This window comes from Arthrobacter sp. B0316-5-4, from assembly GCF_059090325.1.
In genome coordinates this window covers 114,015-224,100 of the sequence record NZ_JBNHFN010000006.1, presented here as the reverse complement: position 1 = coordinate 224,100, position 110,086 = coordinate 114,015, and the positions used below count along the sequence as shown (strand labels likewise).

Genomic DNA, 110,086 nt, shown 5'->3' with positions numbered 1-110,086 from the left:
GTTCAATGACGTCCACGTCATAGGCAGCGGCGTCCTGGCACGCTCGCTCCTCGAAGCCGACCTTGTGGACCGGCTCAACCTGTACCTGTATCCACTGACGTTCGGAACGGGTAAGCGATTGTTCCCGGACGGCGCAGGCGTGCCGGCAGCCTTCCGGTTGGCCCAGCCACCCCAGGCATTCCCCAATGGCGCCATCCTGCTCGCCTACGACCGCGCCGGCGACCCCGTTACGGGCATTGATATCAGCCAGTCGTAGCTGCTCATCTTCCAACAGAAGCGTTCGACGGCGGGTGCCGTCGAACGCTTCTGTTTTCTGCTTCTTACCGCGGGCGCCCGCGAGAGTCAGTTCGTTGCCAGGGGCAGCGTAATCCGCATGCAGGTGCCTTCCGGGCCGGTGTATGCGACGTCCGCGGAGCCGCCCGCGGCGACGGCTATATCGCGGACCAGCGATAATCCGATGCCGAAGCTACGCTGCTGTTGGCCGGCACGGGGGTCGGTTGTCCGGGCGAAACGGTCGAAGATCCGGTCCTGGTCAATACCTGTAATACCGTGGCCGGTATCGGTGACGGTGATGACTGCCTGGTTAGCGGCCACGGTGCTGGCAACCGTGATGTGGCCGCCCGTGGGTGTGTGGACGAGTGCGTTCTCGGCCAAACCGAGGATGGCGCGGTGAAGCCGCTGCGGGGTGATCATGGCCCGGGGGTGCCCAGTGCTCGAACAATGCAGGGTGATGCCCCGGTCCGCGGCCAATTGCTGGAGGCTGTCCACCACCTCCTGGGTGACGTCGGGGATATTCGTTGCGGTGGCGGCAGGTTCCTGGTGGGTGCCGGTAGCGGATTCGAGGAGTTCGTTGACGATTCCGGTGAGGGCGGCTGTGTCATCCCGGATCCGTGACAGTTGCCGGCCGGCAGGCGATTCCGGAGCGGTGCTGCGTTGTGCCACTTGGATCCGGGCATCAAGGATGGCCAAGGGCGTGCGCATTTCATGGCTGGCGTCCTGGATGAAGCGTCGTTGCAGGATCAGGGCTTCGCCGAGGGGGCGGATGGCACTGCGGGCGCTGAGCCAGCCAACACCGCCCGCCAGCAGGATGCCTGCTGCCCCGGCGATGACCATGGCTTTGATCAGGTCTTTGGTGTCGAGATAGGCATATACGGCCCCAGGTTCGGCTGGTTCCGGGTTGCCGGCCTGGCTCAGCAGGTACATGGTGGCCGCGGTCAGGAGGCATAGGACCAGCAGGGCGCAGACTGCGCTGATTCGTACCGCGATCTTCAGGGAGGCCTTGCGAAGGATTGCCTGATCCTGGGCCGGGGCCATGGACTGATCAGTCATGGGCTTCGCCTATCTGGTAACCCACCCCGTGGACAGTCCGGATGACCGATCTGGCGACTTTTCGGCGAAGGTGGTGAACATGGGTGTCAATGACTCCGGGCAAGTCACCTTGGCTATCGGTGGCGACAATCAGCTCCTCCCTGGTGAACACCCGGTCCGGTTCGGCGGCCAGGACTGACAGCAACTCCGATTCGGTCGCCGTCAACGAGGCAAGGAACCCGTGAATGGAGCGCATGGATCTGGTGGTGGAGTCCAGTTCCCAGTCGCCGATGACGGTGATCCGGGGTGCCTGGTGGTAGCTGCGGGTCAAGGCCCTCAGCCGCGCTCCCAATTCCATGGCGTCGAAGGGCTTGGTCATGTAGTCGTTCGCGCCGGCGTCGAGCCCCCGAACCTTCTCGTCCACAGAACCAATGGCGGTGAGGATAATGATGGGGGTGGCGATCCCCTTGGAACGTAGCGCGGCAATCAACGAGATGCCATCCAGGCCCGGAAGCCCCCGGTCAATCACCATCGCATCCCAGCTTCCCACCAGTGCCTGGCTCAAGCCTTCATGGCCGTCGACGGCGATGTGCACCTGATAGTCGGGCTCGAGGAGCTCCGCGATCAGGGGCCCCAGGGCAGGATCGTCTTCCACCAGCAGGACGGACAGCTTGGAGTCAGTGGTCACGGATCTATTCTTGCGCGGAGGAGGACTCCGCTGCGCGGGCACGCCTGCGTTTGAGGTATTCGATGCCCCACGGCAGCACAGACACCAACACCATCACCACGGCTATGACGTCGATGTTCTTTGCGATGATCTCGAAATGGCCCAACCAGGAGCCAAGGAGCGTAACGGAGCTCGCCCAAAGGATCGCACCAGTGATGTTCCAGAGGGCAAAGGACTTGTAGTGATACCGGGCGATGCCTGCACTGAGGGGAGCGAAGGTGCGAACCACCGGCACGAAACGGGCAAGGATCAGCGCGGGCCCGCCCCGGCGTTGGAAGAAGTCTTCAGCCTTTGCCAGATGGGACGTTTTCAGGACCCGGGCGTCGTCGGAGAACCATCGGCGTCCGAAGCGGCGCCCCAGCAGATAGCCCACCTGATCACCCGCGATGGCTGCCACAGTCACCACTGTTATCAGCATAGGAAGTGTCAGGTTCAGTTGCTGGTGAAGGAGCCCGGCAGTGAAGAGCAAGGAGTCACCGGGCAGGAAGGGGAACAGAACACCTGATTCAATGAAGATCATCAGGGCCACCACCCCAAGGGTCGCGGGTCCCAAGCCCTGCAGAAGGCTGGCCGGGTCCAGGATGGGGAGGAGCTCGGTCGGGTTCAGTGCAGGCACCAAGGCAAAGGCTTCCATAAAGACTCTTTCATTTGGGAGAGCGTAGGGACGTAGCCCGGGAATGAATCGTGGCCATGACAGCTGGTGCATAGCGGTTCCAGGTTCCGGCCATGATCAGGACCGCCGCGATCGTTGCCGGGAACGAGGCAACAACGTCCAACGGGTAGTGGGCGCCGATGTACACCCGGGACCAAGCGACCACCACGGCCATGACCGTCCCTGCCCAGAGGACGGGTTTGGCCCACCGTGTTTCACGAACCAGAAGGAACGCCGCCAGCGTGAGTGCGACGGCCAAGGACGTGTGGCCGCTGGGGAAGCTGTTGGACACGGGCTCCGGCACCAGGGGGTCGAACAGCAAGGCAGGATCGGGCCTGATCCGGCCGGTAACCACCTTGAACAATTGGCACGTCAGCCATCCAGACGCCACCGTTACGGAAAAGAGCGCTGCATTCTGCGGAGAGCGTCGGATCAGTGCCAGATACAAACTGACAGCGATCACGATCAGCGCGCCGGCGACTGGACCGAAAAGGACGTTCAACACCAGGGCCAGCCCGGTCAGCTCGGGTGTGTGATGGCGGCTGAAGTCATCGTCCACCGCCAGTTCAGCCAAGGTCAGGCCAGGCACCACCTGAACAGCCCACCCTGCCACGACTACGGCGGCCGCAAGTACTAGCCCGATGATCAGCCAGTGCTTGGGTACGGGCAGGGGCTTGAAGCGCAACGGATGCGGCGTGGAATGCGGAAACATGGAACCCCTCGACAGGACGACTCGTTTCTTGGATTCTCCGCTGCCGGTTTTAAGAACTCGTTAAGAACTGAGCTGGTCCGCCCCGCGCCACCACGCCATGGTCGCGGCAGCAGCCTTTGGCAGGGGAGTCGGCTGGAGGCCCAGGGCTCGTTGACTCTCGGAGGAATCCATCACGAACGGGCGCTCAAACTGGTACAGCAACTCAGCCAATTCGCGCATATCGGTCGAGACCAGTCCGGCGGCCCGCAGCACCCAGCCGGGAACAGCGCTCACCTTTGGTGCCGTCAGACCAGCGGCGTGGGCATGCGCTACCGCGATTTCCCGCTGGGTCACGGCCGCGCCGGTGGGTGCATGCAGCACGCTGTTCCAGAGTTCGGGCTTCCCTGAGGCGGCGATCATGGCCGCAGCAAGATCCGGTACATAGGTGAAGGAATGCGGCTGGCTGGCGCTGCCAATGAACTGCAGCCGTTTGCCCGCCAGGATTGGCGTGACCATGCGCTCGCCGGCATGGGCCATCTTCACGCGCGGTCCAAAGAAGTCGCCGGCCACTACGCTCACGGTGTTGGCCGCATGCGCGCGCCGCGCCTTCAACAGCGCCGTCCGGATGCCACGCTTTCCGCCCGCAGCTTCGCGGGGGCTCGATTCGGTCATGATCTTGCCGGGCTCGCTGTACGAGTACAGGCTTTCGGGAAATACGACGACGGCGCCCGCGGCTGCGGCTGCGTCCATCACCACTTGCTCGGCCCGGGGGAGTTCCGCGGCCCAGGCCGCAGCCCTGTACGCGGATCCGTGGATGCAGTGGAAGATCGCCGCTGATCCCGCGACGGCTTCCTTGAGCTGTTCAGGATCGGATGCATCGACGCGCATCTTCTCCACCAGTGGGTGGTCCGGGCCGCTGCCGGAGCGCGTCAGTACGCGTACCGGGTGCCCCAGTCCTGCGAGTTGTTCGGCGATGGTGTAGCCCACGGGTCCTGCTCCTGTGACGACGTACATGATGGTCCTCTTTCTTTGTGTAGGTGGTGAAATGAAAAGCAAGAGCAGTGCTCTCTGAATCCAGAATGACTGTCCTTGCAAACAATGTCAAGAGCACTGCACTTGTTTGTTGACACCGCTCTCAGTTGTGGCAAGCTATGGGCATGACTCCAGCTGCAACCAAGGCCAAACCCCCCACTCCCAGGGAGCGGGCCCGCGCCCAAACCATCGCGGACATCATCCGGCTCGGCCGTGAGCACCTGGCTCTCCATGGCGCGGCAGCCCTGTCCCTTCGCGCGGTGGCCAGGGATCTCGGCGTCGTGTCCTCAGCCGTGTATCGCTACGTTGAGAACCGTGACGAGCTCCTCACGCTCCTGCTCATCGACGCGTACAACGAGCTGGGCGACCACGTGGACGCAGCCGTGGCGGCCGTGCCCGGCAGCGATTTCGCCGGACAGTTCCGGGCCCTCGGCAACGCCGTCCGGTCGTGGGCGCTCCGCGAACCGGCAAGCTACGCACTGCTGTTCGGTAGTCCCGTCCCCGGCTACCAGGCACCGGGCGAGCGCACCACCGTCCCCGGAACACGCGTCATCGTCCGTCTCGTGGGCATCTTTGACGCCGCATTCCGCGCCGGAGCCATGCGCGCAGACGTGAGTCCCGCCGTCGTGGTTCCTCCGGCCCTGGCCAAAGACCTGGCGGCCATCCGCGAAGAGATGAACCTCGCAGCGCCCGACCCGTCCTTGGCGCGGGGTGTGCTGGCCTGGACGTCGGTGTTCGGTGCCGTTAGTTTCGAGGTTTTCGGGCAGTATGGCGCCGATACCTTTGCTGCCCGCGATGAGCTTTTCGAGCACCAACTGAGCGTTCTCCAGGGCGTCGTGGGGCTCTGAGCCGCGAACGGTAAAGTATTCAGATGGTTCGTGGACTGGCTGACATTGGTGCGGAGGGCGTCCTCCTCGCCGGGGCGGGCCGCGCAATCCTCCTGCAGATCGCCGACCCCAAGGTGGGCCACGGCGTGGCAGAGCACAGCAATTTCGCCGAGCGCCCCATGGACCGGCTCCGCGCCACCATGACCTACGTGTACGCGGTGGTGTACGGCTCGGAAGACCAGCTGAAGGCCGTCCGCCGCGCCGTCAATCGTGCCCACGCCCCGGTCCGACGCGGACCCGACGCCACCTCCGGCGGGTACAGCGCTTTCGACGCAGAGTCCCAACTCTGGGTGGTCGCCACCCTTTACGACACCGCAGTCACCGTTTATGAGCAGGTTCATGGACCGCTCGACGGCGGCGATGCCGACCGTATCTACCGCGAGTACGCTCGGATCGGGACAGCCCTGCAGCTCCCGGCGGATAAGTGGCCGGCCGATCGGGAGGCCTTCGCCAAATACTGGGACTCCCACGTGCGGGGACTTCAACCGGACGACAAGGCAATCAAAGTCGCCCAGGACCTCCTCTATCCCGCTGGAGGTCCACAGCTCCTGCGCCTGGCGATGCCCCTGGCCCGGTTCCTCACAGCCGGCCTGCTGCCCGATCATTTACGGGCCGGCTTCGGATTCGACTGGGGGCCGGCCCGGGCGCGGCGTTTCGAACGGACCATGCGGATGGTTGGCCGTTTCTACCCGCGGCTGCCCCAGCGGATCCGGCATTGGCCGCGCGACTACTACCTTGGCCAACTCGCCGCCGATCCGAAGGGCGGCAATGCGTAACTCCACCCCGGTTGAACAGTCCATCGACAACCTCGCCCACCGGTATCTGGACGGCAGGCGGGGCAGTCGCCTGCAGTCCGGGCTCACCGAGTTTGTAGTGTTCGGGCTGAAGCAGGCCTGGGCGTGCGTCTTCGGTGCAGCGCTACTCGGGGTGATCATCGCCGTCCGCCTTTGGTACCCCGACAACGCGGCGCTCGCCCGGAACGACTTCCTCACCCTTGCCGCCGTCCTCATCCAGGTCCTGATGATCTCATTCAGGCTGGAGACGTTGCGTGAGTTGCGGGTAATCCTGCTGTTCCATGTGGTGGGGACGATCATGGAATTGTTCAAAACCGACGTTGGCTCCTGGGCTTACGAGGCAGAGGGCTTCCTCCGGATCGGTGCAGTCCCGTTGTTCAGCGGCTTCATGTACGCGGCCGTGGGTTCCTACATGGTGCGCGTTTTCCGGCTATTCGATCTCCGCTTTGACAGGTATCCCCGCCGGTGGATCACGGCTCTTGTGGCAGGGGCGATCTACGTGAACTTCTTCTCGCACCACTTCATAGTTGACTTGCGCTGGGTGCTGCTGGCCGCCGTCGTTCTCGTCTACGGACGGTGCGTGATGCACTACCGGGTGTTCCGGCGTCGCTTCCGCATGCCGATCCTGGTGTCCTTCCTGCTGGTGGCGCTGTTCATCTGGTTCGCGGAGAACATCGGCACGTGGTCGCGGGCGTGGCTGTATCCGAACCAACTGAATGGGTGGCAGGCGGTCTCGATCGACAAGCTCCTGGCGTGGTTCCTGCTGATGATCATCTCGGTGGTGCTGGTGGCGTGGGTGTACAAGCCCGAGCCGCCTGCCACTGGCGAAGGCGCAGTTGTTCCTAATTTTCGCCGCGTAGCGCCTTGATTGCCGCGCGCCGGGCTTGAAGCAAGGGCTCGACGTCGGGCACCCGCGTCAGGCTGACGGCTTCCGGTTCCGGCGGTCTGCGTTGGGCGTCGATGACGATGCCATAGCCTGCCACTGTCCCGGCAGCGAGCCAGGAGGCGTATCCGCGCCAGACTGAGAAGTTTGTCGGAATCCCGTCCACGGCGATTTCCAGGGCCTCGGGATCAAGGGCTGCGGGGCCTTCCCAGCCGATGATCCGGAACAGTGGGAGGGCCGCGGCGCCGGTCCGCACCTCTTGATCCAGCGGTCGTTCATGGCCCAGAACTCGTCCGGCGGCACGTATCCCGAGAACTCCATCGCGCCAGTTTGCCAGTTCACCGAGGGCGAAACCAGCCCTTCTGGCGCGGGATTCCGGGGAATTTCCTCTGCCTGAAAGTAAAGTTGAGTGTACTCGACTCAACTTTGGATTGACATCTAACTGAGGCTGAGTACAGTTGAGTGCAGAACGCTCAACTAGCCGATTGTTGAGCAGGCTCCCGGCTCGTCAACCGCCCAGCGGACCGATGCCGGACGCAATCTCCAACATCGGCCATTGAAAGGAAACAAGATATGTCACGTGCAGTAGGTATCGACCTCGGAACAACCAACTCCGTGGTTTCTGTTCTCGAAGGTGGCGAGCCCACCGTTATCGCCAACGCAGAAGGCGGCCGCACCACGCCGTCGGTCGTTGCATTCTCCAAGTCCGGTGAAGTCCTGGTCGGCGAAATCGCCAAGCGCCAGGCCGTCAACAACATCGACCGCACCATCGCTTCCGTCAAGCGCCACATGGGCACCGACTGGAACGTCGCCATCGATGACAAGAAGTACACGCCACAGGAAATCTCCGCGCGTATCCTCATGAAGCTCAAGAACGACGCCGAGAGCTACTTGGGCGAAAAGGTCACCGACGCTGTCATCACCGTTCCGGCCTACTTCAACGACGCCGAGCGCCAGTCCACCAAGGAAGCCGGCGAAATCGCAGGCCTCAACGTCCTCCGCATTGTCAACGAGCCCACCGCGGCCGCACTGGCGTACGGCTTGGACAAGGGCAAGGAAGACGAACTCATCCTGGTCTTCGACCTCGGTGGCGGAACCTTCGACGTCTCCCTCCTCGAGGTTGGCAAGGACGAAGACAACTTCTCCACCATCCAGGTTCGCGCAACCGCCGGTGACAACCGCCTCGGTGGCGACGACTGGGACAACCGCGTCGTCGAGTGGCTCCTGAGCCAGCTCAAGGTCAAGGGCATCGACCTTTCCAAGGACAAGATCGCCCTCCAGCGCCTCCGTGAAGCTGCAGAGCAGGCCAAGAAGGAACTGTCCTCCTCCACCAGCACCAACATCTCCCTCCAGTACCTGTCCGTCACCCCCGACGGCCCGGTCCACCTGGACGAGCAGCTGACCCGTGCGAAGTTCCAGGACCTCACCAAGGACCTGCTGGACCGCACCAAGAAGCCGTTCAACGACGTCATCGCTGAAGCCGGCATCAAGGTTTCCGACATCGACCACATCGTCCTCGTCGGTGGCTCCACCCGTATGCCTGCTGTCTCCGAGCTCGTGAAGGAACTTGCTGGCGGCAAGGAGCCCAACAAGGGCGTCAACCCGGACGAAGTTGTGGCTGTAGGCGCCGCACTGCAGGCCGGTGTCCTGAAGGGCGAGCGCAAGGACGTCCTCCTCATCGACGTCACCCCGCTGTCCCTCGGTATCGAAACCAAGGGTGGTGTCATGACGCACCTCATCGAGCGCAACACCGCTATCCCCACCAAGCGTTCCGAGACCTTCACCACCGCTGACGACAACCAGCCGTCCGTGGCCATCCAGGTCTTCCAGGGCGAGCGTGAATTCACCCGCGACAACAAGCCGCTGGGCACGTTTGAACTGACCGGCATCGCTCCGGCACCGCGTGGCGTACCGCAGGTCGAGGTCACCTTCGACATCGACGCCAACGGCATCGTCCACGTGTCCGCCAAGGACAAGGGCACCGGCAAGGAACAGTCCATGACCATCACCGGTGGTACGGCACTCTCCAAGGACGACATCGACCGCATGGTCCGTGAAGCCGAAGAGCACGCCGCAGAGGACAAGGCCCGCCGCGAAGCTACGGACACCCGTAACTCCGCAGAGCAGCTGGCTTACTCCGTTGACAAGCTGATCGCCGACAACGACGACAAGCTGCCTGAAGAGGTCAAGACCGAGGTCAAGGCCGACGTCGACGCCCTCAAGTCTGCGCTGGAAGGCACCGACGACGCCGCGGTCAAGACTGCGTTTGAGAAGCTGCAGGCTTCCCAGACCAAGCTGGGCGAAGCCATCTACTCGCAGGCCTCCGCAGCTGATGCTCCGGGCGCCGGTGCAGAAGGTGCACCTGCCGGCGAGCAGGCTGCGGCTGACGAGGACATCGTCGACGCCGAGATCATCGATGAAGACGAAGCGAAGAAGTAGCCATGCCTCACCACGGCAACGAAGCAGAGCACTCTGACGGCAACGAGCCGCGTAAGCCCGTGATCCGTGACAACCGCAAGGTTGACCCGGAGACCGGCGCGGCCCGCCACCCTGAAGGCGAAGCTGCGGCTCCCGCAGGAGGCAACGCCGCTCCCACGGACGGCGACGCCCTCTCCCAGGCTGAGGAAATCCTCAACGGGGTAGAGGTGCCGGCTGAAGAGTCGGTAGCCTCCGGTGCCGCGGCTGAAGCCCAGGCTGCCGAACTGCGCAACGACCTCCTCCGCCTCCAGGCTGAGTACGTCAACTACCGCAAGCGCGTCGAACGCGACCGCGCCGTAGCAGGAGAGATGGCCGTCATTGGCGTCCTGAATTCCCTGCTTCCGGTGCTGGACGACGTCGACGCCGCACGCCAGCACGGTGACCTTGAAGGCGGCCCCTTCGCCGCCATCGCCACCAAGCTGGAGAACGCGCTGAAGACCTACGGACTGGAACGCATCGCGGACACTGGAGTCGAATTCGACCCCACCATCCACGAAGCACTCATCCAGCAGCCCGGCGAGGACATCCAGGTGGATACGGTCAGCCAGGTCCTGCGCTCCGGATACCGCTCAGGAGAGCGTGTCCTGCGTGCAGCCCAGGTTATTGTGGCCGTCCCGGCCTAGTAACCCTTGAGATGGCAGTTCGTGACAGTGTTTGAACCAAACATTGGCATGAACTGCCATCTCGTTCCCACGACGAAAGGAAACGCTCTTGGCCAGCCAGGACTGGGTTGAAAAGGATTTTTACGCGATCCTTGGTATTGCCAAGGACGCGTCCGACGCGGATATCAAGAAGGCTTACCGCAAGCTAGCCCGGCAGTACCACCCGGATACCAACGCCGGGGATGCTGCCGCGGAGAAGAAGTTCAAAGACATTTCCGAGGCTTACTCGGTGTTGTCGAGTCCTGAGGACCGGCAGCAGTATGACGCTATCCGTGCCATGGGCGGCGGTGCCAGGTTCGCCCCTGGTGCCGGACGCGGTGGTGCGGGAACCAACGGCGGGTTCGAGGACCTGTTCGGTGGCTTGTTTGGCGGCGGCCCGGGTGCACGCCAGCCCCAGGGCGGCGGCATCCCTCCGGAGTTCGCCGACCTGTTTGGTGGCGGATTCGGCGGTGCCGGGCAGACCGGCTTCCAGCGGGCGCCGCAAAAGGGCTCGGATCGCACGGCCACCACGTCCATCTCGTTCGCCGGCTCCATCAAGGGCACCACTGTGAGCCTGCGTGAGAGTAATGGCAACGTCATCGACGTGAAAATTCCTGCCGGAATCAAGGATGGCCAGAAGGTCCGCCAGCGGGGCAAGGGCAACGTTGGTCCCGCCGGTAACGGCGACCTCATCATCACTGTGAACGTTAAGCCGCACGACTTCTTCCATCGAGACGGCGACAACATCCGCATCCATGTGCCCGTCACGTTCGCGGAAGCCGCGCTGGGGGCCACTATCGAGGTTCCCACTCTCGACGGCGACACGGTCAAGTTGCGAGTGCCGCCGGGAACACCCGCAGGCCGTACGCTCCGGGTCAAAGGCCGTGGCGTGAAGACGTCCAAGGGCGCCGGCGACCTGTTGGTGACTATCGACGTCGCGGTCCCGCAGAACCTGAACAAGGAAGCGGAAGAGGCCGTGAAGGCGTTCGCCGCTGCCACCACTGACGCGAACCCGCGCCACGACCTGGCTTCTAAAGCCCGGTTGTAAGGAGGCGGTGATGGGCATCGACGTCAACCAGCCGATCTTCGTCATCTCCGTTGCTGCGGAGCTTGCCGACATGCATCCGCAGACGTTGCGCCAGTACGACCGGCTGGGCATCGTCTCGCCTAGTCGTGCGCCGGGCAAGTCCCGCCGTTATTCGCAGAACGACGTCAACAAACTGCGGGAGGTCCAGCGCCTCTCGCAGTCCGGCGTCTCACTTGAGGGCATCAAGCGAATCCTCGACCTCGAAAACCAGGTTGCCGCCCTTCAATACCGGGTGGCCGAATTGACCGAGGAGCTGACCCGCCGTCGCACACCAGTGGACACCCGCATCTTCGCGGCGGGCACTGCCGGCGACGTGGTTTCGCTGGCGCGTGGCCAGCGTCCCAGGGCGCGGTCCCAGGCCGTTGTGGTGTGGAGGCCGCGGCAGGGCGAAAGCCTCTAGTCCGTCACCGTGTCGGCATGCCGGTGGGCCACTTTCCATTCCCCGCCCTCGCGGCGGTAGACCTGGGTGGCGCGGAGCACATACTGACGTGGTTCCCCGTTGATGGACGCCGAGGTGTGCTCCAATCCGGCCGTGTAGGCCATGTCGCCTATGACGTCGTACGCCTGAAGCTCAAAACTGTAGGAGAGGCAGTCCGAGAAACTCTCCGCCAGCGCCGCAAACAGTTCATCCAATTCCTGCTGGCCGTGCGCGTTCCGGAACGCCCCCAGCACGCTGACGGGCTCGTTTCGCGACCAGATTGCCCGACGTAGTGAGGCATCGCCGTTGTGGAGGGCGAATTCCGCCTGATACAGGGTGGACCTGACCCATCCGAGAAATTCTTCGGTCCCATTCATGCCTTCAGTATGCGCCTCGCTAGCGCTGCCGGTCCCAGCTGACCACAACGCGTACCGCCCCGTTCTCGGTGCGTTCCACATTGGTGACGATCTGCGACTCAGCCGCGCCCATGGCCCTGATCTGCTGCCGGTAGTCCTCGATATGCGCCTGCAGTGACTCTTCTGTCCATTCGCCCGGGCGCATCCGGGTCGAGATCTCGACGGGTTCCTCCCGGACCATGATCTCTTCGGGCTCGCTGGGCTGCGCAGGTTCCGGCGTCGGGGCTTGCGGCACCAACATGCGGAAGGCGAAAACTCCGCCCGCAACGCCTGCAACCAGGCCTGCGGCGATGAGCCAGAGCGTACGCCGGGGTCCGCGGCCAGCCGGGGTGGACTTCGGAAGCACCATATTCTTTGCAGTTTTGTGTGCCATGGGAATTCAACCTTCCGGTCGGCGATCTGTGTCCGTGCTCGTGGCGCAATGGGCCCGCAGCCCCAGCCTATGCATTTCCGGGACCTGTAGGAACCCGCGGCAGATGGAACCAAACCAAGAACCTGCCCCATGGAACCTGTGGCACGTGCACCGAAACGGGCAGATAATGAAGGCATAGCACGGCAAGCAGCGCACGTGCTGATGGCCTGAGCATCGATGCAAGCTTCGCGGACCTGCTCGTGTGGTGAGGAACTCCGGTGTCGTTGTCGGAAGAAGAACGCAGGAGCTTGGAGGAGTTGGAGCGGGATCTCGCTGCGACGGATCCCGAGCTCGCCTCCCAGCTGATGTCGGGCCGCCCTCGCGGAGAAGTGGCCAGCAAAATCCTTGGCAGCCTGGCTGTCCTGGCCGGGTTCGTGATGGTGATCGCGGGAATCATGACCCAGCTGGTCTTCCTGGGCGTCGTGGGCTTCCTGCTCGCCAGCGCAGGAGCTTACTGGCTTTTCGCCAGGGCCCCGTTTCGGCGGCGAATCCAACGGCACGACGGCGAACCCGCACCTTAGCTGGCGGGCCCGCCCTGCTGCTTTTGGCAGCTTTGGGCTGCTTAGGGAACCGGGGGCACTGGAGGCAGGACCGGCTCTTCCGGTCGCTTAGCTGGCCCGGGTTCGCCCGGAGGCACCATGGCACGCCACGCCAATACTGCTCCAGCGCCCACTACGGCTGCGGCCAGGGCCACCAACAATCCACCGCGCCGGGAACGCCGCTGCGGGGCCCTGCGGCTCAACGCCTGGGTGGCCCGCTTAACGGCCCGGGCGGCAGTGCGTTGGGCTTCCTTGGCGGTCTTCTTGTTGCCGGTCAGGGTGAGCATCACGCCGTGGACAACTGACGGGACATCAGCATGGTTGATCCGGGACAACGCCCATCTAACCACTGCGTCGGATTGCGAGGACGTGCCTTCGGCAGCATGGCCCACCCATTCGCGGGCCAGGTCCTGTGCGGCGGGAATGATGTTCTGTGGCTTGTTCATGGTGCGCCCCTAACGGAGTAGATGGCCTCGTGTGCCAGCCTACGCTGGAGTCCCCGGAGCCAACAGATGCCGGGCCCACGTTCCTTGCCGGTTACCGGAAGACGGAACGTCGATGCCTAGTCGCGGACCACGGCCGCGAGTTCCACTGGGTTCTCCAAACCGGCCCAGCTGCCGCTCAGCGTCAGCTCACCGTGCAGCTCCGGGGCAGCAGCCGAGTTTGCGGAAACATCGGCGGCAACATCCAGGACCCTGGCTACTTTCAGCCTCAACCCACCCGCATCAATGATCGTCACGCCACTGCCCGATACCGGCGCCGAGGCACTCAGGGCGGGTACGCCGCCGTCGAGCGTTCCACTGCCCTTCACCGTTACGGTGCTGGGGCGCGGTTCAGGCTCGCCGTCCACAAACTGTTCGGCTTCTTTCTGGCCTGTAAGGATGGCGGTCGCGAGGGCCTTGACGTAGATGGGGTCAGCGCAGGCGTCGTAAACCCAGCGCTTCCCCAGGACGGAGTGGTCCATGGTTCCGATCAGCCAGTCCTCAGCGCCCGCCAGCTCGTAACCGCGGTAGCTGAGGGGGACCTGGTAGATGCGCTCGCCCGCGGTGACCACATGGGTTTCCAGGCCCACTTCGCCGGCGGGGTCGTCAAAGCGGTAGGCGCCGATGAGTTCCGGCGTGCCGTCCTGGATGAACCAGGGCTGGTTCGGCAGGTAATCAGCGATGAGTTCGAGCTTGGACGGGGACAGGGTTGCCTTGTGAATGATCGCCATGACCACCAGCCTAGGGCAGCGTGCGCCCTGCCATGAATGAAGTCCGATGCGCGGCCTCGCCCCAGCTCTGATTACAATCAAAGGGACGTCGACCACTGAGGGAATCATGAAGAAACTCACCACTGTCCTGATCGCTGCCGGGATTATCGCCTCGGCATCCGCCTGCTCCGCCCAGCAGCAGCTGACCACAGCAGAAACCTGCGACCGGGTTGGCGTCGCCGCAGCCGGCATCCCGAGCAACCAGAGCAAGACCGCCACCACCCGCGTTGCCAACGCAATACGGCCCCTGGAGCCGGTGGCTTCCACGGAGATGAAGCCTGTGGTGACCGCGATCCTGGAGTTCATGGATGAGCAGTCCAAGGAAAGCCCTGACGAGGCCAAGCTGGCCGAACTTGGTCAGGCCTACCAGGAAGCCGGCACCAAATACGGCGAGCTCTGCCGCGGCTAATGACGCCCGCGGCCTAGCGGCTTGGCAAGGCCTTCGAAAGGGACCGGTTGATCAACCGGTCCCTTTTGCGCACCCGACGCTCTCTCACGTCCCGCCCCTTTCGCCCCGACGCTCTCTCACGTCCCGCCCCTTTCGCCCTGACGCTCTCTCACGTTCCGCCTCCTTTTTCCCGACGCTCTCTCCCTCTCTTAAAGAAAGTGAGAGAGGGTTTGGGTTTCGGGGGTGGGATGTGAGAGAGGGTTTGGGGGTGCAGTAGGCTCGCGGGATGACGGATTCTGAGACCAAAGCCCGGCTTCTCGCTGCCTACGACCAGCAGTTGCGCACCGATGCCGAGACCCCGAGCGCTGTGGCGGTCAAGGAACTCGGCCCACTGCGGTTGGTGACTTTTCTGGGTGGCCGGGGCTTCATCACATACCAGGACCTGGCGGGCGCGGACGAGGAGGGTATCCGCGGCTTGGTGGAGGCAGCGGTTTCCTACTTCGAAGGCCAGCCGGAGATCACCCGGATTGAGTGGAAAACCCGCGGACATGATCACGCTCCCGGGCTCCACGAAGCCCTGACAGCCCAGGGCTTCACCGCAGATGAGCCAGAGTCGATCATGATTGGTGAGGCCCGGGCCCTCAGCTTAGATGTTCCCTTGCCCGACGGCGTGACTTTGCGCCGGGTCGTAGAGGAACCGGATGTGCGGGCCATGAGTGCCATGCAGGACGAAGTGTTCGGCGACCCTGTTTCGGGTGAGATGGCGGATGCCCTGCTTCATCGGCTTTCGCTGGACGACGGCATGGAACTCTGGGTTGCAGAAGCCGACGGCATCATTGTGAGTGCCGGACGCTTGGAACCAGTAGAGGGTACCGACTTTGCCGGAATCTGGGGCGGTGCCACCCGACCGGAGTGGAGGGGCCGCGGGATCTACCGGGCCCTGACAGCCAGCCGCGCCCAGGCTGCATTGGCGAACGGCAAGACACTCATCAACAGCGATTCCACCGAGTACTCCCGCCCCATCCTGGAACGCTCGGGCCTGGTCAAAGTCTCGACCACGACGCCCTACCGCTGGACCCGGGCAAGCGAGGAGTAGAAGCCCGGGGAGGGGACCAAAGGCGCTCGATCGGGGTTGCTCCAAATCAGGCGCGTTGCTTTCGCCCGGGGAGGGTGTGTATAGATGTATACAAGTACACCTTCTCCTTTGGCGGCATGAATGTCTGATCCACAACCCCGCAACACCGGGGCGCACTTTGTCTACACCGAGCTCAAGCGGCAAATCCTTGATCTTGAACTCAAGCCGGGAACTCGTCTCTATGAACCCGCGATGGCAACGGCGCTGGGGGTGTCCCGGACCCCACTGCGTGAAGCCATCCGCCGCCTGATCTCCGAGAGCCTCCTCGAACAGCAAGCTACAGGTGGTGTCCTGGTTCCGGCGCTCGATGCGAAAGTCATCTCCGAGTTGTACGACGTCCGTGCCGCGCTGGAATCCTTAATGGCACGCGAAGCCTGCGCCCGGGCCACGGAGCAGGACATCCAGGACCTGCAGGGAATCCTGGAGCGCAATGCGGCCATGGTCGGGTTTGCGGACGAAGCCATGAAGTACGGCGTAACCCTCCACGCCACCATCGCCTCCATCGCCGGAAACTCGTGGGCCCAGCGGTTCCACGAGCAGATCGGAAGCCAGGTTGAGCGCTACCGGTACTTCACCAACAACTCGGCGGAGCGACGCGAGGAAGCCTTGTCCAACCACCGCTTGCTCGTCGCCGCGCTCGCCGCCAAAGATGCGGACCGCGCAGCGAAGATCGCCTTCGACCACGTCATTGGTGCCCGCGATGAGACACTTCGGATGATCTCCCACAAAGGACTGGACGCCGAATGATCGGTGAACTGGGACGACGCTCGTCCACGGCCCTCCTGGTCCACTCGGCCCTCATTCAGGCAGTGACGTTCCTGGTCCGGCCGGCCGCTACGTACCTGGCTCTTGAGCTCGACGTTCCTGCGTTTGCCCTGGGTGTCCTCGCGGCCAGCTACGCTGTGTTTCCCTTGCTGCTCGCCCTGCCCATCGGCGGACTGGTGGACCGCCTCGGTGAGCGTCGGCTCATGGCGATCGGGTCCGCCGTCGTGCTTTCCTGTTCGGCATTCCTGCTCTTCTGGGGCTCCTCCGTCGCTGCTCTTGTGGCCGGTACGGCGCTTCTCGGTGCGGGTCAGTTGGCATGCGTGGTGGGGCAGCAGGCGGTGGTGGCCAACAATGCTGCGGCTTCCCGGCTCGACTCGGCGTTTGGTTACCTGACTTTCGCCGCGTCCTTGGGCCAAGCACTCGGACCGTTGGCGATCTCCGTGGTGGGCGGCGCCTCAGTCCGGCCCAATACGCAGGCGATCTTCACATTATCGGTGGCCATGAGCCTGGTCATGTTCCTGACCACATTCGTTATTTCCGGCCAGGTGAGCAGGCGCAGGGGCAAAGCCAGATCCCAGGACGCCCCCAAGGGCGGTGCGGTTGCGTTGCTGAAAACACCGGGAGTCATCCGTGCGCTGGCCACCAGCGCCACCGTTCTCGCCGTCGTCGACCTGACCGTTGTCTACCTTCCCGCGCTGGGTGCCGAACGCGGCCTGACCGCCGCTACAGTTGGCCTGATGCTGACGGTCCGCGCGGTTTTCTCGATGGTCTCCCGCATTGGGCTGGGCGGCATGTCCCGCAAACTGGGCCGGATGAAGCTGTTGGTCCTCAGCCTGGCCATTTCAACCGTGGCCCTTGCAGTGGCCGCGATTCCCATGCCCGTGTGGCTGCTGTTCGTCGTCATGGCGTTCCTGGGTCTGGGCCTTGGCATCGGGCAGCCACTCACCATGTCCTGGCTCTCAGCCCAGGCGCCCGAAGGCCAACGTGGGCGCGCGCTTGCTTTGAGGCTCGCGGGAAACAGGGTGGGCCAGGTGGTCCTGCCCAGTGCCATCGGGGTGGTGGCGGTAGGTCTTGGCGCGGCGGGGGTGTTCCTGGCGTCCGCGGTTGCCGTGGGCGGGACCATGCTGCTGCTGCGGGGAGTGCGGTTGGACGACTAACCCACCGTTCGAGCTATTCCGCGAACAGCGCCGCCAGGTCCTCCGCCGTCAACGAGCCACCGGCAAGGGCGTCGCCTTCCATCACATCCGCGAACAGTTGAGATTTCTTGGCCTTCAAAGCCATGACCTTTTCCTCGATGGTGTCCTTGGCAACCAGCCGGTAGACCATGACGTTCCGGGCCTGCCCGATGCGGTGCGTGCGGTCCACGGCCTGCGCCTCGGATGCCGGGTTCCACCACGGATCCAGCAGGAACACGTAGTCCGCCTCAGTCAGGTTGAGCCCGAACCCGCCGGCCTTCAACGAAATCAGGAACACCGGGGCGGACCCGTTCTTGAACTCGCTGACAACATCGCCGCGGTTCCTGGTGGAGCCGTCGAGGTAGCAGTACTCAATGCCCTCAGCGTCCATGCGGTCGCGGACCTTGCCGAGGAAGCCGGTGAACTGGCTGAAAATCAAGGTCCGGTGACCTTCGGAAATGATGTCTTCCAGCTGTTCGAACAACACATCCAGTTTGGACGACCGAACGCCGGACAGTGAAGAGTCCACCAACGACGCATCCAGGCTCAGCTGCCGCAGCAACGTCAGCGACTGGAAGATCGTGAAGCGGTTCTTGTTCACATCGTCGATCAGGCCAAGGATTTTTTGCCGTTCGCGCTGCAGGTGCGTCTGGTAGACCTTCTGGTGCCGCGGGTTCAGCACCACTTCAAGGATCTGCTCCTGCTTGGGCGGCAGGTCCTTGATGACCTGCTCTTTGGTGCGGCGCATCATGAGCGGACGCACACGACGGCGGAGCTTGCCCAGTTGCGCGGAGTCGCCGTTCTTCTCAACCGGCTTTTGGTAGTTCTCGGCGAACCGCTTGGGGCTGGGGAACAACCCCGGCGCCACAATCGAGGTCAGCGCCCAGAACTCCATGAGGTTGTTCTCCAGGGGCGTGCCCGTGATGGCCAGCTTGAAACGGGCCGGCAGCTTGCGTGCGCACTGGTACGCCTTGGACTGGTGGTTCTTCACGAACTGCGCCTCGTCGAGCATCAGCCCGGCCCATTGGAACGAGGCGTAGGCATCGTAATCAATGCGGAACAGGGCATAGGAGGTAATCACGACGTCGGCCCCCGCCAACGCGTCCACGGGTGACAGGCCGCTCTTGGCAAAGGTTTCACCGACGGTGCGCACCACCAGCCCCGGCGCGAACCGCTGCGCCTCCAACGCCCAGTTGCTCACCACACTGGTGGGCGCCACCACCAGGAAGGGTGCACGGGGAGTGACGTCCGCTGAGGGCCCTTGGGCAGCAGCAACGGTCTCCGCGGCCAGGTCCTTGGCCGCGCACATCAGCGCGATCGCCTGCACGGTTTTACCCAGGCCCATGTCGTCAGCGAGCACGCCACCGAGGCTGTGCTTGTACAGGAAGCTCAGCCAGTTGAATCCCTCGAGCTGATACGGACGCAGCTCAGCGTTAAGGCTGGCCGGCAGCGGCAGCCCGGTCACGCCGTCGTCGAGCAGTCCGCCCACAGCTTCGCGCCACGCGGCGGCTTGCTCGTCCACAATCCCGAGCTGCGCCAGCTCGTCCCAGAGCCCGGCCTGGAAGCGGCTGATCTGCAGGGTGCCGTCCTTGTTGTCCGGGTTGTCCTGCAGGGAGCGCGCTTCGTCGATCAAGGCGCGCAACTGGTGGAGCTCGGGCAGGTCAAGCGAGAAGTAGGCGCCGCTGGGCAGCAGCATACGGCTCATGCCGGCGGCCAGGGCCGAGAACACGGCAGCAAAGGACACGGGTTCGCCTTCGAGCGTGATCACGATGCCGAGATCGAACCAATCGCCGCTGGCGGTTTCCTTGGTGGAAATCGACACGACAGGAGCTTCGGCGGCTTCACGGTAATCGGCGATGTCACCGGACGTTTCCACCACGACGTCGGGCAGCTCCCGCAGCGCCGGAAGCACCTCTTCGGTGAACGCCAGAGTGTCCAAACCACCCAGTTCGGCAGAGGCCGCGAGCCGGGGAGCGCCCCAGCCACCCGTTGCCGACTCGGCCAGCGCAGCTACAACGTCCCACGGCCGGCCCAGTGACTCCAGGATGCGGGCTTCCTCGGGATCGTCGCGGTATCCGCGGTCGTCCGGGTGCCGCCACAGGGGCTGCGCTGTCACCAGCGTGCCGGATTTGTAGTGCCACTCCCAGTGCAGCCGGACCTTGTGGTCGTTGCCGTAGTTTGCCAGCAGGGACAAGGTGGGGACAGCCAACGTGGGCAGTTCCACAGATTTGTCCGCGGCCTGGACCGGTGTGGACTGGCGCAGCTTCGGGTAGAACGAGGTCAGGAAGCGGCTCTCATCCTCGGCAGGAATCTGAAGCGTTTGGCCATCGGTGACGAACTCCAGGAGCTCATCGCTGACATCGCCCTCGATCGGTGCCAGGGTGATCAGGTTATTCTGCTGCGGCACGCCCGGCAGGGTGGCGCCCGAATGCGTGAAGAAAATCCCGTTGGCCGGCTTGCCCAGGAAGCCCACGGACGCGGCGTCAACAGGCTCCCCACCGACGGTGACGGACGGCGCAAGCTGCAGGCCGCCGTCGTGCGTTGTTTCGGTTCCGTCCGCGTCCAAGCGCGCCAAACTGAGTCCGACGACGGCGGGTTGCGTCTCGACGCGGACGGGCTCAGTCCCAGCCGAATGAATGAGCGGGATGCCGGCTTTGGTGGCGTCGGAAAGGAGGGTCCAGAGGTTCTTGGCAGCGAAGTCGTTGAGGCTCAGCCACATCGCGCCCGACGGCTGCTGACGGCCATTGCTGGAGCCATGCGCAGCCAGGAAAGTCTGAAGCCATTCCACCTGTATTTCGTTGAATTCGCGTCGGAAACTGACGTAGCTGAGGTTGTTCCACGTGACGTCACCGCGGATCCACTTGCCTTTGGCGCCCATCATGACGGGCCGGGCCTTCAACTGGCGGACGCTGCGCATGGGGTCTCGCCGGCCTGTGTAGGAGAAGTGGGCCGCCGGCTCTTCGACCTCGAACTGCAAAGCGAGCGGGATGCCCGCCGCGCTGGGTACGCTGCCGGGCTTGGCGATCAACCGGTTGAGCGCCTGCTCCCACGCGGGCCGCGCAGTCCCGCCTTGCTGGCCCGGGCCGAGCCGGGACGTCTGGATCCCCGGTGCCTGCGACAAAAGCTGGGCGCGGATAGTGGGATGGTCCTCAGCGGTGAAAAGCAGCGCGGCGACGTGTTTGCAGTCCTTCCGGACCGGGCAACTGCAGATACCCACAGTGCAGCTCCAGCCGCTGGGCTTACGGACCAGTTTTGCCGACGTCGAATACGGCTGGGGGCCGTTACCTCGAACCTTGCCGAGGAGAAGCCCCGTAGCCGAATCGAACGAAATCCCGGTAACCCGGCTCCCCATGGCATACGCCAATCCGGCCGCCAAGGAGCGGTCGTTGATGGCAGGAGTCTGAATGGCCAGTTCCCAGGTTTCGTCTGTGTGGGACGGCATGCGTCGGGCTACTTTCGGCAGGAGGTTATCTGCTCAATCTTAGTCAGCAGAAAACAGCTCCCAAACTTCGCCCTCCGTTAACCTCAACCTCGATTGCGGCGGAGCTCCCACGCGTACGTTGAAAGAGTCCGGAGCACCATCAGCTTTCAGCAGTGAGGATTCCCCATGACTACCAACGAGTACCCCGTCGTCCTGAACAAGACCAGCTTCGAAGCAGGCAATGCGGATGTTGTGGATTCCAACGTCAACGTCGTGAACGAGATGTACCAGGAACTCCTGAACAGCGACGAAATCGCCACCGCTGCACTCAACAGCTACTTCGTGGATTTCTACCTGACCCAGGCGCTGTCCGGCGGCTTCGCCCAGTACGTCTTCACCGCACCGGAGCGCGAAGAAGTGGACGGGTACGTCCGCGCAGGGCTCGAAGGCATGGGCGCGTCCCGTCACCTGGACCTGTTCAACCGCACCGCATCGGCGTTTGATGCCCTGAGCGAGGAAGAAGCCGAAGCCTACCTCGACGGCGAACTGGACGAGACCGAAGCCCCGCTTCCCGCTGTCGCGCTCCTTGACGAGCTGGACGGCGAGTTCGAAGCCCTCCTCGAAGAGGAAGACATCATCGACCTCAACGCCGCATACCTCCGTGACCAGTCCGAACTCCTGGTCCTCTCGGACGAAGACATCGAGGCACACATCGCCGAACGCGTCGCGCAGATCCCTGACCTCGCCGAGCGCCAGGCCGAAGCCGAGGAAGAAGCCCTCGCCAACGCCCCCGAGTTCGAAGTCATCATCCGCGAACTGTGCGACGTGGCTGGCTATGCCCTGGAAAAGATCACCATGGGCGACCCCAACTACCAGCATGACGGCCTCACCACCCTCGCCTGGCACTTCACCACCGACCACGGCGACTACATCATGGTGGAAGACGACGACGAAGCCTTCATGATCCACCCGGAGACGAAGGAAATCATCGCCGCCGTGGAGTTCGAGGAGTCCGACGAGTTCGCTGACGCGTAAGCCTTGGTTGGCTGGGCGGCCCGCATCCTCCGCGTGCTGCTCCTTCGTCGCTTTGACGCACGCTTCCGGATGCCGGCCGCCCAGCCGCGCACGCTTCCGGATGCCGGCCGCCCAGCCGCGCACGCTTCCGGATGCCGCCCAGCCGCGCACGCTGTCTAGCCACCATCTTCCTTACGGGGTGGATCCGCCGGCCGGAGTTTGGGTTGTTTTGGTGCGGCGCAGCTGGATGAAGCCCCAGATGATTGTTGCTTGCCAGAAGGCGAGTACGCCGATCCAGATCCAGTCGATGCCACCTTTCGTGGCGTTGATGACCATGGCGACGAATCCCAGGGCCCAGGCGACTTGCTGCATGATAAGGATCGCCGGGCTGGGCGGATTCTTGGTGCCGTTGCGTGCCATATTCCCCTCCCCAATGAGTAGCCTGCAGTCTAGCGGACCCCGAATTCGCTGGAATCGTGCGAGATCGAGGGGTAAGCTCCCGCGGTCTCGCACGATTCCCGCGATCTCGGTGCGCCACTTTCCACATAGCTCGTATGGCTCCTTCTGCCCCCTAGCCCGCAGTCACCATGCTGGCTTGATGGACCCTCATGGAGGAGGGCTGGCAGTTCATCCGGGTGGAGTGGAGGGACCTCTTCCAAGAGCGGACCTTCAAGGAGCGCATCCTTCGGGCCCTCAGGTGAACGGGCCCGGAGCGCGAGTTCGCGGGAAACCTGCGTTTTCGCATGCAACCTTCCAGCGGTATGACACGTTTCCCGCGAACTCGACGCACCAGGCACGTTCCCGCGAACTCGACGCACCAAAGAACTCAGTAACCGGAAGCCGCAGCGCCCTTGACCATTTCACCCGTAGGGCTGACCAGGTACCAGACACTGCCTACGCCTTGACCGGTCACGTCGCCAGGAGCCTTGTCTTTGGCGTAGTAGTAGAGCGGCATGCCGTTGAGAGTCACGTGCTTCTTGCCGTCCGGCGACATAATGGTTCCCACAGTTCCCGTGACGCCTTCAACGGCAGGAGCATCCGACGTCGTAGTGAAAATGGGCCACGCAGCCAGGCAAGCATCGACGCAGGCGCTCTTGCCTGAGTCCTTGACGTCCTTGGTGAAGAAGTAGAGGCTCATGCCTTTGCTGTCCACCACGATCTGGCCGGCGCTGGAGGAGGCGACCTTCATCTCCGCGGCGGCCATGGCGGAGGCGGATGCTGAGCCCGGTGCAGCGGACGTGGGCGCCGCGGACGAAGGCGCCGCGGACGTAGCAGGCGGGGGAGCGGACGACGTGGTGGTTCCCGGGCTTCCACCACATCCCGCCAGCGCAGCACTCAATACCAGCGCTCCGATTCCAAGGCTGAGTCGTGTAGTCATCTCTAGCTCCTTTGCTTGGCCGGCCGGGATGAGTCGGCGCTAACCCCTACGACGCCGATGGGGGAAGAATGGTTCACAGGACTGAACCTTTTCTGCACAGCAGGCGTCGTATGAGCGAAGGGGCAACGGGAAAGGGGTGGAGATGCCGCTGGATGAGGACGTGGTGGCGGCGATCTACCGTGACCACGGCACGGCCTTGAAGCGCTTTGTGCTCAGCTGCACCCCGGACGCCCATCAAGCGGACGATGTAGTTCAGGAGACCATCCTGAAGGTGTGGCAGCACGCGCCACAAATCACGGGCAGCCTCCGCAGCTACCTTTTCCGCACGGCCCGCAATGTCATCATCGACAATTATCGGAAGGCGCAGCGGCGACCTGCCGAGACCGGCGAGCACGACCTTCCCGACCATGCGGCGACCGAACGTGTGGATGAGTTGCTGAACCGGGTCCTGATGGAGGAGGCCCTGCTCCGCCTCAGCCACGAACACCGCGAGGTCCTGGTGGCCCTGCACTACCAGCGGTTCACCGTCAGCGAGGCAGCACTGCAGCTGAACATCCCGGCGGGAACCGTGAAATCCCGGGCTTTCTACGCTGTGAAAGCCCTCCGAACAATCCTTGACGAAATGGGGGTGGAACGATGAACGGCAACTCCGTCCACCAATTGCTGGGCGCCTACCTTTTGGGCGGGCTGGACCCCGAGGAGGAGGCGGCCTTCCGGGACCACCTTGCCAATTGCGCGGACTGCCGTCACGAGCTGGAGGAACTGGAAAGCCTCCCCGCATTGCTCGACGCCGTCGCCGCGGCTGACGCTGTCGCCCTCACCGCTTCGGGGGGTGCCAGTGCCCTAGCGCCGCTGGAACCCCTGCCCGAAGTGCTTCCGGAGAAGGTCCTGGTTGATTTGTCGGTCCGCAGGCGGAAATCACGACGCCGGTGGGCGGCTTTGGTGGGTGCAGTCGCCGCTGCTTGCCTGGCAGTTGGGTTCCTCGCCGGGCCGCTGCTGAACCAGGCACCGAAGCCCGATGCGAGCTACTCGGTCCAGTCGGACAGCGGATTGCAACTGACGGTGGGCATGGTGAAGAAGACCTGGGGCACCGAGCTCGAGGTGGAGGGCCGGAGCATGCCGCTTGAAGGCACCCTATACTTGTGGGTGAAGGGCAGGGACGGTGCCGAGGAACGGACCTGCGGTTGGACAGCAACACCAAGCGGCCGGATCAAGATCACCGGCGCGACGCCCGTTCAGTTGGCGGGCATCGCCGGTGTTGAGTTGCGCGACGACACCGAGAAGACCGTGGCGTCGATTTCGGTGCCTTAGCACCTCAGCGCTCCGGGGCGCCCTGTGATCGGAGTTCTGCCACGAGGACAGGATCCTCGCAGGCCTTGGCGAACGCTTCGATACGTCGCTCGATTTCGCGGCCCAGCAGCCAGCCGCCGATCCGCTCTGCCACTGGCTTCAGCAACGCCGGGCGGCATGAAAAGGTGTACTTCCAGACTGCCCGGGTGCCGCCGTCGTCCGCTGTGAACCGCCAACCGCCACCAAAGTTCTCAAAGAACCAAGGCCCGGAAACCATTGTCATGCCCACGTTTCGCGGTGGCGCGTACGAGACGTATTCGCTGACCATTTTCAGGCCCATGCGTGACACAGTCCTGGTGCGCACGCCCTTGCCGGCCGTCGTGGCGCCGTCCATGAGGCTTTGCGCCGAGATGAACGGGTCCCACTTGAGTCGGAAGGCCCCCGTGGTTTGGGAGAGGGCAAAAGCTGTTTCGGGATCGAGGCGGATAAGGCGCTCGGCGCGGACCTGCGGCATATCAGTTCCCCTGCCCTGCTCCGGCCACAAGGAACACCATGAAGACCACGCCAAAGATGTTGACCGCCATGATCGCCAGTCCGATGATGCCAGTGATGCGGCCGGCATTCATGCGCCCAGCCCGGAACACCGCAATCAGCCCACAAACCACAGCAACGACGGCGAGCAGGACAGCAACACCCGCCAGCACCAGAGCACCAACCCACCAGGCATCGTTGCCCTGGTTATAGCGGCTCATTGCTGAAGCGACCGCCGCTATGCCCAAGGGAAGGCTGACAACTGCCGCGATGGGTGAAAGGACCGCGGAGATGATGCTGGTGATCCCGGCACCCAGGCCACGATTACCGGACCGTTGGGGTTGCTGGTAGTAATCGACCGGTGGCTGGTAGCTCATGATTCCCCCAAAAAGTCCTGGCTAGAGCTTGCGGTATGTGAGGTCGAAAATCATTCGGCCGGCCTCGTGGGCTTTGTTCTCGAAGCTCGTCCGGATGCGGCCCTCGAAGCGCGGAGCCCAGCCGCCCTCCTGGTCCACGCCTTCGTTCGGGCCCGTGTGTTCCGTGCTGACCGGGGCGCGGCCCTCCCTGACCGGCGCGCCGCCCACAACGGACTCGACGCCGGATTGCCACACTTGCGTCAGCGGGCTCTCCTCGCCACTGCGCTCGCCGTCATGCATGTTCTCAAACTCCGTGGAGTCGGCCAGGACTTCCCGGACGTGCACGGCATAGTTGGACCAGTCCGTGGCGATGCGCCAGTAGCCACCCTTTTCCAGGGCCTTGGCGGCGACGGCTGCGAAGGCCGGCTGGATCAGGCGTCGCTTGTGGTGCCGTGCCTTGTGCCAGGGATCCGGGAAGAACACCCAGAGTTCGCTGACCGACCCGGGCGGAAGCATGGATTCGAGAACCTCGGGAGCGTTGGCTTCCACCACGCGTACGTTGGTCAGCCCGCGGCTGTTGATCTTGATGATGGTGTTGGCCAGCCCCGGCGTGTAGACCTCGACGGCAAGGAAGTCCTTGTCCGGGTTCTGCTCGGCTGCGTGGACAACGGCATCGCCCAGTCCCGAACCGATCTCGACGATCAGCGGAGCCTTGCGACCAAACACGGCCTCGGCGTCGAACGTGTAGTCCGGGTGCACTGAGGTATTGGCGACGTGTCGGGGAACCTGGATGGCCCAGCGTTCGGCGTGCTCTTCCCATGCGGCCTGCCTACGGCCCTGCAAGCGGGTGCCTCGGCGCACAAAGCTGACCGGGCGGCCGCCGTAGGTGCCGAACGAAGCTTGGGTGCCGGGCGTGACGGGGCGCGGGGAATCTGGGGTTTCACTCATCGCTTCCAGAATACTTTGGTTCGGATGCGAGGATTCCCTGCGTTCCGGATCAGACGATCAGCGCCGTGGCTGCAGAGTAACGGGCAAGCGAGGTGTAGGCAGTCTTCGAGCCGGTTACCCGTACTTTGATCGCGCTGCCTTTATCAGCAGCAACCAGCGTGTACGTCGCGGCAGTGGCGCCCGTGATGGCCGTGCTTCCGCGATACCACTGGTACGTCAGGGTCACAGGGGCCGGACCCCAGGTACCCGGAGCGGCGGTCAGCACTGAGCCCACCTTGGCTGTTCCGCTGACCGTTGGCGTGGCGCCGGTGAGGGTGCCCACAACCACTGCCACTGTGGCCGCGGAGGTCTTCGCGGCGGTAGTGAATCCGGATTTTGTCCCGGTTACCTTGACGGTCATGGTCTTGCCCAGGTCGGCGGAGGTCAGGGTGTAGGTGGCGGCTGTGGCGCCGGTGATCGCAAGGCCACTGCGGTACCACTGGTAGGCCAACGTCACGGGAGCAGGGCCCCAGGTGCCAGGAACTGCGGTCAGGACGGCACCTACCTTGGCAGTTCCCGTGACGGTGGGAACCGGTGCGGTCAACGTGCCCACCGCTACTGCTGCGGTGGCAGCGGACGTCTTTGCCGCCGTCGTAAATCCTGCTTTCGTCCCGGTGACCTGCACCGTCATGGTTTTACCCAGGTCGGCGGCGGCCAGGGTGTAGGTGGCCGCTGTGGCGCCGGTGATTGCGACGCCGGTGCGGAACCACTGATAGGTCAGCGCCACGGGAGCGGGACCCCACGTGCCGGGGGTCGCGGTCAAGACACTGCCAACCTTGGCAGTTCCGGACACAGTGGGAACCGGTGCCGTCAGCGTGCCAGCAGCAACCGCTACGGTGGCGGCCGACGTTTTGCTGGTGGTGGCGTATCCGGTCTTGGTCCCCGTGACTTTGACGGTCATGGCCTTGCCCATGTCGGCGGCGGCCAGGGTGTAAGTGGCGGCCGTGGCGCCGGTAATCGCAACGCCACCACGCAGCCATTGATAGGTCAGGGCCACGGGAGCGGGACCCCAGGTGCCTGGAGCCGCGGTCAACACTGAACCCACCTTGGCCGTCCCCGAAATCGTGGGAACCGGAGCTGTCAGGGCCCCGGCGGCAATGGTGACAGAGGCCTGGCCGTAGTAAGGCTGAAGGGGCCAGTCATGAACACTGAGCCGTGCGGTGACCTTCTTGCCGGCGTCGGAAGCCTGGACAAGGAAGGACGGACCGTTCGTCCGGTAGTCCGGAACGCCGTCAACGAACCAGTCGTAGTAGGGGCCGAAGTCGGGGGCGGGAGTCAACGTCCCGTGGTCCACCGTGAGCGTGTTTCCGGCGCTCGGGGTTCCCGTGATGGTGAACGGTTTGGAAGCCGTCACGGCCTGGGCCCCTGATTTTCCTGCGTGAACGGTGGTCTCGTGAGAAGCGTACCCGGTCTTGGAACCCGTGACTCTCGCCCAAATGTCGTACCCGGCGTCGCCCGCAGTCGGTACGTACTCGGTGCCGGTGGCACCCGCAATATCCTGGAGAGCAACTCCGTCCTTGGATCGCTGCCACTGGTAGGCCAGGGTCACAGGAGCAGGTCCCCAGACACCGGGATCAACCGTCAGCTTCTGACCAGCCTATGCGGAGCCATACACGAACGGATTGCCAGGGGTGAGCGACAGCCCAGCCACTTCCAACTGCATGGTCAGCTTGACCCGCTGGCCCGCGGCGGTTGCCGTGAGGACGGTGGCTGTGTCCTTGGTGGGCACATTGTCGTAGCACTCGGCTTTGTACCGCTTGTCGCGGGGTGTGCCTTCGTAGACAGTGTCAGAGACACACAGTTTGTACTTCTTGCCGACGGTCATGCGCCAGTAGATCTTGCCTTGGGCGTCGGAAGTCAGCGGGCCCATCTGGGGTCCATCCCAGGCGCCGGTAGCGTCGTTGTAGACCCACGGAACATACCCGACGTCGGCAATCGGTGCGCCCGCCGGATCGACCACTGTGGCTTCCATGATGGTCTCGTCCTTCAGGACGAAGTTCACGTTGGTCCAGGCGACTCCCGAGGGGACAGTGGCTGGGGTGTAGCTGTCCACGGTGCCCGTGCCGGTCCAGTACTGCTCAACGTAGAGCCGCTTGCCGGACTCGTCACGGACGCTGATGTACGCCTGGTTGGGCGGAATCCTGGTGAGCGTGAAGTTGCCGTTGGCATCCGGCTTTGTGGTGCTTACTTGGCCGCCGTTGCTCGGCGAAGCCGAGACGGAGACCTCTGTCAGAGGCTGCCCGGCCGTGTTGGTGACCCGGCCTGTCATGCTGCCAAAGGCTTCAAGCTGAGGGTTGAACGTGGTGGTGGGGGCAGCATCGGTGACGGCGACCGGCGTCGAACCGTAGGAACTGGAGGTGTTTCCGTTCCATTCGTCAGCGTACGTGGCCGAGCAGGGGCTGGTGCTGCACGTGGTCCACAGTTTGTAACTGCCGGCTGCCGGCACGGTGAAACTGTAGCTGCCATCGGAAGCAGACCATGCGCCGGCTACGTAGGAGGCGCGGTCATCGTTGGTGTACGCGCCCACCCACACATTGCCCAGTACCGTGGCTGCTGCGGTCGCCGTCGGTTTCCCCTTGACCGTTCCCTTGAACGTGTACGTGGCGGCCGAGGCAGGAACAGCGCCCGCAATGAGGCCCGCGGACACCAAGATGGCAGCCACCAGAAGGGCCCATAACTTTTGCCGTGCATTTTTAAGCGGATGGTCGGTTGCGGTTCGCGGCAACGGCATGGTTATGGTCCTTTTCCCCAGAAAGTGACTGAATGGACTGAGCAGTCCACCGCAATAGTATGTGCCACTCCGTCGCCTTGCCATGGGGAGTTGTGCCCTGTGGAGGGCGCTACGCGCTTGCTGTTTTAGACGTTTGTTGTTTAAGAGCGGGGAAGGTTCGCTCAGATCCATCCACTGCGGTGTGCTGTCACGGCCGCTTCTGTACGTGTCGCTGCGTGCAGTTTTGCCATTGCGGAGGACAGGTGGTTCCGGACCGTGCCGTGGGCAAGTCCTAGGCCTTTCGCGATCTGTTTGGTTGCTAGGCCTTGATGGGTCAGGCGAAGCACATCGGTTTCGCGGGCCGTCAGGGGACTTTCCGGTTCGGTGAGCGCCGCCGCAGCCAGATGTACATCTATGTATCGTTCGCCGTCGGCCACCGATCGAATGATGGTTGCCAGCTTGGATGCCGGCGTGGATTTGGGGACAAAGCCACTCACGTTCGCGGCCAGAGCCCGTTTCAGGGTGCCCGGACGCGCATGCCGGGTCACAATGATGGCCCGGCCCGACCCGGCGGAATGGATTTCCCTTGCTGCTTCAATCCCGTCCAGTTCCGGCATCTCCAGATCAAGGAGCACGACGTCGGGGCCGTGCACCTGGGCGGTGGAAACGGCCGCCACCCCATTGTTGACATCAGCCACCACTTCGATGTCCGGTTCGAGTGACAGAAGTGCAGCCAGGGCGCCCCGGATCAGTTCTTCGTCGTCGGCGATTATTATCCTGATCACTGCATCACTCCGGCCCGGTGCTGGGCGGCCGGCACGGGAATCCGGACAATCAAGGTGAAGGTGTCATTGTTGCGCCGGGTCTCCACGGTCCCGTCCCACGTTGCCACCCGTTCGGCAATTCCTGAGAGGCCGGTTCCTCCCGTCCTGAGCACGCCCGAACCATTGTTCTCTACTATCAGGCGGAACTCGTACGCCCCGGACTGGATCAGGTCCAAGGTCGCAGTGGTGGCTTTGCTGTGACGGAGAATGTTGGTGGCTGCTTCGCGTATGGCCACGGCGAAGACCGCCCCAACCGAGGCGGGAAGGTCAGGCGCGTCGATGCGTGCCTCGCACGTGATGCCCGCAGAGCGGAGTACCGCGGCAGCGTTTCGGGCTTCGACGGCCACAGTGACAGTGCGGTAGTCGTTGACCACTGCGCGTGTGTCTTCCAAAGCGGTCTGCGCGATTTGGCGAATCCCCGCGAGTTCCTGTGCAGCGAGGGCAGAGTCATCGGCCAGCAGCCTGCGTTCGGCCAACTCACTTTTTAATGCGATGACCTGCAGGTGGTGGCCCTGGATATCATGCAAGTCCGTGGCGAACCGGAGCCGTTCGGTGGCCACGGCGAGTTCAGAGGCCGTGCGGCCGGCTTCTTCCAAACGTAGGACCACGCGCAACACCCAGATGGTGCTGAGCGGCGTAAACGTGATGAAAAGGAGCGTGGAGACGATCACCAGATCGGTTCCGGCGGCCGACGTCTTGGTAGCGCCCGCGGTGAGCCCGCTTGCGGTGAGGGGCCATACCTCTGCCAGTCCTCCGGCAGCTGTTCCTCCGAAGGCCAGGAAGCAGAGGGTTCCGAGGATTACGGCCGCGTTCCACCAACGCCTCGCCAGGCAGCTTAAGATTCCTCCGGCGATCGCCAGCATGAAGCCCCACGCCCACCCGGCGAACGGAGCAACCAGTGCCACGAGCCAGGTCAGGCCGGAGACTGCCAAAAGCGCAATCACCAGAGGATGGCGCGCTGCGGTCCCCACTGAAGGCCTCAAGAGCAAGGGGACCACCGCAGCGGCCAGGATAACGGAGATGACCGTTCCTGCAGTCAGGACGTGCAACCGCAAGTCACCCGAGCCGTCGCTTCCGGGAAGGAGGCCGTCGCTTCCAAGGAAGACCTGGAGGAAGCCGCCGATCAGAACGAAAGTCCACAATGTCACCGCGCTCGAGCCGCGCATCCACCGAAGGTCCGTCGCGGTTTGAGAGGTGCGCGACCGGCCATTCGACATGATGTCAGTGTACTAAGAGCGGTGCCAGGAACGCCTCGGTATCACGGGCGATCTCCCGTGATTGGGTGTGGTGCAGATAGTGCTCGCCTGCCAGAGGGATCACCTTGCCGTGTTCCACACCCGCCGCCTGCCGCTGGTGGAGTTCCAACCAGCCCGGTAGCTCGGGATCGTCCTTCACTGTGAAGAGTAGAACGGGCAGCGACGCCGGGAAGCTGGCCCCGCTGACGGAGGCAAAGTTGCCGGATGCCCGTTCCATCTCGTCCAGCATTGTTGGTGCCGAGGAGTTCTTGGTGGTCAGCAGGCTGATCTGCTTTTTTGTCTGGTCATCGTAGGGCTTCCCGTCGTACGGGTCGCCACTTATTGCGGCCAGGGCGCGCAGGATACCGAGGTCCCGGAGCTGAGCCAGCCCCTCCGTGGGGATCGAGGAATCCCAACCGGGCTGGTCCGGGACGCTGCTGTCGATTCCTACGAACGCGACGAGTTCGCCTGCGTAGGCGGCACTGTATTCAAGCGCGTAGATCCCGGCAATGGAGTGGCCCATCAGCACGTACCGGGTGATACCAAGGTATTGCAGCGCATCATGCACCTCCCGTGCGATGTTCGCTGCGGTGCGCGGGGTGTCTATCTGATCGCTGAGGCCGGTCCCGAACGGTTCCACGGCGACCACGCGGTAGGTGTCATCAAGTTCCGAGATGAGCGGTTGGAAGTCGAGGGCAGGGGCTGCGGTTCCCAACCCCGGCAGCAGGACGATTGTCTCGCCCGGGGTGCCGGTATCCACCACATTCATCTGGTGACCATCCACGGGAACCAGCTTGCCGTAAGCCGTAATGCCGGCGAGGTCGGATTTTGTGGCCACTACATTCACCAAGGAGGTGGTGGTGAGCAGTAAAACGGGCAGGGCGATGATGGCGCCCACAGTGAGCAGGGTGATCTTCAGGGATTTTCGCAAGGAAATTCTCGTCTCGGGTAAGGCGGTGCGCAGGCCCGCGATGTACATACCTCCATCCCACCGGACGCTGCTGCACGGGAGAAGTGCCCTGATGTCATGTTCTTGCATGACAGTTGTCATGGTGTGGTGGTGCCACGCAGGAACTCGGTCGCCTCCGGGAGAATAGGGCAATGAGTGCAAGCGGGGAGACGTTGGAGCGGGTCCTGGGATCATTGGTGGCGGCCACGGAAGGGCGCACCCCTTTTACGCTCGGTTTCCTGGGCACAACCGGGACAGACGGAGGACCACGGGTCCGTGCGGTCATCATCCGGGAGGTGGACCGCGCTGCTGGCCGGGTCATGGTGGCCACCAATTCCTTGTCCCGTAAGGTCGAGGAGATTGACCACCAGCCACGGGTGGCACTGACCTTGTACGACGACGATAGCGGGGTTCAGCTTCGCATCAGAGGCCACGCTGCGGTGGTCGAAGATGAAAAGGAACGATGCCGGGCATGGGAGCGGTTTAGCCCGAACAGCCACCAACTGTATGCATCCCGGCTGGTTCCGGGGACTCCCCGCCCGGATCAGCCTGTTGACGGCCCGGGTGATGATGAGACGGCCATGGAGCGTTTTGCCTGGATCAGAATCGACATGATGGACCTGGACTGGTTGGACCTTTCGGGCGACCCCCACATCCGCTGGCACTTCAGTCGCGACGGCGGCGGCTGGCACGGACAGGAAATCGTCCCCTGAGATCCGGTCACATCCCGGGCAATGGCTGCCAGCTGAGGCCCAGTAATCGCGGGCTGACAGAATAGGACGTGTGACCTCCTCGAAGACGCCCGGCTACCCAGGGAAATCTGTCCTGCCCGACCTCGCAGTTGACGCCGAAACCAACGAGGAACCACCGGCGGATCCCACGCAGCTTCGTGGCAAGAGGGGCCTCGTGTACCTCGGCATCTGCCTGGTGCTCATCGGCTTGAATCTCCGGACAGTCTTCTCAAGCTTCTCCGCGGTGCTTCCGGAGATCACGTCCGACGTCGGCCTGCCGGGCTGGGCGCTGGTGGTCCTCACCACCGTGCCGGTCACCTTGTTGGGCGTCTTCGCTCCCTTGGCCCCGATCCTCGCCCGCAGGTTCGGCGCCGAGCGGGTGCTCCTCGGGGCAATGGCTGTGCTGACGGCAGGGCTGCTCCTGCGTCCGGCCGACATAGGAAGCGCGGGCCACCTTCCCACGCTCTTGGCCGGAACGGCGGCCTGCGGCGCCGCAATTGCGCTCTGCAACGTGCTTCTTCCGGGAGTAGTGAAGCGCGACTTCCCGCACCGGCTGGGTCTCATGGGTGGCCTCTATACGACGGCGATCTGTGCATCAGCAGCTCTGGGCGCTGGATTCACGTATCCGGTGTTTGCGGCTACCGGGCAGTGGACTTCGGCGCTGTGGTTCTGGGCGGTTCCGGCCGCCGTCGTGCTTTTGCTTTTCCTGCCGCTGGCAATCCGCCAGCCGTCGGTAAAACACCAGGCCGTTCGCAGTGGCGCGAATGTTTGGCGTTCAGCCGTGGCATGGCAGGTGACCCTGTTCATGGTGTTGCAGGCCATGATGTCGTTCAGCGTGTTCGCCTGGATGGCGCCCATCCTGCGTGAGCGGGGAGTCGACGGCGGAACGGCCGGGCTGATCGTGTCGGTGTCGATCGTGCTGCAGATGCTTGGCTCGTTGTTTGCCCCGGCCCTGGCGACGCGCTTCAAGGACCAGCGGATCATCAACATGGTGGTGGCCCTCATGACGGGTGGCGGTTTCGCGCTCACCATCTTTGGCCCCACCGAGCTGATTTGGGTCTGGACCGGGCTGAACGGCTTGGGGCAGGGATCGCTCACCGCCGTGGCCCTGACAATGATCATGGTCCGAACCCGGGACTCCCACACGGCAGCGAACCTGTCCGGAATGATGCAGGGCGTGGGTTACGGGGTGGGTTCTGTTGGCACCTTGATGGTGGGGCAACTTCATCAGGCAACGGGCGGGTTCGAAGCCGCTGGAATCCTGTTCCTGGTGATCGGCGTACTCGCTGCGTTCTTCGGATACCGGGCCGGCCGCGACCGCTTCGTTTAACGTTGTGAGGCCCGCTCTGCGTCCCAAAAACCCAGGGAAGGATGCAGAGCGGGCCTCGCAACGAAAGCCGGAGTAGCTAGACGGTGAGGTCCTTGCCCTTCGTTTCCGGAATCGAGAAGGCGAACACGATGCCCACCAGCAAGAGGACCACCGCGTAGACATTGAACAGGTAGCCCTGCCCGATGCTGCCGAGCCACGTCTGCAGGTACGGAGCCGTGCCACCGAAGGCAGCGACGCAGATGGAGTACGGGACGCCCACGCCGATGGTGCGGATGTGCGTCGGGAACAGTTCTGCGTACACGGCCGGGACGATCGCGGCGCTGCCTGCGATGAAGAACAGCATCACGGACATGGACACGGCGAGCTGCCACGGGGAGTCCTTGAGCAGCCACGTCATGGGGAAGTGCAGCAGCGCAGCGCCAGCGGACGAAGCGATGATGACGGGCTTGCGGCCGATCCTGTCAGACAGTTTGCCCCAGAACGGGAGAGCTGCGATGAACACAACATTGGCGATCACACCCGCCCAAAGGGCTGCGCCGCGGTCCATCTTCAAGGAAGTCGCAGCATAGCTCGGAGCCACAACGCCCCAGATGTAGTACACAACGGTCAGGCCAACGGTGAGGCCGATAACCTGCAGCGCCTGCTTGCGGTACTTGACGATCTGCGGCCAGACCGGCAGTCGCTTCTCTTTGGGGGCCTCGGCTTCGAACGCTTCGGTTTCCTTCATCTTGGCCCGCATGACCAGGGCGTAGACACCCAGTGCGCCACCTACGAGGAACGGGATCCGCCAGCCCCACGCACTCATCTCTTCCTTGCTCAGGACAGCGGTGAGGATAGCTCCCAGCAGGGTGCCTGCGAGAATTCCGGCAGTGCCCGAAGTGTAGATAAGGGTGGCCCAGAAGCCGCGATTTTCCTTCGGCGCCATTTCGGACAAATACGTTTGCGACGACGGCAACTCACCACCGTGGGCGAGGCCCTGGATGAGCCGTGCCACCAGCAGCATCACCGAAGCGAAAGCGCCCACAGCTGCGAACGTCGGCGCGATACCGATCATGAGGCTGCCCACGGCGCCCAACGCCACTGCGAAAGTCATGGATGTTTTGCGGCCGATCCGGTCGCCGATCCAGCCGAAGACGAAACCGCCGAACGGACGCGCAACGAACCCGACGGCGAAGATCGCCAACGTGGACAGGACAGCGGAGGTGGGGTCGGCCTGGCTGAAAAGGGCGCTCGCAATGAACGGCGAGAACGTGGCGTAAATGGCCCAGTCGTACCATTCGACGGCGTTGCCAATGCCGGTTCCGACCAGTGTTCGCACATGGGACTTGTGGACTTTGACCTCGGGGGTCGTTCCTACGGTAGCGGTCATGTCATTCTCCAGGGTGGGGGAGGGGCTGGGAGTCAGTTGCCGGCGAGGGCAGCGATGCGGGACACGGCAAGTTCGGCATACAGCGCAGCACCGTCGGTGAGGATGCCGTCGTCGAACATTGCGTAAGGTGAGTGGTTGAACGGCGACGTCGTGTGGTCGGCTCCGGGGGCAACGGCGCTCAGTCCTACGAAGGTTCCGGGAACTTCGGCGAGGACCCGGGAGAAGTCCTCGGATCCGCTGAGCGGTGTGGCCATCCGGGTGTGGCGGGAGTCGCCGAACATTCCGGCGATGACCTTCTCCGCAGTGGTGGTCTCGTGCTCGTTGTTGATGGTGAGGGGGTATTCCTCCTGGTAGTGCACGTCCACCTCCAAGCCGTGGGCTGCGGCGATTCCCTGGAGCAGCCGGGGTACTGCTTCCATCATCTTCTGCCGTGACGCCTCGGAGAAGGTCCTGATGGTGGCTTCGATGCGGGCAGTTTCGGGGATGACGTTCCGCTTGGTACCAGCGTGCAGGACACCGACGGTCAGGACGACGGGATCGAACATGTTGAACTGGCGCGTGACCATGACCTGCAGGGCGGTAACCATCTCGGCCGCGGCTGTGACGGGGTCCTTCGCGGCGTGCGGGGCCGAACCGTGACCACCCGCGCCCAGCACCGTGACCACCAGGCCGTCGGAGGAGCTCAGCATGACGCCGGGCTTGGTGACGAACTGCCCGTGCGGTTCCAGGGAGGAGAAGACATGCATTCCGTAGGCGGTGTCCGCGCGTCGGCCGGCTGCGTCCAGGACGCCTTCCTTGATCATGTAGCTGGCTCCGTCGAATCCCTCTTCGCCGGGCTGGAACATGAGGATGACGTCGCCGGCCAACTGGTCACGGCGTTCTGCCAACAGGGTGGCTGCGCCGGCCAGCATGGAGGTGTGGAGGTCATGGCCGCAGGCGTGCATTGCGCCCTCAATACGGGAGGTGTAGTCCACGCCCGTACGTTCCTGCACGGGAAGTCCGTCCATGTCGGCCCGCAGCAGGACCACGGGCTTCTCGGCTGAAGCGTGCGTGGCGCCGCCCCGCAGAACCGCGGTGACCGACGTCGTTTCCTTGCCGAGCGTAATCTCGTACGGCAGCCCGTCCAGCGCCTTGAGCACCTTCTCCTGCGTACGGGGAAGCTGCAGGCCGATTTCGGGCTCGCGGTGGAGGTCGTGACGGAGTCGAACGATGTCGTCCTGCAGTTCCTTGGCGTCGGCCACGATGGTCATTTGTGCTCCTGGGTGCTTGGGGGCGGGTTCCTTATGCCATTGTGAGGTGACGTGATTCACATGCTCTGAAACATCTGAGAATATGCACTGAGTCGCACCGTAGTGCAGGAATCATGCACGGGTTCTGGATAATGGACTCATGGAACTCAGCGAGGAAGACCTGCGCCTGGTCAACGCACTCCAGATATCGCCCCGGATCAGCTGGTCCGACGCCGGTCAGGTACTCGGCGTCCACGGGACCACGCTGGCCGCCCGATGGGAGCGCCTACGGGCGGCGGGTGCAGCCTGGACCACGGCGCACCTCATGGGTGATCCGAAGGACATGTGCCTGGCCATGGTGGACATCGACTGCGAGATGCACCTCAGGCCCAACGTCACGGCCGCTGTTGCCCAGCTCCCCGAAGTGATCACCGTGGAAGAGGCGGCCAGCAACCGCGACCTCACTCTCACCGTCATCACCCAGGACCTGGAACAGTTCAGCACCCTGCTGCTGCCCAAGCTCAAGGAAATCCAGGGGCTCACCAAATACCAAACGGCCCTCTGCACCCGGATCCACACCAGCGGCTACGCCTGGCGGCTCAACGTCTTGACCAAGGCGGAGCAACAGGCACTGCGGAGTCTCGCGGGGCCCGAGTCTGGCAACCCCTCTGCGCAGGACGCGATCGTGGTCCCACTCCCGGAAAGCCACTTGGCACTCATCCCGTTCCTCGCCCGCGACGGCCGCGCTACCGCTGCGGAGATCGCCCGGGCTTTGGGCCGGAATCCAGCAACCGTCCAGCGACAACTCGGTCGTGTGCTGGCCAGCCGGATGCTGTCCTTCCGCTGCGAGATCGCCCAGCAGTTCTCCGGCTTCCCCGTCACGGTGCAATGGTTCGCGAACGTTCCAGCGGGAGAACACGAAGCCGCCGCCACGGAACTCCGAGCCATCAGGAACACCCGGTTTTCTGCGTCGACCACGGGCCGCACCAACTTCACCATGATCATGTGGCTGCGTTCATTGGCCGATGTCATGGAGTTGGAGCTCATCATCCAGCAGCGGATTCCGGGCATTGAGTTGGTGGAAAGCGTGGTCATGTTGAACACCGCAAAGCGCGTCGGTTGGATGCTCAACCCCGACTCCACTGCGACCGGGCAAGTGGTTCCGGCGTATGGAGAGCTGCTTCCGGATGGTGTTTAGCTGTGACTTTCGGCGATAAATGGCGGTCTTTTGCAGCGCTATTTGGCGTGTCCCTGGCAGTCGGCTTCGCGTCGGTCTTCAGATGGTGCGCCTTTGGAGCTCGCGATACAGAGCCGTCCGTGAAACCCGGAACAGCTCAGCCAGTTCGGTCTGCGTATGCTCGCCGGCGGCATGCAATGTCAGAAGGTGATTTCGATCAGATCAGCTTCAAACTCGGCCACCATTCCCAAGACGTTGAACAGCAGCCGGCCGACCGGATCAGTCGGATCGTGGGTGCTGCCGCCGAGACTGAGCACAATGCCCTTAGCCGTCAGCTCATCGGCAGTGTCTCTGGCATCTGAAAGAGAGCGCGCCAGTCGGCCGAGCTTGGTCACCACGAGCGTATCGCCGGCCCGGCAGGCCGCCATCGCTTCACGGAGCCCAGGGCGCACCCGATTCGCTCCCGCCAGTCCGTGATCGACGAAGATCAGTTTTCGTCTACGCCTCGACCAGGACACCACCGCCCTATATGAAGCGGCCCTCACCACCACCGGCAACGGCGACCTTATCCTGCCAGGCACGCGACCTCAACCGTCTCTGCCCTTAGAGTTGCAGGCCGTTGAACAACTCAGGGAAAGTGAAACCCATGCCCCATGAACCAAAAAACCGGCACAAGGCCGGCCGTATCCTCGCCGCGTTGGTCTTCGCGGCCATCGCGCTGAGCGCCTGCACACCCACTACCACGGAGAACCCCATGACCGGCTCAAACCCCAGCGACCCCGCGACAGTCAAAGCCCAGGTCGAAGAACTCAAACAAGCCCTCGCGGACCTCCACGCCTTCAAGACCGAAACCCAACAAGTCATCGGACCTCACAAATGGGCCGATGAAGGCCTCCGAAACATGGCCTGCCGCACACCCGACGGGCAAGAAGGCGTGAACTACAGCATCCTGAGCCTCACGGCCGACCCCGTCGATCTGGAGGCTTCAACAGACGTCGTAAAGTCGTTTTGGGAATCCAAGGGCTTCACCACCCGAGTCGAAACCAACCCCAAGGACCCCGGCCTCATCCGTCTATACGCCAACCAGGACGGCGGACAGCTCATCTCCTACACTGCCAACATCAAAGGCTCCGGCCTCGAGATGAACAGCGCCTGCGTCGCAGGAGACCAACACGCCATCTACAAAGAGCTCGATAGGCAGGAAGCAAGCGCTGCTCCCACTGAGACTGGAAAGTAGAACCTCCGACAGCGCGCGTTCCCTCTGTGCTGAATCGGTGCAGGCTGACGGCGATTGCTCTCTCGGCCAGCGCCCTCCTGCTGCTGACAGCCGGATGCGCCACCATATCCACTTCTCGTGAGTCCACAGATCAGAGAGTGATGCGACGTCTACCCTCATGGGCGGCCGTTGGCAAGCCATTGCCAACGGCCCTTCTCTCGGGCGTATATGCGTTTAGCCCGCTGGCTTCGTCGTCAGCCGCGCCCCTGGCTCAGTTTGGTGGCCTTGAGGACGGCGTCCAAGGTGGTTCCGGCTTCGCCGTTGGGCCCGGACACTGCGCGCTTCCTTTCGTCCAACACCTCTACCTGCCAGTTGTCGCCGTTGTCCATGCCGAGCTCAGCGGCCAGTTGCTCCGGGGTGAAGAACATGCCGGAATCGTGGTGATGGCTCCACTCCGGCAGCCCCTGTGGGTGGTGCCCCACGATCAACAGCGTTCCGCCGGGCGCCACAGCAGTTGCGGCCTTTACAGCGGAGTCCTGCCACGGCAACAAGGGGGAGTGCAGGAAATGGGCTGACACCAGATCGAATTCAGGCTGCGGCGCCCATTCCGTGAGGTCCTGCTGCTGCCAGGTGATCCGGTCCGCGTACCCAGTTTCCGCAGCGTGGGCTGCTGCCCGTTCAAGCGCGACGGCGGACACGTCCAGTGCCGTAACGGTCCAGCCTTGCGCTGCCAACCAGATCGCGTCCCCGCCCTCTCCGGAGCCCAGATCCAAGGCCTTGCCCGGCCGCAAACCCGTGACCTCGGCAACCAACTGCGGGTTGGGGTTCCCGCTCCAGATTTTCGCCCGCTCCCGGTACATGCCGTCCCACATGTCCACGGCATTGTCAGCGTCTTCGTGGAGGTTGAGCCCGGTCTGTTGGGCACCATCATGGGTGTGGTCGCCGTGCTGGTGGGTGCCGGCGTCGTGCGTTTGTTCAGTCATGACCCAAGCGTGCCGTGCGCGACGCGCTCAAGGCAACGGCTTTTGCCGTTTCGGCAAAAGCGCCTAAAGCCCGCCCGCCGGGTGGTCGGGCCCGTGGTCACGGCCGGCCGCTGCCTTGAGCCACGCCAGAGCGGCAACGACGACGGCGGCTGTGCCCGTCTTGAGGGTCGGGTCGATGACGGGGGCGAACCGGGGCGAATGGTTCGCTGGGATGTCCTGTGAGACGGTGCCGGCGGCCGCAGCCTCCGCGTACTGGTGCGGGTCGGTTCCACCGATGCCCCAGTAGGTGTACGGGATCCCCAAGGCGTTTGGGATGTCGCTGAAATCCTCGCTTGCCGATTGCCGGTCCAGGGTAATGGCCTGGTCTCCGAAATGGTCTTTGAAAGCGGCAGCAACTTTCGCCGTCACGTGAGCATCGTTTTTAGTCAACGGGTAGTGGTCGTAGAGCTCGAATTCCGGTTCCCGGGGCGACCCGGCCGCAGCGCATTCACCGGCCACGATCCGTTTCACCGCCTCGAGAATCAGGTGACGGATGCCGTCGTCGAAGGTGCGGATGTTCAGCTCAAGTACCGCCCGGTCCGAGATGATATTGCTTTTTGACCCGACGGCCATTCGCCCAATGGTGAGGACGGCGAACTCCCCGGGAGGCACTTCACGGGAAACTACGGTTTGGAGGCGCAGCGCGATGGAAGACGCCAGGATCACCGGATCAACCGCAAGCTGAGGCATGGATCCGTGGCTTCCCCGCCCAAACACGGTAATCCTCATGCTGTCGGCGCTGGATAGGACAGCACCCGGGCGCGTGCCCAAGGTCCCGGAGGGGAACGCCAAGACGTGCTGGGCAAGAGCGACGTCGGGCTGCGGGATTAACCCGGCCAGGCCGTCGTCGATCATTTTGCGGGCGCCGTCGGCCAGTTCCTCCGCAGGCTGGAACAGTGCCAGGAAGGTCCCTTGCCAGGCGGGCCTTTTCGCGGCCAGCAACTTCGCTGCCCCCAGAAGGCAAGCGACATGCACATCATGGCCGCAGGCATGGGACACAGGGACTTCTGTTCCCGTGTCGTCCGGGGCGGTGTCCTTGCTCGCATAATCCAACCCGGTTTCCTCTGCGACTGGCAGTGCGTCCATGTCCGCGCGCACAAGCACTGTGGGCCCTTCACCGTTCTTCAGGATCCCGACAACTCCGGTTGTGCCGATGTTCTCGAGGACTTCGAATGCGCAGCTCCGCAGCTCGTTGGCCACGATTGAAGCTGTCCTGACTTCCTGGTTGCCAAGTTCCGGGTGCCGGTGGAAATCCATGTACAGGTCTTCCTGCCAGGCCAGGATGTCTGGATGGCCGGCTAAAACGAGGGATACCGCGGGCGAACCGGGCCTGCCGCTGCTGGCACCCGGCAATGGTTCGAATACTGACGCGCTCATTGCTGTTCCTCCCTGATGGCACGCCCGGAGCCTCTCCGGCAAGTGTCCGCTCGAACACTGGTGCCCGCAAGGCCCCTGGAGAGGACCATCGCCCACTGGGGAGACCGGTCAGGCCGGTGCGGTCCAGCGCTGCGCGCCGGCTCCGGATGCGCCTAGTTCGTCCGACGGGTTCTGCAGCGTGCACGACTTCAGGCTGAGGCAGCCACAGCCGATGCAGCCGTCCAGGTCGTCGCGCAGGTGTTGGAGGGCGGCGATCCGTTCGTCGAGCTCCTTCCGCCATCGCAGCGACAGCCTGGCCCAGTCGTGCCTGGTGGGGGTGCGGCCGTCCGGCAGGGAGTCCAACGCCTCGCGGATGTCCTTTAGCGGCAGTCCGACCCGCTGGGACGTTTTGATGAACGCGACCCGTCGAAGCGTGTCGCGGCGGTAGCGTCGTTGGTTTCCAGCGGTCCGCTCGGCCTGGATGAGCCCGTTGCGTTCGTAGAAGTGCAGGGCCGACGGCGACACTCCGCTTCGTTCGGAAAGCTCGCCGATGCTGATGGGCCGGTGCGCGTCAACGGGTGTCATACCTTGCTCCGAGAAGGGTGTGGTGGATTGACCTCAACATTAGTTGAGGTTCTAGGGTAGCGTCCATGACCACTGACACCCCAACGGCCGGGATACTCGGCCGTCCATACCTGCTTGCCACTGTGGGGGCTTGCGCGCTCGTTTTCCTTAGCGCGTTCGAGTCCCTCGCGGTGACCACCATCATGCCGCTCGTGAGCCGCGACCTGGATGGAGCCAGCCTCTATGCGTTGGCGTTCGCCGGCCCGTTGGCTACCGGCGTGATGGGCATGGTGGGCGCGGGAAACTGGTCCGACCGTCGCGGTCCTACGGCGCCGCTTTACTCCTCCGTGGCGCTTTTTGTCCTCGGCCTACTGATTGCCGGCACCGCAGGGTCCATGGAGATCCTGGTGCTCGGCCGGCTGGTGCAGGGCCTCGGTGGCGGCGCGATGACGGTCGCGCTGTACGTGTTGGTGGCGCGCGTTTACCCGCCCGCGCTGCACCCCAAGATCTTCGCGGCCTTCGCGGCGTCCTGGGTGGTCCCTTCGCTGGTGGGCCCCTTTGCCGCTGGCGTGGTCGCCCAGCTGAGCAGCTGGCACTGGGTTTTCCTGGGCGTCGTGGGCCTGGTTGTTCCGGCGTTGCTGATGGTGGTTCCCGCAGTGCGCGGAATGAACTCCGAACCCCCAGCCGACCCCGTCCCGTGGGCCTTCGGCCGGATGGGGTGGGCAGCCCTTGCCGCCGCCGCCGTCCTGGGACTGAACTTGTCCGCAGAGGTGCCGGGCGTGGGCGGGGTGATAGCCGTCGTCGCGCTTGTCCTTGCCCTGGTGGCCTTGCGACCTTTGGTGCCACGGGGGACGCTCACCGCCCAACGGGGTTTGCCCAGCGTGATCCTGGTCCGTGGGCTGGCGTCGGCCGCGTTCTTCGGCGCAGAGGTCTACCTGCCGTACGTGTTGACTGAGCGGTATGCGTTCACGCCCACGTTCGCTGGTCTGACGCTGACGGGGGCTGCGCTCGCCTGGGCGGGGGCGTCGGCGATCCAAGGCCGGTTGGGTTCACGGCTGGCTGACGACCTCGCCATCAAAATCGGCGCCTCGCTGGTCCTGGTTGCCATTCTTTCGACCTTGGTGACGGCGGCGTTCGCCCTGCCCGCAGCGGTAGCTATCGGCGGGTGGATCCTTGCCGGCGGTGGGATGGGGCTCATGTACCCGCGACTCAGCGTGATGACCTTGGCCCTCTCCACGCCCGGGAACCAAGGCTTCAACAGCGCGGCCATGTCCATCTCCGATTCCCTCGGAGGCGCGCTGTCCCTCGCCGCGACGGGACTCGTCTTCGCGGCCTTCACGACGACGAACTCCTTTGCGGGGGTCTTCGCACTGACGGCGGTGATCGCCGTCGTCGGGGTCGTCATAGCGCCGCGGGTCGCCGCTCGCTCAGGCTCCTCCGATCCCCGGGGCGCCGCCGACCCCCAACCCGAACTCACGCGCCCCTGACATGTTGTGAGGCCTGGTGAGCAGGGTATTCCGCCCGCGTACCGTGTTGAGCGGGCCTCGCAACGCACCCCTGACACGTTGTGAGGCCTGGTGAGCAGGGTATTCCGCCCGCGTACCGTGTTGAGCGGGCCTCGCAACGCACCCCTGACCCGTTGTGAGGCCTGGTGAGCAGGGTATTCCGCCCGCGTACCGTGTTGAGCGGGCCTCGCAACGCACCCCTGACCTGCCCCGATGCGAGGGTGCCGGCGAATCACTGCTAAGATGGGGTTTACTTGATGTGCGGTGACGCCCTGAAGCAGGTGGCCTGAACGGCTACGCGGCGGGGCATTTTTCATGTGAGAGGCACATCCTGCGTCGATGAACGCGTTCCATTTGGTCCCGGCCACCGCTGTTGAAGCGAATCGGTAGACCACCTGACTTTTCCTCGGCGAACCCCTGGCCCAACCGGCGTCGGGGGCCGATGTCCGCAACTGGACACCGCCCGAAAGACATGAAGTTTATGACTACTTTTGCTGCCCTTGGCACGCCCAAGCCCATTGCTGAATCCCTGGCCGCAGACGGCATCGAAGAGGCATTCCCCATCCAGGTGAAGACCCTCCCGGACACCCTCGCAGGTCGCGACGTGCTGGGCCGTGGCCGCACCGGTTCCGGTAAGACCATCGCTTTCGCCATCCCGCTCGTGGCCCGCTTGGCCGAGCGCGAAGCAAAGCATTTCCGCAAGCCGGGCCGCCCCATGGGCCTGGTCCTTGCACCCACCCGTGAACTGGCAACCCAGATCAACGCCACCATCGAGCCGTTGGCTAAGGCCATGGGCCTGAACACCACGGTCATCTACGGCGGCATCTCCCAGGCACGCCAGGAAAAGGCGCTGCGCGCCGGCGTCGACATCGTCATCGCCTGCCCGGGCCGCCTCGAAGACCTGATCCGCCAGCGCATCCTGACCCTCGAAGCCGTCGAGGTCACCGTGCTGGACGAGGCAGACCACATGGCCGACCTCGGCTTCCTCCCCGTAGTCAAGAAGCTCATGGACATGACCCCCACCCAGGGTCAGCGCCTGCTCTTCTCCGCGACGCTGGACAACGGTGTTGACAAGCTGGTCAACCGTTACCTGTCCAACCCGCTGACGCACTCCGTGGACGATCCCCAGGCCGCTGTCACCACCATGGAACACCACGTCCTGGTGGTCAACGACCAGACCGTCAAGAAGCAGCTCATCGTTGAACTGGCCTCCGGCGCCGGCCGCCGCGTCCTCTTCATGCGGACCAAGCACCACGCCCGCAAGCTTGCCAAGACCCTCACCGACGCCGGTATCCCCGCCGTCGACCTTCACGGCAACCTGTCGCAGAACGCCCGCGACCGCAACCTTGCCGAGTTCTCCAACGGTGACGTCCGCGTCCTGGTGGCCACCGACGTCGCAGCCCGCGGTGTGCACGTTGACGACGTCGAACTCGTCATCCACGTGGACCCGCCCACAGAGCACAAGGCATACCTGCACCGCTCGGGCCGTACGGCCCGCGCCGGTTCCGATGGCACCGTGGTCACGCTGACGCTTCCCGAGCAGCAGAGCGACGTCAAGAAGCTCATGAAGGCTGCCGGCGTTGATGTTTCGTTTGAACGCGTTACCGCCAACTCGCCGCTGGTAGCCGAGCTTGTGGGCGACATCGCCGACAAGGTCGATCCCCGCACCCGTGCAGCTCTCCTCGCGGCGAAAGCCCCGCAGGGTGGCGGCACCTCCACTGGCGCCAACGCACAGCGCAAGCGCGCACGCCGTTCCACCCAGGGTGCACCCACCGCGGGTGGCCGTGGTGGTCGCAACGGACGTGGCAAGGTTGCCGCTGAGCCGGTTCGTACGGACACCAACCGCGCGGATCGCCGTGCAGCAGCGAACGACGACGTCGCCCGCAGCTCACGCGGTCGCGGCAAGGCTGCCTCCACTCACCGCAACGACGTTCCCGGCTCACAGGGCCAGAGCGGCCGCAGCGGTCGTCCGGCTACAGGTCAGCGCTCAGCTTCGGCTCCGCGCACGGCGTCCACTACCTCGACGCGTACCGGCGGAAACAAGGCCGTATGGTCCTCCGCTACGGGTGCCACGTCAGGTGGATCCTACGGTTCGGGTTCCGGCAACTCCGGTCGCGGTGGCTCCGGTGCGGGTCGTCCGGCACGCAGTGGTCCTCGCCGCGCGTCGGCTCCGGCTTCGAACGAACGTCGCGGCCGCTAATCTCTGGCGTTGCGAGGCCCGCTCTGCAGGGTTTTCCTGAGGATTACCCTGCAGAGCGGGCCCCACAAGTGCGCTACCACCCCCGGGCGCGCCACTCCTCAAGGTGTGGCCGCTCGGCGCCAAGTGTCGTAGGCAACCCATGGCCGGGGTGCACCAGGGTTTCGTCCGGATAGGCGTCGAACAGTCGTTCCGACACGTCGTTCAACAGTGAAGTGAAGCGTGCAGGATCGTTCTGTGTGTTGCCGACGCCACCCGGAAACAACGAGTCCCCACTGAAAATGTGGGCTGGCCCGTCCAAATCCTGGTAAACGAAAGCGATCGAGCCCGGGGTGTGTCCACGCAGGTGGACCGCCGTGAGCTCGAAGCCCTCGAACCGCTCCACGTCCCCGTGGCCAAGACGGACATCCACCGGAACCGGCAACGCATCGGCGTCGTCCGCTCCTGCGGAAGTGCTTGCGCCGGTAGCGGCCACCAACTCCTCCAGCGCACGGACGTGGTCCCAGTGCTGGTGGGTGGTAGCGATCCTCGCCAGTTTGGTGGCAGTCGACGAATCAGCGGCGCCGTCCTCCAGAAGCTGCTGAATGGCCGGAAGGTCGTCGGCGGCATCGATCAACACTTGGGCACCTGTGGACTTCGAGGTCAACAGGTACACATTGTTGTTCATCTCGCTGACCGAAATGCTGCGGATGGTGACATCACGGGATGAGTGAATAAGCGAATCCATCGGTTCAGCCTACGTCGTTGCCTCACGGCCCTGCGACACCCAGTTGGGGTCGGCAGAGCGTGAACCCACGACGGCGGCCGCAGCTTGGTCGAGTACCTCAAGTTGTGCGGTTCCCAGTTGCAGGGACAGTGCCCCCAGGTTCTCGTCGATCCGGTGCGTCTTGCGCGTACCGGGGATGGGAACCACGGAAATCCCAAGGCGCTGACCTTGGGCGAACAGCCAAGCCAGGGCTACCTGGGCCGGAGTTGCATCCAGCCCACTGGCTACCTCGCGAACCGCGGCCACTACGGCCTGGTTCGCGTCCAGTGCCTCGTTGCCAAAACGGGGGATCTTGTGGCGGAAGTCGTTCTCGCCCAGGTCGCTTGAGTTGATGGTCCCGGTGAGGAATCCCCGGCCCAGCGGCGAATACGGCACGAACCCAACGCCAAGCTCCTTGGCTGCGGGAACAACGTTGAGTTCAACATCCCTGCTCCAGATTGACCATTCACTCTGGACCGCGGCAATGGGATGGACAGCGTTGGCCTGCCTGAGCTCCTCGGCTGTCACTTCGGACAGTCCCAGGTGCCGGACCTTGCCCTCACGAACAAGCTCTGCCATAGCCTCCACGGTTTCCACTATCGGAACGCGGAGGTCCCGGCGGTGCATGTAGTAGAGGTCAATCACGTCAGTGTCCAGGCGGCGGAGGCTCGCTTCCGCCGCCTGCCTGATGTAGGGCGCATCCCCGCGGACCCCCGTGTAACCGTCCGCGGGGTTGCCCTCAATTCCAAACTTGGTGGCAACCTGGATCTCTTCGCGGCGCTCTTTCAGGAGCCTGCCCACGAGTTCTTCGTTGCTGCCCGCGCCATACACGTCTGCGGTGTCGATGAACGTAATACCGGCGTCCACTGCATGCCTGAGTGTTTGCAGGCCCTGGTCCGGGTCGATTCCGCCGTACACCGGGGTCAGGGCCATTCCGCCGAAACCGAGGGGGCTGACCGTGAGGCCGTCGCCGAGCTGAACTGCAGTCATGAACTTCTCCAATGCGCGTTGGGTTGCTCTTGAAGGCGTGAACCCACTGGTCCGCTTGGGTATTCCTGCGGGCGGAGTGAGAGGCTGCGCGCCTACTCTGCGTCCGCCACAGGCTTCTCGGTGGGGAGGGCCTTCAAACCAGCTGCGCAGCCAACAATCCCCGCGATGAACAGCAGTTTCAGCGGGCTCGCGGATTCCACGCCCGTGATCATGGCCCAGCCCACGGTCAGTGCCGCGCCGATGCCCACCCACACGGCGTAGGCGGTGCCGAGGGGAATGCGCTTCACCGCGATGCCCAGCCCGAGCATGCTCAGAACTGCTGTAACCGCGAAGACCACGGTGGGTGCGGGTTGCGTGAAGCCGTTGGAGAGGCCCAAAGCTGTGGCCCACACGGCTTCGAGGATGGCCGATGCCAAGAGGATGGCCCAGAAGATGCCGTTGCCGGAAGTGCCGGAAGTGCCGGAGTTCCTGATGTTTTCAGTGTTCGCGGTCATGGCTATGCCACCACCTTCAGGCCGACAACGCACGCGCCTATGCCGGCGAGCAGGAGCAGCCGGGCCGTCGTCGCGCGTTCGACCTTGGTGACCATGGCGTACGTCGCCGTCAGCACGACGCCGACACCAACCCACACCGCGTAGGCAGTGCCTGTGGGAATGGATTGCATGGCGATCGCGAGTCCGGCCATGCTGGCAATCACGGACACGAGGAACACCACTGTGGGAACGGGTTTACGGAAGCCCTTGGAGCGGTGGAGTGCTGCGGCCCAGACGGCCTCAAGCGCACCGGAGAAAATGAGAATTAACCACGACATGACATTTCCTTTGGCCAGTCTTGTCGCGTGCCGGGTACTGAACCGTCGTCCGGAGGTTCCAGAGCGGAACCTTCATTTCAGGCTAGCAACTCCCGCGCAGGGTGGCCACTTCTGGTGGTTAAGGTCACCAGTTACGGTTCGACGTGGTCGATCGAGATCACTGCCACGAAACCCCTGCCCGAGATCTCCGGGCTGCGTGAGTCGGAGCCCACGACGGTGTCGTAGCGGGACAACTCGACAGGTTCGCCGTCGCTGGTTGCCGGGGCGTCGCCGTCGGACTCTTCCTCCACAGCGGCACCGGGAGCAACAGTCGCCTTGCCCTCCAACAGGACAGCCAACTGGCCCTCGAAGACTGGATGTGCACGCTTCTTGGAAATTTCGACAATGGACGTGTAGCCCTTGAAAGCGTCGGTGCGGGCTATGACGTTGAGGTCCCGGACGTCGCCCGTGGGAAGCGTGGCCGCGGACGCGGCTTCGCCCGAGAACCGGAACGGCCTGTACTTCTCCAGCGGGTGCTCGGAGCCGTCGACTGTGAGGAGCAGCAGTTCGCCGTCGATGATGGTGATGACCCGCTCCATGCCCGGAAAGGTGGAGAACTCGCCGGCTTTGGCGACGTCGGCGATGCTGACGCGCCAATCCCACGCGCCGTCCTGTGCCGAAGCGGCCTTGGGATGGCTGGCGAGTTCGCGCGTCACCCCGCCTCCGTTGCGCCACGGTTCAGGACGGATGTCGGCAAAGCGGATGATCTCCATTCGACCAGCCTAGTGGTGGACAGCGCTTCTTCGTTGACGATTCGGCTTGCTAACGTCATATGTGGAAAACGTTGCGAGTATGGCTGGAGGCGCGGGAATGTTCGTCAAAGTGTGCGGTCTGAGCACGCCCGAGTCTGTCCGTGAAGCCGTGGACGCCGGTGCGGACGCAATTGGTTTTGTCCTGACCGCCAGCCCCCGCGAAGTCAGCCCAGACCAGGTGCGGGTTCTGTTGCCGTTGGTCCCTCCTTCGGTCAAGGCCGTTGGGGTGTTCCGTCACGAGTCCGCCGCTGATGCTGTGGAAATTGCCCGCTCCGCCGGGCTCGACTGGGTCCAGTTGCACGGGCACCGGACCGCCGACGACGTCACTACAGTGCACGACGCCGGGATGCGGCTCATCCGGGCCGTCACCATGGGTGCGGGCCAGGACGAGTTCGCTGATCTGGGCGAGGAAGTGTTCCTGGTCGACGCCGCAGTACCGGGGTCAGGCGAGGCTTGGGATTACGCGTCCGTGCAGGAGAAGGGGCTTGATGGCAGGAAGTGGCTGTTGGCTGGCGGCCTCGAGCCCGGAAACGTGGCCTTCGCTGCTACCGCGGCCGGCGCATGGGGCGTGGACGTTTCCTCGGGTGTGGAGGCATCGCGGGGCGTGAAGGATCTGGCGAAGATCCGCGCGTTCGTTGAAGCCGCCAAAGCCTGACGCCCGCATGCGGGGCATCCAAGATGTCACTGCCACCCCCTAGACTCGCTCCAACAGCAGGTCCACCGCCGAAACACGGAAACCAGGAGCCACGCAATGAGCACGGAACACTTCACCTTGACCATGATCCGCGAGTTCGACGCTCCCCGCGAGAAAGTCTTTGAGGCCTGGATGAACCCGGATCTGCTCACGCAGTGGTTCGGGCCGGTGGACGTGGACGCTCCGCGCGAGAAGATCGTCATTGAACCCAGGGTCGGCGGTGCCTGGCAGGTAGTGATGGGGTGGACGGACGAGGATGGCCGCCAGGAAGCCCCCATCGAGGCCGTTATCAAGGAATTGGATGCACCCGCATTGCTCGTCTCCACGGCGAAGGCGGCTCCCGACGCCGATCACGAATTCGAGGAAATGCGTCTCGAGTTCGAGGACCTCAATGGCCGGACAAGGATGCACCTGACGCAAAGCCCGTTCGCTTCCGAGGATTGGGTTGAGATGACCCGCGAAGGCTGGGGCACGTCCTTCGACAAACTGGATGAACTGCTGGCCTGAGCTCCGGGCCGGGAGGCGCGGCGCTATAAGTCAGGGAAGATTCAGGGCAGACCCCTAGGCGTTTTGTCTGACCCACAGGGGAGAATGAGGACTATGAAAACGATCCTTAACGTCATTTGGCTTGTCTTCGGTGGGTTCTGGCTGGCCTTGGGCTATTTCGCAGCCGGCATTATTTGTTGCGTGCTCATCGTGACCATACCCTGGGGCATCGCCTCGTTCCGGATCGGCGCCTACTGCCTTTGGCCTTTCGGGCAGATGGTGGTTGAGAAGCCCGGTGGTGCAGGGGTCTTCGCGCTTCTCGGAAACGTCATCTGGTTGCTGGTTGCGGGCATTTGGATTGCCATCGGCCACGTGCTTACAGCCTTCGCCATGGCGATCACCATCATCGGAATCCCGCTGGCGATCGCCAACCTGAAGTTGATCCCGGTCTCGCTGATGCCGCTTGGCAAGCAGATTGTGCCCACCAACCAGCCGTTCGTCAGCACCTACCGCTAGGACACCTCTACGGCGCCGGTGCGCAGATCGAAACTGAACGTCCGATCCAAGCGCACCGTGCCCGCAGAAGGTCCGGACCCGTCGTCGGCCTCTACGGCGAAGACGAGGTCCAGCGTTTCCCGGCGCAGGTCCGAATCGGTGATGGTGTATGTCGGTGTGAAGTACAGTGCGTGGCCGCCGGGCGGCATGGTCGTGGCGGGGAAATCGTCCGCGTTGCCGTGCGGGCCAAGAAGCTCGACGCCGGTAGCCGCCTGTGTGCCGACGTTGGCCACCCGTCCGGTGAAGGCGAGGATGTCCCCGGCCTTATAGCCGGGGATGATGGCGCCGTAGTTCAGGTCCTGGGCTTCCCGTGTGCCCAAAACCTGGTCCTGGTCCGTGTAGCCCTGGCCAATTTCTTTCCACGTTTGGACGTCCCATTGGCCGTCACTGTCGGAAGGAACCACATGAAAGTCGCCGGCATTCTGCCAGATTGCGGGACGGCCGGGAGTGATGGAGCGCAGTTCCATGTGGAAGACCAGGCCGCCAGCTTCCGTCGCGGCCGGAGCCTGGGCCGCGGCCGGAACCGGGGCGGCTCCCGGACCCGGCCAGTCACCCAGCTGCTGCGTCAGTTGCCCGGCGGGGATCGAAGCAAAGACAATCTCCCGATACCCTTGCCGTTCGTAGAGCACCCCAACATTTCCGTCGGGTAGCCGGGTAACGGTCGAGTACGCCGAGCTTCCGGGGCACACCATCAGCCTCGCGGGCCACGTGGCGCCGTTGTCCGGGGAGAGGCTCAGCACGGTATTCCGGCGAAGATGCGGCTCCTGGTTGTTGCTCGCGATCAGCCACCGGAAGGTGTCCGGCTGGGAAGTGCCGGGCACGGCGAAGGAAGCTACGGATGGAAGTCCGTCAAAGCGGGCAAGGGAGCCGTTGTCGCTCGGGTCCGGCAGGTCGGCGACGGGCCGGAGCGGACTCCAGGAAAGTCCGCCGTCCTTCGACACGGCATACAAGCGGTGGGGCGTAGCCCGCGAGTGGAGGAGCAGCCGGCCGTCGTCCAGGCACACAACCTTGTTTTCGTTGGGTCCTATGCCTGAAAGACCAGGGCCGATCAGCTCTCCCAGCGTCCAGTTTTCACCGTGATCGTCGCTGAACGCGGAGGCTGCCATGATGGCGCCGTCCACCAGCAATACGAACTGCTGAACCAGGCGGCCCTTGTAGGGGCCGGTATGCATCTGGATTCCCTGTCCTGCGGCCGCGAACAGCCCGGTGATCCGGCCTGTTTTGAGCTGGGCGGTGAGCCGGCGGTGCTGCCAGGTGTCGCCGTCGTCGTCTGAGTAGCTGAGATCGGCGTGCTGGATGTCGTCGTCGGGTTCCATGCCAGGGACCGCTTCGAAGAATCCAGCATGCGTTCCCGCCGCGTGGAACATGAAAATACGGCCCGTCTCGGCGTCGACCAACAAGCTTGGATCACCGAAGCCCTGGAGCCCCGATCCCGTGCGGACCACCTGCTGCGGGTCCCATGTGTTCCCGTTGTCGTAGCTGCGGCGCAGGAGGAGGTCGATGGGGTTGGGCAGGTCGTCCAGGTTTGGCCGGCCGTCGTAGGCGGCCAACACCGTACCTCGGGTGCTTACGGCGAGTGCCGGGATGCGGTATTGGCGGTATCCACCCACCCCACGGACAGCCAGGACGTGCTCAACCGAAGGCTCCGCGAGTGGAGGATGGCCCTGTGATGGCTGGAGGTAGGAGGTCATACCTCATAGCTTAGACGCCTTGAAAAGCCCCGTCCCTCAGGAGAGCCACAGTAGAGCTGGCGTCCAGCCCGGCGGCGATCTCGACGTCGTCCGCGTATCCGGCATCCATGAGTTCCCTCCCGCTGGAACACCCGCGCAAAACGGCGGCGAGCTGCGGTTCTGCGGCGTCAAAAGCCGCCGCCGCTGCCGCCGCCTCCGGGGAGAAATTGTGCCGCCCGGCCGCTGCGAGTCCGGCAATGAACGCGCCAGCCCCGAGCTGGTCTTCCAAAGCCGGCCGCAGGGCTCCGTGGGCCCACTTCTCACCCGCTGCGATCACGGCGATGACCGCGCCCTCGGGCAGGGTGGAGTGGACCCAGTCGGCTGTCGCGGCGGCGTTGCGAAGCGACACCGCCACCACCTGCCGGGCCGAGGTCGCGAGCTCATGGCTGATCGCGGAACCATTGGGGGAGGGCAGCACCACCCGGTCCAACACGTGGGCGGTTCGAAGGCTTGCGGGGGACAAGCTGAGGCCCTCCGACCCCCTCGCCCCCGCTAACGCAGCCCTGTTATGGGCGGCGAACTCGCTGGCGCCCGCATCCCGCTGAGGGTACGGAAAAACCAGTGCCCCGCGATCCACGGCGACACTCACGCACGTGGTGAATGACAGGACGTCAACCACTACCGCAAGGTCAGCTCCCGGAACAACCGACCGGGCGCCGTCGAGGCCCCATTCGAACCGTACCGAGTACGGCAGTTGACGTTGCGGCGCCCCGGGGTCGCTCAGCATGCTGTTCACGCAAGTTCGCTGGCGAGGTTCCGGCGGGCAGCTTCGAGCCACAGCGCCTTGGCGCGTTCGCCGTGGAACAACGGCTCCAGGCCCAGCAGGTGGCGTACGACGGCGGCACGCCCCTTCGCGAAGTCGTCGTCGCTGACGTGGGCGTAGTCCTCGCGGACGGCGGCCAGGTAGCGTGCGTAGGATCCTTCGTCACCTCCGAGTACGGAGAGGTCGGCATCGCAGAGGAGGGCGCCGGCGTGGTCGTCAGGTTCGGGAGCGTGCGTGGAGGTGAGCCGGACGAGCCGCGCAACTTCGGCTACATCGTTAGGAGCCAAGCCTGCCTCGGACAGTCGGGCCTCAGCAAGGAGGGCGGACTCTTCCTCGTCCTGACCGGCCACGCCCTCATAGACGGCGTCGTGAAACCAGGCCGCCAGGGACACTGTCCGGGCAGGGAGGGCCGGCTCCGTGAGGGTGTCCAAGGCTTCGAGGACCGCTAGCAGGTGGGTGCGGCTATGGTACTTCCGGCCGTCCTCTCCCCAACGCTCCAGCAGCTCAAGTCCCAGGGTTTCGTGGCCGGGGTAAATGCTGTTCCAACGCTCCATCAGCGGCACGGTCAATGCCTTGCTCCGCTCACGGGCCGGGATGCGGAGCCCGCTGGCGATGAGTTTGCGGACCAGGATCCGTGCTTCCACGGGGATGGCGCCGGCTGCGACGAGGTCGTCGTAGCGGCGTTCGGGGACGTCGTAGTGATCGCCGTCGAAGGCCCGCTCCGGAACTCCGGCAGCGGCCGCGAACGCGTGGAGCTCCGTCAGTGACGTGTCGGATACGAGGTGTGAGAAAACGGTCCCGTGGGCCGGCCAGAGTGGTGGATCGACGTAGATGGCCATGGCCAAAGTGTACCGAAACGATCCTTCCCAGCTGCCGGTCATCAGGACGTCTACCGCCGTGCTTGCCGTCCCGGAAAAACGGGCGTCAGTGCCCGTGTTGTTCACGGCAACTGGGAAGGAGCGCAGGGAACTGTTAGCGGGCTGAGGCTTCCCAACAACAGGGTACGGCTGAGGACCGCCGGCGGGCTAGGGTTCGACGGCAGCCGGCCGCCTTCGAGGGTGGGCGCGGCGATGTGTCATATTTCGTTTGCGGAACAATCAAGGCATGGAAACCGTACATGCGGAACTAGACTCATTTCATGCCGCAAATACGAATCTCGGAAGCTGCCCGTTTCCTCGGCGTCAGTGACGACACCGTGAGGCGTTGGACCGAGAACGGGACGCTGACGCCGCAGAAAGACGGGGCAGGCCGTCTGGCAGTGGATGGGCTTGAGCTCGCCACGCTTGCCAGGGACCAGTCCCATCTCCCTGACGATCCCTCACGTTCCGGAAGTTCGGCGCGGAACCGCTTCGTCGGCCTGGTTACGGGGATTACCACCGACAAGGTCATGGCCCAGGTCGAGCTGCAATGCGGTCCTTTCCGGGTGGTGTCGCTCATGAGCAGCGAGGCCGTCCGGGAACTTGGGCTGGAACTCGGATCCGTGGCTACCGCCGTCGTTAAGGCCACCACCGTCATTATCGAAACTCCGCAGGGAAAGAGCATCATATGAGGACACACATGAAGAAGGGCATCGTGGCCGCGACGGTCGCTGTGGGATTGGCCAGCGCCCTGACAGCCTGCGGAACTACCGCCCCCGCAGCCGGACCATCGAGCAACAGCAGCACGTCCAAGCTGAGCGGAACAGTAACCGTCTTCGCTGCGGCTTCCCTCAAGGCCACCTTCACCCAACTGGCCAAGGACTTCGAAGCCAAGAACCCCGGCACCAAGGTGACGCTGAGCTTCGCGGGCTCCTCGGACCTGGTCACCCAGATCACCCAAGGGGCGCCAGCGGACGTGTTCGCCTCGGCTGATACCAAGAACATGACCAAGCTTTCCGATGCCAAACTGCTGGACGGCGCTGCGACGAACTTCGCAACCAATGTCCTGGAGATCGCCGTCCCGCCGAGCAACCCGGCGTCGATCTCTTCCTTTGCCGACCTCGCCAAGCCAGGCGTCAGGGTTGTGACGTGTGCCAGCCAGGTTCCCTGCGGTGCGGCGACGGACGCCGTGGAGAAGGCCGCGGGAGTCTCGCTGAGCCCGGTCAGCGAAGAGTCATCGGTGACCGATGTCCTGGGCAAAGTCACCTCGGGCGAGGCCGATGCAGGCCTGGTCTACGTCACGGACGTCAAGGGCGCCGGAGATAAGGTCAAAGGCATCGCCTTCCCGGAGTCGGACAAGGCGGTCAATACCTATCCCATAGCCACGGTAAGCTCCAGCCAGAACAAGGAACTGGCCGCGGCATTTATCGGTTCGGTGACCAGCGAGGCTGGCAAGAAAGTACTGGGCAACGCAGGATTCGGCGCGCCCTAAGCGCCGGGCCGCACCACTTTGAGGAGACCATGAATACCGCCACCGGCTACCAAGGCATCCCACGCTGGATCTATGCCGTTGCAGCCGTGGGCGGACTGCTGGTGGTCCTTCCGCTGGTTGCCATGGTGGCTAAGGTGAACTGGCTGCAGTTCATCCCACTCATCACGTCCGATTCGTCGCTGGCCGCATTGGGGTTGAGTTTGCGAACCTCGGCGGCCAGCACCGTCCTTTGCGTCGTGCTGGGTGTCCCGTTGGCGTTGGTGCTGGCCCGCGGCGAGTTCCCCGGACAGAGGCTGCTCCGCTCTTTCGTGCTGTTGCCGCTGGTGCTGCCACCCGTCGTCGGGGGCATAGCGCTGCTGTATACGTTCGGGCGCCAGGGCCTCCTGGGTAAGTCGTTGGAGGTAGCCGGTATCCAGATTGCCTTTTCCACTACCGCAGTGGTTCTGGCTCAGACGTTCGTAGCGTTGCCGTTCCTGGTGGTCAGTTTGGAGGGTGCCCTGCGATCGGCCGGAAACAGGTATGAAGCCGTTGCCGCGACTCTTGGGGCGAGGCCCACCACCGTGCTTCGTCGCGTCACTCTTCCGCTGGTCCTGCCAGGGCTGGCATCCGGGGCTGTGTTGTCGTTCGCGCGGAGCCTGGGTGAGTTTGGGGCCACGCTGACCTTCGCCGGGAGCCTTGAAGGGGTCACCCGGACGCTTCCGCTGGAAATCTACCTGCAACGGGAAACCGACGCCGATGCCGCCGTCGCGCTGTCCTTGGTCCTGGTGGCGGTGGCAGTTGCGGTGGTGGGGCTCAGCTATGGCGCCCGGCGGAGCAGCGCACCCGTGGCGGTCCAGGCATGAGCTTCGAGCTGCAGGCCAGTCTCCGCGCCAGGAATTTCGACATGTCCCTCAGCCTCCGCGATGGCGAAACCGTGGCGATCCTCGGTCCCAACGGCGCGGGCAAATCAACGCTGTTGGGTGTGATTGCGGGGCTGCTGCGGCCCGATTCCGGCTCGGCCAACGTCGGCGGGCGGCAGTTGTTCAACCTCGACGGCGGCTCCCAGCATTGGAGCCCACCGCACCAGCGCGGGACTGCTTTGCTGGCCCAGGAGGCGCTGCTTTTCCCGCACCTGAACGCGCTGGACAACGTGGCTTTCGGTCCCCGCAGTGCCGGAGCATCCAAAGCGGCTGCTCGCGAAGCGGCCCAACATTGGCTGACGGAGGTGGACGCCCTGCCACTTGCCCATCGAAAACCCGCCCAACTGTCCGGCGGGCAGGCGCAGCGGATCGCCGTGGCCCGTGCGTTGGCTGCCGAGCCCGAACTCCTCCTCCTCGACGAACCCATGGCGGCGCTGGACATCCACGCAGCACCGTTGCTCCGCCGCGTGCTCAAGCGGGTGCTGAAGGATCGGAAAGCCATCATCGTCACGCACGACGTCCTGGACGCCTACATGCTGGCCCACCGCGTAATCGTCGTGGAAAAGGGCCGCATCGCCGAACAGGGACCCACGCGACAGGTCCTGGAACGGCCGCGAAGCCAGTTCGCGGCCGGTCTCGCGGGCCTGAACCTGGTTTCCGGGACCATCGCCAAGGACGGAATTACGACGCCGGATGGCCGGGTTTTCGCTGGCCAGCACGATCCCGACTGGTCACCGATGCCCGGCCGGGCAGGCGTGGCGGCCTTCCCGCCGTCGAGCGTTTCCGTCTTCCTGGGCGACGTCCACGGGAGTCCGCGCAACTCGTTCCCTGTCACCGTCACGGACCTGGAGCCGCACGGGGACCAGATCCGGGTACGTGCCAGCGCCGCCGGTTCAACCCAAGGGTTGTCCGCGGACATCACGCCCGCGGCGTCGGCAGACCTGGGCCTGGTGCCCGGAATGGACGTGCGGTTCGTGGTGAAGTCCGCGCTGGTGTCGGTTTACCCGGCGTGACGGGTCAGTCCCGGTACATTCCCTCTGCATAGGAGGGTCCGTAGTAGGACTCCAGTTCCTCCAGCGGGGCTTCGGGTTGGGTGTAGGTCTTCGCGAGCACGGCAATGCTCGGCAAATCTCCCGTCTCCCAGGTTTCAGGCTGCCAGAGTCCGCTGCGCATGAATGCCTTGCCGCAGTGCGTGAAGACTTCCTCCACGGTCACCACGACGGCGGCCCGTGGGCGGTGCCCCTTGACCACCATGTGTTCAAAGAAGTCTGCGTCCCTGACGATGCGCGCTGTCCCGTTGATCCGCAAGGTGTCGGTGCGCCCCGGGACGACAGAAAGGATGCCGACGTTGGGGTTCTCCAGGATGTTGTGGAAGCCGAAGGCGAGCTTGTTGCCCGGTCGTTCGGGGATGGCGATGGTGGTGTCGTCCAGGACGTGGATGAAGCCGGCGGGGTCGCCCTTGGGTGAGGCATCCACGCGGCCCTGGGCATCGGTAGTGGAGATCACGCAGAAGGGGCTCGCGGCGAGCCATTGCCGGTCGAAAGCGCTGAGCTGTCGTCGCACCTTCTTCCGCACGCGATCCAAGGGGCGTCCAATGAGTTCTTCGAGTTCCTCCGCGCTGGAGATAGTGTCCATGCCCCCAGCCTAAGCGCCTCCGAACCCGACGGCTCTGGACACTGGTTTCGCCGTGGGCAAACATGGAACACAAGGCCCCATATTTCAAAGTTGAGCGTAGTAGACTCAACTTGAAAGAATCGGTCTCACCAGAAAGGGTGCACTCTTTGGACGTCAAATTCACTACCAAAAGCCAGGAGGCCCTTTCTGCGGCCGCCATGAACGCCTCAACCGCGGGCAATCCGCAGCTCGAGCCCGCACACTTGCTCAAAGCACTCATGGACCAGCGCGAAGGCGTCGCAGTGGCGCTCCTGCGTGCCACGGGCGCGGACCCGGATGCCGTCAGCGTCCAGGCAAGCTCTGCCATCAAGGCGCTGCCGTCGTCCTCTGGCAGTTCTGTCCAGCAGGCGCAACTGTCCCGCCAGTCCATGCAGGCCATCCAGGCCGCCCAAGGCGAGGCCGACAAACTCGGTGACTCCTTTGTCTCAACCGAGCACTTGCTGCTGGGGCTCTCGGCCGGAAGCGACGCCGTCGGGAAATTACTGCGCGACGCCGGTGCCTCCCATGAGGCGCTGCTCGCCGCCCTGCCGGGTGTCCGTGGCGATAGAAACGTCAATTCACCGGACCCGGAAAACACGTTCCAGGCCTTGGAGAAGTTCGGCACCGACCTCACGGCAGTGGCACGATCCGGCAAGCTGGATCCGGTCATTGGGCGCGACAGCGAGATTCGACGCGTCATCCAGGTCCTGAGCCGCCGCACCAAGAACAACCCGGTGCTGATCGGCGAGCCCGGTGTCGGCAAGACGGCGGTGGTGGAGGGCCTGGCCCAACGCATGGTGGCCGGTGACGTCCCGGAAAGCCTGCGCGGCAAGACCCTGATCGCACTGGACCTCGCTTCCATGGTGGCCGGGGCCAAGTACCGTGGCGAGTTCGAGGAGCGGCTGAAGGCTGTCCTGGAGGAAATCAAGAACTCCAACGGCCAGATTGTCACGTTCATCGACGAAATCCACACAGTCGTAGGTGCCGGGGCTACTGGCGAGAGTGCCATGGACGCCGGCAACATGCTTAAGCCCATGCTTGCCCGTGGGGAACTGCGCCTGATTGGTGCCACCACCCTGGACGAATACCGCGAGAACATCGAGAAGGACCCGGCCTTGGAACGCCGCTTCCAGCAGGTCTACGTTGGTGAGCCCAGCGTCGAGGACACCATCGGCATTCTTCGTGGTTTGAAGGAACGCTACGAGGCGCACCACAAGGTAGCCATTGCCGACTCCGCACTTGTGGCTGCGGCCACCCTGTCCAACCGCTACATCTCAGGCAGGCAGCTGCCGGACAAGGCAATCGACCTCGTGGACGAGGCCGCGTCCCGGCTGCGCATGGAGATCGATTCCGCGCCGGAAGAGATCGACCAGCTCCGCCGCGCCGTCGACCGTTTGACCATGGAGGAGTTGGCGCTCCAGAACGAGACCGATCCCGCGTCGGTTGAACGCCTTGCGGCCTTGCGTGCCGACATGGCTGACAAGAAGGAAGAGCTCAGCGCCCTCAATGCCCGCTGGGAGGCCGAGAAAGCGGGCCTGAACCGCGTTGGTGACCTGAAAGCGAAGATCGATGAGCTTCGTTCCGCCGCGGACAAGTCGCAGCGTGAAGGCGACCTGGAGTCGGCATCGCGCATCCTCTACGGCGAGCTCCCGGCACTGGAACGCGAGCTGAGCGCTGCCGCTGCGGAGGAGTCCGCCCGAAGCGATTCCGCACCCGAACTCATGGTGGCCGAGGACGTGACCGCGGACGACATCGCCGAGGTTATCTCCGCTTGGACAGGTATCCCGGCCGGGCGCATGCTCCAAGGCGAATCGCAGAAGCTCCTCCACATGGAAGAGGAACTGGGGAAGCGCCTGATCGGCCAAAGCAAGGCTGTGCAGGCGGTGTCTGACGCCGTCCGCCGGGCCCGCGCCGGTATCAGCGATCCCAACCGCCCCACGGGTTCATTCCTGTTCCTTGGCCCCACGGGCGTCGGCAAAACGGAGTTGGCGAAAGCACTCGCGGACTTCCTCTTCGACGACGAGCGAGCCATGATCCGGATCGACATGTCCGAGTACAGCGAGAAGCATGCCGTAGCACGGCTGGTGGGTGCCCCTCCGGGATACGTGGGCTACGAGGAAGGCGGCCAGCTGACCGAGGCCGTCCGTCGCCGCCCGTACTCGGTGGTGCTGCTGGACGAAGTGGAGAAGGCCCACCCCGAGGTCTTCGACATCCTCCTGCAGGTGCTCGACGACGGTCGCCTCACCGACGGCCAAGGCCGTACCGTGGACTTCCGCAACACCATCCTGGTGCTGACGTCCAACTCCGGAAGCCAATTCCTGGTGGACCAGTCACTGGACGCAAGGGCTAAGCGGGAAGCGGTCATGGCCGTGGTGCAGGCATCCTTCAAGCCTGAGTTCCTGAACCGCCTGGATGAGATCGTCCTGTTCGATCCGCTGTCCGTTGAGGAACTGGCCCGGATTGTTGAGCTGCATGTGGCAGAGCTGGGCAAGCGCCTTCGCGATCGCCGCCTCAGCCTGGAGGTCACCGACGGCGCACGTGCGTGGTTGGCTATGTCCGGCTACGACCCCGCGTACGGCGCACGCCCGCTCCGCAGGCTTGTCCAGCGCGAGATCGGCGACCGGCTCGCCAAGGAGATCCTTGCAGGGGAGATCAGCGATGGTGACACCGTGCTGGTGGACACTGCCGCGGACCTGGACGAGCTCACCGTTGAGGGGCTGGAAGCCATGGCAGGGGCCGACGGCGGCATGCCGGTGGGTGCCGGCCTGACGGTCCGCAGGAAGTAGGGGAGCCGGCAGCTACTTTTCGAGGAGGTCTTCCTTGATGGTGTTGCCGGAATCCACAACGATGAAGCAATCAACACGGCGGTCGCCACGATCCCAGCTGGTGGTGCTTGGGTAGACGTTCTGCTGAAGCAGCACGTAGTTGTCGGCCGCCTTGTTGAGCTTCACTGTCCGGCACACTTCGCGGCCCTTGTCACGCAACGCATTGGTTCCGGGGAACGACTCGTCGCCGGCGTAGGTGAAAACAGCGCCAAGTTGGGCCGAGTGCTCGGTATCACACGCCACGGCCCGTGCTTTGGAAGCATTGGGGTCGAAGTCGGCAAAGCAGTCTCCCACTTGGAAGTCCTTGGCCTCGGCATCACGGGGGAGTGGGCCGGGTGTTGCTGTGGCACTGGGGGTGGGGGTTGCCGCTTCCGGGCGCGTGCCAAGCAGGTTGAGCAGCACCCAGATCACCACGCCGATAAGCACCAGGACACCTACGACGATCCCGCCAATGACCAGCCGCTGCCGCTTGACCGGGTCACCGTGCTGCTCGGGCTCCCACTCTTCGGACCCATTCGGTTGCTGCCCCGGATACGCACTGGGGTAGCTGGGCTGCTGGCCGTCCGTCGGCGGGGCCGCGGGGTCCGGCTGTTCGCCGGGATTGGGCACGAAGTCGGGATCCATTTCGGGTGCTGGATCGGGCTGCAGACCGGAAGGCGGGGCCCACGGTGCAGCGGGAGGTTCCTGGCCCGGCGCATTCGGTTCCACCGCGTCCTCGCCCTGTTCGCGTGGTGAACCGTCACGTGGTGGGGTGTTGTCCTGGCTCATATTCCGGTGAGTGCCTTCCTGCTCTGGGGTCGCATTGAGGCAGACTCTACCGAATTTTCACCCTTGTTGGAGGTGTCCAGCCTTGGTTTTGCTTGTGGTTGGCCGTGCTGCCGCGTTGTGTTGGCACGCAGGCACCTCCGAAAGCATGTAATCTAGACATACGACAAATTGACCAAACATTCCGGGGCCTCACCGATAGCCAAGGTGACCACCTCCGGTCCAAGTACAAAAGGGGGTCACGCCATGGGGCGCGGCCGTCAAAAGGCAAAAGCTACCAAGCAGGCTCGGGACATTAAGTACTACTCCCCGAACACTGACTATTCGGCACTTGAGCGGGAGCTCACGGGTCCGTCCAGTCGTGTAAAGAGCCACTTCCCCGAAGATCCCCCGGAGCCGGACTATTCGGCCTATGAGGACAAGTACGCGGAAGACGATGACGACGAGGTAGACACCCGCCGTATCGGATAGCTGTCGTGACCAACAGGTGCCCCTGGCACTGAGTTGCGGACCGCCGTCGTACATCAAGGTCATCGCGCATCTTCGGATGCCGTAAATCTTTTGATAAGGGCCCTCAGGGCACGCCGTTCATTGGCGTACCCTGGGGGCCCTTTTCTGCGTAGTCTTGAGGTCGGGTGCATCGAAAGGGAGAACCATGCCGGAGGTCGATAGCTACAAGCAGGGGACACCGTGTTGGGTGGACCTGTCCTCCAATGACATCGACGTGTCCACCACGTTCTACCGTGACCTTTTTGGCTGGGAGCTGGAGGCCAGGGACGCCGGGAACGGCATGACGTACTACATGGCGAAGCTTAAGGGCCGTTATGTTGCAGGCCTGATGCAGCAATCGCCGGATGCGCCTCCGGGGATGCCGTCCTACTGGGCGAATTACCTCGCCGTGGATTCCGCTGATGCCACCGCCCGGAGCGTGGAAGCCGCTGGAGGATCGTTGCTTTCGCAGCCCGAATCGGTTCCCAACGGCAGCGGCCGCATGTTTTTCGCCACAGACCCCACAGGAGCCCAGATCGGTTTTTGGGAGGCCGAAAACCATCCCGGATCAGGTCTTGTGAACGAGCCCGGCACCATGATCTGGAACGAACTCCAAACCAACAACGTCCCGAAGGCGGTGGCGTTCTACGAGGCCGTGACCGGGTGCGACAGCCGGACCGAGCCCGCGGGTGACCTGCAGGAGTACACCAGCCTGCTGGTGGACGGAAAGCGAATCGCCGGCGCCCTCACCCTGCCCATCGAGGGCCTTTCGCCCTTCTGGATGACCTACTTCGCCGTGGCGAATGTGGATGCCGGAGTGGACCGCGCCGTGGAGCTAGGTAGCCATGTCATCGCCCCAGCGTTCGACGTCCCGGGCATAGGACGCATGGCAGTGCTCATGGACCCTGCAGGGGCAGCGTTCAGCATCATGACGGGCGTGGCAGCATGACGGCCCGGAAGCACTACACCAACGGCGAGCCGTGCTGGGCCGACCTGCAAACCAGGGACGTGGCGGCGGCAAAAGAGTTCTACCAGCACATTTTCGGGTGGAGCTATAAGGACCTGCCTACCCCGGACGGCCGGAGCTACTCTCAGGCCTTCGTTGGGGAGCACCTCGTGGCAGTGATCGCCCCGCAGAACCCCCTCCAGGAGTCCGCCGGGACACATGGCCAGTGGAACATCTACATCGCAGCCACGGACACGGAGGAAATCGGGGAGGACGCCGTTCATGCCGGCGGGAAGCTCCAGTTCGGGCCGGAGCACGTCGCGGATACAGGGGTGCTGGCGTTTATTGAACCCCCTGGCGGCGGTACCACTGGTGTCTGGCAGGCCGGTACCCACATTGGCAGCCACCTCTTCAATGAGCCGGGCGCGTTAGCCTGGGCCGAGCTGTTGACGCCTGAGCCGCAGGCCGCCGTCGGGTTCTTCCAGCAGCTTTTCGGGCATGAGGTCACCGAATACCCCCAGGACGACGGCGGCAGCTACAGCACGCTGATGATCAACGGTGACGAGGTGGCCGGCATTGTTCCTGCCGACGAGGGCGACGAGCCGGGCTGGCAGGTCTATTTCGGTGTCGCGGACGTGCGGCGGGCTGTCGACGCTGCGGTAGCTGCCGGGGGAGAGGTGCTGGTGGAACCGGAGGACAACACCGAGCCTGGCTCACTGGCCACCATCCGGGACCCCCAGGGCGGCGTGCTGAGCCTCATCCAGGTGGTGTCACCCAACTAGGGGACAGATAAGGTCGCTATGAACGCTCATAGCGACCCTATGTGTCCCCTAGTTGGGGAAGCGCGGAAAACGACAGGAGGCCGCTTAGGCGTACGCGTTCACCAAACGGACAGCGCCGCCGTCGACACCCTTGGCACCCTGGACGTAGTCCGGGCCGGTCTTGTCGATCGAGTCGGAGTCAGCCGAAACCGTACCCATGACCCACGACGGCAGTCCGCGGTCGTTGAGGCGGGCGACGGCAGCGTCGGCAACTTCGGGGGACACGATGGCGATCATGCCCACGCCGAGGTTCAGCGTGCGCTCCAGGTCGGCCAGCGGGACGTTGCCCAGCTCGGAGACCAGCTTGAAGATCGCGGGGAGTTCCCAGGTGTTGCGGTCAACCGTGGCCACGAGGCCCTGCGGGAGGACGCGGGCCAGGTTGGCGGCCAGGCCACCACCGGTCACGTGGCTGAAGCCGTGAACTGCGGCGCCACCAGTGAGCGGGAAGGTACGTGCAAGGTCCAGGCAGTCGGCTGCGTAGACACGGGTCGGCTCCAGGAGCTCTTCGCCGAGCGTGCGGCCGAGCTCGGAAACCTGGCGGTCCAAGGCCCAACCAGCGTGGTTGATGATGCGACGGACCAGCGAGTAGCCGTTGGAGTGGAGGCCGGAGGAAGCCATGCCGATCACGACGTCGCCAGCGCGGACGCGGTCCGGGCCAAGCAGGGCATCGGCTTCGACAACACCTGTAGCGGCACCGGCAACGTCGTACTCGTGCTCACCCAGGAGGCCAGGGTGCTCAGCGGTTTCGCCGCCCACAAGGGCGGTGCCGGCAACAGAACAGGCAGCCGCGATACCGCGCACGATGTCGGCGATGCGCTCCGGGACAACCTTGCCGCAGGCGATGTAGTCGGTCATGTACAGCGGCTCAGCGCCAACCACCACGATGTCGTCCACAACCATGCCCACCAGGTCGAAACCGATGGTGTCGTGGATGTCCATGGCCTGGGCGATGGCCACCTTGGTGCCCACGCCGTCAGTGGATGTGGCGAGCAGCGGCTTCTTGTAGGTCAGCAGCTTCGAGACGTCGTACAGGCCAGCGAAACCGCCGACGCCGCCAATCACCGAATTGTTGTGGGTCGCCTTGACGGCATCCTTCATAAGTTCGACGGCGCGGTCTCCCGCTTCGACGTCGACACCTGCTGAAGCGTAGGTGATGCCGGCGTTGTTTTCAGCGGCGGGGGTTGCGGAGGTCATACAGACTCTTTCTTGTCGGCGTCGGTCAAACGATCAGCGTCGGTAAGGAGGTTTTCGAATTCGGCGTCGGGTCCCGGATCGCAGCCTGTGGCTCCGGGCTTCTCGGCCGGATCCTCGGAGTCGTCCACGGATTCGGCGGCAGTGTCCAGCCCGCCCAGATCCGTGCGCTCCAGCAGGTTCTTGCCCAGCTTGTCCGCATGCGGCAGCTCAATCGGGTACTTGCCCGTGAAGCAAGCCGTGCAGAGGCGTTCGCGCGGCTGCTGGGTGGCGCCGATCATGCCATCCTCGGAGATGTAGGCCAGCGAGTCAGCGCCGATGGCCTGCGAAATCTCCTCGATGGTTGCGCCGTTGGCAATCAGCTCCGCGCGGGACGCGAAGTCGATGCCGTAGAAGCAGGGCCACTGAACCGGAGGGGAGGAAATCTTCACGTGCACCGCTGCAGCGCCGGCTTCGCGGAGCATCCGAACGATTGCGCGCTGCGTGTTGCCGCGGACGATCGAGTCATCCACCACCACAATGCGCTTGCCACGGATCACGGATTCCAAGGCGTTGAGCTTCAGGCGGATACCCAGCTGGCGCAGGGTCTGCGAGGGCTGGATGAAGGTACGGCCAACGTAGGCGTTCTTGACGAAGCCGTGGGCGAACGGGATGCCCGACTGTTCGGCGTAACCGACAGCCGCGGGGGTACCCGATTCCGGAACAGGGATGACCAGATCGGCCTCGTGCGTGTTTTCGCGGGCCAGTTGGCGGCCCATCTCAACACGGGCCTCGTACACGGAGCGGCCGGCAATGGCAGCGTCCGGGCGGGCAAGGTAGACGTATTCGAAGACGCAGCCGGCGGGGGTCGCCTCAGCGAAGCGCTGCGAACGTACGCCGTCCTCGTCGATGGCAATGAACTCGCCGGGTTCGATCTCGCGGATGAAGCTCGCACCAACGGTGGCAAGGCCGGCCTGCTCGGAAGCGACCACCCAGCCACGGTCCAGGCGGCCCAGGCACAGCGGGCGGATGCCGTAAGTGTCGCGGGCTGCGTAGAGGGTTCCCTCGTCCATGAAGACGAAGCAGAAGCCACCCTTGATCTTGGGCAGGAGCTCCAGTGCGGTCTGCTCCAGGGTCTTGCCCTCTTCACCCTCAAGGAGTGCGGTCACCAGAGCGGTGTCAGAGGTGTTGCCCTGCTTCATCTCACCGGTCAGCTGGCCATCGTTGCGCTCAAGGATCATTTCCCGGAGTTCAGCGGTGTTGGTCAGGTTGCCGTTGTGGGCCAGTGCAACCGTGCCGGTTGCTGTCGCACCCAGGGTTGGCTGCGCGTTGGCCCAGTGGCTTGCACCGGTGGTGGAGTACCGGCAGTGGCCAACGGCCAAATGCCCGGTCAGGGTGTTAAGGGTTGTCTCGTCGAAGACCTGGGACACAAGGCCCATGTCTTTATAGACATTGATGCGCTTGCCGTCACTGGTAGCGATACCAGCCGATTCTTGTCCGCGGTGCTGCAGCGCATACAGCCCGTAATAGGTGAGTTTTGCTACTTCTTCACCGGGAGCCCAAACCCCGAAGACGCCACAAGCGTCCTGGGGGCCTTTTTCGCCAGGGAGAAGATCATGAGAAAGTTTTCCGTCGCCACGTGCCACTGGTCGATTGTCTCATGTTGTGGCCGTGGTAGGTCCCCCTGCAGCGTATGTGACCCCGCGAACAGCGCCGATACGGGCAAAATGCGACACGTCTCACAGTGCCTGCCCCGCGAAAGGTGGGTCTTATCGCCTGGCTTAGCGGACGTCGTCGTGCTCTGGGCCTTCATCCGGGACCGAATCCGGAACGGCTTCCACCACGGCACGCTGTGTGCGCTTGACGCTGATGCGGTCCAGGACCAGGGCGAGGATCGAGAACAGGATGACGCCGCCGCCGGCGCAGACGATCAGGAAGAAACCAAAGACGGTGCTGGCGTCGAAGGCGGGGTCCGCCGGGCGGCCATAGGCGATGATCGCGGCCACGATTGCGCCAACCACCGCGCCCAGAATCATGAAGGGTACGAACTTGGGTGCCCGGCGAACCGTGATTTCGCGGCGGGCGGAGTTGGGGGTGGTGTCCTCTGAAGCCATGCCTTAAAGCCTACCGTTTCCCGCCGATACGACAGTTAATGCCAATGTTCTTGGCGAACATTGGCATTAACTGTCAACTGGGCGGGGTGGGTTAGCTGCCGCGGTACGTCGAGAACGCGAAGGGGCTCAGCAGCAGGGGCACGTGGTAGTGCTCGCCGGCGTCGGAGACCGTGAAGTTCAAGTCCACTTCCGGGAAGAACGTCTCGGTGCCGAGGCCTTCGTAGTAGGCGCCCGTGGCGAAGTTCAGCCGGTAGGCTCCGCCGGGAATCCGCTCGGGGCCGAGGGTCTTGATACGGCCGTCCGCGTCCGTTTCGCCCTTCGCCACCAGGGTCCAGTCGTCACCTTCACGGACGTAAAGTACGACGGCGACGCCCGCCGCCGGGCGACCGGAACCGGTGTCGAGGATATGGGTTGTAACCTGCGAAACGCTCATGCGTTGACTCCTTCGCTGACCAGTCCGGAGAGGCGCAGCAGTGCGATCTCCCGCAGCTGGCCAGCCACGATTGTGTCTTCTTCTTCGGGCGTATGGGTGATTCGTTCCTGCAACGTGTTGAGGATTTCCTCGGCGCTGCGGCCGGCGGCGCGGATCAGGAAAACCCTGCCAAATTTTTCCTCGTAGGCGCGATTTCCTTCGGCCAGTGCAGCTGTTGTTTGGTTGTCGCCGGGGTCTACTCCGGCCTGCTCCGAACGCGACATCGCGGCCTCGGTGGTTTGCGCCTTGGGGCGTTCGCCGATCCGGGGGTGGTGGGCCATGGCAGACTCCACTTCGGCTGGGCTGAAGTGTTCGGCGGCTTTGTTGGCGTGGGCCAGCAAATCCTCCACGCTTGCGAAGGGGCGCGCGTCGACGATTGTTTCAACCCAGCGGCTGATATCCAGGCAAGGCGTCAGGGTCTTGATGGCCTCGTCCCGGTCAAGGCTGTTGAATACTGCAAGCTCCATGCTTGTCATCCTCAGGCAAATGCTGGCATCCATGGTGTGGGCTATGCGGAACCCCTGCTTGTCAGCAGGAGGAAGCACAGTACTTCTGCTTCCGCATCATGGAACTGTTATTTCAGCATACGTAATTTAGTTAAGCCGAGAGATCGGCCCGGTGTCAAGAGACTACCGCAGCGTGACGCCTCGTACGCACGGTCAGATAGAGGCGATGGGCCGTGATGACCAGCGCCAACCACGAGATGCCAATGGCCCAGGCTGCCAGGACGTCGGTCAGCCAGTGATGGCCGAGGTAGACGCGGCTCAGCCCCATGGTGATGGCAAATACCGATGCCACCACCACAGTGATGACCCGCGCGCGCAGGGTCTTGAGCCTCAGGATGACCAGATACGCAACGATGCCCGCGATCACCAGGGAGTTCAGGGAGTGTCCGCTGGGAAAGGAGGGCGAGTGCTCGTAGGGCGGGATGGCGTCGGCGAGGTCCGGCCGGGTGCGGCCAAAGAGTGGCTTGCCGAGGACGGTGATGAGCAGTGAGCCGAGCCCGGCGGCAAGCATCAGGATGACCGGTGTCCAGGACTTCCTGCGCACGGCCAGGAAAATCATGATCACCACGGCAATGATGGGCATGCCCACTGTGCCGCCGATATTTGTGTATGCGGTGATCGCAACATCCAAAGCAGGGGATCGGACCGTCTTGGCTGCATCAAGTACTGGATGGTCCAGGCCCGCAACGCCGTCAGCTTCCGTGACGGACTCGTAAACTTCGCCGAAAACCAACGCCAAGGACAATGCGACAGCAAGCCCCACCACCAGTGTGATGATGAGCGCTGCATAGGGGCCGAGGAGCCTGGTGATCCACTCGGCGCCCCTGGCCAAGGTGCGCCCGATAGGGGATTTCCAGCGCGTCAGATCCTGGCCCGCAACGAAGCGGTCCTGGCTTACTTCGCCCTGGACGCCGGCTTCCGGTTGCTTCTGTCCTTCAGTCGTCACTCTTGTCCCCTATCCGTGGCGGCCTCGGTATTGGTGAGCAACCTTAGCATTTTCACCTGGGCGATCCTGGGGATGCGTTCAGGGAAGCTGCTGGCCCACCTTGACCACCTGGGTTTCTTCGGGGCCGAGTTCCTTCCCGCCGGATCCGAAGGGGTGAAGCTGTGGGACTGGCTGTCCGGTCGACGTGTCGATGAGGACTGAGTGCCGTTCGTTGGAGCCGAAAGCGTTGCGTTCGCCCCATTGCCGAAGGCTAAGGATCAGCGTGAAGAGGTCACGCCCCGTATCAGTGAGCTCATACTCGCTCCGGGTACCGCGGGGGTTGGGGATCCGCGTCAGGATGCCTCTGTCAACCAGCAGCCGAAGCCGGTCCGAAAGGATGTTCTTCGCGACGCCCAGGGACTTCTCAAACTCGGAGAAGCGACGCTTCCCATCCAGCGAATCCCTGATGATCAGCAGGGTCCATCTGTCGCCGACAAGGTCGGCCGCCCTGGCGACGGGGCATTCGGGATCCGTCCAGCCCCCGGTGGTTGGTTGCAACATGAAACCATTCTGCCATACGCTCAGTTGGTTGCATATCGAAACCAACTCTATGGAGGTAAGCCCCATGGGCAACCCGAGCAAATCTGCACAGGGCCTAAGCCCTGGACTCCTCTTGCTGCTCGCAGTCGCGGCCGGCTTCATGGTGTCCAACCTCTACTACGGGCAGCCGCTCCTCGAAGTCATTGGCTCGGACATAGGGATCCCGCTGGCCGGCATCGGCTGGATTGTGGCCTCAGCCCAAGCCGGGTACCTGCTGGGCCTGGTTCTCTTGGTACCAATGGGCGACGTCGTGGATCGCCGAAGGCTCATGACCCTTCAGATCGGGGCCACTGCGGTGGGAGCATGCACTGTCACCCTGGCGTCGTCGCCCACCCTCCTGCTCCTTGGCTTCGTTCTCCTGGGAGGTGCCTCGTCCGTGGTGCAGACCATCGTGGCGTTCACCGCCGCATCCAGTAGCCCGGACCAAAGGGGCCGCAACATCGGCACCGTAACTGCCGGCGTCGTGGGTGGCATCATCCTTGCGCGGACCGTAGCGGGTGGAATGACTGATGTGTGGGGTTGGAGGTCGGTCTACGTTCTTGCGGGGTCGGTTGCCGTGATCCTGGCCGTTGCTGTTTCCAGGGCGTTGCCTCCGGAGCGGACGGACCGGGGCGGCGTGAGCTACCGGCAGGCAGTCTTGTCGGTTGTGGTCCTCACCCGCGGCAATCCCGTTTTTCGGACCCGGGCGCTGATCACCATGTTCCTTTTCGCGTCGTTCGGCGTGCTGTGGAGCGGGATGTCACTGCTGCTGGGTGGCCCCGGCTGGGACCTGCCGCCCGGCATCATTGGACTCTTTGGGCTGGCCGGCCTGGTGGGGATACTGGCTGCGTCGAAAGCCGGAGCAGCGGCGGACCGGGGTTGGGGCCAACGGGTCACCGGTGTAAGCCTGGCGGCGCTCCTTGGCTCGTGGATCGCGTTGTGGTTGGGAGACTGGTCGCTGCTCTGGTTCGTCGTCGGAATCATCGTGCTCGACGCCGCCGTGCAGGCTGTCCACGTCAGCAGCCAAACGCTGATCGTCTCCGGGGCCGAGGAATCCGCCAGCAGCATCATCGGCAGCTACATGGTGTTCTACTCCGTGGGCAGCGCCGCAGGGGCCGCGACAGTCGCGCCCGTTTACGACGCGTGGGGCTGGGCCGGAGCCAGTGTGCTCGGAGCGGCGTTCGCGCTCGGAGCGCTGGCCATATGGGGCGCCGGCCAGCTCCGATCGGCCAATTCCGGCCCCACGGCAAGTGCGGTTCGCTCCGCCCACCACGCTGGGGCAGAATGACCACTACCAGCTGAAGGAGTTCGCCATGCCAGACATTCTGACGTCCAGGTTCCTGTTCGGTCCCGGCCCGAGCAATTGCTACCCCGAAGCCATGGCCGCCTTGGCGTACCCCGTGCTAGGCCACCTGGACCCAGTGTTCATCGAGCGGCTGGACCACACCTGCGAGGGCCTGCGGACAGTGTGGGGTACGTCGAATGCACGCACGCTCCCGTTGAGCGCTACTGGTTCCGGCGGGATGGAAGCGGCTTTCGTGAACACCGTGTCCGACGGCGACGTGGCAGTCATCGCTGTCAACGGACTTTTTGGGGCACGGATGTGCGAGGTCGCCCGACGGTGCGGGGCAACGGTGGTCCGCGTCGACCACGAATGGGGGCAGCCCATCGATGCTGACCGGGTCCTCTCAGCACACCCTCATCCGAAAGTGATCGCAGCTGTCCACGCCGAGACATCCGTAGGCGTGATCTCCGACATCGCCGCCCTCGGCGCCGGAAAGGGCGACGCGCTGCTGATTACGGACGCCGTCACATCGATCGGCGGGTTGGAGCTGCTGGCCGACGACTGGGGAATCGACGTCGGCTACGCGGGCACGCAGAAGTGCTTGGGAGTCCCGCCGGGATTGTCGCCGTTCACGGTGTCCGACCGCGCGTTCGAACGCCGGGTCAAGGATCCGCGCTCCTGGTACCTCGATATCGGCCTCCTCGGCGGCTACGTCGGCGCGGCAAGCGGTGCCCGGACCTACCACCACACAGCGCCGGTCACCATGATCGCCGGCCTCGAAGCTGCGCTGGACCGCATCCTCGCCGAAGGGCTGGACACTGTGCAGGCCCGCCACCGCGCCGCTGGTGCCGCTTTGCAGGACGGGCTGCAGGAGATGGGGCTGGAACTGTTCGCCGCCGAAGGTTCCCGGTTGCCGAGCCTCACCACCGTCAAAGTGCCCGACGGCGCCAACTCGGCTGCCGTCCGCGCTTACCTTTTGGAGCACTTCAGTATGGAAATTGGTTCTGGGGTGGGCGAGTTCGCGGACACGGTGTGGCGCATCGGAATGATGGGCCCCAACGCAAACAGTGCGTCGGTGACACTGGTGCTGGGCGCGCTGAAAGAGGCGCTCGCCAAAGCCTGACGCTCTCTCACATCCCGCCTGTTTGGGCGTGACGCTCTCTCATATCCCGCCGGGTTGGGCGTGACGCTCTCTCACATCCCGCCGTCGTACTTCAACGTCACCGAGGCGAGGGCCGAGTCGTCGTCGGGTTGGATCCCGGTGATCGTGAGGATCCCCGCGCCCGGGAGCGTGACGGACTGGCCTTCCCGGAAGGCCTGCTTCCGTTCCTGCTCCGCTGTCCGGATCCAGAACTGCACCGCAGGAGCTCCGTCGGCGATGCCGATCTTCACCACGCCAACTTGCACGCCGTCGAAGGTTGGCTGCATTCCTTGTTTCACGGTTACCAGCTGTTCCACGGTCATCCCTACTTCACATCCACGGAGTACACGGAATCGAAGTTTTCCTTGTACTCATCTTCGGTCAGTTCCAGCGTTCCGGACTTGCGGTCGCTGTCGCCTTCCATGTAACCGCCTGAAGGCCCCCACGGGTTTGCCAGGACGATGACCTTCTGGCCGTCGTCGTTGGTTTTCACATCCACCACCATGTACGCGTGGTTGGGGACCACATCAGTGCGGTTGACCTCTTCAGATTCCCAGAACCAATCGAAGTCGTCGTCTTTCACATCTTCGGTGCCTACCGAGACCGCTTTGCCGTCCGAAAGTTTGTCCTCGATCTCGTCCAGGTTCAGCTCCCCGTCCTTATCCGCGGACTTACCGGTCATCAGTTCCATGGCTTCGTTGCTGTAGCCGCCATCAATGTCGTCGTAGGAGCCGCCCCGGTGTTCAGCGGCAGCGCGTTCGTAGATGGACAACCAGTTCGGTTGGCCGTCTGCGCCGCGGACCCCGCCCTCCGTGGACTTGGCCTCCACAGTCACTTCCACGGGTTCGCCGTCCTCGTACAGGGTGACAACCCAGTGCGTGGGCGGGTCGCCGACGGGACGCATGTGCGATTCCAAGAACTCATCCAATTTGCCTTGGCGCTCCAATTCCTGGGCCACCGAACCGATCCCGGCAAGTAGCCAGCAGTCGCCGATCTGGCCTTGGCGGATGTCGCTGGGGTCTCCCGCGTCGGGGTCTTTTCGAACATCGCCGGGAACATCGACGTCGGGCGTGTCCGGGTTCAGGGGCCCGGGGTCGCCGGGTGGGTTGGAGTCGCCCCGCCCGGAACGATCGGAGCCCGAAGACCCCGAACTGGACTTGTCCTGCTCGTCCGCGTTCCGGGCCAATTCCGTGGCCTGGTCCCGTAACTCGGCGGAGATCTTTACCAGCATGGGCCGGTGCTCGGAATTCCACGACGCCCGGAACATCGCAGCATCCCGGCCGTCCCAGCGGGCGTTGGTGATCAGACTGCCCAGTTCCTGGGACAGCGAGGTCATTCGCTCGGAGTGCCGGGACATGGTCTTGGCCAAGGTCCGCAATTGCTCAACGTCAGCACCGTAGAAACCCGGCATTGTTCTGTCCCCCCTGATTGTTGTGGCCATGAAGCCAAGGTCACCGTAACCGTGTGGCCCGCCGGACGCGATGGATAGAACTTCCCTGTCAGCCCGTGGGCGTCGCCGTGCCGGTACAACTTTCGGCCGTGACCGGGACCGTCATTCTCAGGAAGGCCGGGCTCTTCGATTCGATGGTGATGGTTGCGCCAGTGCCGTCAGTGCTGCGGGCCACCACCCAGCCACCGGGAACGGGGTCAGTTCCGCCGAACGCGGGGAAGCCGTGCTTCTCCAGGATGGGGTCTGCCGCGTCGAAAACAGCCTTGAAGTTCTTGGACGGCTCCACAATGTCCGCGCTGCTTTTCATGCTTTGCGGATGGAATATGCACGTGCCGTCTTTGCTGTTCGTGATGCTGGAGGGATCATCTGGGGCCCAGCTGATGCTTGGCATTTTGGCTTCCAGGGCTTCGACGAGCTCTTTGGTCAGGGCGTCGTACTTGGTGGTGCTCTCGGCGAGCGATGCCGGCGCGGCTGTGACCGGCGGCGCCGAGCTCGGATTCCGGGTGGGGCCGTCCGGGGTCGTGGCGCAGCTGGATAACGCCGCCGCGCACCCCAAGAGCGCAGCTGTCACTCGCAAGTTTCGCTGCGCGGTTCTGCGCATGGTTCCCCCAACTTCATAAAACGCTCGACGGCGGTACTCACCGAATGGTGTCACACATGCCTTCCGGCGGCGATGGGCAGAACACCCCTCCGTCGGGATGTGAGGGAGGGTTCGGTTGAAGGGGGTGGGATGTGAGGGAGGGATGGACGGAAGGGGGTGGGATGTGACGGAGGGTCAGGTGTTGCGGGTCAGGATCCAGGTGTTGGTACCGTCCTGGCGTTCGAACGTCACCGTGGTCACCAGTGCTTCGATCAGTGCCAGCCCCCGCCCGGACTCCGCCTCCGAATCAGGCATGGACGCCTGCATGTCGTCGGCGAAGGGCTCGCGGGCGTTGAAAGCGCTGACCCTGGCCACCAGCCGACTGGGCCGGACGCTGATGTCGACGTCGATCTCCACAGGCTTCTCCGCCGCCGGCAGCGCGTGCTGCACAATGTTGGCGGCGGCTTCGATCACGGCGGTAGCGAAAGTCATCCGGTCCATATCGGGCACGAAGGAAGCGTCGTCCCACAAGGCGTCCAGTTCGTTGTGGATGGCCTCGATGGCTTCCTCGGTGGAAGGCCCGTGGAATCCCCGGCGGGCGATCACGTCAGTCATCGCCGAATGCCTCCTCGGCCGAAGGGTACGCCGTGAGCACCCGGTCCATGTTGGTCAACTCGAGGACCATCTTCACCTGGGGTTGGACCCCCGCGATCCGGAGGTCGCCGCCGGCCTGGCGAGCGGCTTTGAGGCAACCGATCAGTGCGCCCAGCCCGGATGAGTCCATGAAGTTGGTCTCGGCCAAGTTCACCACCACGCGGTTTGAACCCGATGCCACAACCTCGTTCACTACTTCGCGGAGCTTGGGCGCGGCCACCATGTTCAAACGGCCTACGCTCTTCACTTCCGCGTAGGAGTCCTTGACCTCATAGCTAAACTGCATCTGCATTCCTTTCCTCCGGGCGCTTCGGCCCAACATCCTCAGGCACGAAACCTTTGTACAAAACTGCCTTGACCAGGACGCTCAGGACAACGAGGTCGAACGCCACCCACGCCACGTTCACCAACGTGCCCAGCGGTTCGGAAAGTCCGGTCAGCAAGCGGGCGATGCCCACCACCATTGCCACAGCGAGCAAGACGGCCACGGTGATCTGGGGCCGGATGAGGCTCCAACTCGGTCCGCCGCTCTGGCGGGCCTTGGGGGTGACCGCGAACCCGAGGGGACGCCCGAACCAGACGTTACGCGCCGCCGTCGTGCATGCCTTGATCCAAGTGGGGAACAGCGCAAGGCTGTACTGCTGCCCACGCCAGGTGGGGATCCCGTGCCCGGCCACCACGAACAGCAGCTGGTTGACCACCATGAACGGGATGAAGCGGATGAAGAAGTCGTAGCTGAGGCTGCTGACCGGGAGGATGCCGAGCGTCAGGTAGATGATGGGCGCAGCGAAGTAGACCACGGCCGCGAACCCGCTGAGGTAGCTCCACATGGTGGAGAAGTACATGAGCCGTTGTCCCCAGGAAAGCCGGGGCTGGACCAGCGGATTTTCGCGAAGGAGGACCTGCATGGTGCCCTGTGCCCAGCGAAGGCGCTGTGTGAGCATGGTTTTGAGGTCCTCGGGCGCGAGTCCGTTGGCCAGGATTTCGTGGTGGTACACGCTCTTCCAGCCGAGCCCGTGGATGCGCATGGCCGTTGCCATGTCTTCGGTGACCGAGATGGTGGCCAGCGGCATGATCGGCTGGGCTTCATCGGTGCGTTCCACGGAGATGGCGTCCAGGACTGCGTGGACCGATTCGAGCGCGCCCAGGGGCGACCAGTCGCGCCCGGACATGCGGTCGACGGCGTCACTCGCCACTGTGGTGACGCCACCTTCGCCGACGTGGGCGAGTTCCATCGCCGCGATTTCTTCGAGGTCGGACTGCAGCGCGGAGAAGTCCGCGGCGACCAGGGTGCGTACGGCTTCGTCCACTTTGCGTCGCACGCGGTACGTGATCTCGCTGAGGGACACGCGTGCATCGAGTTCTTGCTGGGCCGTATTGGTGGCGGCTTCCACCTCGTTGAGCATCTGCTCCACCAGGGGGTTGCGGGCCTCCTCCGAGCGGCGCGCTTTCTTGATGGCCGAACGGGAGGCGTTCAATGCCCGCCGGACACTCTTTTCCGTGGCTTTGACGTAGCCCACCAAACCCAGTTGCATGAGGGCTTCGCGGCGCAGGATCGCGTTGGAGCCACAGAAGAAGGCCGCGTTCCAGCCGTCCTTGCCCTGCTGGATGGGGCCGTAGAACAGGGGCGCCTGGCTGCCCAGCGGATCGTCGGCGGGGACGTTGATGAAGTATTGCGGGGTTTGGACCAGCGCTACGCGGTCGTCGTTGAAGTAGCCCAGCGTTTTGTCCAGGATGTCCGGTTCCGGGATCTGGTCGGCGTCGAGGATCAGCAGGTACTCGCCCGAGGTGACCATGAGCGCGTTGTTCAGGTTCCCCGCTTTGGCGTGGCGCGGCATGTCCGGGGTCCAGTCCGCACCGCGCGTCACGTAGCCGATCCCGTTCGATTCGGCGAGTTCGCGCATTTCGGGGCGATTGCCGTCGTCAAGAATCCAGGTGCTGTGCGGCCACCGGATGTCCTTGGCTGCCAGGGCCGTGGTCAGGACCAGGTCCAGGGGCTCGTTGTACGTGGTGATGAAGACATCCACGGTGGCGTCAGCGGGCGCCGGGGGCGGCGGCTTGCGGATCTTGAGCTTCCACACCGTGAGGCCGAAGAGCATCACGTCGATCAGGCTGTACGTTTCGGCGATGACCAACGGAACGGCGATCCACCACGCATCCCAGTTCAGTGACGCGAACCAACGCCAAGCCACATAGTTGACGCCCAAAATGACTGTGAGGACAACCAGCAGCCGGGTCCAGAAACGTGTCACAATCCCCCCTTTTTGTGGCTTAGTGTTTACGGCGAACGACGACGGCGGTCACGTCATCTTCGGCGGTTGCAGCGGGTGCCAGCTCCAGGAGGGCGGCGCAGACCTCGTCCGAGGTAGCTCCGTTGCGTGTCACCTTTTCGACGTTCACCACGAAGTCCTCCAGCGAATCGTGGGCGTCGAGCACCCCGTCGCTGACGATTACCAAAGAATCTCCGGGCTCCAGCTCAAGTTCCGCGGCCGGCCATTGCTGGTCGTCGAGGATGCCCACCGGCGGACCGGCCGACACCAGCCGCTGAGCCGCACCGTCCGCCGGAACGTACAGCGCAAGGCCGTGACCGGCGTCGATATAACTGAGCTTGCCCGAGCTGCTGTCCAACCGAGCGTGGAACATGGTGACGAACGAGCCCGACTGGTCAAGGTCGGAAGAGATGGTGGCACTGGCCGAGCCGAACGCATCAGCAATGGCCGGGGTGTCCGCGACCGACCGCATTACCGCCCGGACCGTCGCTGCGATCAGGGCAGCGCCCATTCCCTTGCCCATGGCGTCGGCGAATGTCAGGTGCATGCCGTCGCTGGTCTGGTACCAGTCGTAGAAGTCCCCGCCAACGCTGCGGGTCGGGCGGAAGGCGCCAGCGACGTCGTACCCTTCCACGCGGACGGTCTCCCGGGGGAGGAGGCTCTGCTGGACGACGGCGGCGCGTTCGAGTTCGTCGACTTGGCGCTGGTCCTCGGCGGGCGCAGCGGGCGTGCGCGCGCGGCGGAAGAGGGCGCGAATGCGGGCCTGGACTTCCTTGGGGCTGAAGGGCTTGCTGATGTAGTCGTCCGCGCCCGTGTCCAGGCCGTTGAGCCGGTCGATCTCGTCGGCGCGGGCGGTGAGCATCAGGACGTAGGCGTCCGAGAATTCCCGCAGCCGGCGGCACACTTCCATGCCGTCGATGTCGGGGAGGTTGATGTCCAGCGTCACCAGTTCGGCGTTGGTGTTCCGGACGGCCTCGACGCCGGACAGGCCGTCGGGTGCCTCGGTCACGACGAAGTCGAGCTGCTCGAGGATGAGGACGAGGAGCCCACGGATGTCGGCGTCATCTTCGACGACGACGGCATGGCGTGGGGACGCGGTTGAGACCATGGCTCCATTAACTAATGCGGCAGGGGTTTTGTCACGTTTAGTCAAGACATATGAAACGCCCGCTCACGGAAGTGAGCGGGCGTTACAGGTTTTGTGCAGTTATGTGAGAGAGGGATTCGCTCAAGCAGGCGGGTCGTGAGAGAGGGTTAGACGCCCAGCTCTTCCTTCAGCGCCTGGACGTGGCCCTGGGCCGAGACCTGGTACTGGGTGAGCTTCACGGTGCCTTCGCCGTCGAGTACCACGGTGGAGCGCACCAAGCCTTCGACGATTTCGCCGTCAACCAGCTTCTCGCCCCAGGCGCCGTAGGCCAGGGCGACTTTGTGGTCTTCGTCGGAGAGCAGCGGGAAGGTCAGCGCGAATTCGCCGGTGAACTTGGCGAGGGCCTCAGGGCCGTCGGGGGAGATCCCGATGACGTCGTAGCCCTTGCCCTGCAGGCTGGCGAGGTTGTCGCGGAAGTCGCACGCCTCGGTGGTGCAGCCGGGGGTTGCGGCCTTCGGGTAGAAGTAGACGATGACGTTGCGTCCGCGATAATCGGACAGCGAGACCTTGGTGCCGTCGGCGTCGAGCAGCGCGAAGTCAGGTGCTTGCGTTCCGACGAGGAGTTTCTGGGTCATGGCGATCCTTTACATTCAACCGGTGTGCACCGGCGGTCATTTCAAACAACAGCGGTCATACAAAAAACGGATTGTCTATTGGACTGAACAGCGAAATCAGATGCTGTATTCCGCAGGTCCGCGCACTGTGGCATATGGGCCTGGCACGAACTGGTAGCCGCCACCACGGACGGTGGCGACGGTGTGTCGGGCGGAGCCGAGCTTCCGCCGCACCCTTCCAACATAAACGTCGATCGAGCGAAATGCCGCGCCGGGGAGGTCAAATGACTCCAGGAAGCGTTGCAATTCTTCACGACTGATGGCCCGGGAGCAGTTCACCACGAGGTAGCGCAGCAGCTTGTATTCCATGCCAGTAAAGGCAACCGGCTCGCCGTCGAGCAGCACTACTTCAGCGGCGAGGTCCACCGCAAGTTGGCTGCGGCGGCTCGCCAACGTTACGGGCTCGACGGCGGTGCTGTCGCCCGCCGAAGGTGACTGGTCGCCGTCGGAACGGCTGCTGTTGCGTGCCTCGGCGAGGGCGTCCGCGAGTGTCACGGTCGACGAGGGCTTGGTACCGGCGTCGGCGGCTTCCTGCGGAGTGCCGCCCCAAGAAGTGTCGCCGACGCCGGAGTGTTCTGCCCCGATGGCGGGCCAGATGCGGACTTCCGCCTCCGGGGCAAGTTTCATGGCACGGGCCAGCACCAGGCGGGCTGCCCGTTCCCAGATTTCGGGATCAATGTCGTCGCCCTCGGCCGGGTTGACCCAGAGGGCCAAACCGTGGGCTGTCAGACCGTTACGTTCGTTCAGGGTCGGTCGCCGGCCCGCGGCCCCGCGCGAGGCGGGACCACGGGAAGGCGGTGGCCCGTAGGCATTGACTGCCATGGCGGTGGGCCTAAACGTTGCCGCGGCGGAGCAGCTTGCCGCCGGGGTTCTGGCCGTCGATGGGGGTGCCGCGCAGGTAGGTCTTGCGGACGACGCCGGCGAGGGGCCGGCCGTCGTACGGCGTGATCGGGTTCTTGTGCTTGAGCTTGGTGACGTCCACAACGAACGCTTCGTCCTGGGCGAAGATGGAGAAGTCGGCGTCGTAGCCCAGTGCCAGCTGGCCCTTGTTGTGTAGGCGGGCCAAAGCGGCGGGCTTCTCGGACATCCAGGCGACAACCTGCTCCAGGGAGATGCCGCGGTGGCGGGCTTCGGTCCAGATCAGGGACAGGCCCAGCTGCAGCGAGGAAACACCGCCCCACGCTACGGCGAAGTCGCCGTTCTCCAGGTCCTTGAGGTCCAGTGTGGAGGGGGAGTGGTCCGAAACGATGCAGTCGATGGTGCCGTCCTGCAGGCCCTTCCAGAGCAGCTCGCGGTTGGAGGCCTCGCGGATGGGCGGGCAGCACTTGTAGGCCGTGGCGCCGTCGGGGATCTCCTCGGCCATCAGGGTCAGGTAGTGCGGGCACGTCTCAACGGTGAGGTTGACGCCGTCGCGCTTTGCCGAGGCGATCATAGGCAGCGCGTCGGAGGAGGAGAGGTGCAGGATGTGGGCGCGGGCGCCGGTCCAGCGGGCACGCTCGATGACCTCGGCGATGGCCTTGTTCTCGGCGCCGCGGGGGCGGGAGGCCAGGAAGGTCTCGTAGTGGTCGCCGCCGGGGTGCGGGGCGCGGTCGATCGCGTGGGAGTCCTCGGCGTGCACGATCATGAGGGAGTCGAAGGACTTGAGCTCAGCCATGTCCTCTTCCATCTCATCGGCATCCAGGTGCGGGAACTCGTCCACGCCGGAGTGCAGGAGGAAGCACTTGAAGCCGAACACGCCTTCGTCGTGCAGCGGGCGGAGGTCGCCCTTGTTGCCCGGGATGGCACCGCCCCAGAATCCGACGTCCACGAACGCCTGGTCCTTGGCGACCACGCGCTTCTGCTCCAGGCCGTCCACGGTGGTGGTGGGAGGGATGGAGTTCAGCGGCATGTCGATGATGGTGGTCACGCCACCGGCGGCAGCGGCACGGGTAGCGGAGGCGAAGCCTTCCCACTCGGTGCGGCCGGGCTCGTTGACGTGGACGTGGGTGTCCACCAGGCCGGGGATGAGGGTTTCGTCGTCTGCGAGTTCGATGACCTCGTTGCCCGTCAGGCCGTTGCCCAGCGGTTCGATGGCCACGATGATGCCATCGCGGATGCCAACTTCGCGGGCTGCGACGCCAGCGGTGGTCAGGATGCGCTGGCCCCGGATAACGAGGTCATAGGCGCCGATTGCTTCAGACATTGAGGTACTCCTTGTTTTCGGTCCGTTCAGCCAGGTACACGCCTATGTGCTTACCTAATTGTTCAAGCAACGGCCCTGCTTCAGCGATACATTTTTGGACATCTTTTTCCAGGTCCGTCAGTGCGTGGACCGTGTGGAAGCCGGCATCCGTGAGTTGTTCCCGGCTCAGGGTACTCCGGCCGCAGACTGCGATCACGGGGACACCTTGCCGGGTCGCTGCCCGCGAGACTCCCATGGGCGTCTTGCCGAGCAGGCTTTGTTCGTCCAGGCTGCCTTCCCCGGTGATCACCAGGTCGGCGCCCTTCAGTTTGTGTTCCAGCTCAGTGAATTCAAGCACGACGTCGATACCCGGCCTGCGCTCCGCCTTCAGTGCCGCGATGGCAATGTAGCCAACACCGCCTGCGGCTCCGGCGCCTTCTGCCTTGGCAGCGAATGTGGCGTGCTGCCCGGTTGCTGCTGCGAGGACGTTGACGAAGTTTTCCAGTGCCGCGTCCAGTTCGGTGACATCGTCCGGCGTCGCGCCCTTCTGCGGGCCGAAGATGGCTGGGGCTCCAGCGGCCCCCAACAGGGGATTGTCGACGTCGGACGCCAAGACGAATTCTGTCGCTTCGATGCGGACGTCGAAGTTTGAGAAGTCGATGCTTTGCACTTGCGCGAGGGCCGCGCCGCCGCCGGGGAGCTCGTTGCCGTGCTTGTCCAGGAAGACCGCGCCGAGGCCCTGCAGGACGCCCGCGCCGGCGTCGGTGTTGGCGCTTCCGCCTACACCCAGGATGATCTTGCGGCAGCCGAGGTCCAGCGCCGCGCGGATCAGTTCGCCGGTGCCGATGCTGGTTGCCTTCTTGGCCGTTTCGCTGCTGGGACCCTCCGGGAGGAGGGCGAGGCCGGAAGCTGCCGCCATTTCGATGACAGCTTCCTGATCCCGCACCGCGAAGTCGGCCCTGACCGGTTCGCCCAGCGGGCCGGTCACCGTAGTGGTCCGGCGGGTGAAGCCGGAGCCGATGGCGGCGTCAATGGTTCCTTCGCCGCCGTCGGCCACCGGAATGCGTGTTGCTTCTATGCCTTGGCCGAACCCCGCCTGCAGTCCTGTTGCCAGGTGCTCAGCAACCTCGGGTGCGGACAGCGAGCCCTTGAATTTATCCGGGGCGATGACAACACGCATTCCGGTGCCTCCTTTTCCTTAAGCCTTGGCGAGGATCGCGGTGGGTGCGTCCGCCGCGGTCTCTGCCAGCTCTTCGAACTCGTTCACGCCGTTGATCTCAACGCCCATGGAGATGTTGGTGATCTTTTCCAGGATCACTTCAACAACCACGGGAACCTTGAACTCGCCCATGAGTGCCTTGGCCTTGTCGAAAGCGGCAGGCAGGTCGTTCGGGTTCTCAACGCGGATGGCCTTGCAGCCCAAGCCCTCGGCAACCTTGATGTGGTCAACGCCGTAGCCGTTGGTCTCCGGGGAGTTGATGTTCTCGAAAGCCAGGGAAACGTTCTGCTCCATGTTGAAGCCGCGCTGGGACTGACGGATCAGGCCCAGGTAGCTGTTGTTCACCACAACGTGGATGTACGGCAGGTTGAACTGTGCGCCCACGGCCAGTTCCTCGATCATGAACTGGAAGTCGTAGTCACCGGACAGGGCAACAACGGTGGCGTCAGGGGTGCCGCGTACAACACCCAGGGCTGCCGGAGCAGTCCAACCGAGCGGGCCGGCCTGGCCTGCGTTGATCCACTTGCGGGCACCGAACACGTGCAGCATCTGTGCGCCGGCGATCTGCGACAGGCCAATGGTGGACACGTAGGTGGTGTCGCGACCGAAGGCCTTGTTCATCTCCTGGTACACGCGCTGCGGCTTGATCGGCACGTTGTCGAAGTTGGTCTTGCGGTGCAGGGAGCCCTTGCGCTCCTGGCACTCGGCAACCCAGCCAGAGTAGTCCGGCAGGGTCTTTGCAGCCTGGCGCTCGCGTGCCAGCTCCAACAGACCGTCCAGCGCCGCACCGGCGTCGGACGCAATGCCCAGGTCCGGGGAGAAAACGCGACCGATCTGGGTCGGCTCGATGTCGATGTGCACGAACTTACGGCCGGTCGTGTAGGTGTCCAGGCCGCCGGTGTGGCGGTTGGCCCAACGGTTGCCGATGCCGATCACGAAGTCGCTCTGCAGGAACGTCTCGTTGCCGTAGCGGTGCGAGGTCTGCAGGCCAACCATGCCGGCCATCAGGTTGTGGTCGTCCGGGATGGCGCCCCAGCCCATCAGCGTGGGGATAACCGGAACGTTCAGGATCTCGGCCAGCTCAACCAACTGGGCTGAAGCGCCGGCGTTGATGATGCCGCCACCGGCAACGATCAGCGGGTGCTTGGCCTCGGTCAGCAGGTCCAGGGCCTTTTCCAGCTGCTTGCGGGAAGCCTTGGGCTTCTCGATGGGCAGGGGCTCGTAAGCGTCGATGTCGAACTCGATCTCGGCCATCTGAACGTCGATGGGCAGGTCCAGCAGGACCGGGCCCGGTCGACCCGAGCGCATCAGCTGGAAGGCCTTCTGGAACGCGCCGGGAACCTGGCCCGGCTCCAGGATGGTCATGGCGAACTTGGTCAACGGCTTGGCGATGGACTCGATGTCCACAGCCTGGAAGTCTTCCTTGTGCAGCTTGGCAACGGGTGCCTGGCCGGTGATGCAGAGCATCGGGATGGAATCAGCCTGGGCTGCGTACAGGCCGGTGATCATGTCCGTGCCTGCGGGGCCCGACGTGCCGATGCAGATGCCGATGTTGCCATCAGCTGCACGGCTGTAACCGTCAGCCATGTGGCTGGCGCCTTCAACGTGGCGGGCCAGCGTGTGGCGGATGCCGCCGTGGGCGCGCATTGCCGAATAGAAGGGGTTGATTGCTGCGCCTGGCAGGCCGAACGCCTCTGTGGCGCCTTCCTTTTCCAGGATGGCGACTGCCGCGTCAACGGTGCGCATCTTAGCCATGGTGTGCTCCTTGTGTTTGCCCTTTCGGGCGAAGTCTGGGGTGTTTTTGGGTGTGGTGAGGGAACCGCCGTAGTTATTTATGTACGACGGCGGGTTCCCTGCTTGTGCTGCTTGGGTGCCTTTTGGCCTATTTGCGGCCGCTGAGCTGGAGGACCTGCTTGAAGAGGCCCGAGTGGTCCAGGCCGCCGTCGCCCTGGTTGACGGTTACGGCGACGAGCTGGGCGACGACTGCGCCGAGCGGGACAGCGACGTTGGCTTCGCGGGCTGCGGAGGTGACGATGCCGAGGTCCTTGTGGTGGAGGGCCAGGCGGAAGCCGGGGTCGAAGTTGCGGTCGAGCATCTTCTGGCCCTTCTGCTCGAGGACCTTGGAGCCGGCCAAGCCGCCGCCGAGGACCTTCAGGGCTGCGTCGGTGTCTACGCCGTAGGCCTCAAGGAAGGCGATGGCCTCGCCGAGGACCTGGATGTTGACGGCCACGATCAGCTGGTTCGCTGCCTTGACGGTCTGGCCGGAGCCGGACGGGCCGACGTGGACGATGGTCTTGCCCACTGCGTTGAGGACATCCTGTGCCGCGTCGAAGTCTTCGGCGGCGCCGCCGACCATGATGGAGAGGACGGCGTCGATGGCGCCCTGTTCGCCGCCACTCACGGGGGCGTCGAGCGGGCGGATGCCTGCTTCTACGGCTTCTTCGGAGAGGCGCTTGGCGACGTCCGGGCGGATGCTGGATGCGTCGATCCAGATGGTGCCCTTCTTCGCGTTGGCGAAGACGCCGTCCTTGCCGCTGACTACACCCTCAACATCGGGGGAGTCCGGGACCATGGTGATGACGACGTCGGCGTCCTTGACGGCGTCCGCGATGCTGCTGGCACCCTGGCCGCCCTCGGAGACGAGCTTGTCGATCTTGTCCTGGCTGCGGTTGAAACCGGTGACCGTGTGGCCGGCCTTGACGAGGTTGATGGCCATGGGGAGGCCCATGATTCCGAGTCCGATGACTGCAACGTTGCTCATTGTGGTTCTCTTTCTGAAAGTCTTTTTAGCTCAGGTGTGCTGGATGCTTAGTTGGCGTTGGCGCGCTGGCGGATGGCCCAGCTGAAGGCCGATTCCTGCGGTTCCTTGTACTCGAGGCCGATGTAGCCCTCGTAGCCGAGTTCGCGGCTGCGGGCGATCCATTCGCCGAGGGGCAGGTTGCCGGTGCCGGGGGCGCCGCGGCCGGGGTTGTCGGCAATCTGGATGTGGCCGAAGTCCTTGGCGTGGTTCTCGATGACGGATTCGACGTCGTCCCCGTTGACTGCCAGGTGGTAGAAGTCGGCGAGGAGCTTGATGTTCTGGGCTCCGGAACCTGCCTTGACGCGGGCGATGACCTTGAGTGCGTCTTCGGCGGTGAGGAGCGGGTACTTGGGTGCGCCGCTGACCGGTTCGAGGAGGACGGTGCCGCCGATGCGGGCGACTCCTTCTGCTGCTGCGGCGAGGTTCTTGGCGGCGAGTTCGTCCTGCTCTTCAGGGGTGAACTCGTCCTGGCGGTTGCCGTAGAGGGCGTTGAAGGCCTTGCAGCCCAGGCGCTCACCGATGCCGGCGACGACGTCGATGTTGTCCTTGAACTCGGAGCAACGTCCCTTCCAGGAGACGAGGCCGCGGTCGCCGCCGGGCATGTTGCCGGCGTTGAAGTTCAGGCCCGTGAGCTGTACGCCGGCGTCCTTGATGGCGGTTTCAAACTCGGTTACTTGTGCGTCCGTGGGGACGGAGGTCTCGAAGGGCCACCAGAACTCGACGGCGTCAAAACCGGCTGCCTTCGCGGCGGCGGGGCGCTCGAGCAAGGGCAGCTCCGTCAGGAGGATGGAGCAGTTCACTGTGTACGTCATCGTAGGTCCTTCCGAGGAGGGGCTTGGATCTAACTTCCCTGTGCTTCGTCTTGGCCTTGGCGTTTGGCTTTAATTTCCGCTTTGTGGAATTTAGATTCTGCTTTATGAAAAGTTTAGGGAAGGAGGGGGTGCGAGTCAAGGGGGCGGGTGGGGATGTGCGAAAGGTCCGCGGAGTCCGATACGTTGCCTCATGAAAAAGGTTCGGGAAGGGTGGTTGGCGGACAACCTTGTGGGATGGGTCTGACTATGAGTCAAAGTCTGACTATGAGTCAAAGAAGGTCTGTCACGGTGGTCAAGGCGAGGGCTTAGGGCCGGGGGACGAGTTCTGAGAAGACTCAGATTCTGAGCGAGTTGGTAGAGCTCGCGGGATGGAACCGGGATTGCGCGCGAAGGGGGTTGCGGCTGGCACTGGAGTTGCGGCCGGTACGGGCCCGGTCTGCACCGGTGCCGATGTGTGGTCCGCGGGTTGTTGCGGCGTTGGTTGTGTGTTGGGCGGGTGTTGCGTGCCCCCGGCAAGCGGCTTGCGCCGAAACTGCCGATGCTAGTGCCTTTGCTTCGACGGGACGGGGAGCGGGTTTTGAGCGATGAGGACGCTGCGCTGTTGATGCGGATGAGCGCGGCTCGCCATGAATGCTCAGTTCAAACGCCAAATAGGCAGCGAAGTCCCGGCAACTCCGGGCACTCGGCAGCGAACTGGAAAGCCTCGCTCGAGCCAAAGCAGCGCCACGAAACTACAAATTCAACACCTGGTTCATCAACAGCACCGCCCGGACCGTTTCACCCGAGGCAACGAGCCACTTTTCCCTGTTGACGTGAGGCAATAGGGGGGATACCGGAGGTGGACTCCTGATAAGGGCCTCCCACTGGCTTGCTTTCCGGATCCAAGAATAGAAGGATTTCGTCGCTAAGTGACCTGTAGCGTCTCAACGTACAGTCCCCGGCATTCCAGCATTTCAGGGGCTATGACCGTTTATAGCTCTTTTCGAAATCCCACGGCCCCACCGTATAGACGCCAGCTCCCCAACCGATGGGACCCGTTGCACTAGCATGCAACTGTGAAGATGAGAGCAATAGCGATGAAGAGTTGCTTCGGTTGGAGAAGGAGGGCCCGTGGGTGACTTTGGTCCATTCTCTGTTGCACCAGCAGTAATTCGTGGTCTTGGTGGGGCCAGTTTTGGGTCCTTCGTTAACCGCCTTCTCAGTGTTGAGGTAGCGCGCGCCGGAATGACGGGAACCACGCTTGAGACCACGTATCTCGAAAATGTGGGAGACGGGGGCGTAGATGCGGCGCTGCGTCAGGCGTCGGCGACGGCGTGGATCCCTGAGGGGAACAGCGCTTGGCAGTTCAAAGCAGGGGACTTAGCGCCGGCAAAATGCAAGACGGAGTTGAAGGGCGCCACACATGCACTGGACATCCTCAGGAATGGGGGAAAATACCGCTTGGTGCTTGGCGTATCCCTTACGAGCGCTAAGATCGCATCACGCCGCAAGGCGCTCGTTGAGCAGGCCCAAGAACTTGGTCTTCACGTTGAAGCCGACTCTTTTGAGATAATCGGAGCGGACGGCTTGGCGAGGTGGGCAGAGGAACATCCGTCGTTGTCCGTTGACCCAATCCTCGGCGGAATCGGAACAACTTGCCTCACCTTCCACAGATGGGCGGATTCCAACAGGCACACCACAGCCTGGGTGTCTTCAGACGGGAGAAACGCTGTCATTCAGGAGCTCCGTGCCTTGCTTGCCGGCGGATCACAGATTGACGTCCATGTAGACGGGGTGAGTGGTCTCGGTAAGACGAGGCTCGTGATGGAGGCACTTCGAGGACAATCGTATGAGCCGCTTGTGATCTACGTGCCAGCCGCAGATCAGTTCACGCTACCGCTCCTGAACCAATTGACCGTTCAAGGGCGAACAGCTGTGTTGGTAATTGACGAGTGCGACCGAAAGCAGCATGAGATCTATGCGGGGAGCCTCCCTTCTGGAACGAAGTCAAAGCTGGTCACTATTGGTGAACCCGGTGTTTACTCGACCAGATCGCCCATGATTGGGTTGGCGGGCTTCGAAGACGGTCCCATGACCGAATTACTAGAACATAATGTACCCAACTTGTGGTCCGAGGCAGTTAGGGTTGTGGTCGAGGTCTCAGCCGGCAATGTCGATTACGCGCTCAAGGCAGCCTCTGCCATCCTCAGCTCACCTACTGCCTCTGCCGCCACGCTTGTCACTGGCGACGATGTGCGTGCGTACATCACCCGGGAGCTTCCAGATGGTGATCTTTTTTTAGGATGCACTATCCTCGCTCTCTTTAGCAGGTTCGGCTACGACCGTGACGTGGCGCGGGAGCTGGAAGTCATTGCGCAAGGGTTTGACATCCCACCTGCCGATCTTAAGGCCTCGGCTCGGGCCCTGCAAGGTCGCGGTCTGCTATCAAAACAGGGTCGGTTCCGCAGTGTTGGCCCGTTCCCATTGGCGGTGTACCTGGCTGCCAGCGCTTGGGACGAATTTGGTGAACAGATTATCCGTGATCTGATACCGATCCTCGACGACGACCTAGTTCAGCGCCTTTTCCGTCGAGCTTCGGACATTGGTGAGTTCGCAAGTAGCAGCCCTGCCGTAAGAACTCTGCTGGCTCCGACGGGCCCGTTTGCGGCGTTAGAATCCCTTGCCGAGGGTGCTAACTCGAAGCTATTGGTGCACGCAGCAGTCATTGCGCCCGATGCGATTGCTCGTCAAATTGCCAAACTGATACTTGATGCCTCCGAGGAGGAGCTCCAGGCCGCGAATTCGATTCGGCGTGATCTTGTCTGGACTCTGGAGAAACTCGCATGGAGATCGCAGACTTTTGAATTGGCTGCTGAAGCACTCGCACGGCTCGCAGTTGTTGAAACTGAAAAATACAGCAATAATGCCACGGGCACGTGGGTTGCATTATTCGGTACAATGCTCCCAGGCACGGCTGCTTCACCAGAAAATCGCATGTCCTATTTACAGGGTGTTGTGACCTCTACGGATTCGCGGATGAGGCGAATGGTGGTTAAGGCGGCTTCTCATGCAATATCGGTGCATGAATCGATTATGGTTTCCGGCGAACTTCAAGGCGGAACTATCGTTGAACCCAGGGGTGTTCCAAAGACAAATGGAGAAATGTGGAATTACCGTAAAACTGCAATAGATCTGCTTCGGACGTTGGCAGACGATTCAGACCTTGATGTTTCTCAGGAGGCCCTCCAAGTGCTTGCGGAAATAATTCATCCGCTACTTGAGCAACCACAAGTTCTCGAGCACTTCACGGAGTCCATCGGTACTCTTAGTGCAAGCCAACTTCGTGGTATGCGAACTGAAATTTCTAGTTTGAAGGCTCTGTTTGGCCGCGCTTCCGATGCTTCAGGTCGACTAAATGCCGTAAGGCAGCTTGAAGAATCATTGCCCGATGAATCGGCCTCGGAACAATTGTGGGTTCTTGCTAGAGCCCACCCTTGGCACGGTGATAACGAAGATCTTAGACGTCAGATATCGGATGCTATCGCGTCACTCCCAAAGGGGTCTGAGGTCAAAGTGATCCTAGAACTTCTAGTTGAGGAGGTCCCTGCCGCCTTTGAGTTGGGGCGCGCCTTAGCGCGGCTGCGGGACGACTCGCAGAGAGTACGAGAGAGTTTGCTCGCTTTTGTCAATGGACCCAACCTGCCGGCCGTGGTCGGTTACCTCTGGGCCAAAACCGAGGCTGGGGAGACGGGTGCCTTCGATTCGTTCATCGACCAGTCCCGCCTCAACGCCGTGGCACAACTCAAACTCACGGTGCGGGGGCCAAAAACAGCGAGAGCACAGAAAAGAATCGATGAGTCGCTTGGTGCCGTTACTGTTCGTGATGGAGCCCAGATGCTTTTCGGTTGGCTTCAGGATCCATCAGACAGCCAACTAGAAAGCTACCTAACGCCGTGGATGAGTCGCATGCGCACCCAAGAAGATTACAACGCGGTTGTGGACTTCTTGGCTTTACACCTCCACGATTCGAGGGGGCATGTCTCAATTGACCACCTCGTACGTGATGTCGTGGGGCGTCGTGCAGAATTCCCGAGAATCGGACAACAGTCTTGGGACTGGGCCCAACTCGCGCTAAGACTGACCCAGCGCGATCCCTATTATGTTGCGAAACTCCTTCTCGATCTCATCGAGGCCGATGCGGTCGTCGGCTATGAATCAAGCCATGAATACAACGTACTTCGTGCCGCGTTGAAAAGCAGCGGTTCACGGGCCTGGTCTGAAGCTATGAATCGAATTGAAGCGGGCTCCTGGAGGCTCGCTCTGACAGCGCGCGGATGGCTTGCTGCTGCAGTTGATCTTGAAACTGCTGAGAATTGGGTGGCTGGTCGATTGGACCGAGCCAGGCTCCTGGCATCGGTCGCGTCTATTGGTGACAATCGGATGTCGGATATTGGCCGTTTTCTGCTAATCAACTTCGGCTCTGATAGACAGGTCTCTTCTGCGTTGGCTAGTGAGTTCATTAGTGGTTCGTGGACAGGCAACGAATCGGACCGGATCTCGCGGCAGATTGACCAACTCGCTGGCTGGTTAAAGAGTTCGCACGAAACGAAGGCAGTAAAGGCCTGGATTAGCGAATTAATGGAAGATCTTGTTCGTGGCAAAGAGCGAGCATTGGAGCGTGAAGCGGAGGAGACTTGGTAAATCTTTTGCCGACTCGATCTCGATGAATGCGTCCGTGAACATGGAACCTATCTGTAGAGTGAGACTAGGTCTTCAAAACCACAACGTGCCAAGGCTATAGCCAGCCTGCCGGTGAGATCCTTCTGAGTCCGAGAGCTGGTTGGCTCGGCTTCCCAGTCGAATGCCCTTTCGCGCTCAGTCTCGAACTTGAATGGGTCACAAACTCTCTCCAGGCTCGTAGTAAAATAATCCCGATGGTTGCAAGAGCATCGGGAATCAGATCGGCTCCGGCTCGTGGTCCTCCCTGGACTACTCGGGTGTCCGCTCGTTAGATTACCCTAGTCAGACTCAGATGCGTGCAGGATTCGATCAAGGTTCTGTGCGGCGCGTAGCGGAGAGCCGGGATTTCGGTAGGTCTAGATTTGTCTCTGAACTCACCGCCATGAGTTGTTTCCTCTTAGAGCCGTGATTGGCGACGCAGTGATTCAACAGCCGCCACCAGAGCGTCATCCTTAGCCGGCGTTGTGTTCCACTCAGTCCAGAATTTTCTCGTTGCGCTGTCCGGCTTTATCGAAGGTGCGTCGAGCTTCACCCGGGCCGGAAGGACTACGGAATCCCCGATGACTAGGGCCTCACCAACATCCAAGAGCGGTAACGAGGCAGTGAGTCCTGAGAGGTTGTCTGGCATGACACGTTCAATGACTCGGCGGTCCTGATCATTTGTGAGCCTAAGAACTACGAAGTTGTTGCACTGCGAAAGCACTGTTTTGCTGACATCCGACGGCCTTTGACTAACCACCAAGAGGGAAACGCCGTACTTCCTACCCTCTTTTGCTATGCGTTCGAATGAGTCTAAAGCCCGCTGTTCCCTGACGGACACATTGTCAGATGGCAGGTATAGGTGAGCTTCATCGCAGACGAAGGTGAACGGCGTCCGGGTCTCGACGGCGGACCAGAACTGAATGTCATAAAGTACGCGGGCAAATACTCCGACAACCACCGGGAGGGCATCGGAGGGGACCTCGCTGAAATCAATAACTTTTATACCAGGTTTAGTCCCTAGCATGCTCTTAGCTACTCCGTGCAGCCAGTCGTAGTCTGATGTAGAAGATGGAGCTTTGAACATGAACGCATAGCGTCTGTCGTTCATCTTGGTGCTGAGTCTCGAGATGAATCGTGTTAGCTTGCCTTTGAAAGGGCCATTGACAGGCCTATTTTGACCGGCGACCATCTCGGTGTCATCGGCTTCAAGGAGTTCAACCAGATCTGAAAGTGAAAACGGAATTGGGCTATCCACTGTGAAATTATCAAGCGCTTCTAGCTTTCCTGCTGCTTTCAGTGTCTGACGCTTCAAAGTCCTTACATGCTCTGTGAAACGTGCAGCTTGGTTTGGTGCGTTGTCTTCGCTACGGTCAAGGAGCAGTGCCAAGAGTTCTTCTTGATTGAGCATCCAGAATGGCAGGAAAAGGGTGTCTGAAGTTTCAATCTGATCGTTCGGTCCGGCGATGCGCCATCCAGCGGCAAAGCCGTCGGCGCTGATCTGGCTGGTTAATGGGGCGTACTCGCCGTGCATGTCAAGGACGATCAGGTTAGGGTGATCTAGCGCCGCGGCGCGCTCCAGCATTAGTGCTACAGCCCAGCTCTTGCCGGACCCAGTGCTGCCGACTAGGGCAGCATGGCGCTGAAAAAGTCGGTCCCCATCAGCAACTGCTTTGGCAGTAGCATCCGAAATGAATGAACCGAGATAAAGCCTCTTTGTTTCCTCAACCTCACTGGAGAGTAGATTCATTAGCGACTGGAGATTATCTCCATTTATGGACCAGCATTTGGCATCTATTCTAGGATACGAATCAGCGCCGCGCTTAAATGTATTTCTGCGTTGCCCATCAACAGTCTTGTATGTTCCGAGAAGAATGACACGAAATAAATCACGCTCGGTATGCGTGATCGGAAATGTGTCGTCATCCTCCTCGCTGAGGACATCTATTCGGTCGGTCTCACGAGTTACGCGGTCAAGCATGCCAATTAGGTATTCGGAGGGGATCTGGCCCTCCATTGCAATGAGCGAACCGATGCCTACTCGTGTAATTCCGTTAATCTCGTTTGCCATTGCCCAGACGCATGATGTATCGATCCTCAGGGCTGTTCCAAGGTATGGCACATCATCGAAGGCAAGTGCAGGTGATGGGATTGCTGTAATGGTCAAACCAGTACCTCCGAAATGAGTGTGCCGAGATCCCACAGTGCAACTGATTCAACTTTAAGGGTCTGCCCTTGGAAATGGACGCGAGATGAATCCGCCTGCCCGGGCCAAGAGTCAACGGCAAGAATGTGGGGGAAATCTTGAATGTAACTCACCGCTGCCTCAGTTAAAGACCGTGCAAAGACTGCGGTTTTTACCCCTCTTGAAAACTGCGGGTTGAGATGTGTTTGGAGATGGTCGTCATTGAACCCATAGCCGATGAAAAGAAGAGCGTTTGCTCGGTCGATTGCGCCTGTGGCTCGATTCTTCTGAGCATCAAAAGGGCGCTCGTACCCGGTCTTGTACTTGCTGAGGCCTGGTGTAATGATGAGTGGCTGTCCGCCGAAGGCGATCTCGGAGCGCACCGGCTCACCTTTGTGTTTGAACCAATCCAGGCTGCCATGAGGTTTTGCGAGGCGTACATGGTGTCTGTAACTGAACGACGTTTGACCGCGGGGTAATCGGCGTACTGACACAAGCGCCTCGCGACTGGCGGCTTCGTCGTAAGTGCCGATTGTGTGCCCATTGAAGCCCGTATCTACGGGTATCGCGGCAAGTGCGCATGCCAGCTCAATCAACCGGTCATAGTTTGTCGTAATGACGTCGGCAGATGCGGAACTCTTACTGATGTAGCAAAGTAACTCTTGCAAAGGGTAGCGCTCATTTGGCGACATGATTTGGGCTATTGCCCGCTCTTCGCAAGCCTGGATGATGTCTGCCGTTGCAGTAACGAGGATGGGTAGCGAGGGGTCATCTCCGGCCAGGTCGTCTAGTGCAGCCTCCAGGCCAGACTTCTTCAGATTCTGTGCCACACGTACCCATGTCGTGTCTGGTATCCCGGCCTGTCCGAGACGTTGCGGCATCACTGCCTCCAGTTCGTTGGCGAGTGATCCCATACTGGGCAGACCATAGGAACAGGACAGTCCCGAACCAATGATTGTAGTGAGGCCCGCAGTAAAGAGCTGCTGGATATGCATATACACGGTGTCAAGGCTCACAGAACTCACCAGAAGAACATTATCTGTTCAAGCCAAGTTCTTATGGGAATGAAATGCCCAAATTACTGTGTGTCATCTTAAAGTGTGTAGCCCGTATGGCTCATGCCCACACCAACGTAAAGCCAGTGGAAACCTTGGCGCCAGTTCTTGGTTTCTCGTCCGCTCTAGTGGCGAATGCGGCTCACGAGTCCGTAGTTTCAACGGCAAGCTGCTCAGCGGGGAAGGATTGCGATCGGCTCCCGCCCCTGCCAGCGCTCAACTATGCTGAGGCACGCCAGTGACGTGGGGATAAGGACTACTGTCACTGCTCACGAAAGGACAAACTAATGGCGCGGCCGACAGTTCAGGATGTCGCCAAGACGGCGGGCGTGTCCGTAGGGACGGTGTCGCGCGTCTTGAACGGAAGCTCCGCTGTCAGCGAGGCGGCCAAGGAGAAGGTCAACGCCGCCATCCGCGAGCTCAGCTATCGTCCTCTCGCCTCAGCAAGGGACCTCCGAAGAGACCGGACCATGCGCGTTCTGGCGCTCGCCAAGAACCTGGACTCGCTCGTGATTAGCGAAGTCTTCCGAGTGTCGGATATGCGGCGGCCGATTCGGGCTACGTCAGCCTCATCGCAGCCACCGACGGGGATTTGGATTGCGAGGAGCAGCTTGCGGACATGTTGAGGAACGGCTCTGTGGACGGCTTAGTGATCTTTTCGCCCACGATGCCTGACGATGACCTCAACACAGTCGCCGAGCTACTGAGCGTCATCCAAGTCTGTGAAATTGTCGACGCCGAAGCGGCATTCGGGGTGTCCATCGACGACCGACAGGCAGCCTACGACATCACCAAACACCTGATCGACACAGGCGCCAAGAAGCTGGCCATGCTCGCCCACAGGGGAGCCCGCTCAGGCCGGTTGCGCGAAGAAGGCTTCCGCCAGGCACTCACCGAAGCGGGCTTGGAGCCAGACCAGATCCTGTTCGGCGAAGGCAACTTCGGCTTCCACGCCGGCCGTACGCTCGCCAAGAAGCTCCTCCAAGCAAAAGACCTCCCCGATGCAGTTTTCTGCGGCACCGACGTGGTCGCGGTCGGGTGCGTCCGGGAACTCACCGACGCAGGCCTGAAGGTGCCAGGCGACATGGCCGTAGCGGGTTTCGATGACTCTGCCCAAGCGGAGATGTGCGTCCCGGAGCTGACTACCGTAAGACAGCCAGCCTACGAAATGGGCCGCGTAGCTGTCGCCGAACTCCTGCAGCGAATGACAGTCGAGGGATCCCATCGCAAGGGAAGAACCTTCCTCCCGCACGAACTCGTCATCAGGGACTCCACCAAATAGAGAGGGTTGACAGCCCTCAGTGGTCCCTGTCACGCTACTTTGGAATCGATTCCACGGCCGCAAGGCCGATTCTTTTGAACACATTGGAATCGATTCCACGGATCACGAGAACCACCGACAAAGAAGCCACCATCAGAACGCGGGACAGCCAAAACGCGCACTGAACTCCGCCCGCCCACAGACCCCAAAGGAGCCACTTGTGGACTTGAACCGACCTGCTCTCCAGCTCCAGAACAAAGCCGCAAAGCCCTAGCGGCGACCGCAATAGCAGCAGCCCTCCTCCTCAGCGCGTGCGGCGGGGGAGCGGCGCCCCAAGGTGCGGAACAAGCAGCAGCTGCCGATCCGGCGTCGGGCGCTAATGCCAGCGGCGACGTCAACATCTGCGGCGTCAAGGACGCGAGCGGTATCTACAAGGGCACGGCGGAAGCGTTCACCAAGGCGAACGGCAAGGTCACGGCCAAGTACACCGAGATCGGCGCCACCACGGATGAGGCCCGCACGCAGATCGTGCAGCGGCTCGAGGGTAAGTCCGCTGAGTGCGACCTCTTCGTCACGGACGTCATCTGGACCTCCGAGTTCGCGTCCCAAGGCTGGCTGCTGGACCAGACCAAGCTGGTGAAGGCCAACAAGGACCGGCTCATTCCCTCCACTGTGGAAACCACCAAGTACCAGGACGAGTACTGGGGCTGGCCGTTCTTCACCAACGCCAGGCTGATCCACTACCAGAAGGAAAAGGTAGCCAAGCCGGAGACCTGCGGCCAACCGGCCAGTGAACCCACCCCAGCCTTCCCGTAGGCGTTCTTCGAAGTCTGCACGGAAGGCCGACAGGGACTGTTTGCGTGCTGCGTCAAGGTCGCGGGTAAACCTGGTACTTGAACCGTATCGAAGCGCCATCGCACTGCCGCCCTTGATGGCCCCTTGGGGCAGCATCTGTCCTACCACCACCAGAGCCATCGTCGTTCTCCGGCGAAGGATGAGGGTTTCGTCTTCCTCAAGGTTCTTGAGTCTCTGATTAAGGGCCGCAACATTCCGAGGCGGGGTGTCGTAGGTCATCCGGTGAGCTCCTTGCGTATACGGTTCCACTCGGCCGTTGTCAGCAATCCTTCAGCGCGGGCCTTGGCCGCAGCGTCTCGGAGTCTCGTGGTGGGCACCCGGCCTATGCATTCAAGGAGTGCTTCACCGAGCTGCTGGGCGCGGATCCCGCGGTAGAGCGTGACCTTCGTTTCGACCCCCGCCTTGGTGACCTTTACATAGGGAGGCATTGCGCGGCGGACACGACGGCCCGTCCCCACGGTGATCTTCGCCGGATTGACATCCCCCAGGCCGAGGAGCGCCAGGACGGACTCACCGCGAAGGTATGCGCCGTCTCCTGCACGCAAGGTCGCTTCGGCGAACTGATCATCGTCGGTCGGCGGGATGTCAGTCATCCGGTAAAGACCATATCCGACATGCTCCAGGCCGCCCCGGGCCGTGAGCTTCGGCAATTCGACGGCCGGCACGCCAGCGGATACCGCATCCGCGGTGGTGACATAGCCATGGTTGTCGAATGCCAGCTCACGCAGCACGTCTCGATAGGTCCTCCTCATGTCAAAAGTATACTGTCCACGGTATTGTGTTGCCAGGGAATCGTCATCCCCTGCTGGCTTTGGGGTCATCACCCCGCGATCGCTTAGGTCTGATAATCGGCTGCTAAGGTTCCATTTTCTGAAAACTTTGGCGCCACTCGGAGATCTCTTTCTCTTTACGTTTCCGATCCCTCACAGGCAGCTCAGCCAGCCCCTTGGTAAGCGATTCATCAAGCTCTCGCCACCGGCGATTCGCCCATTCGTGGGACTGTGATCTAGCGTTCAAGACCATACCCCGGACGGGCCACCAGGCAGGCGACCGCAAATTTCCCTGATTCAAAATTCCCAGTGCATAAGCCACTTGCACGGCCGCTACGCTCCAAGCCATCACCGTAAACGGGGCGTAATCAAAGCTGAAAGCGATTGCGGCGGCACTCGGTCCTATCAAGAGGGCGACGAGCTTGGCCAAGCGGGAAGTCTTAAACCACCCACGGTTGGAGGCAGCGATTGCCAGCTCCGCGATCCATCCTGTTGACGCCAGAACCAAGCCGCCGAAGTATGCATTGAATACGAAGAGAAATACCACGATCCGCAAGAATTCTGGTTGGCTCCAGTCGGGCTTCACCTCGTCATACATTTGCGATATAAGAACGATTTCCCCCGCCGCCAGGAGGGAAATCACCACCCATCGCCAGGCTATCTTTGCCAGTTGCCACCGATTGGGATCGGCCCTGTCTATGCGGATCCCCCAGCGGTTTCCCCAAGTCCTGGCGATGTTATCTCGGCGAAAGGCCGTGTGATTGAGATCCCACTCTTTGGCGACGGACTTGAGACCAAAGTATCCACTGCCCGGTGCCGCCAGGAGTAAGACAGCCCACAACGCCAGAGTTGCGATAAGAATTGAGGCCGATGACTTCAACCAGTCAGGCCGGTCTGTGCTTAGTAGTATCCACAGGAGGCCCCCGGAAGGAGCGGTTGCTGCACCCATCAAGGAAGCCCACTGTATTAGGTTCCTGAAACGCAAGACCATGAACATCCTGACGGCCGAATCGGCGTCCAGCTCTTTCTGGGATGTTGTTTCGATCCTGTTGACGGCGAGTAGCAAGCCCCCGAATGCTATGTAGCCAGCGAATCCTCCCGCATCAATGGTAAAAACCTGAAGATACGCGCGCAGTCGCGAGGGATCTACGTCGAGGGCCCCGTCGAACACTGTCCACGCGGGCATCGTTGCTCCAACGAGCACCATGACTGCGGCGCCGATTGGCACGTAAAGCGTTATGATCAGGCCGTTCAGGATCAGGCGTGAATGCTCGGCGCGACCCACCGCGTGCGAATCATTTAGCGAGTGACGGGCTGAAGAGTGGGTCCGTTTGAAGTCGCCGCGTCTGACTTTCGATTTCTGCCGATCGGGGTGTCGGAGCTTAGTGCCGTTCAATGCTGCTCTTCCTTCCTTCTTTCAGCTGGCGTTGCCGTTTGCTTACTCAAAAGCTAGGTGTCAGCTGTGACACTTTTATGATGCGGAGGAACACAAAGCCGGACTCTATGAAGCTCCGGAGGTAGTTTGCACCATGGCAACAGGAGTCCTAGAAAAGTGCCAAAACAAACTCCTCAACCCGTCCGAACACCTCGCCCTGAACCCTCTGCGAAGCCCGCCAATCCTCAGGGATCTGCAAAGAATGATCGGCTCCCGGCACCTCCACGAACGTCCCGCATCGCTCGGATTTCCGTCCGCCGTCCCACAGCTTGTCCAGCGAACCGCCAACAAAAAGGTCCTCTTTGGACGTTGCCGCGATCGTGCTCCGGACAACGGAATCCGTAAGCAGCGGCGTCAGCCAGATACCTGGGATGCGGTTCTCCTCTGCCCAAGGAATGCTCAACGTGCTGAATGACTTGGCAACAATCAACTTCTGGTGGGCATCCGGAGAAGAAGCGAAGGCGCTTTCGACGGCCCGGGCCAGAAATGAGTGCGGGTCAGCACTGGGCGAATCATCGGGAGTCCACCGTACGGCCTGAACGTGCCAGCCAAGCGATCCCAACATTTCCCCGATCCAGAAAAGGACTGGGCCTTCCACTGGATACCCTGACCCCGGCAGCAGCACAGCGACCTTGGTTTTATCCGGGTTTTCTGCAGGGGCTTTGGCCCACGTGAATGACTCCATAAGGCAGGCTACTCGACGCCGCCCCTCCGGAACCACCTCACCCAGCACCACCTAGAAGCCCACGATCCACCACCTAGGTACCCCTAAATCACCCCCAATTCCACCTTCTTCACCACCTAGTTTTCGCTTTCCACCCTGTGGCCCTCCAGCCCGCCCATAGTGTCCTTCCCAGAACGAGCCCGCGGTGAAGCACCGCGGCCGCTCCAGAAGAACGTGAACGACTATTGGGGTTGGGGAATTGAAGCTGAGTCAGCAACAGAGCATTGCCGCCGCCACGGACCAGTGGGTCACCGGCATTCCGGGCCGCATTCCAGGCCATGTCATTTTCGTAGAGAATCCCGAGCACACGGATTACGCCAAGACCCTCGTCGTCGAGGGTTCCGAAATCCTGGCAATGAACGGCGACAAGGAGGACCAAGGCATTGTCACGGTCACCGGATCGTTCGACGTGGCCGGCGAAGAGCTCCTGGTGGACGGCACGCTCAGCCTCGAGATCCAGGATTACATAGCCATCCCGTTCGTGAACCTGGTGGGCGTGACCGTCGTCAGGATCACCACCAAAGAGGACTGGCAAGCCTTCTTTGACGATGCTGACGAAGCCCGCAGCTCGGGCCACTTCGTCCCGCAACTCACCGAGGTCAACGCGGTGCTGGCGGAACGCGGACTGCTGGCCGGCACCCAGAAGAACAACCTCATGCTGTCCCGGCTTCACATTGCCTGGGACGGATCCATCCTCAGCGGACCCTACGGAACCAGGGTCGGCGCGGTGGGTGACGAACTCGCAGATCTCCGCATACGGGCCATCACCCTCCGCCCGGAGTCGGCCGTCGCCGCCGTCTACTACCCGTGGGACATTCAGGATTCCTTGGAGGCCAAACCTTGGATACCCCGCTACTTGGCCGCCTTGGATGCGTGGAAGTTCATTCCCCGTGAGGAGCGCTCCACCACCAAGCTGGTGGGATTTGGCACGAGCCTTTACGGCGCAGCACCAAGCGACAACCTCCCCTCACCACAAGCCCCCTTCATCCTCAAAAGGGGCTCGGACCACACCCTTTTGGACACGAAGACGGGCCGTCTCTTCAAGCTCGGACCGGATGCCGCAGTCATCATCGAAGCCGTCTCCAACCTGCGGGACGTCAAAGCTGCGGCCATCAGGACAGCACCTCACCTCAAGGTGACAGCCACAATCGCTGAAGGATCCGCACGAGCTGTCCTGGCCCGCTTTGAGCAGCTGGGCATCGACATCATGGGTGCGAACTGATGACCGTCACACCGATCCTCCCCACGCCACGTACACAGCTGCCACTCTGGGTTCCCCTGACCACCCAGCATGATTTCGCTGCGGACAGCTACACAGCAGTGAAGGCCGACGGCGTTCACGTCACCTTTGAGGATGGGCGGCGGAGGCTGTGCGCCAAGAGCGGACTCTGGAACGCCAACCTGGGTTACGGCAACCAGCACATTGCCGCGAACATCAGTGCGGAGCTCCAAGCAGCGTCGTATTTGCCGCTATTCCGTTCGGCCCATCGCCAAGCCATCGATGCCTCCACGGCCCTCCTGGGCCTGCCAAAGCACGCCTTCCATCGTGTCTTGTTTTCCACCTCCGGAGGTGCTGCCAACGACGCGGTGATGAAGCTCGCCCGCCAGTTCTTCGTCCTCGAGGGACAGCCCGAGCGGAAAGTCGTTGTCGGCCTCAAAGGCAGCTATCACGGGCTTACGTATGGAAGCCAGGCTCTGAGCGGCGACGAACTCGGGCAGGCCATGTACGCAGTGGATCAGCGGAACATCCGCCACATAGCGTTCGATGACGACGGCAAGGAACTGGCCCAGCTGATGCGCCGTGAAGGCCACAGGATCGCGGCGGTCATCGTGGAACCCGTCCTTGGATCGGGCGCTGAAGTGGTGCCCCAGGACTTCCTAGAAGAAGTCATGAAGCACAGGAAGCAGCACGGCTTCCTTCTGGTGGCCGACGAGGTTGCCACTGGCTTCGGCCGGGTGAGCGGGTGGTTCGCGTCGGATGAGTGGGAGCAGCAGCCGGACGTCATCATCACGTCCAAGGGCCTGACCAACGGCACCAGCGCATGCGCCGCACTGCTCATCAGCCAAAAGGTCACTGAAACCTTCGACAAGAACGAGGCCGTCTTCGTCCACGGCGAGACCCAGGCAGGAACCCCGGCAACGTGCGCCGCGATCCTGGGCACCATCGACGAAATGCGGAGGCTCGACTTCCGGACGCTCAACAAAGAAGTCTCACATGGCCTGGACACACTCATCGCCGAACTCCAAGAAACCAAGGGTGTGGGTAACGCCTCCGGCCGGGGCTGCATGCGGGGCCTCAAACTGCTGTCCAACAACGGGCTGCCCCTTTCAGCCAACGGTGTGCTGGCGGTGGTGAAACGGATCCACCACGCCGGCGCCATTGTGCAGCCCGGGCCGGGGCGGATCCAGCTGCTGCCAGCCCTTGTTTACACGCAAAAGGACTTCGAGGAACTCAGGATCGCCCTCAAAGCGGGCCTCACCACGGCCCACTTCGATGGAGTGTTCGCATGATCGCCGACCACCTGTGGAAGACACGCTGCGTGGTGCTGGACGCAGGAATGTCGTCCAAGTACGTCGGTGGAATCACCCGAGGAAGGACCGGCCTGGTGGTGGACAAGGCCCTGCCTCAGCACCGGGACAAACTCCTGGCCGGTGATCTCAAGGGTGTGCCGGTCCTGGAACTCACGGCCGCACCCGTCGCCATTGGGACCCTGCGAGCCGTGGGAACGTTCATTCGTGAGAACGGACTCCAGACCGTTGTTGGGCTGGGAGGCGGGTCGGTTCTCGACGCCGTGAAACTCGCCGCCCTTTTCACAGCCGACCCGAGCCTGCCCATTTTCGCGGAACGGCACGCCAAACGCTCGGGACTCCTGGTCCTGCCTCCAGTCACCACCACCAAGGAACGCCCCAAGACCATCCTCATGCCGTCCACCGTGGGGACCGGTGCGGAAGTCAGCGGCGTAGCGTGCCTGGACACCGCCGTCGGACGCCGTTTGATCGTCTCCCGCCGACTGGCGGCTGACACCGCAATGCTCGACGCCGGCCACCTCGCCACCCTGCTGACGGCGTTGGTCTTCGAGGGCCTCCTGGAAGCGTTCCTTCGGGTGGCTGGAACCATGATCGGCAGCACCGCGAACATGTTCGACGACGACGGCTACTCGCTCATCCAACGGATCATCCGGCTGGGGCAACGCCTGCTCCAGGGCGATTCCGTGGAGCTGCGGCTGGCTGCGGGACGCCTCAGCATGGAGACCCACACCGGTTGGGCGCTGATGGGACGCAACCCTTATGGCGCAAAACATTGGTACGTCGCCAACGAGCTTGCCTACGTCACCGGCGAACGGAAGATGGCGGCGACGGCGTCAGTAATCGGTCCCATCTGGCGGGAGATCGCCAGCGGCGCAGCAGCCTGGGGCGACAAAGCCCGGCTCCACGAGCTGTGGACCGTGGTGAGGGACGTTGAGCCGTCGCTTGACCCCAGCCCTGGCGAGGGAATCGATGAGTTGATGTCGCGGTGGGGCATAGCCGGGCTTGGCGCGATCAGCAAAGACACGGAGTCGCGAACCGCCGACGCGACCGTCCAGAACTGGGGCGGAGCGCTGCCCATGCTGCGCGGAATCGACGCCGTTCAGGTGCAACACGTGCTCGCCGGAGCCGCAGCAACAGCCCAAATCTTGCCAAGCCCAGTGGGCCAACTACGAGTGGCAGGGGAGAGGAGGTGAAGCACATGAACAGCAGCACAGCACTCAAGCCCCTGGACCTCAGCATCCAGGAACTTGAACCCATGGACGTCCCGGACGACTGGGACGAACGCATCAAGGGAATCTCAGCCGGCCTGGCTTTGGTGGGGATCGCGGTGGCGATCACCTGATCGGCCTCACAGCGGAAAAGCACGCCCGCAGGCCCACTCTGCGCCGAGAGGAGGTGAACGCACATGCAGGATCAGCTCAACATCTCCATCCAGGAGATCGAGTCGATGGATACCCCGGACTTCAACAACTGGTTCATCGGAGTCACCCAGGGAGTAGCCATCGGCATCATCGCCGTCAGCATCACCTAAGCCAGCCACGGCCCAAAAATGGCAAGCATCGAACAGACAACCAAAGAAGAGAAAGGAGGAGCCAATGATCGCAACCTCGAACCTCCAGCTGTCCATCGAAGAGCTCGAGAACCTCGACACCCCGGACGATACACCGTGGTACATCCGCGTCGGTGACGTCATCATCATCGCCGGCATCGTCGTCGGAATCGCCGCCACCTAGCCGGTGCACGCGGGTGGTGCACCGTTCCGTCGCCACCCGCGTGCATTCCCGGCCCAACCAACTCCCGGAGGACACCAGCTGATGAAAACCGCACCCGACAAAGCCGCCGACGCCATCCTGCGCGTGCTCGGCCACCTCGATCCACCCGAGGATTTGTACAGCGTTTCAGGGTCCCGCCTCTACGACCGGATCACCGCGAACGACCTCACCGAACTTCCCGAAATTCTGGCAGCGGCACGCAAAACGTCCGGTCCCATCCTCGAATTGGCTTCGGGTTCGGGGCGGATCACCCGGCCCCTTCTCACGCTGGGACGGCCGCTGACCGCCGTCGACTCTTCACCGGAAATGCTCGCACTGCTGCAGGCGAGGGTAGCCAGCCGGGCCTTCAATCCTCGGGAGGTCAACGTGGAGTTGGTGGAGGCGGACATGTCCCGCTTTGAGCTCGACGGCGGGTACGGTTGCGTGGTACTCGGTGCCAGTTCCATCACCCTCCTTGACGTGTCCGCACGGCGTGAGCTCTTCCGCCGGGTCCGTGACTCTTTGACGCCGGGCGGCGTCTTCCTGCTGACAGTCCTGAACGCTGACAGCCACGAAACATCGGACGACGACGGCGACGGCTACACCACCATCTCTGCGTTCGGGGAGGACTCATTCCTGATCACCGCAGAAAGCCGTGATCCCGTTAATGGCGCACGGCATGTCACCATGATCCACGTCAGCTTCAACGAGGGCGACACCTACCGGTCCTCCGCCTATACCAGCGAAGTTGCCTTCGTCAGCAATGACCTCATCGCCGAGGAAATCGTGGGCCAGGGACTCACCATCCGCGAACGCCGTCCGGTTAGGATCGCGTCCCGCAGTTCCCGCCTGAACGACATTGAGCTGTGGGTGTGCGCAGCATGAGCCTTGATCCCGTACGCACGCTGGACCCATCCTCAGGGTTGGTGTCCGAAGCTTCCGTGTATGTGCCGAACGACGTCGGCTTATGGCGAACCGTGGGGGTGCTCGCGCAAGCGCGGGCCTCCCAGCCTGGGTTCGCATCCGCCGTCGGCGCCTTTGACGTCAACAAGCGCGCCTCCCTTACCAGGGGTGCCGGTGAGGCTGTGGAGCGTTTCGCTTTGGTACCCGCGCAGACCGATGACGAGCACCTTCGTGCCCGGCCGGGTAGCGAGGAGCAACGCCTTGATTTCGTCACGGCCGGGCTGGGTCGAGCGTCGGCGTTGGCGTTCGATTTCCCTTGGTACCGCGCCACTGACCTCCTCACGCACAAGACGACGTACGTTCCCGCGCCGCTGGTGGATTACGGCCCCGGGCTCGCGGAGCCAAATCCGTGGGACTCGTTCTTCGATCCGTCACCGAATGGTGCCGCTTCGGGTCCGTCCGAAAGTTTTGCCAAGACTGCGGGGATTGCTGAAGTCCTGGAGCGCGATGCCTTCCTCTCCGCTTGGCGTAACAGGACGCCGCTCTACCTGTTCGACGTCGCCGGTCTGCAGGATGCGCCCGGCAACCGAAGCTTGGTAGCGCTTCTCGCCACCGCCCGCGCAGCTGGGGTGGAGCCTACGCTCGCGTTCGTTCCTCAGCATGGCGGCCCTTTGGAGACAGCGGTTTGTATCATTACCAACCCCTCCGGACCCAAGCCATTCGGTGCAGTCGGGTTGAAAGCCTCGCCGGACCCGATAGCCGCGCTGCGGGGAGCGCTTCAGGAAGGACTGCAGATACGGGAACTCTTCCTTGCCCGCACACAGGCTGCCGTTCCCGCGCCGGAAGTTACCGACGACGAGTCACGCGCTGATTTCTGGACCACCGAACCCGCCATCAGCGAGTTGGTTCAGTGGGTCAGCACATTCACGCCGTCTCCGCTGCCAGCCCGTCAGCCCGCAGCCAGTGTCGACGCCCTGGTAAGGCATGTGGAGGGGAGGGGCATCACCGCCTTGTGGGTCAGCCTCACCCACCGGCTCCCGGTACCCATCCGGGACATGGGCTGGGTGGCCGGCAAGGCCATCTGCCCCGGTACGGTCCCCTTGTCGATGGACGAAACCAAAGGTCTGTCCGGGACGGCCTCTACCCCGCATCCGCTGATATGAGCCGCGCAACCAAAGCGGGAACCACCGTGGAATGGCCGGTTCAACTAGCCCCCACGGCTTCCATCGACGAACCGCTCCAGGAGGGCGGACCGTGGATTGTTGCCGTGAACGGTGTGCCGAAAGCGCGCGTCTCCGCCGACGTCGCCAATGTCCTCAAAGTGGTGGACGGCCATAAAGATCCGGGGCAGGTTGCCGTCCGCTTGGGGTCGCCGTGGACATCTGCGGACGTCGTGGGAATTGTGCGTCAGCTTGCGCACACCGGAATGTTCGACGGCGGCGCGCAGCCGGCAGAGGCACGTCGCGTCCAGTTCCGGGCGCCGCTGACATTGCAGTTCACGCTGTTCAATCCGGCCCCGTTGCTGCACGCACTTCGGCCGGTGGTGGCCGCGATGATGCGACCTGCTGCCGCCATCCTTGCTTTGTTGTTGCTGCTCGGAGGCTTGATAGGCGCCGCGATAGCGGGACCGCAACTATGGCGGGTCCTCGCCTCGCCGCTTCCCATTGAAGCGTACTTGTACGTTGTTGGCGCCATGTTCATGTCCACGCTCTTGCATGAGCTGGGGCACGGGATGGCCCTCAGCTACTTCGGCGGGACCCCGCGTCGCATCGGGATCATGCTGTTCTACCTGTCGCCCGCGTTCTTCTGCGACGTTACAGACGGGTGGCGGTTGAGCTCACGAAAACAACGGGTGCTGGTTGCCCTCGCCGGCCCCCTGGTACACGTTGCGCTTGGCAGTATCGCTTTGACTCTCCAGGCTTTTCTTCCTGAGTCATCCGTGAAGGACGCGGCAGTCCTGTACGGCCTGATCTGCTACGCCGTGGCGGTCCTGAACCTTTTCCCTTTCATCAAACTGGATGGCTACGTCGCGTTGATGTCCGCCGTGGACATCCCCCACCTCCGGAAGAAATCGCTGACCTCGCTGGGCGAGATCGTTAGCTCCCGCGTTCTCGGCTCGCAGAGGACCTTCAGGAGCCAAGGCCTCCTGCCGTGGTTCGGACTCGCATGCTTCATCTCCGGGATCGTCTTCATGCTGGTCGGGTTCCAGCGACTTATGCCGATCTTCCTGCAGCTCGGATACCCGGGGCACGTGGTTGTTCTTCTGGTCCTTTGCCTGTTGGTGGGAATGGCGGCCAAAAGTGTGTACCGGTTTTTCAGCACAGCGGCCAAGAACGGAAGTGCCCGGTGGCGGCGGATCCTTGTTGCGCTGCTGGGGTTTCTGGTCGCTGGCTTGCTCCTGGCCATCATTCCGGTGAGGCCTGTGACGGTAGCCGGGTACACCTATCACGATGGCCAATTGAGCGTCGTGATCCCGCTCGAAGGCTCGCCCTCTGCGCTTTCACCCGGGGACCACGTCACCTTGCAATCGCAGGGAATGATCATTCACGAGAACCTGGGCCGGGCCACGGTCGGTGAGCAACCGCCGTCGAAGTCCATGGCACCGCTGGACACGCTGGTCCCGGTAGCGCTGGAAGACGACCGCCTTCCCGTCCTCGCGTTCCCAGCGCGCTTGGAATCAGGGACCAATCTTTCCTCCTCAGGGCGTGCTGAAATCACCAGTCAACGCCAATTAAGCCTAGGGGAGTGGCTGTGGGAGTCGGTCACGACGTCGCCGTTGTGGCCTTTCCATCCAGTCGACGCGTCGAAAGGGCGACCATGAAAATCCATGCCAGCTTCGAGCATTTCAGCAAGAAACGAGGCTCGAGATTCGCCGTCGAAGACCTGACGTTCGACGTTCGGGCCGGGACCGTTATGGGACTGATAGGCCCTAACGGGGCGGGGAAAAGTACTGCGCTCGCGGGCCTGACCGGGCTGTTGGACGCGACCTCCGGACGGGCTACCGTTTTCGGCTCCGACTACCGGACGCTGCGGCGGCCCGCCACCAAGGTGGGGGTGTACCTGGACGGGATGGACGTGGAGCCAGGGCTTACCGGACGGCGCCACCTCCAGATCTGCCAACTCGCGGCAGGGGCCGACCGGGAAAGTGTCGACCGCGTCCTTGATCAGGTGGATCTCCTCGCGGACGCAGGCCGGAAGGTCCGGGACTACTCGTTGGGCATGCGGCAACGCCTTGGGATTGCGTCCGCTCTTGTCGGGAACCCACAGCTCCTAGTCCTCGATGAACCGGCGAACGGGCTGGACCCCGAAGGTATCCAATGGCTCCGATGGTTCCTGCGCGATTTCGCTGCCGCAGGAGGGAGCGCACTGGTCTCGAGCCACCAACTTATGGAACTGGAACAGGTAGCTGATGAAGTAGTCATTCTCAAGCAAAGAACGCTGTTCCGGGGAACCCTGGACGAGGCGAAGGCCATGGGCGGCGGCAGCCTTGAATCCGCGTACTTCACGATTCTCGGGGCGGCGGCCGAATGAACAGCTTGGCCTGCGGCCTCCGTTCGGAACTCCTCAGATACTTCAGCGGCTACTCAGTTCTGGGCATCCTGGCCTTCAGCGGATTGGTGCCATGGTTCGTGGCCAACTTCCTCGGCTGGCCCCAAAACTCGGATCGATTCCAGGCCGCGGACAACGTGGACATCTTCTGGGCCGTCGCCGCCAGCATTGCCCCTGTGGCAACGTTCGCGGGGAGCTACCTGGTCACCCGGGAGTCGTATTACGGGACGATTCGGCGCAGCGTGGTGACGTCGGGTGCGATGAGCGTGTTCAGCGCCAAGTACGTTGCATCGCTCGCTGTTGGAATGGGTACCGCGCTCGCAGGCATCGTGGTGTGGGGCGGGAGCGTGGTGTTCTCCCTGGCGCCGACCACCCGGGAGCAGTTGCTGGCGCCTGAATCACTGGGCGCCTTAGGCGCCGTTGTCCTCGCGTCCAGCCTGGGTGCGCTCTGGGGATGTTCCCTCGGCTGGATCATCCAGCACTACTACGCGACGACGATTCTCACCTTGCTCATTCCACTCGCCATTGAGTTCCCGTTGATGGCCAATGCTCCCGCGGTTGCCCGCTGGCTTCCCTCCGGTGCTCTGGCGGGTGTGGTGTCGCTGCCGATGGAAGGTTTGCTGGAGCCCGTAGCGGCGTTCCTTCTGTCCGTTGCCTGGACGCTCATTGCTGGCGTAGGGGCGCTGTGGGTGGTTCGGAGGAGGGAGTTTTAGTGGTCAACCTGGGACCCGCTCTTCTTTCCGACCTCCGGCGGCCGTGGTTATGGAAGGGCTCGGCCATCAGCGCCGCGCTTGTTTTGGGACTCACCGGAATGCTGCTCGTTGCGGGCACCAGTGACGCCGGAGTTGAAACGCCCGGCTTGTCGGCGGTCTTACTGGAAGCGGTGACTTCGTTGGTGCTGACCGTCTCCGCGGTGTTCGGGTCATTCTCGTTCACCGCCGACTACCGGGCAGGCAGCTTCAACCGCCGGGTCTTGCTGTTCCAGCGGAGACCGGCGTTCCTTGGGCGCGCACTCTCGACGGCGGCGGCAGCCCTCTTTACCGGGGCGGTTGTTGGCTCGGCTTTAGGCCTTTCTGGAGCAGTTCTCAAGGTTGCTTGGACGCTGAGTCCATCCCTTGTCCTGGTCTTTGCAGGAACAGCCGCCATGGGGGCACTCTGGGGCTTCGCCCTCGGTTCCCTTCTCCGGAACCACCTGGTCAGCCTCTTTGCGATTCCACTCAGCGTGGCCCTCCCCGGGCTGTTGCCCGACCCCTCACAGCCAATGGGGACGTTCTTCTTCCCCGTGCTGGCCGCCGACTGGGCTCAACAAGCGGCTGTCAACATACCGGCGTCGGGGGCTTTCTGTGGAGCCGCGGGCTGGCTTGTACTGGTGGCAGCGGCAGCATTCACGGTGTTCGTGAAGCGTGACCTGGCCTGAAAATCACCACATATTAGGAATACATTGTGAATCGAAAACCCCTGGTTTGGCTGCTCCTTTCGTTGGTGCTGGCCGCTTATGCCGTCTCCATTTTTGTGTCCAATACCAATCAAGCGTGGTGGTCCACGGTTTCCGGGGTCATCATCGCGGCGGCCTCGTTGGTGATGGCGTGGAGATTCAGCAGGGAGCTCAAGTACAACCGCCGTCCTTGAGGCGCGGGCTCAACCTCAGCGCCCCTTGGTTGGTTTGACCACCATCGCTGAACCGCCGCCTCGACGAACCGGCTCCGCAGCAGCTGTTGTTGATCCGTCCTTGTTGAACTCGATTGCTGTCGCGGCACCGATTTCCGGATCTGATGTGAGGCCGTCACCGGCAGGAACCAGCTGGTGGCCCAAGGCCTTCAGCGCGTCGCCATACTTGGCGATGAAGGCTGGTTCGGAAGTTACTGTTGTGCCGTTCCTAGGTGCAGCACGTGGCGCGGCAAGCGCCTCGGATACCGTCATTCCCAGGTCCACCCGGTTCAGGATGGTTTGCAGGACCGTAGTGATGATGGTGGAACCGCCGGGGGAGCCGAGGGCCAGGAACGGATTGCCGTCCTTCAGGATGATGGTGGGCGACATCGACGACCGGGGACGCTTGCCCGCTTCGATTCGGTTCGGGTCAGTGGCTTTG

112 protein-coding genes, 5 pseudogenes and 1 riboswitch (2 of these 118 only partly in view) are annotated in these 110,086 nt (G+C 63.1%); of the genes and pseudogenes, 52 read left to right on the top strand and 65 right to left on the bottom strand.

Annotated elements, in window-relative coordinates; genetic code table 11:
- A protein-coding gene (locus tag AC5RU9_RS19340) for a dihydrofolate reductase family protein (RefSeq protein WP_494017731.1) crosses the window boundary here: on the top strand, positions 1–256 show its 3' end. Its footprint begins 353 nt before the window's first position; only the last 256 of its 609 coding nucleotides appear in the window; its start codon lies beyond the left edge, outside the window; the stop codon is at positions 254–256.
- 86 nt (positions 257–342) lie between these two features.
- On the opposite strand, the gene AC5RU9_RS19335 is transcribed toward AC5RU9_RS19340, so the two are convergent.
- From AC5RU9_RS19335 to AC5RU9_RS19315, 5 genes are read right to left on the bottom strand one after another with little or no spacing between them, the layout of a single operon-like run.
- Positions 343–1,329, bottom strand: a complete 987-nt coding sequence (locus AC5RU9_RS19335; protein ID WP_494017730.1) for a sensor histidine kinase — start codon at positions 1,327–1,329, stop codon at positions 343–345.
- Positions 1,322–1,996 (bottom strand): response regulator transcription factor, encoded by a 675-nt coding sequence (locus AC5RU9_RS19330; RefSeq protein ID WP_494017729.1) that lies wholly within the window; start codon positions 1,994–1,996, stop codon positions 1,322–1,324. The genes AC5RU9_RS19335 and AC5RU9_RS19330 overlap by 8 nt, the downstream gene beginning before the upstream one ends.
- A 4-nt stretch (positions 1,997–2,000) precedes the next feature.
- Complete coding sequence (locus tag AC5RU9_RS19325; protein ID WP_494017728.1) at positions 2,001–2,669, bottom strand: DedA family protein; 669 nt, start codon at positions 2,667–2,669, stop codon at positions 2,001–2,003.
- A 10-nt stretch (positions 2,670–2,679) separates the two neighbouring features.
- A complete protein-coding gene (locus AC5RU9_RS19320; RefSeq protein ID WP_494017727.1) occupies positions 2,680–3,399 on the bottom strand; it encodes a phosphatase PAP2 family protein in 720 nt (239 codons plus the stop codon).
- A gap of 60 nt (positions 3,400–3,459) precedes the next feature.
- A complete protein-coding gene (locus tag AC5RU9_RS19315; protein WP_494017726.1) occupies positions 3,460–4,392 on the bottom strand; it encodes an NAD-dependent epimerase/dehydratase family protein in 933 nt (310 codons plus the stop codon).
- 137 nt (positions 4,393–4,529) lie between these two features.
- On the opposite strand from AC5RU9_RS19315, the gene AC5RU9_RS19310 reads away from it, so the two are divergent.
- Genes AC5RU9_RS19310 through AC5RU9_RS19300 form a run of 3 tightly spaced genes read left to right on the top strand, consistent with a single transcriptional unit; the run spans position 4,530 to position 6,959 of the window.
- Entirely contained in the window at positions 4,530–5,258 is a 729-nt protein-coding gene (locus AC5RU9_RS19310) for a TetR/AcrR family transcriptional regulator (protein ID WP_494017725.1), read from the top strand.
- A 23-nt stretch (positions 5,259–5,281) separates the two neighbouring features.
- Positions 5,282–6,073 carry an oxygenase MpaB family protein gene (locus AC5RU9_RS19305; RefSeq protein WP_494017724.1) on the top strand — a complete coding sequence of 264 codons (792 nt, stop codon included), beginning with the start codon at positions 5,282–5,284 and terminating at the stop codon, positions 6,071–6,073.
- The gene (locus tag AC5RU9_RS19300; protein ID WP_494017723.1) at positions 6,066–6,959 is read left to right on the top strand and encodes a DUF817 domain-containing protein; all 894 of its coding nucleotides are present in this window, start codon (positions 6,066–6,068) and stop codon (positions 6,957–6,959) included. Before AC5RU9_RS19305 ends, AC5RU9_RS19300 begins: the two co-directional genes overlap by 8 nt.
- Here the strand turns inward: AC5RU9_RS19300 and AC5RU9_RS19295 are convergent.
- Positions 6,934–7,230: a hypothetical protein gene (locus tag AC5RU9_RS19295; RefSeq protein ID WP_494017722.1), complete on the bottom strand. Its 297-nt coding sequence runs from the start codon at positions 7,228–7,230 to the stop codon at positions 6,934–6,936. The genes AC5RU9_RS19300 and AC5RU9_RS19295 overlap by 26 nt on opposite strands.
- Positions 7,231–7,547: 317 nt before the next feature.
- Here AC5RU9_RS19295 and dnaK point away from each other — a divergent pair, with 317 nt between their 5' ends.
- From dnaK to AC5RU9_RS19275, 4 genes are all read left to right on the top strand, one after another.
- The gene (gene dnaK / locus AC5RU9_RS19290) at positions 7,548–9,413 is read left to right on the top strand and encodes a molecular chaperone DnaK (protein WP_211713685.1); all 1,866 of its coding nucleotides are present in this window, start codon (positions 7,548–7,550) and stop codon (positions 9,411–9,413) included.
- A gap of 2 nt (positions 9,414–9,415) precedes the next feature.
- Positions 9,416–10,075, top strand: coding sequence for a nucleotide exchange factor GrpE (locus tag AC5RU9_RS19285; protein ID WP_494017721.1), 660 nt, complete (start codon positions 9,416–9,418; stop codon positions 10,073–10,075).
- 88 nt (positions 10,076–10,163) lie between these two features.
- Positions 10,164–11,141 (top strand): DnaJ C-terminal domain-containing protein, encoded by a 978-nt coding sequence (locus tag AC5RU9_RS19280; protein WP_494017720.1) that lies wholly within the window; start codon positions 10,164–10,166, stop codon positions 11,139–11,141.
- 10 nt (positions 11,142–11,151) lie between these two features.
- Positions 11,152–11,580, top strand: coding sequence for a heat shock protein transcriptional repressor HspR (locus tag AC5RU9_RS19275; RefSeq protein ID WP_494017719.1), 429 nt, complete (start codon positions 11,152–11,154; stop codon positions 11,578–11,580).
- Here the strand turns inward: AC5RU9_RS19275 and AC5RU9_RS19270 are convergent.
- Both AC5RU9_RS19270 and AC5RU9_RS19265 read right to left on the bottom strand, forming a co-directional pair.
- Entirely contained in the window at positions 11,577–11,975 is a 399-nt protein-coding gene (locus tag AC5RU9_RS19270; protein ID WP_494017718.1) for a nuclear transport factor 2 family protein, read from the bottom strand. The two genes, AC5RU9_RS19275 and AC5RU9_RS19270, sit on opposite strands and share 4 nt — an antisense overlap.
- A 19-nt stretch (positions 11,976–11,994) precedes the next feature.
- Entirely contained in the window at positions 11,995–12,387 is a 393-nt protein-coding gene (locus tag AC5RU9_RS19265; RefSeq protein ID WP_494017717.1) for a hypothetical protein, read from the bottom strand.
- Positions 12,388–12,644: 257 nt separating this feature from the next.
- Between AC5RU9_RS19265 and AC5RU9_RS19260 the strand changes: the two genes are divergently transcribed.
- Entirely contained in the window at positions 12,645–12,947 is a 303-nt protein-coding gene (locus tag AC5RU9_RS19260) for a DUF3040 domain-containing protein (protein WP_494017716.1), read from the top strand.
- A 41-nt stretch (positions 12,948–12,988) separates the two neighbouring features.
- On the opposite strand, the gene AC5RU9_RS19255 is transcribed toward AC5RU9_RS19260, so the two are convergent.
- Both AC5RU9_RS19255 and AC5RU9_RS19250 read right to left on the bottom strand, forming a co-directional pair.
- Positions 12,989–13,411 (bottom strand): hypothetical protein, encoded by a 423-nt coding sequence (locus AC5RU9_RS19255; protein ID WP_494017715.1) that lies wholly within the window; start codon positions 13,409–13,411, stop codon positions 12,989–12,991.
- A gap of 116 nt (positions 13,412–13,527) precedes the next feature.
- Positions 13,528–14,178: a CG0192-related protein gene (locus AC5RU9_RS19250; protein ID WP_494017714.1), complete on the bottom strand. Its 651-nt coding sequence runs from the start codon at positions 14,176–14,178 to the stop codon at positions 13,528–13,530.
- 106 nt (positions 14,179–14,284) lie between these two features.
- Here AC5RU9_RS19250 and AC5RU9_RS19245 point away from each other — a divergent pair, with 106 nt between their 5' ends.
- The 4 genes from AC5RU9_RS19245 to AC5RU9_RS19230 all read left to right on the top strand — a co-directional run bounded on the left by AC5RU9_RS19245 (position 14,285) and on the right by AC5RU9_RS19230 (position 17,662).
- A complete protein-coding gene (locus tag AC5RU9_RS19245; RefSeq protein ID WP_211713700.1) occupies positions 14,285–14,626 on the top strand; it encodes a hypothetical protein in 342 nt (113 codons plus the stop codon).
- Between the two features lie 265 nt (positions 14,627–14,891).
- The gene (locus tag AC5RU9_RS19240; RefSeq protein WP_494017713.1) at positions 14,892–15,701 is read left to right on the top strand and encodes a GNAT family N-acetyltransferase; all 810 of its coding nucleotides are present in this window, start codon (positions 14,892–14,894) and stop codon (positions 15,699–15,701) included.
- Positions 15,702–15,821: 120 nt separating this feature from the next.
- Positions 15,822–16,487 (top strand): GntR family transcriptional regulator, encoded by a 666-nt coding sequence (locus AC5RU9_RS19235; RefSeq protein ID WP_494017712.1) that lies wholly within the window; start codon positions 15,822–15,824, stop codon positions 16,485–16,487.
- Complete coding sequence (locus AC5RU9_RS19230; protein WP_494017711.1) at positions 16,484–17,662, top strand: MFS transporter; 1,179 nt, start codon at positions 16,484–16,486, stop codon at positions 17,660–17,662. Before AC5RU9_RS19235 ends, AC5RU9_RS19230 begins: the two co-directional genes overlap by 4 nt.
- 13 nt (positions 17,663–17,675) lie before the next feature.
- On the opposite strand, the gene AC5RU9_RS19225 is transcribed toward AC5RU9_RS19230, so the two are convergent.
- Positions 17,676–21,122 carry a DEAD/DEAH box helicase gene (locus tag AC5RU9_RS19225; protein WP_494017710.1) on the bottom strand — a complete coding sequence of 1,149 codons (3,447 nt, stop codon included), beginning with the start codon at positions 21,120–21,122 and terminating at the stop codon, positions 17,676–17,678.
- 165 nt (positions 21,123–21,287) lie between these two features.
- On the opposite strand from AC5RU9_RS19225, the gene AC5RU9_RS19220 reads away from it, so the two are divergent.
- Positions 21,288–22,136 carry a DMP19 family protein gene (locus AC5RU9_RS19220; RefSeq protein WP_494017709.1) on the top strand — a complete coding sequence of 283 codons (849 nt, stop codon included), beginning with the start codon at positions 21,288–21,290 and terminating at the stop codon, positions 22,134–22,136.
- Positions 22,137–22,307: 171 nt separating this feature from the next.
- Here AC5RU9_RS19220 and AC5RU9_RS19215 read toward each other — a convergent pair whose 3' ends face one another.
- Complete coding sequence (locus AC5RU9_RS19215) at positions 22,308–22,535, bottom strand: hypothetical protein (RefSeq protein ID WP_494017708.1); 228 nt, start codon at positions 22,533–22,535, stop codon at positions 22,308–22,310.
- 185 nt (positions 22,536–22,720) lie between these two features.
- Between AC5RU9_RS19215 and AC5RU9_RS19210 the strand changes: the two are divergent.
- Positions 22,721–22,816: pseudogene (locus AC5RU9_RS19210) on the top strand (type IV toxin-antitoxin system AbiEi family antitoxin domain-containing protein); the annotation flags it as partial.
- 125 nt (positions 22,817–22,941) lie between these two features.
- Here AC5RU9_RS19210 and AC5RU9_RS19205 read toward each other — a convergent pair.
- Positions 22,942–23,493 carry a COG4315 family predicted lipoprotein gene (locus AC5RU9_RS19205; RefSeq protein ID WP_494017707.1) on the bottom strand — a complete coding sequence of 184 codons (552 nt, stop codon included), beginning with the start codon at positions 23,491–23,493 and terminating at the stop codon, positions 22,942–22,944.
- A 142-nt stretch (positions 23,494–23,635) separates the two neighbouring features.
- On the opposite strand from AC5RU9_RS19205, the gene AC5RU9_RS19200 reads away from it, so the two are divergent.
- Together AC5RU9_RS19200 and AC5RU9_RS19195 are read left to right on the top strand one after the other, a co-directional pair.
- Positions 23,636–24,133, top strand: coding sequence for a sigma-70 family RNA polymerase sigma factor (locus AC5RU9_RS19200; protein WP_211713707.1), 498 nt, complete (start codon positions 23,636–23,638; stop codon positions 24,131–24,133).
- Entirely contained in the window at positions 24,130–24,804 is a 675-nt protein-coding gene (locus AC5RU9_RS19195) for an anti-sigma factor family protein (RefSeq protein WP_494017706.1), read from the top strand. The genes AC5RU9_RS19200 and AC5RU9_RS19195 overlap by 4 nt, the downstream gene beginning before the upstream one ends.
- Before the next feature lie 4 nt (positions 24,805–24,808).
- Here AC5RU9_RS19195 and AC5RU9_RS19190 read toward each other — a convergent pair whose 3' ends face one another.
- From AC5RU9_RS19190 to AC5RU9_RS19155, 8 genes are all read right to left on the bottom strand, one after another.
- On the bottom strand, positions 24,809–25,297 hold the full coding sequence (locus AC5RU9_RS19190) for a type II toxin-antitoxin system RatA family toxin (protein WP_494017705.1): 489 nt from the start codon (positions 25,295–25,297) through the stop codon (positions 24,809–24,811).
- 1 nt (position 25,298) lies between these two features.
- Positions 25,299–25,691 (bottom strand): hypothetical protein, encoded by a 393-nt coding sequence (locus AC5RU9_RS19185; RefSeq protein ID WP_211713710.1) that lies wholly within the window; start codon positions 25,689–25,691, stop codon positions 25,299–25,301.
- A gap of 21 nt (positions 25,692–25,712) precedes the next feature.
- Entirely contained in the window at positions 25,713–26,618 is a 906-nt protein-coding gene (gene trmB / locus AC5RU9_RS19180; protein WP_494017704.1) for a tRNA (guanosine(46)-N7)-methyltransferase TrmB, read from the bottom strand.
- A gap of 49 nt (positions 26,619–26,667) precedes the next feature.
- Entirely contained in the window at positions 26,668–28,206 is a 1,539-nt protein-coding gene (locus AC5RU9_RS19175; RefSeq protein ID WP_494017703.1) for a hypothetical protein, read from the bottom strand.
- A gap of 48 nt (positions 28,207–28,254) precedes the next feature.
- Positions 28,255–29,319, bottom strand: a complete 1,065-nt coding sequence (locus AC5RU9_RS19170) for a carboxypeptidase-like regulatory domain-containing protein (protein ID WP_494017702.1) — start codon at positions 29,317–29,319, stop codon at positions 28,255–28,257.
- 230 nt (positions 29,320–29,549) lie between these two features.
- Positions 29,550–30,152 carry a response regulator gene (locus AC5RU9_RS19165; protein WP_494017701.1) on the bottom strand — a complete coding sequence of 201 codons (603 nt, stop codon included), beginning with the start codon at positions 30,150–30,152 and terminating at the stop codon, positions 29,550–29,552.
- Positions 30,149–31,408: a sensor histidine kinase gene (locus tag AC5RU9_RS19160; protein WP_494017700.1), complete on the bottom strand. Its 1,260-nt coding sequence runs from the start codon at positions 31,406–31,408 to the stop codon at positions 30,149–30,151. The genes AC5RU9_RS19165 and AC5RU9_RS19160 overlap by 4 nt, the downstream gene beginning before the upstream one ends.
- 4 nt (positions 31,409–31,412) lie before the next feature.
- Entirely contained in the window at positions 31,413–32,405 is a 993-nt protein-coding gene (locus AC5RU9_RS19155) for an alpha/beta fold hydrolase (protein WP_494017699.1), read from the bottom strand.
- Between the two features lie 122 nt (positions 32,406–32,527).
- Here AC5RU9_RS19155 and AC5RU9_RS19150 point away from each other — a divergent pair, with 122 nt between their 5' ends.
- Together AC5RU9_RS19150 and AC5RU9_RS19145 are read left to right on the top strand one after the other, a co-directional pair.
- Positions 32,528–33,088, top strand: coding sequence for a pyridoxamine 5'-phosphate oxidase family protein (locus AC5RU9_RS19150; protein ID WP_494017698.1), 561 nt, complete (start codon positions 32,528–32,530; stop codon positions 33,086–33,088).
- 70 nt (positions 33,089–33,158) lie between these two features.
- Positions 33,159–34,436, top strand: a complete 1,278-nt coding sequence (locus AC5RU9_RS19145; protein ID WP_494017697.1) for a CynX/NimT family MFS transporter — start codon at positions 33,159–33,161, stop codon at positions 34,434–34,436.
- Between the two features lie 76 nt (positions 34,437–34,512).
- On the opposite strand, the gene AC5RU9_RS19140 is transcribed toward AC5RU9_RS19145, so the two are convergent.
- Entirely contained in the window at positions 34,513–35,805 is a 1,293-nt protein-coding gene (locus tag AC5RU9_RS19140; protein WP_494017696.1) for an MFS transporter, read from the bottom strand.
- A 32-nt stretch (positions 35,806–35,837) separates the two neighbouring features.
- Positions 35,838–37,055, bottom strand: a complete 1,218-nt coding sequence (locus tag AC5RU9_RS19135) for a M20 metallopeptidase family protein (protein ID WP_494017695.1) — start codon at positions 37,053–37,055, stop codon at positions 35,838–35,840.
- 139 nt (positions 37,056–37,194) lie between these two features.
- On the opposite strand from AC5RU9_RS19135, the gene AC5RU9_RS19130 reads away from it, so the two are divergent.
- Positions 37,195–38,232 (top strand): Lrp/AsnC family transcriptional regulator, encoded by a 1,038-nt coding sequence (locus AC5RU9_RS19130; protein WP_494017694.1) that lies wholly within the window; start codon positions 37,195–37,197, stop codon positions 38,230–38,232.
- Between the two features lie 78 nt (positions 38,233–38,310).
- Here the strand turns inward: AC5RU9_RS19130 and AC5RU9_RS19125 are convergent.
- A pseudogene (locus AC5RU9_RS19125) lies at positions 38,311–38,699 on the bottom strand (recombinase family protein); the annotation flags it as partial.
- A 158-nt stretch (positions 38,700–38,857) separates the two neighbouring features.
- Here AC5RU9_RS19125 and AC5RU9_RS19120 point away from each other — a divergent pair.
- Positions 38,858–39,448, top strand: coding sequence for a hypothetical protein (locus tag AC5RU9_RS19120; RefSeq protein WP_494017693.1), 591 nt, complete (start codon positions 38,858–38,860; stop codon positions 39,446–39,448).
- Between the two features lie 233 nt (positions 39,449–39,681).
- On the opposite strand, the gene AC5RU9_RS19115 is transcribed toward AC5RU9_RS19120, so the two are convergent.
- The 3 genes from AC5RU9_RS19115 to soxR all read right to left on the bottom strand — a co-directional run bounded on the left by AC5RU9_RS19115 (position 39,682) and on the right by soxR (position 42,390).
- Complete coding sequence (locus AC5RU9_RS19115) at positions 39,682–40,410, bottom strand: SAM-dependent methyltransferase (RefSeq protein ID WP_494017692.1); 729 nt, start codon at positions 40,408–40,410, stop codon at positions 39,682–39,684.
- 63 nt (positions 40,411–40,473) lie between these two features.
- Positions 40,474–41,826, bottom strand: a complete 1,353-nt coding sequence (locus tag AC5RU9_RS19110) for an amidohydrolase (protein ID WP_494017691.1) — start codon at positions 41,824–41,826, stop codon at positions 40,474–40,476.
- Between the two features lie 108 nt (positions 41,827–41,934).
- The gene (gene soxR, locus AC5RU9_RS19105) at positions 41,935–42,390 is read right to left on the bottom strand and encodes a redox-sensitive transcriptional activator SoxR (protein WP_494017690.1); all 456 of its coding nucleotides are present in this window, start codon (positions 42,388–42,390) and stop codon (positions 41,935–41,937) included.
- 65 nt (positions 42,391–42,455) lie between these two features.
- Here soxR and AC5RU9_RS19100 point away from each other — a divergent pair, with 65 nt between their 5' ends.
- Positions 42,456–43,856 carry an MFS transporter gene (locus AC5RU9_RS19100; protein ID WP_494017689.1) on the top strand — a complete coding sequence of 467 codons (1,401 nt, stop codon included), beginning with the start codon at positions 42,456–42,458 and terminating at the stop codon, positions 43,854–43,856.
- A 499-nt stretch (positions 43,857–44,355) separates the two neighbouring features.
- Positions 44,356–46,074, top strand: coding sequence for a DEAD/DEAH box helicase (locus AC5RU9_RS19095; RefSeq protein WP_494017688.1), 1,719 nt, complete (start codon positions 44,356–44,358; stop codon positions 46,072–46,074).
- A gap of 73 nt (positions 46,075–46,147) precedes the next feature.
- On the opposite strand, the gene AC5RU9_RS19090 is transcribed toward AC5RU9_RS19095, so the two are convergent.
- From AC5RU9_RS19090 to AC5RU9_RS19070, 5 genes are all read right to left on the bottom strand, one after another.
- Positions 46,148–46,798, bottom strand: coding sequence for an MBL fold metallo-hydrolase (locus AC5RU9_RS19090; RefSeq protein WP_494017687.1), 651 nt, complete (start codon positions 46,796–46,798; stop codon positions 46,148–46,150).
- A gap of 9 nt (positions 46,799–46,807) precedes the next feature.
- Positions 46,808–47,806, bottom strand: a complete 999-nt coding sequence (locus tag AC5RU9_RS19085) for an aldo/keto reductase (RefSeq protein ID WP_494017686.1) — start codon at positions 47,804–47,806, stop codon at positions 46,808–46,810.
- A gap of 92 nt (positions 47,807–47,898) precedes the next feature.
- Positions 47,899–48,300, bottom strand: a complete 402-nt coding sequence (locus AC5RU9_RS19080; RefSeq protein WP_494017685.1) for a DMT family transporter — start codon at positions 48,298–48,300, stop codon at positions 47,899–47,901.
- A gap of 2 nt (positions 48,301–48,302) precedes the next feature.
- The gene (locus AC5RU9_RS19075; RefSeq protein ID WP_211713729.1) at positions 48,303–48,617 is read right to left on the bottom strand and encodes a DMT family transporter; all 315 of its coding nucleotides are present in this window, start codon (positions 48,615–48,617) and stop codon (positions 48,303–48,305) included.
- 9 nt (positions 48,618–48,626) lie between these two features.
- Positions 48,627–48,692, bottom strand: a riboswitch (guanidine-III (ykkC-III) riboswitch).
- A gap of 56 nt (positions 48,693–48,748) precedes the next feature.
- Complete coding sequence (locus tag AC5RU9_RS19070; RefSeq protein ID WP_494017684.1) at positions 48,749–49,369, bottom strand: HutD/Ves family protein; 621 nt, start codon at positions 49,367–49,369, stop codon at positions 48,749–48,751.
- A gap of 97 nt (positions 49,370–49,466) precedes the next feature.
- Between AC5RU9_RS19070 and AC5RU9_RS19065 the strand changes: the two genes are divergently transcribed.
- From AC5RU9_RS19065 to AC5RU9_RS19055, 3 genes are all read left to right on the top strand, one after another.
- Entirely contained in the window at positions 49,467–50,063 is a 597-nt protein-coding gene (locus AC5RU9_RS19065; protein ID WP_494017683.1) for a phosphoribosylanthranilate isomerase, read from the top strand.
- Positions 50,064–50,159: 96 nt separating this feature from the next.
- Positions 50,160–50,609, top strand: coding sequence for an SRPBCC family protein (locus AC5RU9_RS19060; RefSeq protein WP_494017682.1), 450 nt, complete (start codon positions 50,160–50,162; stop codon positions 50,607–50,609).
- A gap of 93 nt (positions 50,610–50,702) precedes the next feature.
- Positions 50,703–51,104, top strand: coding sequence for a YccF domain-containing protein (locus AC5RU9_RS19055; RefSeq protein ID WP_211713733.1), 402 nt, complete (start codon positions 50,703–50,705; stop codon positions 51,102–51,104).
- Here the strand turns inward: AC5RU9_RS19055 and AC5RU9_RS19050 are convergent.
- From AC5RU9_RS19050 to AC5RU9_RS19040, 3 genes are read right to left on the bottom strand one after another with little or no spacing between them, the layout of a single operon-like run.
- Positions 51,101–52,834, bottom strand: a complete 1,734-nt coding sequence (locus AC5RU9_RS19050) for a sialidase family protein (RefSeq protein WP_494017681.1) — start codon at positions 52,832–52,834, stop codon at positions 51,101–51,103. The genes AC5RU9_RS19055 and AC5RU9_RS19050 overlap by 4 nt on opposite strands.
- 10 nt (positions 52,835–52,844) lie before the next feature.
- Positions 52,845–53,600, bottom strand: coding sequence for a 2-phosphosulfolactate phosphatase (locus tag AC5RU9_RS19045; RefSeq protein ID WP_494017852.1), 756 nt, complete (start codon positions 53,598–53,600; stop codon positions 52,845–52,847).
- 5 nt (positions 53,601–53,605) lie between these two features.
- On the bottom strand, positions 53,606–54,475 hold the full coding sequence (locus AC5RU9_RS19040; RefSeq protein WP_494017680.1) for a DUF4031 domain-containing protein: 870 nt from the start codon (positions 54,473–54,475) through the stop codon (positions 53,606–53,608).
- 299 nt (positions 54,476–54,774) lie between these two features.
- Here AC5RU9_RS19040 and AC5RU9_RS19035 point away from each other — a divergent pair, with 299 nt between their 5' ends.
- Genes AC5RU9_RS19035 through AC5RU9_RS19020 form a run of 4 tightly spaced genes read left to right on the top strand, consistent with a single transcriptional unit; the run spans position 54,775 to position 57,897 of the window.
- Entirely contained in the window at positions 54,775–55,185 is a 411-nt protein-coding gene (locus AC5RU9_RS19035) for a TOBE domain-containing protein (protein WP_211713737.1), read from the top strand.
- Complete coding sequence (gene modA, locus AC5RU9_RS19030) at positions 55,182–55,985, top strand: molybdate ABC transporter substrate-binding protein (RefSeq protein WP_494017679.1); 804 nt, start codon at positions 55,182–55,184, stop codon at positions 55,983–55,985. The genes AC5RU9_RS19035 and modA overlap by 4 nt, the downstream gene beginning before the upstream one ends.
- Positions 55,986–56,014: 29 nt before the next feature.
- A complete protein-coding gene (locus AC5RU9_RS19025; RefSeq protein WP_494017678.1) occupies positions 56,015–56,827 on the top strand; it encodes an ABC transporter permease in 813 nt (270 codons plus the stop codon).
- Positions 56,824–57,897 carry a sulfate/molybdate ABC transporter ATP-binding protein gene (locus AC5RU9_RS19020; protein ID WP_494017677.1) on the top strand — a complete coding sequence of 358 codons (1,074 nt, stop codon included), beginning with the start codon at positions 56,824–56,826 and terminating at the stop codon, positions 57,895–57,897. The genes AC5RU9_RS19025 and AC5RU9_RS19020 overlap by 4 nt, the downstream gene beginning before the upstream one ends.
- A gap of 4 nt (positions 57,898–57,901) precedes the next feature.
- Here AC5RU9_RS19020 and AC5RU9_RS19015 read toward each other — a convergent pair whose 3' ends face one another.
- Positions 57,902–58,519 carry an MSMEG_1061 family FMN-dependent PPOX-type flavoprotein gene (locus AC5RU9_RS19015; RefSeq protein ID WP_494017676.1) on the bottom strand — a complete coding sequence of 206 codons (618 nt, stop codon included), beginning with the start codon at positions 58,517–58,519 and terminating at the stop codon, positions 57,902–57,904.
- Between the two features lie 146 nt (positions 58,520–58,665).
- Here AC5RU9_RS19015 and clpB point away from each other — a divergent pair, with 146 nt between their 5' ends.
- On the top strand, positions 58,666–61,323 hold the full coding sequence (clpB, locus tag AC5RU9_RS19010; protein WP_494017675.1) for an ATP-dependent chaperone ClpB: 2,658 nt from the start codon (positions 58,666–58,668) through the stop codon (positions 61,321–61,323).
- A gap of 12 nt (positions 61,324–61,335) precedes the next feature.
- Here clpB and AC5RU9_RS19005 read toward each other — a convergent pair whose 3' ends face one another.
- On the bottom strand, positions 61,336–62,130 hold the full coding sequence (locus AC5RU9_RS19005; protein WP_494017674.1) for a septum formation family protein: 795 nt from the start codon (positions 62,128–62,130) through the stop codon (positions 61,336–61,338).
- A 243-nt stretch (positions 62,131–62,373) separates the two neighbouring features.
- Here AC5RU9_RS19005 and AC5RU9_RS19000 point away from each other — a divergent pair, with 243 nt between their 5' ends.
- From AC5RU9_RS19000 to AC5RU9_RS18990, 3 genes are all read left to right on the top strand, one after another.
- Complete coding sequence (locus AC5RU9_RS19000; protein ID WP_024818182.1) at positions 62,374–62,598, top strand: DUF3073 domain-containing protein; 225 nt, start codon at positions 62,374–62,376, stop codon at positions 62,596–62,598.
- Between the two features lie 184 nt (positions 62,599–62,782).
- Complete coding sequence (locus tag AC5RU9_RS18995) at positions 62,783–63,565, top strand: VOC family protein (RefSeq protein WP_494017673.1); 783 nt, start codon at positions 62,783–62,785, stop codon at positions 63,563–63,565.
- Complete coding sequence (locus tag AC5RU9_RS18990; RefSeq protein ID WP_494017672.1) at positions 63,562–64,344, top strand: VOC family protein; 783 nt, start codon at positions 63,562–63,564, stop codon at positions 64,342–64,344. Before AC5RU9_RS18995 ends, AC5RU9_RS18990 begins: the two co-directional genes overlap by 4 nt.
- An 84-nt stretch (positions 64,345–64,428) precedes the next feature.
- Here AC5RU9_RS18990 and purM read toward each other — a convergent pair whose 3' ends face one another.
- From purM to AC5RU9_RS18955, 7 genes are all read right to left on the bottom strand, one after another.
- Entirely contained in the window at positions 64,429–65,577 is a 1,149-nt protein-coding gene (purM, locus tag AC5RU9_RS18985) for a phosphoribosylformylglycinamidine cyclo-ligase (RefSeq protein WP_494017671.1), read from the bottom strand.
- On the bottom strand, positions 65,574–67,199 hold the full coding sequence (purF, locus tag AC5RU9_RS18980) for an amidophosphoribosyltransferase (protein ID WP_211712726.1): 1,626 nt from the start codon (positions 67,197–67,199) through the stop codon (positions 65,574–65,576). The genes purM and purF overlap by 4 nt, the downstream gene beginning before the upstream one ends.
- Positions 67,200–67,334: 135 nt before the next feature.
- Complete coding sequence (locus AC5RU9_RS18975) at positions 67,335–67,667, bottom strand: hypothetical protein (RefSeq protein WP_211712727.1); 333 nt, start codon at positions 67,665–67,667, stop codon at positions 67,335–67,337.
- 91 nt (positions 67,668–67,758) lie between these two features.
- Positions 67,759–68,100, bottom strand: coding sequence for a hydroxyisourate hydrolase (gene uraH / locus AC5RU9_RS18970; protein ID WP_017199951.1), 342 nt, complete (start codon positions 68,098–68,100; stop codon positions 67,759–67,761).
- The gene (uraD, locus tag AC5RU9_RS18965) at positions 68,097–68,606 is read right to left on the bottom strand and encodes a 2-oxo-4-hydroxy-4-carboxy-5-ureidoimidazoline decarboxylase (RefSeq protein WP_494017670.1); all 510 of its coding nucleotides are present in this window, start codon (positions 68,604–68,606) and stop codon (positions 68,097–68,099) included. The genes uraH and uraD overlap by 4 nt, the downstream gene beginning before the upstream one ends.
- A gap of 154 nt (positions 68,607–68,760) precedes the next feature.
- Positions 68,761–69,591 carry a phosphatase PAP2 family protein gene (locus AC5RU9_RS18960; RefSeq protein ID WP_494017669.1) on the bottom strand — a complete coding sequence of 277 codons (831 nt, stop codon included), beginning with the start codon at positions 69,589–69,591 and terminating at the stop codon, positions 68,761–68,763.
- Between the two features lie 78 nt (positions 69,592–69,669).
- Entirely contained in the window at positions 69,670–70,131 is a 462-nt protein-coding gene (locus AC5RU9_RS18955; protein ID WP_494017668.1) for a winged helix-turn-helix transcriptional regulator, read from the bottom strand.
- A gap of 64 nt (positions 70,132–70,195) precedes the next feature.
- On the opposite strand from AC5RU9_RS18955, the gene AC5RU9_RS18950 reads away from it, so the two are divergent.
- Both AC5RU9_RS18950 and AC5RU9_RS18945 read left to right on the top strand, forming a co-directional pair.
- Positions 70,196–71,437, top strand: a complete 1,242-nt coding sequence (locus AC5RU9_RS18950; RefSeq protein WP_494017667.1) for an MFS transporter — start codon at positions 70,196–70,198, stop codon at positions 71,435–71,437.
- 25 nt (positions 71,438–71,462) lie between these two features.
- Positions 71,463–72,557 (top strand): pyridoxal-phosphate-dependent aminotransferase family protein, encoded by a 1,095-nt coding sequence (locus AC5RU9_RS18945; RefSeq protein ID WP_494017666.1) that lies wholly within the window; start codon positions 71,463–71,465, stop codon positions 72,555–72,557.
- Positions 72,558–72,628: 71 nt separating this feature from the next.
- Here the strand turns inward: AC5RU9_RS18945 and AC5RU9_RS18940 are convergent, their stop codons facing one another.
- The 14 genes and pseudogenes from AC5RU9_RS18940 to AC5RU9_RS18875 all read right to left on the bottom strand — a co-directional run bounded on the left by AC5RU9_RS18940 (position 72,629) and on the right by AC5RU9_RS18875 (position 86,282).
- The gene (locus AC5RU9_RS18940; RefSeq protein WP_494017665.1) at positions 72,629–72,892 is read right to left on the bottom strand and encodes a hypothetical protein; all 264 of its coding nucleotides are present in this window, start codon (positions 72,890–72,892) and stop codon (positions 72,629–72,631) included.
- Between the two features lie 8 nt (positions 72,893–72,900).
- Entirely contained in the window at positions 72,901–73,986 is a 1,086-nt protein-coding gene (locus AC5RU9_RS18935; protein ID WP_494017664.1) for a C2 family cysteine protease, read from the bottom strand.
- An 88-nt stretch (positions 73,987–74,074) separates the two neighbouring features.
- Positions 74,075–74,596, bottom strand: a complete 522-nt coding sequence (locus AC5RU9_RS18930; protein ID WP_494017663.1) for a hypothetical protein — start codon at positions 74,594–74,596, stop codon at positions 74,075–74,077.
- A 204-nt stretch (positions 74,597–74,800) separates the two neighbouring features.
- Entirely contained in the window at positions 74,801–75,220 is a 420-nt protein-coding gene (locus AC5RU9_RS18925; protein WP_494017662.1) for an ATP-binding protein, read from the bottom strand.
- Positions 75,213–75,545, bottom strand: coding sequence for an STAS domain-containing protein (locus AC5RU9_RS18920; RefSeq protein WP_211712738.1), 333 nt, complete (start codon positions 75,543–75,545; stop codon positions 75,213–75,215). The genes AC5RU9_RS18925 and AC5RU9_RS18920 overlap by 8 nt, the downstream gene beginning before the upstream one ends.
- A complete protein-coding gene (locus AC5RU9_RS18915) occupies positions 75,535–77,511 on the bottom strand; it encodes a glycosyltransferase family 2 protein (protein WP_494017661.1) in 1,977 nt (658 codons plus the stop codon). Before AC5RU9_RS18915 ends, AC5RU9_RS18920 begins: the two co-directional genes overlap by 11 nt.
- Positions 77,512–77,530: 19 nt before the next feature.
- Positions 77,531–78,637, bottom strand: a complete 1,107-nt coding sequence (locus tag AC5RU9_RS18910; protein WP_494017660.1) for a PP2C family protein-serine/threonine phosphatase — start codon at positions 78,635–78,637, stop codon at positions 77,531–77,533.
- 146 nt (positions 78,638–78,783) lie between these two features.
- Positions 78,784–79,251: a thioredoxin-dependent thiol peroxidase gene (bcp, locus tag AC5RU9_RS18905; protein ID WP_189020478.1), complete on the bottom strand. Its 468-nt coding sequence runs from the start codon at positions 79,249–79,251 to the stop codon at positions 78,784–78,786.
- Between the two features lie 96 nt (positions 79,252–79,347).
- The gene (locus AC5RU9_RS18900; RefSeq protein WP_494017659.1) at positions 79,348–80,112 is read right to left on the bottom strand and encodes a winged helix-turn-helix domain-containing protein; all 765 of its coding nucleotides are present in this window, start codon (positions 80,110–80,112) and stop codon (positions 79,348–79,350) included.
- Between the two features lie 10 nt (positions 80,113–80,122).
- A complete protein-coding gene (gene allB, locus AC5RU9_RS18895) occupies positions 80,123–81,472 on the bottom strand; it encodes an allantoinase AllB (RefSeq protein WP_494017658.1) in 1,350 nt (449 codons plus the stop codon).
- Positions 81,465–82,631: a glycerate kinase gene (locus AC5RU9_RS18890; protein ID WP_494017657.1), complete on the bottom strand. Its 1,167-nt coding sequence runs from the start codon at positions 82,629–82,631 to the stop codon at positions 81,465–81,467. Before AC5RU9_RS18890 ends, allB begins: the two co-directional genes overlap by 8 nt.
- 18 nt (positions 82,632–82,649) lie before the next feature.
- Positions 82,650–84,425 (bottom strand): glyoxylate carboligase, encoded by a 1,776-nt coding sequence (gene gcl, locus AC5RU9_RS18885; protein WP_494017656.1) that lies wholly within the window; start codon positions 84,423–84,425, stop codon positions 82,650–82,652.
- Between the two features lie 127 nt (positions 84,426–84,552).
- Positions 84,553–85,449, bottom strand: a pseudogene (locus AC5RU9_RS18880) (2-hydroxy-3-oxopropionate reductase); the annotation flags it as partial.
- Between the two features lie 29 nt (positions 85,450–85,478).
- Positions 85,479–86,282, bottom strand: coding sequence for a hydroxypyruvate isomerase family protein (locus AC5RU9_RS18875; RefSeq protein WP_494017655.1), 804 nt, complete (start codon positions 86,280–86,282; stop codon positions 85,479–85,481).
- A 1,110-nt stretch (positions 86,283–87,392) separates the two neighbouring features.
- Here AC5RU9_RS18875 and AC5RU9_RS18870 point away from each other — a divergent pair.
- Entirely contained in the window at positions 87,393–90,962 is a 3,570-nt protein-coding gene (locus AC5RU9_RS18870; protein ID WP_494017654.1) for a hypothetical protein, read from the top strand.
- A 436-nt stretch (positions 90,963–91,398) separates the two neighbouring features.
- Here AC5RU9_RS18870 and AC5RU9_RS18865 read toward each other — a convergent pair whose 3' ends face one another.
- Together AC5RU9_RS18865 and AC5RU9_RS18860 are read right to left on the bottom strand one after the other, a co-directional pair.
- Positions 91,399–93,147, bottom strand: a complete 1,749-nt coding sequence (locus AC5RU9_RS18865; protein WP_494017653.1) for an ATP-binding protein — start codon at positions 93,145–93,147, stop codon at positions 91,399–91,401.
- Positions 93,144–94,181, bottom strand: coding sequence for an SIR2 family protein (locus AC5RU9_RS18860; RefSeq protein WP_494017652.1), 1,038 nt, complete (start codon positions 94,179–94,181; stop codon positions 93,144–93,146). The genes AC5RU9_RS18865 and AC5RU9_RS18860 overlap by 4 nt, the downstream gene beginning before the upstream one ends.
- A gap of 326 nt (positions 94,182–94,507) precedes the next feature.
- Between AC5RU9_RS18860 and AC5RU9_RS18855 the strand changes: the two are divergent.
- Both AC5RU9_RS18855 and AC5RU9_RS18850 read left to right on the top strand, forming a co-directional pair.
- Positions 94,508–95,502: pseudogene (locus tag AC5RU9_RS18855) on the top strand (LacI family DNA-binding transcriptional regulator).
- A 264-nt stretch (positions 95,503–95,766) separates the two neighbouring features.
- Positions 95,767–96,297 carry an extracellular solute-binding protein gene (locus tag AC5RU9_RS18850; RefSeq protein ID WP_494017851.1) on the top strand — a complete coding sequence of 177 codons (531 nt, stop codon included), beginning with the start codon at positions 95,767–95,769 and terminating at the stop codon, positions 96,295–96,297.
- Positions 96,298–96,300: 3 nt separating this feature from the next.
- Here AC5RU9_RS18850 and AC5RU9_RS18845 read toward each other — a convergent pair.
- From AC5RU9_RS18845 to AC5RU9_RS18830, 4 genes and pseudogenes are all read right to left on the bottom strand, one after another.
- Positions 96,301–96,432 (bottom strand): annotated as a pseudogene (locus AC5RU9_RS18845) (nucleotidyl transferase AbiEii/AbiGii toxin family protein); the annotation flags it as partial.
- A gap of 119 nt (positions 96,433–96,551) precedes the next feature.
- Complete coding sequence (locus tag AC5RU9_RS18840; protein ID WP_494017651.1) at positions 96,552–97,088, bottom strand: type IV toxin-antitoxin system AbiEi family antitoxin domain-containing protein; 537 nt, start codon at positions 97,086–97,088, stop codon at positions 96,552–96,554.
- 103 nt (positions 97,089–97,191) lie between these two features.
- On the bottom strand, positions 97,192–98,391 hold the full coding sequence (locus AC5RU9_RS18835) for a hypothetical protein (RefSeq protein WP_494017650.1): 1,200 nt from the start codon (positions 98,389–98,391) through the stop codon (positions 97,192–97,194).
- Between the two features lie 259 nt (positions 98,392–98,650).
- Positions 98,651–99,226 (bottom strand): hypothetical protein, encoded by a 576-nt coding sequence (locus AC5RU9_RS18830; protein WP_494017649.1) that lies wholly within the window; start codon positions 99,224–99,226, stop codon positions 98,651–98,653.
- Between the two features lie 238 nt (positions 99,227–99,464).
- Between AC5RU9_RS18830 and mpaB the strand changes: the two genes are divergently transcribed.
- The 13 genes from mpaB to AC5RU9_RS18765 all read left to right on the top strand — a co-directional run bounded on the left by mpaB (position 99,465) and on the right by AC5RU9_RS18765 (position 109,626).
- Positions 99,465–100,487 (top strand): daptide biosynthesis RiPP recognition protein, encoded by a 1,023-nt coding sequence (gene mpaB / locus AC5RU9_RS18825; protein ID WP_494017648.1) that lies wholly within the window; start codon positions 99,465–99,467, stop codon positions 100,485–100,487.
- Complete coding sequence (gene mpaD, locus AC5RU9_RS18820; protein WP_494017647.1) at positions 100,487–101,776, top strand: daptide-type RiPP biosynthesis aminotransferase; 1,290 nt, start codon at positions 100,487–100,489, stop codon at positions 101,774–101,776. The genes mpaB and mpaD overlap by 1 nt, the downstream gene beginning before the upstream one ends.
- Positions 101,773–102,987, top strand: a complete 1,215-nt coding sequence (gene mpaC / locus AC5RU9_RS18815) for a daptide-type RiPP biosynthesis dehydogenase (RefSeq protein ID WP_494017646.1) — start codon at positions 101,773–101,775, stop codon at positions 102,985–102,987. Before mpaD ends, mpaC begins: the two co-directional genes overlap by 4 nt.
- 5 nt (positions 102,988–102,992) lie before the next feature.
- The gene (locus AC5RU9_RS18810) at positions 102,993–103,136 is read left to right on the top strand and encodes a daptide-type RiPP (RefSeq protein WP_235517646.1); all 144 of its coding nucleotides are present in this window, start codon (positions 102,993–102,995) and stop codon (positions 103,134–103,136) included.
- Positions 103,137–103,199: 63 nt separating this feature from the next.
- A complete protein-coding gene (locus AC5RU9_RS18805; RefSeq protein WP_255773712.1) occupies positions 103,200–103,325 on the top strand; it encodes a daptide-type RiPP in 126 nt (41 codons plus the stop codon).
- Between the two features lie 64 nt (positions 103,326–103,389).
- Positions 103,390–103,527 (top strand): daptide-type RiPP, encoded by a 138-nt coding sequence (locus AC5RU9_RS18800; protein ID WP_211713282.1) that lies wholly within the window; start codon positions 103,390–103,392, stop codon positions 103,525–103,527.
- A gap of 81 nt (positions 103,528–103,608) precedes the next feature.
- Positions 103,609–104,430 (top strand): daptide-type RiPP biosynthesis methyltransferase, encoded by an 822-nt coding sequence (gene mpaM / locus AC5RU9_RS18795; RefSeq protein WP_494017645.1) that lies wholly within the window; start codon positions 103,609–103,611, stop codon positions 104,428–104,430.
- Positions 104,427–105,611, top strand: coding sequence for a YcaO-like family protein (locus AC5RU9_RS18790; RefSeq protein ID WP_494017644.1), 1,185 nt, complete (start codon positions 104,427–104,429; stop codon positions 105,609–105,611). Before mpaM ends, AC5RU9_RS18790 begins: the two co-directional genes overlap by 4 nt.
- Positions 105,608–107,269 (top strand): daptide biosynthesis intramembrane metalloprotease, encoded by a 1,662-nt coding sequence (gene mpaP, locus AC5RU9_RS18785; protein ID WP_494017643.1) that lies wholly within the window; start codon positions 105,608–105,610, stop codon positions 107,267–107,269. The genes AC5RU9_RS18790 and mpaP overlap by 4 nt, the downstream gene beginning before the upstream one ends.
- Positions 107,266–107,979 carry an ABC transporter ATP-binding protein gene (locus tag AC5RU9_RS18780; protein WP_494017642.1) on the top strand — a complete coding sequence of 238 codons (714 nt, stop codon included), beginning with the start codon at positions 107,266–107,268 and terminating at the stop codon, positions 107,977–107,979. The genes mpaP and AC5RU9_RS18780 overlap by 4 nt, the downstream gene beginning before the upstream one ends.
- A complete protein-coding gene (locus tag AC5RU9_RS18775) occupies positions 107,976–108,710 on the top strand; it encodes a hypothetical protein (protein WP_494017641.1) in 735 nt (244 codons plus the stop codon). Before AC5RU9_RS18780 ends, AC5RU9_RS18775 begins: the two co-directional genes overlap by 4 nt.
- Positions 108,710–109,414 (top strand): hypothetical protein, encoded by a 705-nt coding sequence (locus tag AC5RU9_RS18770; protein WP_494017640.1) that lies wholly within the window; start codon positions 108,710–108,712, stop codon positions 109,412–109,414. The genes AC5RU9_RS18775 and AC5RU9_RS18770 overlap by 1 nt, the downstream gene beginning before the upstream one ends.
- A 26-nt stretch (positions 109,415–109,440) precedes the next feature.
- Positions 109,441–109,626 carry a hypothetical protein gene (locus AC5RU9_RS18765; RefSeq protein ID WP_494017639.1) on the top strand — a complete coding sequence of 62 codons (186 nt, stop codon included), beginning with the start codon at positions 109,441–109,443 and terminating at the stop codon, positions 109,624–109,626.
- A gap of 15 nt (positions 109,627–109,641) precedes the next feature.
- On the opposite strand, the gene ggt is transcribed toward AC5RU9_RS18765, so the two are convergent.
- A protein-coding gene (gene ggt, locus AC5RU9_RS18760) for a gamma-glutamyltransferase (protein WP_494017638.1) crosses the window boundary here: on the bottom strand, positions 109,642–110,086 show its final stretch. It continues 1,385 nt past the right edge of the window; only the last 445 of its 1,830 coding nucleotides appear in the window; the start codon falls outside the window, past its right edge; its stop codon occupies positions 109,642–109,644.

Bases quoted from the DNA above. Each gene is read 5' to 3' on its own strand.
- AC5RU9_RS19335 (WP_494017730.1), bottom strand. From the start codon at position 1,329: ATGACTGATCAGTCCATGGCCCCGGCCCAGGATCAGGCAATCCTTCGC.
- AC5RU9_RS19325 (WP_494017728.1), bottom strand. From the start codon at position 2,669: ATGGAAGCCTTTGCCTTGGTGCCTGCACTGAACCCGACCGAGCTCCTC.
- AC5RU9_RS19320 (WP_494017727.1), bottom strand. From the start codon at position 3,399: ATGTTTCCGCATTCCACGCCGCATCCGTTGCGCTTCAAGCCCCTGCCC.
- AC5RU9_RS19315 (WP_494017726.1), bottom strand. From the start codon at position 4,392: ATGTACGTCGTCACAGGAGCAGGACCCGTGGGCTACACCATCGCCGAA.
- AC5RU9_RS19310 (WP_494017725.1), top strand. From the start codon at position 4,530: ATGGGCATGACTCCAGCTGCAACCAAGGCCAAACCCCCCACTCCCAGG.
- AC5RU9_RS19305 (WP_494017724.1), top strand. From the start codon at position 5,282: ATGGTTCGTGGACTGGCTGACATTGGTGCGGAGGGCGTCCTCCTCGCC.
- AC5RU9_RS19300 (WP_494017723.1), top strand. From the start codon at position 6,066: ATGCGTAACTCCACCCCGGTTGAACAGTCCATCGACAACCTCGCCCAC.
- dnaK (WP_211713685.1), top strand. From the start codon at position 7,548: ATGTCACGTGCAGTAGGTATCGACCTCGGAACAACCAACTCCGTGGTT.
- AC5RU9_RS19285 (WP_494017721.1), top strand. From the start codon at position 9,416: ATGCCTCACCACGGCAACGAAGCAGAGCACTCTGACGGCAACGAGCCG.
- AC5RU9_RS19275 (WP_494017719.1), top strand. From the start codon at position 11,152: ATGGGCATCGACGTCAACCAGCCGATCTTCGTCATCTCCGTTGCTGCG.
- AC5RU9_RS19270 (WP_494017718.1), bottom strand. From the start codon at position 11,975: ATGAATGGGACCGAAGAATTTCTCGGATGGGTCAGGTCCACCCTGTAT.
- AC5RU9_RS19265 (WP_494017717.1), bottom strand. From the start codon at position 12,387: ATGGCACACAAAACTGCAAAGAATATGGTGCTTCCGAAGTCCACCCCG.
- AC5RU9_RS19255 (WP_494017715.1), bottom strand. From the start codon at position 13,411: ATGAACAAGCCACAGAACATCATTCCCGCCGCACAGGACCTGGCCCGC.
- AC5RU9_RS19250 (WP_494017714.1), bottom strand. From the start codon at position 14,178: ATGGCGATCATTCACAAGGCAACCCTGTCCCCGTCCAAGCTCGAACTC.
- AC5RU9_RS19245 (WP_211713700.1), top strand. From the start codon at position 14,285: ATGAAGAAACTCACCACTGTCCTGATCGCTGCCGGGATTATCGCCTCG.
- AC5RU9_RS19240 (WP_494017713.1), top strand. From the start codon at position 14,892: ATGACGGATTCTGAGACCAAAGCCCGGCTTCTCGCTGCCTACGACCAG.
- AC5RU9_RS19235 (WP_494017712.1), top strand. From the start codon at position 15,822: ATGTCTGATCCACAACCCCGCAACACCGGGGCGCACTTTGTCTACACC.
- AC5RU9_RS19230 (WP_494017711.1), top strand. From the start codon at position 16,484: ATGATCGGTGAACTGGGACGACGCTCGTCCACGGCCCTCCTGGTCCAC.
- AC5RU9_RS19225 (WP_494017710.1), bottom strand. From the start codon at position 21,122: ATGCCGTCCCACACAGACGAAACCTGGGAACTGGCCATTCAGACTCCT.
- AC5RU9_RS19220 (WP_494017709.1), top strand. From the start codon at position 21,288: ATGACTACCAACGAGTACCCCGTCGTCCTGAACAAGACCAGCTTCGAA.
- AC5RU9_RS19215 (WP_494017708.1), bottom strand. From the start codon at position 22,535: ATGGCACGCAACGGCACCAAGAATCCGCCCAGCCCGGCGATCCTTATC.
- AC5RU9_RS19205 (WP_494017707.1), bottom strand. From the start codon at position 23,493: ATGACTACACGACTCAGCCTTGGAATCGGAGCGCTGGTATTGAGTGCT.
- AC5RU9_RS19200 (WP_211713707.1), top strand. From the start codon at position 23,636: ATGCCGCTGGATGAGGACGTGGTGGCGGCGATCTACCGTGACCACGGC.
- AC5RU9_RS19195 (WP_494017706.1), top strand. From the start codon at position 24,130: ATGAACGGCAACTCCGTCCACCAATTGCTGGGCGCCTACCTTTTGGGC.
- AC5RU9_RS19190 (WP_494017705.1), bottom strand. From the start codon at position 25,297: ATGCCGCAGGTCCGCGCCGAGCGCCTTATCCGCCTCGATCCCGAAACA.
- AC5RU9_RS19185 (WP_211713710.1), bottom strand. From the start codon at position 25,691: ATGAGCTACCAGCCACCGGTCGATTACTACCAGCAACCCCAACGGTCC.
- trmB (WP_494017704.1), bottom strand. From the start codon at position 26,618: ATGAGTGAAACCCCAGATTCCCCGCGCCCCGTCACGCCCGGCACCCAA.
- AC5RU9_RS19160 (WP_494017700.1), bottom strand. From the start codon at position 31,408: ATGTCGAATGGCCGGTCGCGCACCTCTCAAACCGCGACGGACCTTCGG.
- AC5RU9_RS19155 (WP_494017699.1), bottom strand. From the start codon at position 32,405: ATGTACATCGCGGGCCTGCGCACCGCCTTACCCGAGACGAGAATTTCC.
- AC5RU9_RS19150 (WP_494017698.1), top strand. From the start codon at position 32,528: ATGAGTGCAAGCGGGGAGACGTTGGAGCGGGTCCTGGGATCATTGGTG.
- AC5RU9_RS19140 (WP_494017696.1), bottom strand. From the start codon at position 35,805: ATGACCGCTACCGTAGGAACGACCCCCGAGGTCAAAGTCCACAAGTCC.
- AC5RU9_RS19135 (WP_494017695.1), bottom strand. From the start codon at position 37,055: ATGACCATCGTGGCCGACGCCAAGGAACTGCAGGACGACATCGTTCGA.
- AC5RU9_RS19130 (WP_494017694.1), top strand. From the start codon at position 37,195: ATGGAACTCAGCGAGGAAGACCTGCGCCTGGTCAACGCACTCCAGATA.
- AC5RU9_RS19120 (WP_494017693.1), top strand. From the start codon at position 38,858: ATGCCCCATGAACCAAAAAACCGGCACAAGGCCGGCCGTATCCTCGCC.
- AC5RU9_RS19115 (WP_494017692.1), bottom strand. From the start codon at position 40,410: ATGACTGAACAAACGCACGACGCCGGCACCCACCAGCACGGCGACCAC.
- AC5RU9_RS19110 (WP_494017691.1), bottom strand. From the start codon at position 41,826: ATGAGCGCGTCAGTATTCGAACCATTGCCGGGTGCCAGCAGCGGCAGG.
- soxR (WP_494017690.1), bottom strand. From the start codon at position 42,390: ATGACACCCGTTGACGCGCACCGGCCCATCAGCATCGGCGAGCTTTCC.
- AC5RU9_RS19100 (WP_494017689.1), top strand. From the start codon at position 42,456: ATGACCACTGACACCCCAACGGCCGGGATACTCGGCCGTCCATACCTG.
- AC5RU9_RS19095 (WP_494017688.1), top strand. From the start codon at position 44,356: ATGACTACTTTTGCTGCCCTTGGCACGCCCAAGCCCATTGCTGAATCC.
- AC5RU9_RS19090 (WP_494017687.1), bottom strand. From the start codon at position 46,798: ATGGATTCGCTTATTCACTCATCCCGTGATGTCACCATCCGCAGCATT.
- AC5RU9_RS19085 (WP_494017686.1), bottom strand. From the start codon at position 47,806: ATGACTGCAGTTCAGCTCGGCGACGGCCTCACGGTCAGCCCCCTCGGT.
- AC5RU9_RS19080 (WP_494017685.1), bottom strand. From the start codon at position 48,300: ATGACCGCGAACACTGAAAACATCAGGAACTCCGGCACTTCCGGCACT.
- AC5RU9_RS19075 (WP_211713729.1), bottom strand. From the start codon at position 48,617: ATGTCGTGGTTAATTCTCATTTTCTCCGGTGCGCTTGAGGCCGTCTGG.
- AC5RU9_RS19070 (WP_494017684.1), bottom strand. From the start codon at position 49,369: ATGGAGATCATCCGCTTTGCCGACATCCGTCCTGAACCGTGGCGCAAC.
- AC5RU9_RS19065 (WP_494017683.1), top strand. From the start codon at position 49,467: ATGTTCGTCAAAGTGTGCGGTCTGAGCACGCCCGAGTCTGTCCGTGAA.
- AC5RU9_RS19060 (WP_494017682.1), top strand. From the start codon at position 50,160: ATGAGCACGGAACACTTCACCTTGACCATGATCCGCGAGTTCGACGCT.
- AC5RU9_RS19055 (WP_211713733.1), top strand. From the start codon at position 50,703: ATGAAAACGATCCTTAACGTCATTTGGCTTGTCTTCGGTGGGTTCTGG.
- AC5RU9_RS19050 (WP_494017681.1), bottom strand. From the start codon at position 52,834: ATGACCTCCTACCTCCAGCCATCACAGGGCCATCCTCCACTCGCGGAG.
- AC5RU9_RS19045 (WP_494017852.1), bottom strand. From the start codon at position 53,600: ATGCTGAGCGACCCCGGGGCGCCGCAACGTCAACTGCCGTACTCGGTA.
- AC5RU9_RS19040 (WP_494017680.1), bottom strand. From the start codon at position 54,475: ATGGCCATCTACGTCGATCCACCACTCTGGCCGGCCCACGGGACCGTT.
- AC5RU9_RS19035 (WP_211713737.1), top strand. From the start codon at position 54,775: ATGCCGCAAATACGAATCTCGGAAGCTGCCCGTTTCCTCGGCGTCAGT.
- modA (WP_494017679.1), top strand. From the start codon at position 55,182: ATGAGGACACACATGAAGAAGGGCATCGTGGCCGCGACGGTCGCTGTG.
- AC5RU9_RS19025 (WP_494017678.1), top strand. From the start codon at position 56,015: ATGAATACCGCCACCGGCTACCAAGGCATCCCACGCTGGATCTATGCC.
- AC5RU9_RS19020 (WP_494017677.1), top strand. From the start codon at position 56,824: ATGAGCTTCGAGCTGCAGGCCAGTCTCCGCGCCAGGAATTTCGACATG.
- AC5RU9_RS19015 (WP_494017676.1), bottom strand. From the start codon at position 58,519: ATGGACACTATCTCCAGCGCGGAGGAACTCGAAGAACTCATTGGACGC.
- AC5RU9_RS19005 (WP_494017674.1), bottom strand. From the start codon at position 62,130: ATGAGCCAGGACAACACCCCACCACGTGACGGTTCACCACGCGAACAG.
- AC5RU9_RS19000 (WP_024818182.1), top strand. From the start codon at position 62,374: ATGGGGCGCGGCCGTCAAAAGGCAAAAGCTACCAAGCAGGCTCGGGAC.
- AC5RU9_RS18995 (WP_494017673.1), top strand. From the start codon at position 62,783: ATGCCGGAGGTCGATAGCTACAAGCAGGGGACACCGTGTTGGGTGGAC.
- AC5RU9_RS18990 (WP_494017672.1), top strand. From the start codon at position 63,562: ATGACGGCCCGGAAGCACTACACCAACGGCGAGCCGTGCTGGGCCGAC.
- purM (WP_494017671.1), bottom strand. From the start codon at position 65,577: ATGACCTCCGCAACCCCCGCCGCTGAAAACAACGCCGGCATCACCTAC.
- AC5RU9_RS18975 (WP_211712727.1), bottom strand. From the start codon at position 67,667: ATGGCTTCAGAGGACACCACCCCCAACTCCGCCCGCCGCGAAATCACG.
- uraH (WP_017199951.1), bottom strand. From the start codon at position 68,100: ATGAGCGTTTCGCAGGTTACAACCCATATCCTCGACACCGGTTCCGGT.
- uraD (WP_494017670.1), bottom strand. From the start codon at position 68,606: ATGGAGCTTGCAGTATTCAACAGCCTTGACCGGGACGAGGCCATCAAG.
- AC5RU9_RS18955 (WP_494017668.1), bottom strand. From the start codon at position 70,131: ATGTTGCAACCAACCACCGGGGGCTGGACGGATCCCGAATGCCCCGTC.
- AC5RU9_RS18950 (WP_494017667.1), top strand. From the start codon at position 70,196: ATGGGCAACCCGAGCAAATCTGCACAGGGCCTAAGCCCTGGACTCCTC.
- AC5RU9_RS18945 (WP_494017666.1), top strand. From the start codon at position 71,463: ATGCCAGACATTCTGACGTCCAGGTTCCTGTTCGGTCCCGGCCCGAGC.
- AC5RU9_RS18935 (WP_494017664.1), bottom strand. From the start codon at position 73,986: ATGCCGGGTTTCTACGGTGCTGACGTTGAGCAATTGCGGACCTTGGCC.
- AC5RU9_RS18925 (WP_494017662.1), bottom strand. From the start codon at position 75,220: ATGACTGACGTGATCGCCCGCCGGGGATTCCACGGGCCTTCCACCGAG.
- AC5RU9_RS18920 (WP_211712738.1), bottom strand. From the start codon at position 75,545: ATGCAGTTTAGCTATGAGGTCAAGGACTCCTACGCGGAAGTGAAGAGC.
- AC5RU9_RS18910 (WP_494017660.1), bottom strand. From the start codon at position 78,637: ATGGTCTCAACCGCGTCCCCACGCCATGCCGTCGTCGTCGAAGATGAC.
- bcp (WP_189020478.1), bottom strand. From the start codon at position 79,251: ATGACCCAGAAACTCCTCGTCGGAACGCAAGCACCTGACTTCGCGCTG.
- AC5RU9_RS18900 (WP_494017659.1), bottom strand. From the start codon at position 80,112: ATGGCAGTCAATGCCTACGGGCCACCGCCTTCCCGTGGTCCCGCCTCG.
- allB (WP_494017658.1), bottom strand. From the start codon at position 81,472: ATGTCTGAAGCAATCGGCGCCTATGACCTCGTTATCCGGGGCCAGCGC.
- AC5RU9_RS18890 (WP_494017657.1), bottom strand. From the start codon at position 82,631: ATGCGTGTTGTCATCGCCCCGGATAAATTCAAGGGCTCGCTGTCCGCA.
- gcl (WP_494017656.1), bottom strand. From the start codon at position 84,425: ATGGCTAAGATGCGCACCGTTGACGCGGCAGTCGCCATCCTGGAAAAG.
- AC5RU9_RS18875 (WP_494017655.1), bottom strand. From the start codon at position 86,282: ATGACGTACACAGTGAACTGCTCCATCCTCCTGACGGAGCTGCCCTTG.
- AC5RU9_RS18840 (WP_494017651.1), bottom strand. From the start codon at position 97,088: ATGAGGAGGACCTATCGAGACGTGCTGCGTGAGCTGGCATTCGACAAC.
- AC5RU9_RS18830 (WP_494017649.1), bottom strand. From the start codon at position 99,226: ATGGAGTCATTCACGTGGGCCAAAGCCCCTGCAGAAAACCCGGATAAA.
- mpaD (WP_494017647.1), top strand. From the start codon at position 100,487: ATGACCGTCACACCGATCCTCCCCACGCCACGTACACAGCTGCCACTC.
- mpaC (WP_494017646.1), top strand. From the start codon at position 101,773: ATGATCGCCGACCACCTGTGGAAGACACGCTGCGTGGTGCTGGACGCA.
- AC5RU9_RS18810 (WP_235517646.1), top strand. From the start codon at position 102,993: ATGAACAGCAGCACAGCACTCAAGCCCCTGGACCTCAGCATCCAGGAA.
- AC5RU9_RS18805 (WP_255773712.1), top strand. From the start codon at position 103,200: ATGCAGGATCAGCTCAACATCTCCATCCAGGAGATCGAGTCGATGGAT.
- AC5RU9_RS18800 (WP_211713282.1), top strand. From the start codon at position 103,390: ATGATCGCAACCTCGAACCTCCAGCTGTCCATCGAAGAGCTCGAGAAC.
- mpaM (WP_494017645.1), top strand. From the start codon at position 103,609: ATGAAAACCGCACCCGACAAAGCCGCCGACGCCATCCTGCGCGTGCTC.
- AC5RU9_RS18790 (WP_494017644.1), top strand. From the start codon at position 104,427: ATGAGCCTTGATCCCGTACGCACGCTGGACCCATCCTCAGGGTTGGTG.
- mpaP (WP_494017643.1), top strand. From the start codon at position 105,608: ATGAGCCGCGCAACCAAAGCGGGAACCACCGTGGAATGGCCGGTTCAA.
- AC5RU9_RS18780 (WP_494017642.1), top strand. From the start codon at position 107,266: ATGAAAATCCATGCCAGCTTCGAGCATTTCAGCAAGAAACGAGGCTCG.
- AC5RU9_RS18775 (WP_494017641.1), top strand. From the start codon at position 107,976: ATGAACAGCTTGGCCTGCGGCCTCCGTTCGGAACTCCTCAGATACTTC.